We start from the raw sequence: 115,343 nt of genomic DNA, 5'->3' as shown, positions 1-115,343 counted from the left end.
CGATGGTGGCCCAGGCCAACCAGCTGCCGCAGAGCGTGTTGACTCTGCTGCGCGGCTGATCGCGATGGAAGACCGGACGGGTTCCCCGTCCGTTCCTCGGGCGGCGAAGGCAGCAAGGCCTTCGCCGCCCTTGTCGTTTCCGTCACTTTTTGCCGTGCGAGGGTTTGCAAATGCCATAGACCGTGGCATATGCCAACCCCGCACGCCGACCTTCATCCTTCAGGGGCAATGTCATGGCTAGCATCAGTTCAATAGGTATCGGTAGCGGACTGGACGTCAAGAGCATCGTCAGCCAGATGGTGGCGCTCGAGAAGCAGCCGCTGGTGGCGCTGCAAAGCGCCGATGCAACGATCCAGAGCAAGATATCCACCTACGGGCAGATCAAGTCGCTGGTGTCCACCTTCGCCGACGCGGCGGCCAAGCTCACGCGCGACAGCGGCTGGAACAGCATGACGGTGGCCTCGACCAACAGCACCGCGGCCACCGCCACGGTCAGCGGCATCACCAAGCCCGGCAGCTACAGCGTCACGGTGTCGCAACTGGCCCAATCGCAGACCAGCGTCTCGGCCACGGCTGTGACCGCAGGCGCCTCCATGGGGGCGGGCACGCTGACGCTGCAGGTGGGCTCAGGCACCGCAGTGAACCTGGAGTTCGCCGAGGGCGACAAGACCAGCCTGGCCGATATCGCCGGCAAGATCAACGACAAGAACACCGGCCTGGTGGCCACCGTGGTCTCCGACAGCTCGGGCGAGCGGCTGATGCTGCGCTCCTCGGCCACGGGCGCGAGCAGCGCCTTCACCGTAACGGCCAGCGGCTTCAGCACCGACAACGCCACCGCGGCCCTGAGCTTCACGCAGACCCAGGCGGCGCAGGACACCAAGGCCAAGCTCAACGGCATGGACATCACCTCGGCCACGCGCAACTTCGACAGCGTGGTGTCGGGCCTGAACTTCTCGGTCTCCCAGGTCAGCACCTCGCCGGTGGATATCACGGTGACGGCCGACACCGCCACGACCAAGCAGAACATCCAGGACTTCGTCGACGCCTACAACGCCATCAACGATCTGCTGTCGACCTCGGTCAAGTACGACGCCGACACCAAGACCGCCGGCCTGCTGCAGGGCGACTCCACCGCGGTCGGGCTGCAGAACACCTTGCGCGCGGCGCTGGGCTCGAGCACGGCGGGCGGCGCCTATGCCACGTTGTCGGACATCGGCATCTCCGTCATCAAGGACGGCAACGGCAAGCTGGGGGTGGATTCGACCAAGCTCGACGCGGCGCTCAAGAACAAGCCCGACGACCTGAAGAACCTGTTCGCCAACAGCACCAGCGGCAGCGACGGCAGCAATGGCGTGGCGGTGAGGCTCCGGACGCTCACCACCAGCATGCTGTCCTTCAGCGGCGGCCTGTTCAGCGACAAGACCGATGCGCTGACCGCGGCCGACAAGCGCAACCAAGCCGAGCAGGACAAGGTCAACGCCCGAGCAGCGGTGGTGGAGGCCCGGCTGAACGCGCAGTACACCGCGCTCGACACCAAGATGGCCTCGCTCACCGCGCTCAACACCTACATCACCCAGCAGGTCGCGAACTGGAACAAGAGTAGTTAAGAACCGGGCTGAATTTGCTCGCGCGGCCCTACATTTCCGGCCGCAGGCACCGATAACCATAACAAGAGATCAATGCAAAGGAAGAGCAGCATGTTCACCCCAGCCCACGCCCGCGCAGCATCGACCTACCGCCAGGCCAGCGTCGAAGGCGCCAGCCCGCACCAGCTCGTCAGCCTGCTGTTCGAAGGCCTGCTTCAGTCCTTGCGCATGGCGCGCACCCACCTCCAGCGCGGCGACGTGGCTGGCAAGGGCGAGCACATCACCAAGGCCGTGCGCCTCATCGAAGAAGGCCTGCGCATGGGCCTGGACGACACCGATGGCGGCGAGATCGCCAGCAACCTGCGCACCCTCTATGACTACAGCGTGCGCCGGCTGACCATCGCCAACCTGCGCAACGACGACGCCCCGCTGGCCGAGGTGCAGTCCCTGATCGAAACCGTGGCCGAAGGCTGGCGCGGCATCGCTGGCAGCACGGGGCGTGCGCCCCAGGCAGCCCTGGCCGCAGGGAGGGCGTGAGATGCCCGGGATGCTCATCGACTACTACAAAGCCATCGAAGACAGCAGCCGCAAGATGCTGGATGCAGCCAAGGCCCGCGACTGGGATGAAGTGGTGCGCTACGAAGGCGCCTGCGCCGTGCTGATCGAGCAACTGCGCTACCGCGCACAAGAGCAGGAACTGCCGCCCGAGCACCGCTCGGAGAAGGTGCGCATCATGCAGCGCATCCTGCGCAACGACGCCGAGATCCGCTGCCTGGCGGAACCCTGGTTGTCGCAGTTCGACCAACTCATGGACGGTCAGCCGCAAATGATCCATTGAGATCACCCCCAGGCTACGCACTTCGTGTCTTCGCCAACCCCCTTCCGGGGGCAACACCTGCGGCCTGGCAAAGCCAGTTCCGCGGTGTTTTGGGTTCTCAAAGCAAAAAAACCGGCTATTGCCGGTTTTTTGCTTTGAGAGGGCCTTCGGCCCAGGATTGGCTCGGGTGGCTACACCTGCATGTTCATGATGTCGGTATAGGCCTGCACCATGCGGTTGCGCACGTGCATGGTGGCCTGGAAGCCGATCTGGGCTTTCTGGATGGCGACCATGGTTTCTTCCAGGCTGACCTTGGGGTTTTCCATCTGCACTTCGCGCTGCAGGCCGCTGGCCTGGCTCTGTGCGGCGCTGACCGATTCCAGCGCGCCCTTGAGTGCGCCGCCGAAGCTGCCGTCCGTGGTGCTGCCCACGTCCTGGCGTGCCTGGGTGGCAGCGGCGCGGGCCGCTGCGACGGCGGGGCTGGTGAGCGGTACGGAAGAGGGGGTGATGCGAAGATCCATGGCGGCAATCCTAAAGTTTTCAGCGGCCGTGCCGAGCCCGAATAGCGGGGGGAAACCGCGCCTTATCCCGGCAACGGCGGCGGGGGCGGGCCGAATAATCCAGATCGTCCAGGGTGCGTCCCTGTCCCCTGGAATTACCCGGAACCCTGCATGTCCGCCGTTGCCGAAATTCCCGTCAATTCCCTGACCCCGGCCGCTCCCGCCTGGTCGCGCCGCCTGGCCGCGCTGGACCGCGGGCAGCGCATGCGGCTCGGCCTGGGCGTGGCACTGCTGGTGGCCGTGGTCATCATCGGGCTGGTCATGGGCCGCCAGGCCGACTGGCGTGTGCTCTACGCCAACCTGGCTGATAAAGATGGCGGCGCCATCGTGGCGCAGCTCACCACCATGAACGTGCCCTACAAGTACGCCGAGGGCGGCGGCGCCATCCTGGTGCCGGCCGACCGGGTGCACGACGTGCGCCTGCGCCTGGCCTCGCAAGGCCTGCCCAAGGGCTCGGTGGCCGGCTTCGAGCTGATGGAGGGCAATCGCTTCGGCATGACCCAGTTCCAGGAGCGCCTGAACTTCCAGCGCGGCCTGGAGGGCGAGCTGACCCGCTCCATCCAGTCCATCGCATCCGTCGACAGCGCGCGCGTGCACCTGGCGCTGCCCAACCAGAACGGTTTCTTCCGCGAGCAGCAAAAGCCTTCGGCCTCGGTGCTGGTGACGCTGCGCGGCGGCCGCACACTGGACCGCGCCCAGATCGCCGGCATCGTGCACCTGGTGGCCTCCAGCGTGCCTGAGATGAACCCCACCGCCGTCAGCGTGCTCGACGACAGCGGCAAGCTGCTGTCCAACCCGCCCGACGGCACGCCCGGCTCGGGCGGTGGCGACGCGCAGCAACTGCAGTACGTGCAGCAGCTCGAAGCCCTCTACAGCCGCCGCATCCTCGACATGCTGGAGCCGGTGGTGGGCCGCAACAACGTCAAGGCGCAGGTCACGGCGGATGTGGACTTCTCGCAGACCGAATCCACCTCCGAGCAGCACCGCCCCAACCAGACCACCGACAGCGGCGCGGTGCGCAGCCAGCAGGTGGTGGAGAGCACTGGCCCGACCAGCGCACAGCCCACCGGCGTGCCTGGCGCCACCACCAACCAGCCGCCGGCCCAGCCTGCGGCTCCGATCAACGGCCAGGCCGCGCCACTCACGCCCGGCGCCGCACCGGCCACGGGCGGCGAGCGCCGGCGCGAGGCCATCACCAACTACGAGGTCGACAAGACGGTCAAGACCGTGCGCGGCGGTAGCGGCAACGTGCGCCGCCTGAGCGCGGCCGTGGTCGTCAACTACCAGGCGCCGGCAGGCAAGCCCGGCACGACCGAGCCGCTGTCGGAGCAGCAACTGGAGCGCATGACCGCACTGGTGCGCGAGAGCATCGGCTTCAACAAGGACCGTGGCGATTCGGTCAACCTGATGAACACGCCCTTCCAGATCGAGGCCTCGGACACCACCGCGCTGCCGTTCTGGAAACAGCCCGAGGTGCTGGACCTGGCCCGCAGCATGGCCTGGCCGGTGGGCACGCTGCTGTTGGCCGCACTGGTGCTGCTGGGCTTTGTGCGGCCCGCGCTGAAGGCGGTCAACCGCCCGCCGGTACCGGCCAACACCCGCCTGGATGCGCTGGTGGAAGACATGCCACCGCGTGCCGCGCTGGCGGCGCCGGCCGATGGCGAGCCGCAACTGCTGGCCCCGACCCCCGAGCAACTGCGCCTGGAAGACGCGCGCCAGCTTGCGCGTACCAACCCGACCGCGGTGGCCAACATCGTGAAGTCATGGGTCAGCGGCGACGTGCCGGTGTGATATGAGCTCACCCCCAGGCTTCGCACTTCGTGTCTTCGCCCACCCCCTTCCAGGGGGCACATCCAGTGGCCTGGCAGAGCCAGTTCCACGGATGTTCTGGCATGGCCTGCTCCGCGGCCTTTGGGACCTTTGGTGCCTTTCTGCTGCATGCGCTGCTGGCCAATGCAGCTCCCGGGCTTCGCACTTCGTGTCTTCGCCAACCCCCTTCCAGGGGGGCACATCCAGCGGCCTGGCAGAGCCAGTTCCGCGGATGTTCTGGCATGGCCTGCTCCGCGGCCTTTGGGACCTTTGGTGCCTTTCTGCTGCATGCGCTGCTGGCCAATGCAGCTCCCGGGCTTCGCACTTCGTGTCTTCGCCAACCCCCTTCCAGGGGGGCACATCCAGTGGCCTGGCAGAGCCAGTTCCGCGGATGTTCTGGCATGGCCTGCTCCGCGGCCTTTGGGGCTTTTGGTGCCTTTTTGCTGCTTGCGCTGCTGGCCAATGCAGCTCTCGGGCTACGCGCTTCGCGTCTTATGGATAACTGACGATGGACGATCAAGGACTCAACGACGCCGCCATTCTGCTGATGTCGCTTGGCGAGGAAGAGGCGGCAGAAGTCTTCAAGCACCTCTCGCCCAAAGAGGTGCAGAAGCTGGGCGAAACCATTGCCCGCATGCGCAACGTCTCGCGCGACCGCGTGGACGATGTCATCAACAAATTCACCGACGCCGCAGCCCAACAGAGCCTGCTGGTGTCCGACACCGGCGACTACGTGCGCGCCGTGCTGCGGCGCGCGCTGGGCGACGACAAGGCCGCGCTGCTGATCGACCGCATCCTGCAGGGCGGCGACGTCTCCGGCATCGAAAGCCTGAAGTGGATGGACCCGGTCTCGGTCGCCGAGCTGCTGCGCAACGAGCACCCGCAGATCATTGCCGCCATCCTGGTGCACCTGGACTTCGAGCAGGCCGCCAGCGTGCTGGTGCATCTGTCTGATCGCCAGCGCGGCGAAGTCGTGCTGCGCATCGCCACGCTCGAAGGCATACAGCCAACCGCGCTGAAAGACCTGAACGAGGTGCTGTTCAAGGTGCTGGCCGGGGGCGACAAGATCCGCAAGACCTCGCTCGGCGGCATCAAGACCGCCGCAGAAATCGTCAACCTGCTGGGCACCGCCATCGAAGGCCCGCTGCTGGACTCGATCCGCGGCTACGACGCCGACCTGGCCCAGAAGATCATGGACAAGATGTTCGTCTTCGACGACGTCGGCAAGCTCGACGGCAAGGCGATCCAGCTGGTGCTGAAGGAGGTTGCCACCGAAACCCTGCTGGTCGCGTTGAAGGGCGCCACGCCCGAGCTGCGCGACAAATTCCTCGGCAACATGTCCACCCGCGCCGCCGAAGCGCTGCGCGAAGACCTCGAATCGCGCGGGCCGATGCGCCTGTCCGAGGTCGAGGCCCAGCAGAAGGAAATCCTGAAGGCGGTGCGCCGCCTGGCCGACGAAGGCCAGATCGCATTGGGAGGCGGCGCTGATGACAGCTTCGTCTAGCCGCTACGCCCGCTTCATCCCCAGCGAGGAGATCGAGCAGGTCGCGCAATGGCAGTTTGGCGCGGTCGATGAGTCGGTGCGTGCCGCCCTGGCCGCTGCGGCGCAACTCGAAGCCACGCACAGCGCAGAGAACAGCCCCACGGCGCTGGCGCGGCTGCAGCAGGTGCGCGACGAGGCCCGCGCCGAAGGCTATGCCGCCGGCCACGCCGAGGCCACACGCGAAGGCAATGAACGCCTGGATGCCTACGTGGCCGGCCAGGGCCACGCCGCTGCCGAGCAACTGGCGCAACTGGTCAGCGCCGCGCAGCAAGGCCTGGACGCTGCCCAACAGCGCATCGCCGAAGGCGTGCTGGACATGGCTTGCGCGCTGGCGCGCCAGGTGCTGCGGCATGAGCTGTCGCAGAACCCCAACGCGCTGCAGCCGGTGATCCGCGAGGCGCTGGGCAGCCTGCAGGCCGACGGCCGCGCCGCCATCGTGCGCCTGCACCCGCAAGACCTGGACATGCTGCGCGCGCCGCTGCAGGACGAATTCGGCAGCACGCCGGTGCAGTGGCTGGCCGACGCCGCCGTGCCGCCCGGCGGCTGCCTGGTTGAATCCGCTGGCACCGTCATCGACGGCCGGCTGCAAACCCGCTGGGAGCGCGCCATTGCCGCGCTGGGGCTGGAGGCGCCCTGGGAGCCCGATGCACCGGCCAGCACGGAGCCTATCGATGGCTGAAGTGCAGGAACACTGGCAGCGCTTCATCGACACCGCCGCTGCGCGCGTCGCTGTGCCGGTGCCGCTGGCCAGCCGCGGCACGCTCACGCGCCTCACCGGCCTGGTGCTGGAGGCCTCGGGCATCCGCGTGCCGGTCGGCTCGCAGTGCCGCGTCAGCATGCCCGGCCAGCCCGCCGTGCTGGCCGAGGTGGTCGGTTTCTCGGGCGACAAAGCCTTCCTGATGCCGGCCGGTGATATCCACGGCCTGTCCAGCGGCGCCCGTGTCGAGCCGGCCGCGCCCTGGGTGCCGCCGCCGCGCTGGGGTGGCCCGCCCGACGACGGGCCGGCGCCGGCCCATGCCGCTGGCGTGGGCGCGCTGCGCCTGCCGCTGGGTGAGGGCCTGCTTGGCCGCGTGGTCGATGCCTGCGGCGAGCCGCTGGACCACCAGGGCCCGCTGCAACACGTGCGCGCCGAGCCGCTGGACCGCCAGCCACTCAACGCCATGGACCGCGACCCGGTGCGTGTGCCGCTAGACACCGGCGTGCGCGCCATCAACGCCTTGCTCACCGTGGGCCGCGGCCAGCGCCTGGGCCTGTTCGCCGGATCGGGTGTGGGCAAGAGCGTGCTGCTGGGCATGATGGCGCGCTACACCGAGGCCGACGTGATCGTGGTCGGCCTGATCGGCGAGCGCGGCCGCGAGGTCAAGGAATTCATTGAAGACATCCTGGGCGAGGACGGCCGCGCGCGCTCGGTCGTCGTCGCCGCGCCGGCTGACGCGCCGCCGCTGCTGCGCATGCAGGGCGCGGCCTATGCCACGGCCGTAGCCGAGCACTTTCGCGACAAGGGCCAGCATGTGCTGCTGCTGATGGATTCGCTCACCCGCTACGCCATGGCGCAGCGCGAGATCGCGCTGGCCATTGGCGAGCCACCCGCCACCAAGGGCTATCCGCCGAGCTGCTTTGCCAAGCTGCCGCAGCTGGTGGAGCGCAGCGGCAACGGCCTGCATGGCGTGGGCTCGATCACCGCTTTCTACACCGTGCTTTCCGAGGGCGACGACCAGCAGGACCCGATCGCCGACGCGGCGCGCGCCATTCTGGATGGCCACATCGTGCTGTCGCGCGCGCTGGCTGAATCCGGCCACTACCCGGCCATCGACATCGAGCAATCGGCCTCGCGCGTGATGCACAACGTCACCGCGCCCGAGCACTTCGACACCGCGCGGCGCTTCCGCGCGGTGTACTCGCGCTACCAGAAGGGCCGCGACCTGATCCAGGTCGGCGCCTACATGCCCGGCTCTGATCCGGCGCTGGACGAAGCCATCGCGCTGCAGCCGGCCATGGTGGGCTTCCTGCAGCAGGGCATGCACGACGCGGCCTCGCTGGACCAGAGCTGCACCGAGCTTGCTGCGCTGGTCGGAGGCGCGGGATGAGCGCCGTGCTGCCGCATGCCGGCGCGCAGGGCGGCCTGCGCGTGGCCATGGAAATGATCACGCGCCAGCGCGACGCCGCCGCCGTGGCGCTGGCGCAGGCGCGCGACAGCCAGGGCGCGGCCCAGGGCCAGCTCGACCAACTGCAGCAATACGCGCAGGAAAGCGAGGCGCGCTGGACGCAGCAGGCCCAGATCCGCGCCACGCCCGAGCTGATGCAGCACCACTACCAGTTCATGGCCCGGCTCTACCACACGGTGGAGCTGCAGAACAGCGTCATGGCGCAGCACGCGCGCCAGGTGCAGGCCCGTATCGACCAACTGCGCGAAGCCGAGCTGCGGCTGGCCAGCCTGAGCCAGGTCGTGGCGCGCAAGGCCCGGGAACTGGCGCGCCTGCAGCAGCGGCGCGAGCAGAAGGAAGTGGATGAATTCGCGACCCGGCAGTCGTTAAGACATGCCGGCGCCTTTGGAGGACAGGACTGATGGCTATCGAGACCCCACCCGCGGCATCTGCCGCCCCCACCCGCAGCGTGCGCAGCGAGGGTGCGCGCACCGACGCATCGCGTGTGGCGGCCGGCACAGACAACGCCTTTGCCTCGCTGCTGGGCGCGGCCGAGGAAGAAGAAAGCACGGTGCCGGAGCAGCCGGCTGACACCCGGCCCGGCAGTGGCCGCAGCACCACGGTTGCCACAGGCACGGGCACCGCCACCGATGCCGTGGCCCCCGACGCCGCCGCACTGGCCGGGGCGCAAGCCGTGGCCGACGCCGCCGGGGCCGAGCTGGCCCAGGCCGCGCGCGGCACCGGTACGGCCACCAGCGCCGCTGACGGCAGCGCGCTCGCCCGCGTCGGCACCGCCCGCCACGCTGCCGCGCAGACGGCCCAAGCCGCTACCGCCGCCACAGCCACCATCGCCGGCACCGACAGCAAGGCCCAGAACCCCGTAGCGGCAGAACTGCCAGCCGACACCGCGCTGGTCGCCGAGAGCGATGCGCGCGCTACCTTGGCCAGCGATGCCACCGGCGTGCGTGCCGGCGCCGCAGACGCGGCCCGCCGCACCGGCGTGGCAGAGGGCCGCGACACGGCCAAGGCCGCTGGCAGCGCCCGCAGCGCGGCCGGCACCAGTGGCTACAACAGCATCCTTGCCCAGATGCAGCACGCCATGTCCCGTGGCAGTGCGGCGGCGGCCGCCGCCGACAGCAGCAGCACCGTCGCCACCGCCGCACTGGCGGCCAAGGCCAGCACCGGCAGCGCCAGCGACCTGCGCCTGGCCGACCGCGCCACGGGCGAAGCGCTGCGCGGCGTGGCCACCGCAGACGCGGCCCCGCTGCAAGCCCTGGCCGCCGCCTTCGACGGCGCAGGCGGCGCCGGCGCGCGTGGCGACCGCCATGCGGCGGCGGGCGACAGCGGCACCAGCCCTGGCACGGCCGCGCCGGGCGGGTTTGGCAGCAGCGCAGACGCCGGCTCCTGGCGCAGCCTGTCGGCCGCCAGCAGCACCGACGCCAGCGCCGCAGCCGGCACCACGGCATCGCCTGAAGACCAGGTGGCCGACCAGATCCGCTACTGGGTCAACCAGAAGACGCAGAGCGCCGAGCTCACGCTCGACGCCTTTGGCGGCGTGCCGGTGGACGTGCGCATCTCGCTCTCGGGCTCGGAGGCGCACGTCGCCTTCCGCAGCGACCAGGCCGAAACCCGCCAGATGCTGGGCAGCGCCGAGGCCGAGCTGCGCGACATGCTGCAGCGTGAGGGGCTGACGCTGTCGGGCTTGTCGGTGGGCAACTCCGATGCACGCGGCGCCGGCTCCGGCAGCCCGGACGCCCGCGAAAACGGTGGCCGCAGCGGTCGCCAGACCATCCTGACCGCAGTGGAAGCCGTGGCCACCAGCGCGCCGCGCGCCACCGGTATCGGCACGGGCTCCGGGCCGGGGCGTTCGCTGGACCTGTTTGTTTGAGAAGCATCCCTTTGAAGGCCTTTTAGATTTCCTGGGCTTGCGTGCCTTGCAGGCGGCGGGAGCCGGGACTCGCCCCGGCGGGCGACCTACTTTGTCTTTGCTTCGCCAAAGAAGAGTAGGCAAAAGAGAGGCAAGCCGAAGTCAGGGGCCCTGCGCTGCTCGGCCCTGCCAACGGCGTGGGACAGCCTGAACATCCAACAGCCGGCCCCCACCCCAGCCCTCCCCCAGCGGGGGAGGGAGTAGTACAAACGGGCCGAGCGCAGCGATGGCCCGACTGGCTATCCGGGGTCCCCTCTGTGGTGTCGAGGAGCGGAGGAGGCGGCAGGTTGCCCGCAGCGCAGCGGAGGGACGGCGAGGACTGTTTGAGCCGCAGGCGAGTTCCGCAGCCGCCTGCCGACTCTGAGCACCGCAGAGCAGTCCGGCAAAGCCGGACCGCCACAGCGGGGTCGCCTTCTCTTTGGTGACTTTCTCTTGGCGACACAAGAGAAAGTTACTCGCCCGCCGGGGCGAACTCCCGGCACCCGCCGCCTGCAAGACAAGCAAGCCCGGATATCGCCCCTTCAGCCCCGTGCCGTCAATTGCGGTTTTGGTCGAAATATGCCTTTAGCCCAGGCGTAGATTGGGCTTATAGCTATCTATTTGATAGTAATGGTGCTATTCGGGCTCCCTTGCCAAAGGCGCAGCACCGCAGCCCCGTAGCGCGCACCACGCCCCGGCCAGGGCACGGGGATGAGCGGCTGAAAACGGGGCGTTTCGCCGCTTATTCCGGCGACCACCTGCGGCATCCCGGCGAATAATCCCCCATCTGTCGAACAAAGCACTGCGCGCCCCGGTAGGCGACGGCCGCAGATTGTTCGTACCGCCCCAAGGAACCGCCCGCCGTGCCCAAAGCCGCCGAACCCACCCTCGCCGCCGCTGTTGCCGCGCCCGCCAAGCCCAAGTCCGGGATGAAGCTCATCCTGATCGTGCTGCTGGTGCTGGGCCTGGGCGCGGGCGGCGCCTGGTACTTTCTGCAGAACCGGGCGCAGTCGCAGTCGCTGGACGACGACGAAGACGGCGCGCCTGCCCAGGCGAGCCACGCTGCCGCCAAGGCCGCGCCCACCTTCCTGCCCGTGGACAACATGGTGGTCAACCTGGCCGACACCGGCGGCGAGCGCTTTGCCCAGATCGGCGTCACCTTCGAGGTCGGCGACGCCAAGACCGCAGACCAGCTCAAGGCCTACATGCCGGCCATCCGCAACAGCATGCTGATGCTGATCTCGCAACGCACGGCGGCCGAGCTGCTGCAGCGCGACGGCAAGGAAAAGCTGGCCGCCGACATCATGGTGGAGGCCGGCCGCCCGCTGGGCTACGTGCCGCCGGCGCCAGCCGCCGACGGCGGCGAGCGGCGCCGCCCGCGCGGGAGCAACCCCGTGCGCGGTGTGCTGTTCTCCAGTTTCATCATCCAGTGACCCCCGCAACGCGCAGCACGGAGCCGGCCCATGAGTGAAGCCTTTCTGTCCCAGGAAGAAGTCGATGCCCTGCTGGAGGGCGTCACCGGCGAGAGCCAGAAGATCGTCGACGAGGTGCCCGAAGCCGGCGCCATCCGCGACTACGACCTCTCCAGCCAGGAGCGCATCGTCCGCGGCCGCATGCCGACGATGGAGATCGTCAACGAGCGCTTTGCACGCAACCTGCGCGTGGGCCTGTTCAACTTCATCCGCCGCAACCCCGAGATATCGGTAGGCACGGTGTCGGTGCAGCGCTACAGCGCCTTCCTGCGCGAGCTGGCGGTGCCCACCAACTTCAACATCGTCGCCATCCGGCCGCTGCGCGGCAGCGGCCTGATCGTGTGCGAGCCCTCGCTGGTGTTTGGCGTGATCGACACGCTCTACGGCGGCCTGGGCCGCTTCCAGACCCGCATCGAAGGGCGCGATTTCTCTGCCACCGAGCAGCGCGTCATCAACCGCCTGGTCGACGTCATCTGCGACGAATACAAAAAAGCCTGGAAGGGCATCTACCCGATCGAGCTGGAATACCAGCGCTCGGAAATGCAGCCGCAGTTCGCCAACATCGCCACGCCCAGCGAAATCGTCGTCTCCACCGTGTTCCAGCTGGAGATCGGCGACATCACCGGCTCGGTGCACCTGTGCATGCCCTACGCCACGCTGGAGCCGATCCGCGACGTGCTGTTTTCTTCCACCCAGGGCGACTCGATCGAAGTCGACCGGCGCTGGGTCAAGCTGCTGTCACGCGAGATCCAGGCCGCCGAGGTCACCCTGGTGGCCGAGCTGGCCACGGCCGACGCCACGGTCGAGCAACTGCTGGCCATGAAGGTCGGCGATTTCATCGAGCTCGACCGCACCCCGCGCATCGAGGCCAGCATCGGCGGCGTGCCGATGTTCGAGTGCCAGTACGGCACGCACAACAGCAAGTATGCGATCCGCGTGGAGCAATGCCTGCGCGGCAACGACCTGAACTGGATTGGAGATAAGAATGTCCTCTGACAACGGCAAAGAAGGCGATAGCGACGGCAACGGCGGCAGCGACGACCTGTCGGCCTGGGCCGAGGCGCTGGAAGAGCAAAAAGCCGCGCCCTCGCGCGACGAGCTGGAGCAGGGCGGGCCCTTGTTCGGCAACACCGGGCCGGGCTCCACCGCCGCGGCAGACGCTGCGCTCGGCGACATCAACCGCGTGCTCGACATCCCGGTGCAGCTCTCGGTCGAGCTGGGCCGCACCCGGGTGCCGATCAAGTACATCCTGCAGCTCGCCCAGGGCTCGGTGGTGGAACTGGACGCGCTCGCCGGCGAACCCATGGACGTGCTGGTCAACGGCTACCTGATCGCCCAGGGCGAGGTGGTGGTGGTCAATGACAAGTTCGGTATCCGCCTGACCGATGTGGTGACGCCTTCCGAACGCCTGCGCCGCGTAAGCAAAGGCTGACCGACCGTGATGACGCAAGCGCTTCTCTCGATTGTTTTCTTCGTCGTGATCCTGGCCATGGTGCCCTGGGTCCTCAAGTGGCTGCAGCGCCGCACCGGCATGGGCAAGGGCGTCGGGGCCTCGGCCGCCGAAGCCTCGCGCATCGTCTCGGCGCTGGCGGTGGGGCCGCAGCAGCGGGTGCTGACGGTCGAGGTCGGCCCCGCGTCGGCGCGCACCTGGATCGTGCTGGGCGTGACGCCGCAAAGCATCACCACGCTGCACACCGTGCCCGCCCCGCGCGCGGCCGAGGCGCCGGGCCACAAGAGCTTTCAGGCCCAGTTGCCGGAGCACTTCGATGCGTAAAACCCTGCCGCTGCTGCTGGCGTTGCTGGCCGCGCTGCTGGCGCCAGCCGCCTTCGCCCAGAGCGGCGGCGCCGTGCCCAATGGCCAGTTGCCGCTGCTGATCGGCAGCGGCGCCGGCGGCACCAGCTTCTCGGTGCCGATCCAGACCCTGCTGTTCTTCACCGCGCTGTCGTTTCTGCCGGCGGTGCTGCTGATGATGACGTCCTTCACGCGCATCGTCATCGTGCTGTCGCTGCTGCGCCAGGCCATGGGCACGCAGTCGGCACCGCCGAATCAGATCGTCATCGGGCTGTCGCTGTTTTTGTCGCTGTTCGTCATGGGCCCGACGCTGGACCGCGTCTACGCCGAGGCCTACCAGCCCTACAGCGCCAACCAGATCAGCTTCGAGCAGGCGCTGGAGCGCGGTGAATCCCCGATGCGCCAGTTCATGCTCAAGCAGACGCGCCAGTCGGACTTCGCGCTGTTCGCGCGCCTGGCCAAGCTGGAGTCTTCGGTCACCGCAGAAACCGCGCCCTTTCGCGTGCTGGTGCCGGCCTTCGTCACCAGCGAGCTGAAGTCGGCCTTCCAGATCGGCTTCATGATCTTCATCCCCTTTCTGGTGATCGACATCGTCGTCGCCAGCGTGCTGATGTCGCTGGGCATGATGATGCTGTCGCCAGTGCTGGTGGCGCTGCCCTTCAAGCTGATGCTGTTCGTGCTGGCCGATGGCTGGAACCTCCTCATTGGCTCCCTCGCAGCGAGCTTCGCCACCTGACATGAATCCCCAGACCGTTCTCACCGCCGGCCAGGAAGCCCTGCTGCTGATGCTGTCCGTCTCCATGCCCATCCTGGGCACGGTGATGGTGGTCGGGCTGGTGGTCAGCATCTTCCAGGCGATCACCCAGATCAGCGAGGCCACGCTGTCCTTCGTGCCCAAGCTGGTGGCAGCGGTGGTGGTGTTCGTCATCGCCGGCCCGTGGATGCTGGCCACGCTGGTGGACTATCTGCGCCGCACCATCGAGTCGATCCCGACGCTGGTGACCTAGGCAGTCCCATGCTGTCGATCTCCGAAGACCAGATCGCCCTCTGGCTGTCGCCGCTGCTCTGGCCTTTTCTGCGCGTGCTGGCCATGTTCAGCGTGGCGCCGATCTTCTCGCTGCGCTCCATTCCCATGCGCGCCAAGATCGGCCTGGCCTTCGTGGTGTCGCTGGCGGCCCAGGCCAGCCTGGGCGATCAGCCGGTGATCAGCGTCAATTCACCGGCGGCGCTGGGCGCTGTGGTGCAGCAATTGGGCGTGGGCCTGTCGATCGGCTTTGCCGTGCGCCTGGTGTTCACGGCGGTGGAGCTGGCCGGCGAGCTGATCGGGCTGCAGATGGGCCTGAACTTTGCCGCCTTCTTCGACCCCATGAGCAACGGCCAGGTCAGCGCCGTCTCGCGCTTTCTGGGCAACATGGCGGTGCTGCTGTTCATCGTGGTCAACGGCCACCTCACGCTGCTGATGGCGGTGGTGCGCAGCTTCGAGGCCTTTCCGGCCGACGGCAGCTTTCTGGATGTGGTCGCCACCACGCGCCTGCACCTGCTGGGCGCAGAGGTGTTTGCCAGCGCGCTGTGGATCGCGCTGCCCATGATCGGGCTGATGCTGTTCGTCAACCTGACGCTGGGCATCATCTCGCGCGTGGCGCCGCAGATGAACATCTACGCCATCGGCTTTCCCGTGACGCTGACCATGGGCATGGCCGGCATCGCCGCCACGCTGCCCATGCTGGATCAGCCGCTGATGGCGCTGATGCAGAAGGTGATCGACCTGTTCGTGCGCTAGCGCAGCTACAAAATTAGTAGCTGGATGCCGGCGTACCTTCTGAACTTCAGGTAGTTTTATACCTGAAATGCAGGTTGAGAGCCGGTATAAAGCTATTAAAAGTGTAGCTACACCAATCCGTTGCGGATCGCGTAGACCGTCAGCTCGGCGTTGTTGGACAAGCCCAGCTTCTCCAGCACGCGGGTGCGGTAGACGCTCACGGTCTTGGGGCTCAGCGTCAGCTCCTCGGCAATGTCCGACAGGCGCCGGCCCGAGGCGATCTTCAGCAGCGTCTGCAGTTCGCGCTCGGACAGCGCGGCGTGCGGGCTCTCCAGTACCGGCCGCGACACGCTGTCGGCCAGCATCTGCGCCACCTCGGCCGTCAGGTACTTGCGGCCCTGCGCCAGCGTGCGCACTGCCGTCACCAGCTCTTCCGGCTCGCCGGCCTTGTTGACGTAGCCCTGCGCGCCGGCGCGCAGGCAGCGGATCGCGTACTGGTCCTCGGGGTACATCGACACCACCAGCACGCGGATCTCGGGGTGCGTCTCGCGCAGGCTGGCCAGCACCTCCAGGCCGCTGCGCCCGGGCATGCTCAGGTCCAGCAGCAGCACGTCGCAGGCGGTGCTGCGCAGCGCCTCGCGCAGCTCAGAGTAGCCGCCGACCTCGGCCGTGACCGTGATGTCGACCGCATCACACAGCGTGTCGCGCACGCCGCGCCGCACCACCGCGTGGTCGTCGCACAGCATCACGCGGATCATGGCGCGGCCTCTTGCGCCAGCGGCACCGACAGCACCAGCGCCGTGCCGCCGCCGGCCGGCGCACTCACGTCCAGCCAGCCGCCCACCGTCTTGGCGCGCTCGTGCAGGCCGCGCAGGCCAAAGGCCTTGGGCGTGTCCAGCGCCGCCGGCGGCAGGCCACGGCCGTTGTCGGCCACCTCCAGCGTCAGCAGGCCGCCGGTGTCGGACAGATCGATCACCACCTCGGAGCAGTGCGCGTATTTGGTGATATTGGTCAAGGCTTCCTGGGCAGTACGGTAGGCCACCAGCTCGGTCTCCGGCGTCAGGGCCGGCCGGCGCAGCGGCGCATGCATGCGCACCGGAATGCCGGTGCGCCGCTCGAAATTCTCCACCAGCCACTGCAGCGCAGCGGTCAGGCCCTGGTCCAGGATCGGCGGGCGCAGATTCATCATGATGCGCTGGCTCGCGCCAATCGCGTGGCGCAGCATCTCGCCGGCGGCCTGGGCGTGGCCCGCCATCTCTTCGTCCTGCGTGTGCCGGCCGATCCAGGCCAGGTCGAACTTCACCGCCGTCAGCGCGCCGCCGATGTCGTCATGGATCTCGCGTGCGATCGCCGCGCGCTCTTGCTCGATGCTGCTCTGCAGGTGCTCGGTCAGTTCGGCCAGCCGGCGCTCGGAGGCCGCCAGCTCGCGGCTGGCGCGCTGGCGCTCGCGCCGCGCCTGCCGCACCTCGATCGAGCGCGCGATCACGTGCGGCAGCTTGGCCATGTCGTCCTTCAGCAGGTAGTCGCTGATGCCGCGCCGGATCGCATCCACCGCCGCCGGCTCGCCGATGGCGCCCGACAGCAACACGAAGGGCGGCACATCCTGTTGCAGCGCGCAGACCGTTTCCCAGGCATCGACGGCAGTGAAGCCGGGCAGCCGGTAGTCCGCCAGCACCACGTCGAAGCCCCCGCCGGCCAACGCGGTCTGCAAGGTCTCTATGGTTTCTACCCGGGCAATTTCAAACGCAACATTCCCGCGCTGCAAGGCGTGGCGCACCAGTGCGTGGTCTGTCGCCGAATCCTCCAGGTGCAGGATGCGCAAGGGCAGGGCGGGGCTTTCGTCGGACATGGGCGGCAATGATAGGTGGCACCGTGGGCCGCAGTGGTGTGGCGGGGGCTTTCGCCAGGCAGTTACATTCCTGTTGCGAAATTGTGTGAAGTCAGGGGATTTTGTGCCGATATGTAGAGTGAATCTGGCGCGAATGGCCCAGAATAGGTGCCGCAACTCAGTGGTCAGGGGACTGCTCCCGACTGCAGGGATTGGCAGGGACGGAGAAACGATGCAACAGACGCTCGCAAGCCAAAACGGTCCAGCCGTGCAGTTGCCGTTGATGGTGGTGGCCGAGGTCCAGGACTCGCTGCTGGTGGTCATGCACGACCTGCAACGGCTCGAAGGCCTGCTGGACCATGCCTCCGAAAACCTCATGGAGCGCTTCGGCTCGGCCCATGCGGGCCTGGACGGCGCGGCCGCGGCCAGCGGCTTCGGCCAGGCGCTGGACGAGGTGCGCGAGACGCTGCGCCAGGCCGTCACCGAGCTGCAGTTCCAGGACATGGCCTCGCAACTGATTGCCCACACCCGCGGCGTGCTGCAGGGTTGCGCCTTTCGCCTGGCCGCCGAAACCATGGGCCGCGAAGAGGGCGAAGAAGCCACGCCCTTCGCCAAGCCCCAGCCCGAGCCCGAGCGCCCCAATCCCGTGACGCAGGGTGAGATGGACGCTGGTTCCGTCGAGCTCTTCTGAAACCGCCCGTTCTTTCTTTTGCCACGCAACGCTAGCTGGAGCCACCACATGCTGTCGATCCTCGCTGTTGATGATTCGCCCTCCATGCGAAAAATGGTGTCGTTCACCCTGACCGGCGCCGGCTACCACGTGGTCGAGGCGGTGGACGGACAAGACGCCTTCGAAAAAGCCCAGACCGAGAAGGTCGACCTGGTGCTGGCCGACCAGAACATGCCGCGCCTGGACGGCATCGGCCTGACCCGCATGCTGCGCGAGCAGGCCAAGTTCAAGACCACGCCGATCCTGATCCTCACCACCGAATCCAGCGACCAGATGAAGCAGGCCGGCCGCGCCGCAGGCGCCACCGGCTGGCTGGTCAAACCGTTCGACCCGAACCGCCTGATCGAGGTCATCCAGAAGGTCACCCGCTGAAGCGGCGGCCTTCCTTTTTCTGTCCCAGCATGCATACGACGTACATCCCCGGAGCCCGCCATGCCTGAACTTCACCAGGAATCCAGCGGCGGCGGCGCAGATTTCGATCTCAGCCAGTTCTACGAAATCTTCTTCGAGGAGGCCGGCGAGAACCTGGACCAGATGGAGCACATGCTGCTCGACCTGGACCTGCAGCAGGCCGACGACGAAGAGCTGAACGGCATCTTCCGCTGCGCCCATTCCATCAAGGGCGGTGCCGCCACCTTCGGCTTCTCCGACGTGGCCGAGCTGACGCACCAGATGGAGTCGCTGCTCGACCGCCTGCGCCGCCACGAGCTGCAGCCCGTGCCCGCCATGGTCGACGTGCTGCTCGAATCCGCCGACGCCTCGCGCAGCCTGCTGGCACGCCACCAGGCCGGCGGCGAGGGCCAGGCGCTCGACACCTCCGAGCTGGTGCTGCGCATCGCCGCCCTGGCCGCGGGCGAAGTGCCCGCGCCAGCGCCGGCGCCAGCCGTGGTGGTGGCACCGCCGCCGCCCGCACCGGCACCTGTTGCGGCAGCGCCGGCACCGGTCGCCGCCAGCGGCAACCGCGCGCTGGAAATCCGCATCGGCCCGCTGGAGCAACCCGCGCAGGCCGACGCGCTGCGCGAGCTGTTCCGCGACATCCCCGGCCTCGGCACCATAGAGCCGCTGCCCAGCGACCGCGCCGACACCCGCGTGTTTGCGGTGGACACCACTTCCACTGACGATGACCTGCTGGACCTGTTCGTCTTCCACGTCGCCAAGGAGCAGGTGACGATCACGCCGCGCGGCGCTGCCCCAGCTGCGGCTGCGGCCCACGTGTTCGACGACAGCGACGCCGACGCCAGCGAGTCGCCTGAGCTGCACGACCCCGATCTGCTCGAAGCCGCCGCCGCCGCCAAGGCACCGTTCGGCTTCTTCCACGACGCACCGGGCTCGCCCATTGCCTCCTTTGGCCTGTTCCCCGGCTCCCCCGGCGCACCGCACGGCCTGGGCGCAGACGGCCAACCGCACGACGCACAGGCCACCAATGGCGCCGCCGCCGATGTCCAGAGCAGCCCGGCGCGCGCGGTAGCCAAGGCGGCCGCCCCGGCCAGCCCGGCGGCCCAGACGCTGGAGGCCACCACCATCCGCGTCGCGGTCAGCAAGGTCGACCAGCTCATCAACCTGGTCGGCGAACTGGTCATCACCCAGGCCATGCTGGCGCAGAACAGCCAGGGCCTGGATCCGGCGCTGTACCAGCAGTTGCTCAGCGGCCTGTCCGACCTGGACCGCAACACGCGCGACCTGCAGGAATCGGTCATGTCGATCCGCATGATCCCGATGTCCACCGTGTTCAGCCGCTTCCCGCGCATGCTGCGCGACCTGGCGACCAAGCTTGGCAAGAAGGTCGAGCTGGTCACCCAGGGCGAAGCCACCGAGCTGGACAAGGGCCTGGTCGAGAAGATCACCGACCCGCTCACGCACCTGGTGCGCAACAGCTGCGACCACGGCATCGAGCTGCCGGAAACCCGCCTGGCTGGTGGCAAGTCCGAGCACGGCACCATCACGCTGTCGGCCTCGCACCAGGGCGGCTCCATCGTCATCGAGGTGCGCGACGACGGCCGCGGCCTGTCGCGCGAAAAGCTCCTGTCCAAGGCGCGCGAGCGCGGCCTGGACGTGTCCGACCAGATGAGCGACGCCGATGTCTGGGGCCTGATCTTCGCGCCCGGCTTCTCCACTGCCGACCAGGTCACCGATGTGTCGGGCCGCGGCGTTGGCATGGACGTGGTCAAGAAGAACATCACGGCGCTGGGCGGCTCGGTCGAGATCGATTCGGCCGAGGGCTATGGCATGAAGGTCTCGGTGCGGCTGCCGCTGACGCTGGCCATCATGGACGGCATGTCGGTGCGCGTGGCCAGCGAGGTCTACATCCTGCCCTTGTCATCGGTGATCGAGTCCTTCCAGGTGAATGCGGATTCGCTCAACACCATCGCCCAGGGCTCGCAACTGGTCAAGGTGCGCGACGACTACATGCCGGTGGTGGCGCTCGACAAAATCTTCCAGGTGCCGCGCCCGTCCGACGACCCCGAGGGCAACATCATGGTCGTCGTCGAATCCGACGGCAGCCGCGTGTCGCTGCTGGTCGACGAGCTGCTCGGCCAGCACCAGGTGGTGGTGAAGAACCTCGAATCCAACTACCGCAAGGTGCCCAACATCTCGGGCGCGACCATCCTCGGCGATGGCAAGGTGGCGCTGATCCTGGATACCAGCGGGTTAGTCCGGCGCGCCCGGCACTGACCGGCTGCACACGCACACACAGATAGACAGACGCGGCAACGCAATCAAGGAGTATGGACATGAGCGTCATGGGCAAAATCGGCCAGAGCACCGTCACCGGCGCGCGGGAATACCTGACCTTCCGGCTGGACCAGGAGGAATACGGCATTGACATCCTGAAGGTGCAGGAGATCCGCGGCTACGAGCCGCCGACCCGCATCGCCAACGCGCCGGAGTTCATCAAGGGCGTGGTCAACCTGCGCGGCACCATCGTGCCCATCGTCGACATGCGGCTCAAGTTCAACTGCGCCAATGCCGACTACAACAGCTTCACCGTCGTCATCATCCTGAACCTGCGCAACCGCGTGGTCGGCATCGTGGTCGATTCGGTCAGCGATGTGCTGGAGCTGATGCCCGACAACATCAAGGCCGCGCCCGAGATCGAAAGCGTGATCGACAACGGTTGCATCCTGGGCCTGGGCTCGGTGGCCGAGCGCATGCTGATTCTGCTGGACATCGAGAAGCTCATGTCCAGCGTGGACATGGGCCTGGTGGCGCCCGCCGCTGTGGCGGCCTGAGGCTGCTGCCGCCCCGCGCCCACCGGCGCGGGGCACACCTTCACGAATGCGTTCCCGTGTCGACCCTCGCCACCCTCTCGCGCGACAGCGCCCTGGCCACGGCACCCGCGGCAGCGGCGCGTGAATTTGCCTGGACCGAGTCCGACTTTCAGCGGGTGCGCTCGCTGATCTACCAGCGCGCGGGCATCAGCCTGCACGAGGGCAAGCACGCCATGGTCTACAGCCGGCTCTCGCGCCGGCTGCGCGAAACCGGCCACTCCAGCTTCCACGACTACCTGGGTTGGCTGGAGTCGGCCGATGGCTCGGGCGGCACCGAGTGGCAGGAGTTCGTCAACGCGCTCACCACCAACCTCACGGCCTTCTTTCGCGAGCAGCACCACTTCGAGATCCTGGCCAAGCACCTGGCCGCGCGCCCTGGCACGCCCTGGCGCGTGTGGTGCAACGCGGCATCGACCGGTGAGGAGCCGTATTCCATCGTCATGACCGCGCAAGAGGCGCTGGGCGCGCAGGCGAGCTTCAAGCTGATCGCCAGCGACATCGACTCCAAGGTGCTGGCGCAGGCCGAGCGCGGCATCTACCGGCTCGACGCGCTCAAGGGCTTGTCGCCCGAGCGCCAGCAGCGCTTCTTCTTGCGCGGCAAGCAGACCAATGCCGGGCTGGTGCGGGTCAAGCCCGAGCTGCGCCGCCACATCGACTTCCTGAGCGTCAACCTGATCCGCGACGACTGGCCGTTCAAGGAGCCCTTCGACGTGGTGTTCTGCCGCAATGTGATGATCTACTTCGACGCCGCCACCCAGCGCCGCGTGCTGGAGCGCATCCACCGCGTGATGAAGCCTGGCGGCATGCTGTTTGTAGGCCACGCCGAGAACTTCAGCGAATCGCGCGACCTGTTCACGCTGCGCGGAAAGACGGTCTATGAGCGCTGCTGAAGTACTGACGCGGCCGCTGCAGGCCCGCGTGTCTTCGCTCGACCTGCTCAAGTCGCAGGCGCGCCGGCCGAGCGAGGCCACGTTCTTCTACTTCGACCACCACTTCCAGTACAACGCCGTCAAGGTGCTGCCGGGCGAGTACTTCGTGTCGAACCAGGAGCTGGTCATCATGACCGTGCTGGGCTCCTGCATTGCCGCCTGCCTGTGGGACAGCCGCACCGGCCTGGGCGGCATGAACCACTTCATGCTGCCCGAGAGCGATGCGGACGACGCCTCGGCCCGCTACGGCTCCTACGCCATGGAGCTGCTGATCAACGAAATGCTCAAGGCCGGCGCCCGGCGCGAGAGCCTGCAGGCCAAGATCTTTGGCGGCGCGCAGGTGATGGCCGGCTTCACCACCATGAACGTGGGCGAGCGCAATACTGAGTTCGTGAAGGACTACCTGCGCACCGAGCGCATTCCCATCCTGTCCGCCGATGTGCTGGACATCCATCCACGCAAGGTGTGCTTCTTTCCGGTGACCGGCAAGGCCATGGTCAAGCGCCTGGCGCACACCCATCCAGAGTCGCTGCTGTCGCAGGAGCGGCGTGGCAACGCGGCGGTCGTGGTGCAGGCCACGGCGGGGGGCTCGGTTGATTTGTTCTAAGCTCGCCAGGACCTGCAGCCAGACTACAGAACGTGTTTACGATCTGTATGGGGATCGCGTTGGAGTGCAATCGGGATGAGTGGGCGGCCCAGCGCCCGCCGCATGGGCTCGCGCCCATGCAAGCAGATGGGACACTCAATCGCCCGATTTCACTCCAACCCGCAGGGCAAGTGCCTTTGCGGGCGGTCTGCGGCGTTGCGGCGCTTGCCAATAGCGGTGCTATTGGCTGTGCACCGCGCCTTGCATCCCATCCCGCAAAGACACTTGCGCGACCCCATAGAGATCGCAAACACGTTCTTAAAGAAGAGACGAGCATGAAGAAGATCCGCGTTGTCGTGGTGGACGATTCCGCGCTGGTGCGCAGCCTGCTGGCCGAAATCATCAACCGCCAGCCCGACATGGAGTGCATAGGCACGGCCAACGACCCGCTGATCGCCCGCGAGATGATCCGCGAGCGCAACCCCGACGTCATCACGCTCGATGTCGAGATGCCGCGCATGGACGGCATCGACTTCCTCGGCCGGCTGATGCGCCTGCGGCCGATGCCGGTGGTGATGATCTCCACCCTGACCGAGCGCGGCGCCGACGTCACCCTGCGCGCGCTGGAGCTGGGCGCCACCGACTTCGTCGCCAAGCCGCGCGTGGGCGTGGCCAACGGCCTGAACGATCTGGCGGTGCAGATCGTCGAGAAGATCCGCATCGCCGCCAAGGCGCAGATCCGGCGCGCGCCAGCCGCCGCGCCCGCGCAGCCCGCCACGGCCGGCAGCGTGCCCGCCCCGGCGCCCTTGTCTTCCAGCGCGCTGCTGGGCCGGGTCTCGACCGAGAAGCTGATCTTCATCGGCGCCTCCACCGGCGGCACCGAGGCGATCCGGCAGATCCTGGTGCCGTTGCCCGCCGACTGCCCGGGCATCGTCATCACCCAGCACATGCCGCCGGGCTTTACCACCAGCTTTGCCGCGCGCTTGAACACCTTGTGCCGCATCACCGTGAAAGAGGCGGTGCACGGCGAGCGCATCCTGCCCGGCCATGCCTACATCGCGCCGGGCGGCAAGCATTTCAGCGTGGGCCGCAGCGGCGCCAACTATGTTGCCGTGGTGGACGACGCCGAGCCGGTGAACCGCCACAAGCCATCGGTCGAGGTGCTGTTCCGCTCCGCCGCCGCCGTCGCCGGCCGCAATGCCTACGGCATCATGCTGACCGGCATGGGTGCCGACGGCGCCAAAGCCATGCGCGAGATGAAGGACGCCGGCAGCTACAACTACGTGCAGGACGAGGCCAGCTGCATCGTCTTCGGCATGCCGCGCGAAGCCATCGCCCACGGCGCCGCCGACGAGGTCCTGCCGCTGGACCAGATCGCGCCCGCACTCATGGCGCGCCTGCATGCGCCGGATGCGGTGCGCCATCGCATCTGACGCTGCCGCGGAACAGGAAATTTTGTAACTACTCACCCCCGTTCGCCCTGAGCCTGTCGAAGGGCTTGGCGATGGGGGCAGGGCTTCGACAAGCTCAGAAGGTGTGAACGAATATCCGCCCCCGTGCGTTGATAGCGAATGGCCAACGCAAGCAACGCCCCCAAGACATCCGAACAAGCGGCCCTGTTCCACGAAGCGCCCGCAGATGGCGCCGTAGTTGCAACGCCACGGCCAGCAAAGCCGGCGCACACAGCAGGCACGCCACGCCTGCTGCACGCCGATCGCCAGCAGATCGAGCTACGCCCCTGCGACCTCGATGCCCTTGTCGCCGCAGACCATCCCGCGCGCAGCGTCTGGGCTTTTGTGCAGGCGCTGGACCTCGCGCCGCTCTACGCCCAGGTCAAGTCGGTGCAAGGCTCGGCCGGCGCACCCGCCATCGATCCGGCCATCCTCATGGCGCTGTGGCTGTGGGCCACCGTCGAGGGCGTGGGCTCGGCCCGCGAGATCGACCGGCTGTGCGAGCGCGACGACATCTACCGCTGGCTCTGCGGTGGCGTCGGGGTCAACTACCACACGCTGGCGAGCTTTCGCACAGCCAACACCGAATGGCTCGATGCGCAACTCACCCGCAGCATCGCCGCGCTCATGGAGCGCAAGCTGGTCACGCTCGACGTAGTCGCCCAGGACGGCCTGCGCGTTCGCGCCCACGCCAAGGCCTCGAGCTTCCGGCGCAAGGAGCGCCTGGGCGAGCTGCATGCCTTGGCGCTCGCCCAGGTCAACGCCCTCAAGAGCGAACTCGAGGCCGATGCGGGCGCCAGCACGCGGCGCAAGGCCGCCGCGCGCGAACGCGCCGCACGGGAGCGCGAGGAGCGCCTGGCCCGGGCACTGCAGACCTTCGGCGAGATCGAGCGGGGCGCACTCGACAAGATCAAGAACAAGGCCAGTGCGCGTGCCAGGCGAGGCAAGTCTGGCCAGGCCCCAGTAGGTGATAGCCCCGCCGGGGATGCTCCCAGCGCCCTGCCCGAACCCGACGCCCCACCTGCCGAGCCACGCCCCGCCAGCGGCGAGGCGCAGCCGAAGTCCAGCGCAGGCGCGCCCAAGCGGGTCAGCACCACGGATGCAGACGCCCGGGTGATGAAGATGGCCGACGGAGGATTCCGTCCGGCCTACAACGCGCAGGTGCTGGTGGACGAGGCCACGCAGTTGATCGCCGGTATCGCGGTGGTCTGCGCGGGCAGCGATATGCATGAGATGGCGCCCATGCATCGCCAGATCGAGCAGCGCTACGGCCGCACGCCCACGCACTGGCTGGCCGATGGTGGCTACCCCCAGTACGACGCACTCGAGGAACTCAGCCGTCGCGGCACGCAGCCGGTGGTGCCGCCCTCGCGCAGCCGCAAACCTGGCTTCGATCCGCTCAGCCCCAAGGCCAGTGACTCACCGTTGATTGCGCAGTGGCGCGCGTTCATGGCCAGTGACGAGGGCCAGAAGCTCTACAGGCGCCGCGCCGCAAGTATCGAATGCGCCAATGCGCAGCTCAGGCGACGGGGCTTGTACCGCCTGAATGTGTGCGGCAAGTTGAAGGCACGCGCGGTGCTGCTGTGGCACGCGCTGGCGCATAACTTGATGCGCATGCGCTCGCTGGGGTTTGCGCTCGGGGGGTGAACTGAGCGCGCTTGCGGGCTCGCCCTGCAGCCTCCACAAGGCCCCAAGACTGCGGCTGGGCGCTCTGGGACCTCCGAGAGGCCAGGAGCTCGCCGCAGCCCCGTTCAATTGGCCACCGCGGCCTTCAAGCCGCCTGTTGGCGCATGGGAGTTGATTTTTTCACGCCTTCTCAGCCCGAGCGGTGTGGGGGCTGAGCAGTTACGAAATTTTAAAGAAAAGTGGCTGAAATGCAGGCGGGGCGCCGGCATGTAGCTATCTATTTTGTAGTAAATGCCGCCGGCACCTGCGTGCGCAGATGCTCCACCACCAGGTCATGCAGCGTCTGCGCCGCCACCGACAGCGGCGCGTCGCGCCGCCGCAGCACATACACCCGGCGCTTCAGGCCTGGCACCTTGAGCGGGCGCGTGGCCAGCGTTGCGCGCTCGAAGTGAAACAGCGTGAGCGTGGGCACCACGCTGATGCCCAGGCCGGCTTCCACCATGCCGGCGACGGTGGCCAGGTGCTCCACCTCCAGCACCGTGTTCATCTGCAGCGGGTGCAGGGCAGCGTCCAGCGCCTGCCGCACGCTGCTGTTGCGCGCCAGGTGCACAAAAGGGTAGTCGGCCAGTTTGCGCAGCGTGGGCGCGCTGCTGAGTTGCGCCAGTGGATGGTCGTGCGCGCAGACCAGGTGAAAGCCGTCCTCGCACAGCACTTGCGCCTGCAGTGCGCGCGCCGCCGGGCCGGCGCCGCTGGAGGCCAGCGCAAAGTCCGCGCGGCCGCTTTGCACCTGCTCGATACAGGCGTCTGATAGCGCATCGGTCAGCCGCAACTCAATGCCGGGCCAGGCCTCGTGAAAGCGGCGAAAGATGCCCGGCAGCCAGCCTGCCGCCAGCGAGGGCAGGGCGGCCACATGCACCCGGCCCTTGCGGCGCTGGGCATGGTCGTGCAGATCGCCCACGGCCGCGCTCAGGTCGGCCAGCCAATGGCGCGCCGCGGGCTCGAACACCGCGCCCTCCGGTGTCAGTTGCACGCTGCGCGTGCCACGGTCGAACAGGCGCGCGCCCAGGCTTTCTTCCAGTGCCCGTATCAGCGCGCTGAAGGCCGGCTGCGACAGGTGGCAGGCCTGCGCGGCGCGGGTGAAATGGCGCAGCTCGGCCAGCACCACAAAGGCGCGCAGTTGGCGGGTGGAGAGGGCCGGCAGGTTCTCGGTCATTGATTTGCCATTCAGATCAATTGATCCAGACTTTCGATTTTACGGATCATGGGGCTGGGCCTACAGTCGCGCCACTTTCACTGCTTCGCCCATGACGCCTTCTTCTGCTCCCTTGCTGATCGGCTGTGCCGCCGGCTTCTCTGGCGACCGCGTGGACGCGGCCGGGCCGGTGGTCGACACGCTGATCGCGCGCCTGGCCGCGCTGAACAACCCGCGCGCCTCGGCCTTCCTGATCTTCGAGACCCTGGCCGAGCGCACGCTGGCCCTGGCCCAACTGCGTCGCCGCGCCGATCCGGCGCTGGGCTACGAGCCGCTGCTGGACGCCATGCTGCGCCCGGTGCTGGCGCGCTGCCTGGCGCACGGCATCCGCATCGTCAGCAACTTTGGCGCGGCCAACCCGCCGGCCGCGGCGCGCCACATCGCGCGCATGGCGGCCGAGCTGGGCCTGCCGGCACCGCGCATTGCCATCGTCCATGGCGACGATGTGTCGGGCGATGCCCATCGCGCGCTGCTGCGCGACGGCTTGGGCGCGCAGCTCGACGGCCTGCGCATCGTCAGCGCCAACGCCTATGTCGGCGCCGAGCCGATCGCCGCCGCACTGGCCGCCGGCGCCCAGATCGTGGTGGCCGGCCGCGTGGCCGACCCATCGCTGGCCGTGGGCCCCGCGCTCGCGCACTTTGGCTGGGCCCACGACGACTGGGACCGGCTGGCGCGCGCCACCATGGCTGGCCATCTGCTTGAGTGCGGCGCCCAGGTCTGCGGCGGCTACTTTGCCGATCCGGGCTACAAGGATGTGCCGGGCCTGCACGCGGTCGGCTTTCCCATCGCGGAGATCGACGCCGACGGCGGCTGCACCATCGGCAAGGCCGACGGCACCGGCGGCCTGGTCTCCACCGCCACCGTCACCGAGCAGTTGCTGTACGAGGTGCACGACCCTGCCGCCTATCTCACGCCAGACGTCACCGCTGACATCAGCGGCGCCACGGTCAAGTCCGTCGGCCCGGACCGGGTGCGCCTGCAGGGCGTGCGCGGCCACGCCCGCCCGGCCACGCTCAAGGTCAACGTCTGCCACGAAGGCGGCTGGCTTGCCGAGGGCGAGATCTCCTACGCCGGCCCCGGCGCCGAAGCGCGTGCGCGGCTGGCGGCACAGGTGCTGCAGCAGCGCTTGCCCGCGCTGGACTTGCGCATCGACCTGATCGGCGTGCTCAGCATCCTGGGCGACGACGCCGGCCGCTTGCTCGGCGCCACCGCCGCGGGCGACGCACGCGACGTGCGCCTGCGCATCGCCGCCATCCACGCCGACCGTGCCCAGGCCGAATGCCTGGGCCGCGAGGTGATGGCGCTCTACACCTGCGGCCCGGCGGGCGGCGGCGGCGTGCGCAGCACGCTCACGCCACGCCTGGCCACGCTGTCATGCCTGGTGCCGCGCAGCGCGGTGGCTACCGGCTTCACCTTGTTGCCTGAAGGAGATGCCGTATGACGCAGGCCACCGCATTGACCGTGCCGTTGCGCCGCGCCGCACACGGCCGCACCGGCGACAAGGGCGACCGCTCCAACATCAGCCTGATCGCCTGGCACCCGGAGCTGTACTCGTTGCTGCTTGCGCAGATCACGCCCGAGGCCGTGGCCCGCCATTTCGCTCACCGCCAGCCGCAGGCCGTGCAGCGCTATCTGCTGCCGCAATTGCAGGCGATGAACTTTGTGCTCGACGGTGTGCTGGACGGCGGCGTGAACGATGCGCGCAACCTCGACACGCACGGCAAGTCGCTGTCTTTTCATTTGCTCGACATGCGCCTGCAAGTGCCGGCTGCGCTGGCGTCCAGGCTGGCCGGGCCGCACGAAGCCTGACCTCAAGACCTCGTATGAACTGTCACCTCAACCACACCCATGATCCGGCGCGCCGCAGTTGGGTGGAGTCCGCCAACGCCCCGGACCATGATTTCCCGGTGCAGAACCTGCCATGGGGCGTGTTCTCGACACCGGCCAGAGGCCCGCGCGTCGGTGTTGCCATCGGCGATCAGGTGTTTGACATTGCAGAGGCAAACCAGGCAGGCTTCTTCACCGGCTTGGCCAAAGTGGCGGCCGATGCCGCCATGGGGCGCTCACTCAATCCCCTGATGGCGCTCGGTCTGCCAGCCGCGTCGGCGTTGCGGGGGCAACTGTTCGACCTGTTGGCAAGCGGCGATGGCTCTGCGGTCGCCAACGTCAGGGAGCTTGCGCAGCAACTGCTGGTCCCGCAAGCCGAGGTGAGCATGCAATTGCCTGCGGTGATCGGTGGGTTCACGGATTTCCTGACCTCCATCGACCACCTTTCACGTGCCAGGCGAAGTACCCATCCGGATAACCCGGTCCCAGAGGCCTTCTTTCACTTGCCGCTGGCCTACAACAGCCGTGCCAGCTCGGTGCGGGCCAGCGGGCACGACGTGCGTCGGCCCAACGGCCAATCCAAGGCCCCGGACGGCAGCATGTATTTCGGCCCGACAAAAGCGCTGGACTTCGAGCTGGAGCTTGGTGCCTTCATCGGGCCCGGAAACGCGCTGGGCAGCCCGGTGCCTGTGCAGGCGGCCCGGGGGCAGCTATTTGGCTACTGCCTGCTCAATGACTGGTCGGCGCGCGATATCCAGCGCTGGGAAACAACGCCGCTCGGCCCGTTTTTGGGCAAGAGCTTTTGCTCGGTCGTCTCGCCCTGGGTGGTGTTTGCGGAAGCGCTTGCACCTTTCCGCACGCCCGCGCGCTTGCGCGCTGCTGGCGAGCCAGCGCCGCTGCCTTACCTCAACGACGGCGAAGACGCATCGAGCGGCGGCATGGATCTGCAGTTGGACGCGTGGCTGACGAGCGAGAGCATGCGTTCCCGTGGCCTGGCGCCGATCCGGGTCACGCACAGCAACTTCAAGCACATGTACTGGACCTTTGCGCAAATGGTCGCGCACCACACGTCCAATGGCTGCGATCTGCGCCCGGGAGATCTGATCGGCAGCGGAACCGTGTCGGGCCCTGGCGGAGAAAGCCGCGGATGCCTGGCGGAATTCCATGAACCCCTGCTTCTTCCGGACGGAAGCCGGCGCCAGTGGCTGCTGGACGGCGATGAGCTGGTCTTCAGCGCTCATGCCCGCAAGCCGGGCCATGTATCCATCGGGTTCGGCGAATGCCGCTCCATGGTGTTGCCCGCTTCGCCGTGGCCCATGGCGGGCTAGGGCTGCCATCCATCGCCTTGCAAATCAATAACTATCAGGAGACAAAAAATGAAGTTGGCGGTGATTTTTCTTGCACTCTGCGCGGGCGTGGGCCAGGCGGGAGCGCAGAGCTATCCGGCGCAGCAGCCGATTCAGATGATCGTGCCTTTTGCCGCAGGTGGCGCGGTGGACAGCATGGCGCGCGTTTTCTCAAGGTCGATGGCGACGCAGCTCGGTGCGCAGGTGGTCGTCATCAACAAGGACGGCGCTGGTGGGACTATCGGCTTCTGGCAGGTGGCCAGGGCCACGCCTAACGGATACACCCTGGCCTTTGGGCCCTCCACGCCGGTCACCAGCGGTTCGATTTTGCTCAGGGGGCCGAGGTACGACGCACTGACGCCGGTGTGCCAGACGCATGAGAACGTGATGACCTTGGTTGTCAGCGCAGATTCGCCCATCAAGTCAATCCAGCAACTGATGCAAATGGCCAAGGCCGAACCAGGCAAGCTGGCCTACGGGACTGCCGGGCAAGGGACCGTCCCGCACCTTTCTGCTGAACACTTCGCAAAAGCCGCAGGCCTGAAGTTCAACCCCATTACCTACCGTGGGGACAGCCCCATGCTGGTCGATCTGATGGGCGGGGCACTGCAGTTCGGTGTGTCCTCTGCCGCGGCGGCAGCGGCCAACAACAAACTGCGCGTGCTGGCCGTTTTTGCCGAGCAGCGGCAGTCGCGCTATCCGGATGCCCCCACCTTCAAGGAGCTTGGCATTTCCTCCTTGGCCCCTGGCCTGAATGGGCTTTGGGCGCCGAAGGGAACTTCCCCGGAAACGCTGCACCTGCTGACCAAGGCTTGCGCGGCCACGGTGCAGTCCGAAGACTTCCGTGATGCAGCCAGAACGCAGTCGCAGAACCCGGCCTACCTGGATGGCCCGCAGTACTTGCAGCGTGTTGCGGACGATTTCCTGGTGCTGGAAAAGACGATCCAGTCGCTCAATCTCAAAGCCGAATGAACCCGTGTTTGCCCCGGGAGACAACGTGAACCACTCTTCTTCCACCATCCGTCGCGTCGTCACGGGCCATGACGCCGAAGGCCGGTCCTGTATCGCAGAAGACGGCCCGGCCCGCAACGTGCGCACGCTGGCATCACGGCCTGGGTTCCAGGCCGTCAACCTGTGGTGCACGACGTCCTCTCCGGCTTCCATCGATGCCGAGGACGGACTAGACGCATTGCAGGGAATCGCCCCTCCGCCGCGTGGCAGCGTGCTGCGCATCATCGATCTGCCGCCAGAGTCGAAAGACCCCGAGGAGACGCGCCAGCGAATCCAGGCCACGTTCGGCAGTGTGTTCCGCGATGCGCATCGCGATGACGCCGGCACGCAGAAGCACCCCGGCATGCACTGTACAGAGTCGGTGGACTACGCGCTGGTCCTGCAGGGCGAAGTGTTTGCGGTCCTGGATACGCAGGAAACACTTCTTCGCGCGGGGGATGTCCTTATCCAGCGCGGCACCCAGCATGCCTGGGCGAACCGCTCGGACACCGTGGCACGCCTCGCCTTCGTATTGATCGACGCGGGCTGATCGCCGCAGTGCCCTGCCAGCTTTGGTGAGGGCTATTCCCGGGACCGCCGCAAACGTCAGTCCCCCCTTGTTTTTTCCACAACTATCGAGAGACAAAAGCATGAAACTTGTTCGCACACTGGCTACGGCAACGGTCGCTATTGGGCTGTTGCAGACCTGGGCCCAGGCCCAGACCTTCCCCGCCAAGTCCATCACCTTCGTCGTGCCCTTTGCCGCAGGCAGCGCCACCGACCAGATCGCGCGCGCCATTGGCCAGGCCGTGTCCGCTGAAAGCGGCCAGTCCGTGGTGGTCGACAACAAGGCCGGCGCCAGCGGCTTCATCGCCTCGCAAAGCGTGGCGCGCGCGCCGGCCGACGGCTACACCGTGCTGATCACCACCAACACCACACACGCTGCCAATGAGCACCTGTACAAGAAGCTGCCCTACGACCCGGTGAAGGACTTCAGCCCCATCACCGGCCTGGGCAAGGGCGGCCAGATCATGGTGGTGAACCCGGCATTGCCAGCCAAGACCGTGGGCGAATTCATCGCCCTGGCCAAGAAGGAACCGGGCAAGCTCAGCTTTGGCAGCGGCAGTTCTTCCAGCCGCATGGCGGGCGAGCTGCTGCAGCAGATGGCCGGCATCCAGTTGCTGCACGTGCCGTACAAGAGCAACCCGTTGGCCGTTACTGACCTGCTGGGCAACCAGATCCAGATGATGATCACCGACACGGCCACCGGCTTGCCCCAGGTCAAGGCCGGCAAGCTGCGCGCGCTGGGCATGTCCAGCGCCAAACGCTCGCCGCTCGCGCCCGATGTGCCGACCATCGCCGAAGCCGGCGTGCCGGGCTACGAAATGGGCTACTGGTTCGCCGCCTATGCACCCGCGCATACGCCGCCGGCGGTAGTCAAGCGCCTGAACGAACTGCTGGTAAAGGCCGCGCACAGCGACAGCGCCCGTACCGCCTTTTATGAATCCTCTGGCACCGAGGTGTTCACCACCACGCCGGATGAGCTGGCCAAGTTCCAGACCGCCGAATCGCAGAAGTGGGGCCGCATCGTGAAGGGCGCGGGCATCGAAGCCGAGTAAGCGCAGCCGGATCACCACGTACAGGCCCGGACACACGGGCCATGGCTTTCAATCAACAGAGACAAAACATGAAAAAGACACAGTGGCGCACGCTGCGGCGTAGCGTTGGGTACGCCGCCGCATGGGGCATGGCCGGCTTGCTGACGGCCTGTGGTGGCGGCTCGGGCGCAGACGCAAGCCCGCGCATCGAGATGAACATCAGCAGCCGCCAGGACATGGCCGGCAGCTTTGGCAGCGTGGGCGCCTACGAGCAGCTCAGCGGCACGATCCGCGGCGAGGTCGATCCGCGCGACCCGAAGAACGCCGTCATCCAGGACCTGGAGCTGGCGCCGGTGAATGCACGCGGCATGGTCGAGTACCAGAGCGATTTCGTCATGCTCAAGCCCAAGGACATGGCCCGCGCCAACGGCATCCTGCGCTACGACGCACCCAATCGCGGCAACATCCTGACCATGCCTAACCTGGCCACGGCGCCCAGCGATGCGGTGTACTTTGAGCAGGGCTATGTCTGGTTGTTCTCGGCCTGGCAGGGCGATGTGCCCAAGAGCAGCGCGCAGCGCCTCACGCTCGACGTGCCCATTGCGCGCAACAAGGACGGTTCGTCGATCACCGGCCCCTACGCGGCCGAGCTGATTGCCACCGCCGCCTCGCCGGCGCTGACCTTGCCGGGCGGTGTCTTCAACGGCACCATGATCCCCTACGCGCCGGCCACGCTGGACAACACCGCCGCCGGCTTCGCGCTGACGCGCCGCGTCAATGAAACCGATCCGCGCGTGCCGATCCCGGCGTCCGACTGGAAGTTCGCCACCTGCGATGCAGCCGCCAATGCGTTTCCCGGCACGCCCAACCCAGCCTCGGTCTGCCTGAAGGGTGGTTTTCAGCCCAATGTGCTGTATGAGATCACCTATATCGCCAAAGACCCGCGCGTGATGGGCGTGGGCCTGGCGGCCCTGCGCGACACGGTGAGCTTCTTGCGCAAGCGCCCGGCCGATAGCGCCGGCATGCCCAACCCGCTGGCGGGCAGCATCCGCTATGCCATTGGCCAGGGCACCTCGCAGTCGGGTAACGCGATGAAGACCTTTCTGCACCTGGGCTTCAACCGGGCGCTGGATGGCGCCAAGGTGTTCGATGGCATCTACGCCCATGTGGCCGCGCGTCAGACCAATATCAACACCCGCTTTGCCGTGCCCGGTGGCGGTGGCGGCCTGCGCACCGACCACAGCGCCTTCGGCCAGACTGCGCCGCGTGGGCTGGCGGCCGACTATGTCGATGCCGTGTCCGGCCGCACTGGCGGCGTGATGGCGCGCTGCCAGGCCAGCCAGACCTGCCCGAAGTTCTTCCTGGGCCTGTCGGGCACCGAGTTCTGGCAACTGCAGGGCTCGCCGGTACTGACCGATGCGCTCGGCACCCGCGACCTGGTGCAGCCCGATAACGCGCGCATCTACTACTACGCCAGCACGCAGCACGGCGGCGGCACCGGCGGGCGCAGCAGCGGCATCGTCTACGACCCGACGTCGGCGGTCTACCCGCGCGGCAGCATGGTGGACTTTGCCGACACCTTCCGCGCCCTGTTCCTCGACCTGGCCGACTGGGTGGCGCGAGATGCGTCGCCGCCACCAAGCCAGGTACCTCAACTGGCCAATGGCACGCTGGTGCGGCCGGAGCAACTCAGCTTTCCCGCCATCCGCGGCACGGCCTGGCCCGCAGGTGGCAGCGCCGTGGTGCCGGACTTCCAGTACCTGGCGCGCTTCAACGGCTTCCCGCTGCTGGACTTCGGGCCGCAGTACCGTCCGCAGGACGAGTCCGGCATCCCGTCCATCCTGCCGCCGCGCTACGCCGGCCGGGACTACGCCATCCTGGTGCCGCAGGTCGACTCAAGCACTGGCCTGACGCGCGCCGGCATCCGCAGCGTGGATGTGCAGGCGCCGTTGGGCACCAGCCTGGAGTTCAACTACGTCGCCACGCCGGGCATCGTCGATCTGGTCAACCTGAGCGGCAGCTACCTGCCCTTCCACAAGACCGAGGCGGCGCGCAGGTCCGCGGGCGACGGCCGGCCTTCGCTGGAGTCGCTGTATGGCAACCAGGCGGGCTATGTACAGGCGGTGACGACGGCGGCACGTTCGCTGGTGCAGCAGCGCCTGCTGCTGCAGCGCGACGCCGACATCCGGGTGCAGCGCGCCATCGACAACCCGGTCCTGCCCTGATGGCTGAACGCTAGAGCATCTCGTCCGGCGCCAGGGGCCCGAGCAGATCCAGCATCAGCTTGAGGCTGGTGCTGGCCTCAGGCTCGCTGTCATATACCTGGCCTTCGGGGTGGGCGGCGTCGGGCGGTGCATGCCAGCGCAACCGGCCATCGGGCGTCAGCTCCACGCGGTAGCAGTCGGCCAGCGTCTCTTCCAGGTTCCCATTCAGCTCACGCGCCAGCGTGCGGCTTTGTACGACGATGCCCAGCTCGGTGTTCTGCAGGGCTGAGCGGCGGTCCAGGTTCATCGAACCCACCACCAGCAGCCGTCCATCCATCACCAAGGCCTTGGAGTGCAGACTGGCCCGCGATTGCGGCGTGGAGCCGAACAGCCGGCGCCGCGTATTGCCGTGCGATTGCAGCTCGTACAGCTCTACGCCCAGCGCCAGCAGTGCCTTGCGGTGGCGGGCATAGCCGGCATGGGCCAGCGGTGCATCGTTGGAGGCTAGCGAATTTGTCAGCACCCGGATGCGCACACCGCGCGCGCGCAGCGCGCCAAAGGTCTTCATCATGGCGTCGCCCGGCACGAAGTAGGGCGACACGATCAGCAACTCGCGCTGCGCCCGATCCAGCAAATGGACCAGGCCGTCCACCACCGTGGGCTCTGGCTCGTTGGGGTCGTCCGAATCAATCTTGGAGGGCTTGTCGGCCAGCAGCAGTGCCGGGGCCCACACCAGTTGCATGTGGCCCTGGAGAATGTCGCGCGCCACGCCGCGGGCGCCAGGCACTGTGCGGGGCCGCTGCGGCACCACGGCTGTCGCTTGGGGCGCTTGCTCTTGCGGAGGCGCAGCAGCGGAGGGAGTCTGCGACGCGCCCAGTTGCTTGCGCTCGGCGGGCGTCAGCAGGGTTGCCACAGGGTAGGCAAGCTCGCTATTCCAATAGCGGTCGAAGCTGTGTGACAGGTCCCGCACCAGCCGGCCGGCCACCAGCAGGTCCAGATCCAGGAAGTTGCTGCTTTCCCCCTGGCCAAAGTATTCGTCGCCCAGGTTGCGGCCACCAGCGACCGCCAGGGCATTGTCGGCAATGAATACCTTGTTGTGCATCCGCTGCTGGATGCGGTTGAAGTCGAACAGCGAACTGAAGATGCGTCCGGCCTGCGATGCCCGTGGGCCGAACAGCGGGTTGAACAATCGCACCTGTATGCCTGGAATCTGGTCAAGCCGCAGCACCTCGGCGTTGTCGCCGGCGGCATTGAAGTCATCCACCAGGATGCGCACGCGCACTCCGCGCTCGGCCGCCACCTGCAGGCGCCGCAGCAAGGCTTCGGTCGAGCTGTCGTAGTGGATGCTGTAGTACTGCAGGTCCAGCGTCTTCTCTGCTGCCTCGATCAGCGCCAGACGGCTGCCATAGGCGTCCTCCGAATTGCCCAGCAGGCGCAGGCCGGAGTCGTTGCGTGCCGTGGTCGGCTGCGGCATCAGGGCGGCGACGCGTTGGAACAGGCGGGTACTGGCGGGGGCCTGCAAGGCCTGCGTCTCCTGTCGCCCGGTGTTCGGCGGCAGGCTGCCGCAGGCGCTCAGCAGCAATACGGAAAGCAGCCCGAGCAGGCCTGCGGCCCGGCCGCGTTGGGCGGCATGTCGGAGGGGCGTGGCAACGCAGGCAGGCATGGACGTCCTTCTTCTGGATATAGACCTCGTGGCATGCGCGGAACTCTATCGGCGCAGGCTGGAACATCTGTCGGACGCCGTCCCTGCCCGCGGCCGGCCGTCAGGCCGAGAGTTCCGTCCAGCGTTCCAGCGCCTGCATCAAGTGCTCTTCTATCTCTGTGTTGCGGGCGTTCAGCGCTGCGGCGCGCTGCGGATCGCTGCCATACAGGCTGCCGTCCGACAGATGCCCGGCAATCGATGACTGTTCGTTCTCCAGGGCCGCAATGCGTTCCGGGAGCGCGTCCAGCTCGCGCTGATCCTTGTAGCTCAGCTTTCGCCGTGCGGCCGCGGGCGCAGGGGTGGCAGGCGCGGCTGGTGTCGTCGCACGCGCCGGCGTCGGTGCTGGCTCGGCCCGCCGCGCCAGTTCGCGCGCACGCCGGGACTGCGTCAGCCAGTCTTGCACGGTGCCTTCGTATTCGCGCCAGAACCCCTCGCCCTCGGCAACCAGCGTGCTGGTCACCACGTTGTCGAGAAACGCGCGGTCATGGCTGACCAGGAACACCGTGCCGTCGTACTGCTGCAGCAGGTCTTCCAGCAGTTCCAGCGTATCGATATCCAGGTCATTGGTCGGCTCGTCCAGCACCAGCACATTGGCCGGCCGTGCAAACAGGCGCGCCAGCAGCAGCCGGTTGCGCTCACCGCCCGAGAGCGAACGCACTGGCGAGGTCGCACGCGCAGGCGAGAACAGAAAGTCGCCCAGGTAGCTCTTGACGTGTTTACGCTGGTTGCCGATTTCGATCCATTCGCTGCCGGGGCTGATGAAGTCCTCCAGCGTCGCATCCAGATCCAGCGCCTGGCGCATCTGGTCGAAATAGGCCACCTGCAAATTCGCACCTTGGCGCACCTTGCCGCTATCGGGCTGCAGGTCACCCAGGATCATCTTGAGCAGCGTCGTCTTGCCCGCGCCATTGGGGCCGATCAACCCCACCTTGTCGCCGCGCAGGATGGTGCCGGTGAAGCCGTGCACGATGGTCTTGTCACCAAACGCCTTGCTGACGTCGGTCAACTCGGCCACGATCTTCCCGGTGGGGAGGCCAGAGGCCACGTCCAGCTTCACGCTGCCCAGCGTCTCGCGCCGCGCGGCACGGCGCGCGCGCAGCCGCTCCAGTCGGCCGATGCGGCTCTGGCTGCGGGTGCGGCGGGCTTCCACGCCCTTGCGGATCCACACTTCTTCCTGCGCCAGCAGCTTGTCGGCCTTGGCCTGAATGACATCCTCTTGCGCCAGTTGCTCTTCCTTCTGAACCAGATAGGCCGCGAAGTTGCCGGGGTAGGTACGCAGTTGGCCGCGGTCCAGCTCCACGATGCGGGTCGCCACGCTGTCCAGGAAGGTACGGTCGTGGGTGATCGTGATGATGCTGCCCTTGAAATCCGTCAACAGGGACTCAAGCCATTCGATTGAATCAAGATCCAGATGGTTGGTCGGCTCATCCAGCAGCAACACGCCAGGCTTGGCAACCAGCGCCTGCGCCAGTGCCACGCGTTTGCGCGTGCCGCCAGATAACGAGCCGACCAGAGCCTGTGGCTCCAGATGCAGCCGGGCCAGCGTCTCCTCAACGCGCTGCTCCCAGTTCCAGGCATCCAGCGCCTCGATCTGGGTCTGCAGTGCATCCAGGTCCTCGCTCTCGTCGCCTGATAGATAGCGCTCCCGTGCAGAGATGGCCGAGGCGATGCCCGCGCTGGCGGCTTCGAAGACCGTGGTGTCCGCATCAAGCAGCGGCTCCTGTGCCACATAGGCAATGCGCGTGCCCTGCTGCACCTGTAGCAGGCCATCGTCGGGCTTCTCCAGTCCTGCAAGAATCTTGAGCAGGGAAGACTTGCCCGTGCCATTGCGACCAATGAGGCCAACGCGCTCGCCCGCCTCCAGCGAAAAGCCTGCGTGGTCGAGCAGCGCGACATGGCCGAAGGCCAACTGCGCATCTAATAGTGTGATGAGTGCCATGAGGGGAATTATCGGGACCTGGAGCCGGGTGCCCCGACCCTCTGCCTGGATGCATGTGCTGCATGGCGAAAAATTTTTCGCGAACCGACGCAACTGTCGCCAGGCCCGTGCTACAGTTGCGGGCTTCGCTGCCGAGAGGCGCAACTTCTGGAAAGGGGTTGGGCTGCTGGGCGGAGGGGTTGAATTTTCTGCTCGGGTGGTTCTGAAGAGATTCAGAAATCTTCCAGAAGGGCCGCAAAAGCGGTATATAATTCAAGGCTCAGCTAAAAACGGTTGGTGAGATTGATGTTGCCGCAAGGCGGTGCTGATCAAAGCGAATCGAAGGTGGTTGAGAAAAAAGTTTGACGGTACTTAAAAAGCCGTGCTAGAATTCAAGGCTTCGCTGATCGCAGCGAGGTTAAGAAGATGGATTGAGACGCTGAGGTGTTTTGGTTTGTTTTCTGGGATCATTAAAAATATACAGCCGATAAGCGTGGGCGTTTGAAGGTGACTGCCAAGTTCTTTGGAACTAAGTCGCAAGACTTTTAAACGCTCATGAGAATAGAAGTGAAGTTCACTTCAATTTCTTTTTTTATGAGTTTTGTTCAACCGCGAGGTTGGACGCAAAAATCAAGATCGAACTGTAGAGTTTGATCCTGGCTCAGATTGAACGCTGGCGGCATGCCTTACACATGCAAGTCGAACGGTAACAGGTCTTCGGATGCTGACGAGTGGCGAACGGGTGAGTAATACATCGGAACGTGCCCGATCGTGGGGGATAACGCAGCGAAAGCTGTGCTAATACCGCATACGATCTACGGATGAAAGCAGGGGATCGCAAGACCTTGCGCGGACGGAGCGGCCGATGGCAGATTAGGTAGTTGGTGGGGTAAAGGCTCACCAAGCCGACGATCTGTAGCTGGTCTGAGAGGACGACCAGCCACACTGGGACTGAGACACGGCCCAGACTCCTACGGGAGGCAGCAGTGGGGAATTTTGGACAATGGGCGCAAGCCTGATCCAGCCATGCCGCGTGCAGGATGAAGGCCTTCGGGTTGTAAACTGCTTTTGTACGGAACGAAAAGACTCTTTCTAATAAAGAGGGTCCATGACGGTACCGTAAGAATAAGCACCGGCTAACTACGTGCCAGCAGCCGCGGTAATACGTAGGGTGCAAGCGTTAATCGGAATTACTGGGCGTAAAGCGTGCGCAGGCGGTGATGTAAGACAGATGTGAAATCCCCGGGCTCAACCTGGGAACTGCATTTGTGACTGCATCGCTGGAGTGCGGCAGAGGGGGATGGAATTCCGCGTGTAGCAGTGAAATGCGTAGATATGCGGAGGAACACCGATGGCGAAGGCAATCCCCTGGGCCTGCACTGACGCTCATGCACGAAAGCGTGGGGAGCAAACAGGATTAGATACCCTGGTAGTCCACGCCCTAAACGATGTCAACTGGTTGTTGGGTCTTCACTGACTCAGTAACGAAGCTAACGCGTGAAGTTGACCGCCTGGGGAGTACGGCCGCAAGGTTGAAACTCAAAGGAATTGACGGGGACCCGCACAAGCGGTGGATGATGTGGTTTAATTCGATGCAACGCGAAAAACCTTACCCACCTTTGACATGTATGGAATTTGCCAGAGATGGCTTAGTGCTCGAAAGAGAGCCATAACACAGGTGCTGCATGGCTGTCGTCAGCTCGTGTCGTGAGATGTTGGGTTAAGTCCCGCAACGAGCGCAACCCTTGTCATTAGTTGCTACATTTAGTTGGGCACTCTAATGAGACTGCCGGTGACAAACCGGAGGAAGGTGGGGATGACGTCAAGTCCTCATGGCCCTTATAGGTGGGGCTACACACGTCATACAATGGCTGGTACAAAGGGTTGCCAACCCGCGAGGGGGAGCTAATCCCATAAAGCCAGTCGTAGTCCGGATCGCAGTCTGCAACTCGACTGCGTGAAGTCGGAATCGCTAGTAATCGTGGATCAGAATGTCACGGTGAATACGTTCCCGGGTCTTGTACACACCGCCCGTCACACCATGGGAGCGGGTTCTGCCAGAAGTAGTTAGCCTAACCGCAAGGAGGGCGATTACCACGGCAGGGTTCGTGACTGGGGTGAAGTCGTAACAAGGTAGCCGTATCGGAAGGTGCGGCTGGATCACCTCCTTTCTGGAAACTGCGGTCTAATTTGAACGCCCACACTTATCGGTTGTTGGAAAAGGTTGTCGCCAGCGGCTTGGATCGAGTCTGAGCCTCTAGTGGCCGGCTTGGGTCTGTAGCTCAGTTGGTTAGAGCACCGTCTTGATAAGGCGGGGGTCGTTGGTTCGAATCCAACCAGACCCACCATTCCGTCGATCCTTGGGGGATTAGCTCAGCTGGGAGAGCACCTGCTTTGCAAGCAGGGGGTCGTCGGTTCGATCCCGTCATCCTCCACCAACATCTTGTTTTTATCTTATTGTGTTTCAACACCAAAGCGGCTTTGTGCAATGCATGAGGCTTCTTTGTTGTTGATTGCCATCGTGTAATCAATCGGCTGTTCTTTAAAAATTCATAGAGTCGAATCAGCGCTGCTAGCGGAAAGGGCGAAAGCCCACCGTGCCGTTAGCAGCATGAATTTTTGATTGCGTCAAAACGAATATCAGACTTGTCTGAAATTCAAGTATCGAAGCGAAAGCTTCATACGGCATAACGCGCCAGGTGAAAGACCTGGCAATTCCTTGATGTGCTTTGGAGTCTCGCAAGAGAAGTCAAAGTTATAGGGTCAAGTGAATAAGAGCATGTGGTGGATGCCTTGGCAATGATAGGCGACGAAGGACGTGATAGCCTGCGATAAGCTTCGGGGAGCTGGCAAATTAGCTTTGATCCGGAGATTTCCGAATGGGGAAACCCACCTGAAAGGGTATCGCATACTGAATACATAGGTATGCGAGGCGAACCGGGTGAACTGAAACATCTCAGTAGCTCGAGGAAAAGACATCAACCGAGATTCCGAAAGTAGTGGCGAGCGAAATCGGAAAAGCCTGTTAGTGATAGCACGACTCTTAGCAAAACGGTTTGGAAATGCCGGCCATAGCAGGTGATAGCCCTGTATGCGAAAAGAGACGTGTGGTACTGAGCTAACGAAAAGTAGGGCGGGACACGTGTAATCCTGTCTGAATATGGGGGGACCATCCTCCAAGGCTAAATACTCATCATTGACCGATAGTGAACTAGTACCGTGAGGGAAAGGCGAAAAGAACCCCGGGAGGGGAGTGAAATAGATCCTGAAACCGCATGCTTACAAAAAGTAGGAGCCTCGTAAGGGGTGACTGCGTACCTTTTGTATAATGGGTCAGCGACTTACATTCAGTGGCAAGGTTAACCGAATAGGGAAGCCGTAGAGAAATCGAGTCCGAATAGGGCGTCCAGTCGCTGGGTGTAGACCCGAAACCAAGTGATCTATCCATGGCCAGGATGAAGGTGCCGTAACAGGTACTGGAGGTCCGAACCGACTAGTGTTGCAAAACTAGCGGATGAGCTGTGGATAGGGGTGAAAGGCTAAACAAACTTGGAAATAGCTGGTTCTCTCCGAAAACTATTTAGGTAGTGCCTCGCGTATTACCTTCGGGGGTAGAGCACTGTTTTGGCTAGGGGGTCATGGCGACTTACCAAACCAAGGCAAACTCCGAATACCGAAGAGTACAGCGCGGGAGACAGAGCACCGGGTGCTAACGTCCGGACTCAAGAGGGAAACAACCCAGACCGCCAGCTAAGGTCCCTAAAATTGGCTAAGTGGGAAACGAAGTGGGAAGGCTAAAACAGTCAGGATGTTGGCTTAGAAGCAGCCATCATTTAAAGAAAGCGTAATAGCTCACTGATCGAGTCGTCCTGCGCGGAAGATGTAACGGGGCTAAGCCAGTTACCGAAGCTGCGGATTTGCAATTTATTGCAAGTGGTAGGAGAGCGTTCTGTAAGCCTGTGAAGGTGCGTTGTAAAGCGCGCTGGAGGTATCAGAAGTGCGAATGCTGACATGAGTAGCGTTAAAGGGGGTGAAAAGCCCCCTCGCCGTAAGCGCAAGGTTTTCTACGCAACGTTCATCGGCGTAGAGTGAGTCGGCCCCTAAGGCGAGGCAGAGATGCGTAGCTGATGGGAAACAGGTCAATATTCCTGTACCGATGTGTAGTGCGATGTGGGGACGGAGAAGGTTAGCTCAGCCAACTGTTGGATATGTTGGTTCAAGCCTGTAGTCGTGCCCGGTAGGCAAATCCGCCGGGCTTAGATGAGGGGTGATAACGAGTCTGCTTGCAGACGAAGTGAGTGATACCCTGCTTCCAGGAAAAGCCACTAAGCTTCAGCTACACACGACCGTACCGCAAACCGACACTGGTGCGCGAGATGAGTATTCTAAGGCGCTTGAGAGAACTCAGGAGAAGGAACTCGGCAAATTGACACCGTAACTTCGGAAGAAGGTGTGCCTTTAGTAGGTGAAGGGATTTACTCCTGGAGCCCAATGAGGTTGCAAAAAATCGGTGGCTGCGACTGTTTATTAAAAACACAGCACTCTGCAAACACGAAAGTGGACGTATAGGGTGTGACGCCTGCCCGGTGCTGGAAGATTAAATGATGGGGTGCAAGCTCTTGATTGAAGTCCCAGTAAACGGCGGCCGTAACTATAACGGTCCTAAGGTAGCGAAATTCCTTGTCGGGTAAGTTCCGACCTGCACGAATGGCGTAACGATGGCCACACTGTCTCCTCCTGAGACTCAGCGAAGTTGAAATGTTTGTGATGATGCAATCTCCCCGCGGAAAGACGGAAAGACCCCATGAACCTTTACTGTAGCTTTGTATTGGACTTTGAACGGATCTGTGTAGGATAGGTGGGAGGCTTTGAAGTGTGGTCGCTAGATCACATGGAGCCAACGTTGAAATACCACCCTGGTGCGTTTGAGGTTCTAACCTAGGTCCATTATCTGGATCGGGGACAGTGCATGGTAGGCAGTTTGACTGGGGCGGTCTCCTCCCAAAGTGTAACGGAGGAGTTCGAAGGTACGCTAGTTACGGTCGGACATCGTGATAATAGTGCAATGGCATAAGCGTGCTTAACTGCGAGACTGACAAGTCGAGCAGATGCGAAAGCAGGACATAGTGATCCGGTGGTTCTGTATGGAAGGGCCATCGCTCAACGGATAAAAGGTACTCTGGGGATAACAGGCTGATACCGCCCAAGAGTTCATATCGACGGCGGTGTTTGGCACCTCGATGTCGGCTCATCTCATCCTGGGGCTGTAGCCGGTCCCAAGGGTATGGCTGTTCGCCATTTAAAGAGGTACGTGAGCTGGGTTTAAAACGTCGTGAGACAGTTTGGTCCCTATCTTCCGTGGGCGCTGCAGATTTGAGGAAGCCTGCTCCTAGTACGAGAGGACCGGAGTGGACACACCTCTGGTGTATCGGTTGTCACGCCAGTGGCATTGCCGAGTAGCTAAGTGTGGAAGAGATAACCGCTGAAAGCATCTAAGCGGGAAACTCGTTTCAAGATGAGATCTGCCGGGGCCTTGAGCCCCCTGAAGAGTCGTTCTAGACCAGGACGTTGATAGGTCAGGTGTGGAAGCGCAGTAATGCGTTAAGCTAACTGATACTAATTGCTCGTGCGGCTTGACCCTATAACTTTGATCAGCAGATCAAGGTGTTATGCCAAGTTGACGCATTCAAAATACTCAAGCTGATTCCAAACTCTATGAATTCGTTGTGTTGAACCATGTTCAGCACGACACCCAGTTATGCCTGATGACCATAGCGAGGTGGTCCCACTCCTTCCCATCCCGAACAGGACAGTGAAACGCCTCCGCGCCGATGATAGTGCGGGTTCCCGTGTGAAAGTAGGTCATCGTCAGGCTCTTACAGCCCTCAAACACCCCCAGTCGAAAGATTGGGGGTGTTTGTCTTTGGGGGGCGCTTTGGCCGCATTGGATTCGCGTTCCATTACAAAGTACGACTTTCCCTCAGGTCAAATTGGCGATAATTCGCCATGACTTTCCTAGCCATCGATGTGGGAAATACGCGCTTGAAATGGGCGCAGTATGAGGGGCCTCATCGAGGTGCGCGGCTACTGGCGCATGGAGCCGAGTTTCTGGAGAACATCGATCAGCTAGGCGAGAAGGCATGGCCACAGCTCGTTGCGCCTACGGAAATGTACGGCTGCTTGGTAGCCGGGGAAGGCGTAAGGCGGCGGGTTGAAGAGCAAATGGAATTCTGGGACGTGCAGCCAAGATGGGTGGTCTCTGCTGCCGAGGGCGGAGGACTGACAAATGGCTATGACCATCCTTCGCGTCTAGGGGCTGATAGGTGGGTCGCCATGGTTGGCGCGCGCCATCGGATTTTGATGCTACCGAGGCCAAAACCATTGATTGTGGTCATGGTGGGGACTGCGGTCACTGTAGATGCGGTGGACGCAAATGGCCACTTCCTTGGTGGGTTGATCCTGCCGGGACATGGGATCATGTTGCGCGCATTGGAGTCTGGAACTGCTGGCTTGCATGTTCCCACCGGAGAGGTGCATGCGTTTCCGACCAATACCAGCGATGCTTTAACCAGCGGTGGGACCTACGCCATCGCCGGGGCGGTAGATCGCATGGTCCGGCACCTGCATGCTCACACGGGCGAAGCGCCAGTTTGCGTGATGACAGGTGGTGCAGGCTGGAAGATGGCGCCGCACATGGCACAGGAATTTGAGCTGGTGGACAACCTGATTTTCGAAGGCTTGCTGGCTATGGCCGAAGAGCAGCATTTGAAGAGCCGTTGAGCGGCCCAATCGCTGGAAGCGCGTGCTGGCGTGCCAGCTACTGTAATCCTAGTTACCTATCTCTCCGAGAAGACTCTGATGATCATCGTGACAGGGGGTGCCGGCTTTATCGGCGCCAATTTTGTATTGGACTGGCTTGCCTTGCAGGATGAACCAGTTGTCAATCTGGATAAGCTTACCTATGCAGGCAACCTGGAAAACCTGAAGGCCTTGAAGCAGGATCCGCGGCATGTGTTCGTGAAGGGGGACATCGGTGATGCGCCACTGCTTACCGAGCTGTTTGCTACGCACCGCCCGCGTGCCGTAGTTAATTTTGCTGCGGAATCCCACGTGGACCGCTCCATCAAGGGCCCAGAAGCCTTTATCCAGACCAATGTGGTCGGCACCTTCCATTTGCTGGAAGCGACACGAGCCTATTGGAGCGCTCTTGCCGAGGCTGATCAACAGCGCTTCCGTTTCCTGCATGTCTCCACTGACGAGGTCTACGGTTCACTGGCGCCTGGCGCGCCGGCGTTCACTGAACTGCACCCGTTCGAGCCAAATAGTCCCTATTCCGCAAGCAAGGCCGCAAGTGACCACTTGGTCCGGGCGTGGCATCACACCTATGGCTTGCCGGTTTTGACCACCAATTGTTCCAACAACTACGGGCCGCATCACTTTCCGGAGAAATTGATACCGCTGATGATCGTCAATGCTTTGGCGGGCAAGCCATTACCGGTATATGGGGATGGTCAACAGATTCGGGATTGGCTGTATGTCAAAGACCATTGCGCTGCCATCCGGCGTGTTCTGGAACAAGGCAAGGTGGGGGACACCTACAACGTGGGCGGTTGGAATGAGCAGGCCAACGTGGACATCGTGGAGCAGATCTGCGCACTGCTGGATGAATGGCGACCGTTGCCAGATGGTCGGAGCTATCAGCAGCAGATCGTCTTTGTGAAGGACCGTCCGGGCCATGATCGCCGCTATGCAATCGATGCGCGCAAACTTGAAGTCGAGTTGGGATGGAAGCCGGCCGAGACTTTTTCCTCTGGGCTTCGCAAGACTGTTGCGTGGTATCTCGAGCATCCTGAATGGGTAGCCAACGTTCAGAGCGGTGCCTATCGAGAGTGGCTGCACACGCAGTACGCTGGCGGCGCGGCTGGTTGATGCATGGCAGTACCTATGAAGATTTTGCTTTTCGGTAAGAACGGACAGATCGGCTGGGAGCTGCAGCGCAGTCTTGCTGTGCTGGGAACGGTGGTGGCGGTTGGTCGGGACACGCCAGGATTCGCCGGCGATTTTTCGCGGCCCGAAGAGCTGGCGAATACGGTGCTTGCAGTGAGACCTGATGTAGTGGTCAATGCGGCCGCGTATACCGCAGTTGATCAAGCCGAACGTGAGCCGGAGGCGGCGAAGGCTATCAACGCTACCGCGCCAGCGGTGCTGGCGGACGCCGCCCGGCGCATTGGTGCCTGGCTGGTCCACTATTCCACGGACTACGTTTTTGACGGCCAGGGCACGGCGCCGTTCTCCGAGAGCGACGCCACGGGGCCTCTCAATGTGTATGGCCGTACCAAGCTCGCAGGGGAGCAGCAGGTGCAGCAGCTCAATCCACGTCACCTGATTTTGCGAACGAGCTGGGTGTATGCCGCGCGCGGCAGCAACTTCGCAAAAACCATGCTGAGGCTGGCGCAGGAGCGCACGGAGCTGAAGGTGATCGTCGATCAGAACGGGGCTCCTACGGGGGCCGACCTGCTTGCGGACGCAACCGCTCAGGCGATCCGACAGCTGGCTGAGCAAGCCGAAGGCTCGGCGCGGGCTGGCCTATATCACCTTGCTGCAAGCGGCGAGGCGTCTTGGTTTGAATACGCACGTTTGGTCTTGCAACAAGCGCAAAGCCGGGGGCAGCGGCTGCAGGTGCTGCCAGACGAGATACAGCCCGTCGCCTCTAGTGCCTTTGCAACCGTAGCCAAGCGTCCACATAACTCGCGTCTGGACACGCGCAAGTTTCAGCAAACCTTCGGGCTGGAACTGCCGGTATGGCAAGACGGTGTCAGACGAATGGTCGAGGAGATTCTGTGAAAGCAACGGCATGACTCAGCGCAAAGGCATCATCCTGGCGGGAGGCTCTGGCACACGCCTACACCCGGCGACGCTTGCCATCAGCAAGCAATTGCTGCCGGTATACGACAAGCCCATGATCTATTACCCGCTCTGCACACTCATGCTGGCGGGTATTCGTGACATCCTGGTGATCAGCACGCCGCAGGACACGCCCCGCTTCCAGCAACTGCTGGGAGATGGCTCGCAATGGGGCTTGAATTTGCAATACGCAGTGCAACCCAGCCCGGATGGGCTGGCCCAGGCATTCATCATTGGTGAGTCATTCCTGCACGGTGCGCCTAGTGCGTTGGTGCTCGGCGACAACATTTTCTACGGTCACGATCTTGGGCCAATGTTGGCTGAGGCCGATGCACAGACCGAGGGCGCTACCGTGTTTGCGTACCATGTGCAGGATCCCGAGCGTTACGGGGTGGTGGCCTTCGACCATGCTGGCAAGGCCATGAGCATCGAAGAAAAGCCTGCGCGCCCGCTGAGCAGCTACGCCGTGACCGGGCTCTACTTTTACGACAGCGACGTGGTCGAGGTGGCAAAGGCGGTACGCCCCAGCGCGCGCGGCGAACTGGAGATCACTGCCGTGAACCAGGTCTACCTCGCCCGCGGAGCGCTGCAGGTACAGATCATGAAACGGGGCTATGCCTGGCTGGACACCGGCACGCATGAGAGCCTGCTGGAGGCTAGCCAGTTCATCGCCACCCTTGAGCACCGGCAAGGCCTCAAGATCGCCTGCCCTGAGGAAATTGCGTGGCGCCACGGGTTCATTGATGATGCCCAGTTGGAGCGCTTGGCCGTTCCCTTGCGGAAAAGTGGCTATGGCATGTATTTGAGCCGCCTTCTTCAGGACGGCCTGAAGGCTTTTTCGTGAATATCACCTCGACATCCCTCCCCGAAGTTCTGTTGTTGGAGCCGCGCGTGTTTGGTGATGCGCGTGGCTTTTTCCTCGAAAGCTACAACCAGGGCGCATTCAGGGCCGCCACCGGCCTGGACGTGGAATTTGTTCAGGACAACCACTCGCGCTCTGCGCAAGGAGTGCTGCGTGGCTTGCACTACCAGATCCAGCAGCCGCAGGGTAAGTTGGTACGCGTGGTGCGCGGCGCAGTGTTCGACGTGGCCGTAGATATGCGCCGCTCGTCTCCAAACTTCGGCAAATGGGTGGGCTACGAATTGAGCGAAGACAACCACCGGCAGCTATGGGTGCCGCCAGGGTTTGCCCACGGCTTCCTGGTGCTCAGCGAATCGGCCGAATTCCTGTACAAGACGACCGACTACTATGCGCCTACGCATGAGCGTTGCATTGCATGGGATGATCCCACCATTGGCATCCAGTGGCCGGCTGGTACTTCCCCGCAGCTCTCCGCAAAGGATGCTGCGGGCGTGGCGTTTGCGGCTGCAGAGGTCTATCCGTGACTGCCGCTGCGTACGCCATCTCTGTGCACATGGCATGGCGCAATACTGCTTACCTCCCTCACTAGCATGAATGCCGAAGATACCCTGAGTATGGAGCCCCACCTTGAGGCCGCGTCCGAGGCAACCGCATTGCGCATCGGCGACCTTCTGGTGCGTGCCGGTAAGCTCACCCCGCGTGACTTGGAGCGGGCGCTCGGTGCGCAAGAGGAGATGGGAAGCTTGCTTGGCCGTGTGCTGGTGCGGCTAGGGCTTGTATCCGAAGTGGATGTGGTCCGCACGCTGTCTACGCAATTGGGCATAGCGTTTGTGCCTGCGGACGAATTTCCGGCGGTACCGCCGGAAGTGGAGGGGCTGCTGCCCGAGTTTCTGGCGGCCAATGTCGTGTATCCGCTACGCCTGGAGGGCGGCTGTCTCGAGGTAGTCATGGCCGTTCCGCAGGATGCCTTTGTGGTGAAGGCCCTGCATCTGGCCACCGGCTTGGAAATCAGACCGCTCCTTGGCATTGAGAGCGAGATCGAGAAAGCGCTGGCGCAGCCCATCGAGGAGGCCAGTAGCGAAGGTGACGACGGTTTCTCTGACGACTCTGACTCCGGCGACTTTGTTGAGCACCTGAAGGACATGGCCAGCGAGGCGCCGGTGATCCGACTGGTCAACACCATCATCGGTCGCGTGATCGAACTGCGTGCGTCGGATATCCACCTTGAGCCCTTTGACGATGGGCTGCACGTGCGTTATCGCGTGGATGGTGTGATCCACACGGCAGAAATCGTTTCGCCCAAGCACAGTGCTGCGGTCAATTCCCGCGTGAAGCTGCTGGCGCATCTGGACATCGCCGAGCGACGCTTGCCACAGGACGGTCGCGTCAGAACGCGGGTCAAGGGGCGCGAGCTCGACTTGCGGGTATCCACCGTCCCCACCGTGCACGGTGAGAGTGTGGTGATGCGGGTCCTGGATCGTGCCAGCGTCCGCTTCAGTCTGGAGAAGATGGGTTTTGCTTCCGACACCCTGGCCCGTTTCAATGGGTTGCTGGCGCGGCCACACGGCATTGTGCTGGTGACTGGTCCAACGGGTTCGGGCAAAACCACGACGCTCTATGCAGCCCTCTCCAAGCTGGATGCCGACGCGCAGAAGATCATCACGGTCGAGGAGCCAGTCGAATATCAGCTGGAGGGCATCAATCAGATCCAGGTTCACCCGCAGATCGGCTTGACCTTCGCAAGTGCTCTGCGCTCCATCCTCCGGCAAGATCCGGACATCATCATGATTGGTGAAATGCGGGATGGTGAAACCGCGCAGATCGCTGTGCAGTCAGCGCTCACCGGCCACTTGGTGCTCTCCACGCTACACACTAACACCGCCGCAGGTGCTGTTATCCGCATGAAGGACATGGGCGTGGAGAGCTATCTCATCACGTCCTCCGTCAATGGCGTGCTGGCCCAGCGCCTGGTGCGTACGCTTTGTACGCATTGCAAGGAACCCTATATTCCGTCGCCTGAAGTGTTGAAGACTTCCGGCCTTGGGCGTTTCCACGATCCGGCGCAGCCGATCTACCAGGCACGGGGATGCGAGCATTGCCGCAACGGTGGGTACCAGGGGCGAACCGGCATCCATGAACTGTTCGTGATCGACGAGCCGATGCGCCGCGCCATCCTGGATGGTAAGGATGCCAGTACGCTGAACGATATTGCTGCACAGGCCGGCATGCTGTCGCTCTACCAGGACGGCCTTCGCAAGGTGTCCGCCGGCGTCACGACGCTGGATGAGCTGATGCGCGTGACGCAGGACCAGGGCGATGCCTGATTTCGCATGGCGCGCCGCCCAAGCGGCGGGGCAGATCGTTCAGGGGCATATCACTGCCGAGACACCCGCGCATGCCATGAAGCTGCTGCGGGAGCGTGGGTTGACGCCTCTGAAGATTGAGGACGCCGCTCCCGGTACTGCTGCGCAGCCTGCACTTGCAGCCGGGCCGGGCCGCAAGCAGCGCGCTGCGCAGGGCCCAGTCAATCAGGCTGACGTTTTGGCGCTGACGTCTGAACTGGCCATCATGCTGAAAGCCGGCCTGGCGCTGGATAGCGCGTTGCGCGTGCTGATCGAGATGAGCCACAAGCCCTCGGTTGCTGCCATGCTCCAGCAGACGCTGGAGGACGTTAAAGGTGGGACGCCGTTGAGCCGGGCACTTTCGCGCAATCGTGAATTGTTCGGGGACTTCTACATCAACATGGTGCGCTCCGGGGAGGCTAGCGGACAGCTATCCTCGGTGCTGGCCCGGTTGGTCGAGCACATGGACCGCTTGCGTGCCCTGCGTGAAAGCGTTATCTCCGCGACTATCTATCCGGCCATTCTGCTGGGTGTTGCGGTTATTTCCTTGGTCGTGATGCTTGGTTTCGTGGTGCCGCAATTCGAGAAGCTGTTCCAGGACATGGGTGATGCGCTTCCCATGCCAACGCGAATCGTGATGCATCTGGGGCATGCTTTTTCCGACTATGGCGTGGTGATGGCCATAGGCGCGGCGCTGCTGGGGTGGTTTGCGGCCCGCCGCCTCAAGTCTCCTGCAGGACGCGCCTGGTGGCAGGCCCGCTTGCTGAAGGTGCCGGTCATCGGACGCCTGATGTGGAAATACGAACTTACGCTTTTTTCCCGCTCTCTGGGAACGCTGCTGGGCAATGGCGTGCCCATGCTGGCTGCGCTGCGCATTGCCACGGAAACGGTCAGCAACACGGTGTTAAGAACGCCATTGGAGCAGGTCGCTCCCATGGTCAAGGATGGCGGAAAGCTGGTCAATGCAGTGGCGGCGACCCAGATTTTTGAACCGCTCGCCATCAACTTGATCCGAGTCGGGGAGGAGACGGGACGCGTCGGCCCCATGATGCTGGAGTTGGCCAACATCCTCAATCGCGAAGTTGAGACGGGTATCAAGCGCGCGCTGACGCTGGTCGAGCCAGTGCTCATTCTGGTGCTGGGTTTCCTGATTGCGACCATCATCGTGTCCATCCTGATGGGCATTCTGTCGATCAATGACCTCGCGGTATGATCTTTTGCTGTTGAAGGAACTGGAATGGTGAGTATTCACACACGTCGTGTCCGTCGCGCTTCGCGCGGTTTCACGCTGATCGAATTGTTGGTGGTGTTGGCCATTCTGACCATGCTGGCAGGCTTGGTCGGCCCGCGTGTGCTGGGGATGTTGGGGGGCGCGAAGTCCAAAACGGCCGCAGTGCAGATCGCGGACATCGAAAAGGGCCTGGACCTATTCAAGCTTGATGTCGGCCGCTATCCCGCGACGGAGGAGGGGCTGAATGCGCTGGCGGTCAAACCTGGTTCCGCGAATGGCTGGGCGGGTCCCTATCTGAAGGGGGGCGTGCCCTCTGATCCTTGGGGACATCCGTACAAGTACGCGAATCCTGGTGCCAATGGCGGGATCGATATCATCTCCTTTGGTGCCGATGGTGCACCCGGTGGTGATGGCGAAAACGCTGACATCCAGAACAAGCAGTAAGACCCTCTACGCGTATGAAGCGGCCTCGGGGTTTCACCCTGGTCGAGCTCTTGGTCGTCTTCGCCATTGCCGCGCTCATCGTCGGTATTGCCCCGCTGGCATTCGATCGTCTGCGGGAATCGGCTGAGTACCGGAGTACGCTGCGAACCCTTGTGTCGGACATGCGAATGGCGCGGTGGCGTGCCATGTCCAGCGGCACCGAGACCCGGTTCAGTGTCGACCTGCGGGAGCGTTGGTACGGTCTGGATGGCGCACCACGACACGCTTTGGCGTCGGCGTTAACTTTACGGGCTACCGTGGCCAGCCAGGAGTTGGAGAGCAGCGGCGTGGCATCCATCCGCTTTCTGCCGGGAGGTGGTGCCAGTGGCGGCAGTATTGATTTGCTTCGAGCTTCAGGCGCCGGGGTGCGTCTGCGGGTGGATTGGTTGACCGGCCGGGTGGAGCAGGAGCCGATTGCGCCGTGAATGCCGCACATGCATTCAGGCACCAGCGCGGTTTTTCCTTATTGGAGATGCTGGTCGCTTTTTCCATCATGGCGTTCTCGCTCGCCATGATCTACCGCGTCAGCGGTGGCTCTGCGCGCAATGCGGGGGAGCTTGAACACTACCAGCATGCAGCCCTGCTGGCAGAGTCTGTGCTCAATCTGCGTGACGCTGTTCCGCCGTCCGGTTGGAATGACCGTGGTGAATCTGCCGGTTACCGATGGGAGGTGCGCAGTGCTCCATTTCCTACCAGTGTGAATGGCCCTGCGGTGCCACCCCTGCATGAAGTGGCGGTGGGCATCTCGTGGTCGGAAGGCGGGACTGAAAAGCGCTATGACCTCGCAACCTTGCGGCCGCAGGCGCGCCCCCTGGCCGGGGGGCTCCAGCAATGAGTCAGGTCTGCCGGCGGCCCACAGCAGCTTTGCGCGCCAGGGGATTTACGCTCGTGGAAATTCTGGTGGCCATCACCTTGCTGGCCATAGTCATGGTGGCCCTGGGGGCGGCCATGCGTGGCATGGTGCAGACCGAGTCGAAGGTCTCTGAGCGCCTGACCCGGCTGGATGATTTCCGCACTGGCACGGGCTTCCTGAAGGGCATTCTGGGCCGGGTCTATGCCAAGAAGAGTATTGCAGTTCAAAGTGAAGGCCAAAGTACCTTTGTGTTCCAGGGCACGCCGGCGGGTGTGGCGTGGATCGGCGTGATGCCCCCCCGATATGGGGCTGGTGGGCGCTATTTCTTTCGCCTGGCGCCTGAGTCTGTTGCCGGGCATTCGGCATTGGTCATCCGCTTTGTCCCATGGCGGGATGCACCGGGGTTCCCGGATTGGTCCGGCGCGGATTCGCGTGTATTGGTCGAAGACTTGACGGGTTTTTCCATCCTCTATGAGGACAGCACCGTCGATGGTCCTCGCTGGAGCGCGTCCTGGGCAGTCCCCGAGCGTCTGCCTACACGAGTGAACATCCGCGTATCTACAACTACCAGTGTTTGGCCCGATCTGGTGTTGCCGCTGCGGCAATTTGGCGGGCGTTCCATCACGGGCGGCGCAGTGATTGGGGGCAGTACCTCATGAGGATCAGCCTCGTTCGGCAGTCGCCGCGGCTTCAAGCGGGAATGGCGCTTGTAGCCGTCCTGTGGATCGTGGCAGCCCTGAGTCTGATGTTGACAGGCATGACGCGCTCAGTCCGTCAGGAGGTGCGCTCTGCGACGACTGCACGTCAGGCGGTCGAGGGCCGTGCTGTAGCGGAAGCCGCAATCAACATGGTGTTGCAGCAGATGGTGGCGCAGCCCAATGCCGTCAATCGACTAATGTCGATTGATGTGGCATTTCGCGGCGTGCCTACGCGGGTGCAGGTATTCCCAATGAGCGGCCTAATCGATCTGAACAGCGCTCAGCCCGCATTGCTGGAGGCGCTTTTTGCTGTTGCCGGCGGCATGCCTCCTGCAGCGGCGACGGCAGGAGCGCAGGCGGTAGTGCAGTGGCGAATGCAACGCGATTCTGGGGGGCGTACCTTTGGTTTCGATGCACCCGAGGATCTCATGCTCGTGCCGGGCTTCCCTTATGACGTCTATGCTAGGATCGCGCGGCTTGTAGCGGCTGGCCAGACAACGGGTGGCACGGTCAACCCCTTGTCTGCTCCGGACGGGGTCTTGCTGGTTCTGGCAAAAGGCAACGTGCAGGTGGCTGCGCGTATAGCGGCCGCACGGGACACAAATGCTGTGGGCGTTGATTTGACGCAGCTTGAGGGCTCGTTCATCAGCAGCATAAACTCGCGCGCCTACCGCCTGATTGCAAGTGTGCCGCTGTCGGATGGCGTCAGCATGCGTTTCACCCAGGACGTTACTTTCCAGGCCGGAACACAAAGCGAACTTCCATGGCGTATTTTGCAGAGCGGCGGCGTTGTCGTGCTGCCGCCTGGTGCAACTGATCGGCAATGACGCTTTTATCCAATGACTTTCGGCTATTCGGTGTGGATTTGCGCTCTGGAGTGCAGGGCCTTGCCACGCTGTGGGGCCACGTGCTGCAGGGGCCTTTCTTTGGCTGGTTGACAGAGCCCGCTGCCGTGCGCGTCCTGCGCGCCAATGGCAGTGCGGAAACCTGGCGCGACGAGCATCTGCTTGCGCCCGGGCAAGAGAAGTCTCCGCAGGAGCGGCCGCGCTTCGCTGCTGTCGAAATTCCCGATGCCATCGTATTGCGGCATGCCACGACAATGCCGGCCATGCCGCAAGCGCAAGTCGCAGATGCCTTGGGGTTGGAGATACAGAGCATCAGTCCCTTTGCTGCTGGCAGCCTTGTATGGGGATGGCGCGCGTGGCCTGCCAGCGGTGCCCGGCTCCAGGTCGAGGCGGCCCTTGCCTCGCGAGCCCATATCGAGCGCCTCTTGCTTTCTGCGGCCCAGTCCTTGGCTGTGGAGCCGCGCCAACTGGAGGTCTGGGTGATGCCTTCACTCCCCGGGCCGACGGCTGCGCCCATCGTGCTGCAGGGTTTTGGCGAAGGCGCGCGGGCAGGTGATGCGCAGCGCCGGCAGCGCCGGGCATATTCCTTCCTCGCGATCGGCGCTTGCCTGCTTGGCTTGATTGCACTTACGCCGTCAACCCAGTTGTGGCTGCGTGCACGTGATGCCGCAGCCTCTTTTGCCGAAGTCCAGCAGCGGACCCGACCGGTTGTCGAGTTACGCGAGCAGTTTGTCCGCTCTTCCGGCAGGCTCAAGGCGCTGGAGTCTGCCGTGGGCGAGAGTGCTGCGCCCTTGCGTGTGCTGGAGATACTCACCAACGCGATTCCAGACGACACCTTCATTCAGACGCTGCAGATTGAGGGCCTCAAGATTTCACTCAGTGGCATGACCGAGAATTCAGCGGCCTTGATGAGTCGCTTGGGGGGGACTCCCGGCATACGGGAGCTCAAGGCCTCTCAGGCCGCAACGCGGCAGCCGGGGGCGGCCAAAGAGTCTTTTGGCGTGGAGTTTGTGTTGGACATACCGGGAGTGGTCCCGCGTACGGCGGTAGCCAAGGTGGAGGCGTCAGCTGCAACAATGCCTACACCTCCAGTGCCAGCTCCAGCTCCGGTATTGGAGAGCCCTGCCCCTACGCCCGCACCTGTCAGCCCGGCGCTCTTGCCTGCCGCTCCTGGCAAGCCTGCCTATCCGCCACTGGCGCCGGCCGAACAACCGCCCGCGCCGGGCACGACGAGCAACGCGCCCAATGCATCCGGTGCGCAGGTCGATCCTCTTAGCCGCGCAACCATTGGTGGCCGTGCGTCGTCCCCAGCCCCTGCGCCCAATCCATAAGAGACGGGAATGACCTTGTACCTTCGTCGCCAGGATCGCATTGCGCTTGCATGCCTGGGTTTCCTGTTGCTGCTGCCGGTTGGCGTGGGCATCTACTACGTCGCCTCCAAGCATGCCGAGCTTACAGGGAGCATAGACCAGATTGAACCGCGCTACGCGCGTCTGCTGGGGCTTGAGGCATCCAGGCCAAAGCTCGAGGCGGCCGAAACAAGCGCCCGCGCCACACTGGAGAAGTTCACCTACCCGGCAGGCCAGGATGCCACGCAGGCTGGCAACGATGCCCAGCAGAAGATTCGTGCGGTGCTTACCGCTGCCAAGCTTGATATCAGCAGCAGCCAGGTGCTTGCACCGAAAGCAGATGGCGACATGGAGCGCATCCCGATCAGCGTGAGGGCTGAGGGGGAGTTGCTCGCGCTTCAGGCGGCGTTGGTAGGCCTGGGCAGCCAGAATCCCGCGATCCTGATCGACCGCGTGAACATTCAGGCCAGTAGCTATCTTCGTCCTGAAGTCAGCCGCTTGATGGTGCAATTCTCGTTCTACGTGCTGCGAGCCCGGTCATGAGCGCTAGCCTTGCCCTGATGGCGCGCAACGCGGCGCCTCGTGCCGTGGTCTGGTCTCCAGTCGTGCTGCTGTTCGTCCTTGCGGCCCTGTGGATCGGCCCGTCGGGGGCATTGCGCAACGCCCAGTGGGAGCGGCCACAAGCGTTGATGCCAGATATTTCTGATGGCAGTTCTTCTGCACTGGACGCTTCTCGCAACACTGACCCCAGCCAGTTCGTTGCCATTCTGGAGCGGCCCCTCTTCTCGCCCACGCGCAAGCCCCCGCCACCCAAGATCGTGGAGAAGACCGAGCCGCCACCGCCACCAGATCCGCTGGAGAAAGTCCGCATCCTGGGCGTCTTCTCGAGCACGGCTGGAGGGGGCGCCATTGCCGATGTGGAAGGAAAGGCGCGCCGCGTTCTGGTCAATGACATGGTCGGAGCATGGAAGCTCGCCTCCATTGGTAACCGCGATGTGACCTTCAAGCGCGGAACTGAAACCCGTGTGCTGAGCCTTGTTCGAGCCAAGCCAGCGCCCCCAGGGCCCGCCACGTTCGTACAGGGTGGGGTTCCACGCAGTGCAACGGTGCCACCGCCGGTGGCGCCAGCCCCGGCGGCCCAGCCGCCGCGTGCCGTGGGGCTTCCCATTCCAATGCCGGACGGATCGTTTCGGCTCGCGCCCCCCTGAGCATTGGCGGGTCTAGTTGCATGAAAACTCCGGTCCGCAGAGCAGGTCGCGCAAGCCGCGCTCCGCAAGCCACGAAGGTGGTGGATTTTCACGATGGTCCCGTGCTGCGTTGCGGCGCTTTGGCCGCTTTGTTCTTTTATCCGGGCCGCTTCTGCCGCGAGCTCGCTAGTCACCGATAGCCCGTATGAACCATCTTCGCATCGCCACGTTCTCTGCCCTGGTTGTGGCTGTATCCAATGGCGCCTGGGCCCAGCAGACCACTCCGCCGCCGCAGGCTGCGACGGCGACATCTGCGGCGATCGGTGCGTTGGACACTACGCCTGCCGTAGCGCCGACAGACGCCGTTGATCCTGCTCCCGCCGCGGCCGATGCGGCCAAGGAGCCGCGCATCATCCTCGGCAACGACCAAGTCATTGCTCCGCCCAAGGCGGGCATTCGGCCCATTAGCGGCGCGCCGAGTTCCTTCAAGTTCGAAGAGGCGCCCATTGCTGAGGTGGCCAACGTCATTCTGGGCGAAATCGCCAAGACTGACTTCGTCTTCCATGGCCAAGTCAACGGCACCGTCACCCTGGCCACGCGCGAGCCAGTCACGCCGGACCAGGCCGTGTTTCTGCTGGAAACGGCATTGCAGGCCAATGGATTGGTCATGGCGCGCGATGCCCGTGGCACCTACCACATCGGCAAGCCCGAAGCTCTCAAGGGCATTGTGGCCGCACCGCGCCAGGCGGTGGGCGGCGCCCTGCCGCCTGGCTTTGGCGCCGTCATCGTGCCCCTGCGCTATATCGGCGCCGGCGAGATGGCCGCGATCCTGCGTCCCATTGCCGGCGGCGATGCGCTGGTGCGGGTGGACACGGTCCGCAATCTGCTGGTCATGGTTGGGACGCGTGCCCAGGCCGAGGGCTGGCTCGACATCGTCTCCACCTTCGATGTGGATCTGCTCAAGGGCATGTCTGTTGGCGTGTTCCCGCTCAAGTACGCAACGGTGGCCGAGGTACAGGCGGCCTTGCAGATTGTCAGTGGCGGTGGCCAGCCAACAACGGGGGCATCGCCGTCGCGCCCAGGTGGCCCTGCTACCGCAACCGCATCCACGCCGGCCGCGTCTTCGCAGGCGGCGGGCGCGGCGGCGCTGGCAGAGGCCAATCCGCTTTTTGGCGCGTTGCGCATCATGCCGATCGAGCGCATCAACAGCATCCTGGTGGTAACGCCGCGTGCCGCCTATCTGGAAGAGGCGCGCCGCTGGATCGAGCGGCTTGACAAGCCCAGCAGCAACGGCAGCGAGCCCCAGCTCCATGTCTACAGCGTGCAGAACGGCAATGCGCGCCATCTGGCCGAAGTGCTGAGTGGCATTTACGGCGGTAGCTCTGGCAATGCCAGTGGCGGAACCGGCATTGCACCCGGCCTTGGATCGTCTTCGGGCATTAGCAACGGGCTCAGCAATAACAGCTTTGGCGGCAGTGGTGGCTTCGGTTCCGGCGGCTTTGGCGGCAGCGGGTCTTCAGGCGGTGTTGGCATCGTAAGCGGCGGCGGCTTTGGTGGCACTTTTGGCGCTTCTGGCGGCTCAGGGGCGTTTGGTGGTAACAACAGTAACAACAGCAACAGCAACCAGCAAGCCGGGCGCGGTGGTGGGGTCAGTGCGGTGACCATCGGCAATGGCGTGCGTGTCATTGCAGACGATGTGAACAACGCCGTGCTCATCTACGCTTCCAACAGCGAGTTCCTCAAGATCGAAGCTACGCTCAAGCGTCTGGATGTGCGTGTACCCCAGGTGCTGATTGAAGCTAGCATCATTGAAGTGACCCTGAAGGGGAATCTTCAGTACGGTCTGGAGTGGTCGTTTCAGAACGGTGGTCGCGGCTTGACGGGGATTGGCCAGCTAAGCAATGCCAACAACACGGTGGCCGGCTCGTTGGCCGAGGCTGCATCCGGATTTTCTTACGCAATCACCAACTCTTCTGGCGCAGTTCGGGCCGCGCTCAATGCTTTGGCCTCTGATTCGCTGGTCAAGGTGATTTCCAGCCCATCATTGATGGTCATGGACAATCAAGTGGCATCGATCATGGTCGGCGATCAAGTGCCAATCCAGACCGGTACTACCATTGTCACGGGTGTAGGCACTACAAATAGCTTCCAGTACAAGGATACAGGGGTGCAGTTGCAGGTGCTGCCCTCCGTCAACGCGGGCAACATCGTGACCATGCAGCTTAGCCAGGCGGTAACGGACGTGGGCACGATACGGGACCAAGCCACTGGGCAATATCCTTTCCGTCAGCGTCAGATCACCAGCAAAGTAGCGGTGCGTTCTGGAGAGGCGCTTGTGCTTGGCGGCCTGATCCGTGACAACACAGGCAATGGAAACAATGGGATTCCCTTCCTCAAGGACTTGCCCATTGTGGGGGCTGCCTTCGGCAGCACCACGGTATCCAAGGACCGCACCGAACTCATCGTCATCCTCACGCCGCGCGTGGTCCGAGCCGACGAAGACATCCGCGATGTCGGTGCCGAAATGCGCGACCGCATGAAGGGAATTTTTTCGGATGACCGCTTGTCGAACCAGGGCCGTGCGCCCGTGGGCGCATGGGGTTCGGTGGTGGATCAGTCACCGGGCGCGTCGAAGCTGCCCAACCCCGCCACCTACATCAAAACTCCCAATTGAACCTAGACCAAGAGGCCTTGTCCATGTTTCGCTCCTACAGCATCCGTTCATCCGACCGTAGCGTCCCATCTTTGCATGTGCCTGCAGCCCTGCGTCGTGCAATGCAGGCTGCAACTCTTGTGGGCGCCGGCCTGTGGTTGGCGGGTTGTGCCTCGGTAGTGCCGCAAACGCCTGAGCAGGCCATCACCCAGCGCGCTGCAGAGCGGTGGAAGCTCATGATGGCGGACAAGTTCGATGCCTCCTATGAGTACACGGCGCCCTCCTACCGTGCCCTGAAGGATGTCAAGGCCTATCGCCTTAACTATGGCGCTGCAGGAGGGTGGACTGCGGCAGAGGTGGCCAAGGTCACCTGCGCGAGCGAGGCGAGCTGTACGGCTGTGCTGAAGATCGCCATCAAGAACCCTACGCCCATTCGCTCGCTGCCCACGCTGACGACGGCCCTGGATGAAGCCTGGGTGCTTGAGGACGGGCGCTGGTACTTCCTGCCGCCCCTGTAGCACGGCAAGTAGGTCTTTAAGCCCGACGCAGGACGCAAGCGTCTTTGCGGTCGAAGCGATTCGGAAGGGGGGGTTAATGCCCCCCTCGGCGTTTTCCCTGGGGCGCTTCTCACCTGCGGGGCAATCAATTGCTTCCTTGCCGTTGGGCGTCAACTGCGAAGCCTTTGCCAAAATTTGTAGCAAGGCGCTATCGCAATGAGGCGGGCAACCCTTGTCTTGCTGATGCGCGTTGTTGCATGTGTTGGGGACACATCCTGCAAAAACGTGACGTAATTCGCTATAAAAAGTTTGACGTTGCTCCACACTCCGGCTACTCTTCGGTCCGCTCTCGACGAGACGTGGGTGCGCGAGGGAGGACGTTGGTACGTTCTGCTGTCTTTGTGATACTTATTAACGGCAATGTGGCATTCAAGATTGCTACATTAATGTCCGATGTATCCAGGGGTGTTGCGGGTGGCCAACAAAAAAAGGGCGTGTGAGTCAAAAACTGCTGACACCAAGCTCTCCCTGCTAACATCTCGTGGCGTACACGCTCTTTGTAGTTGCGCTTACCAACTTTTTCCATGGAGTTATTAATGAAGAAGAGTCTTCTGTCTCTGAGCATCGGCGCCTTCATCGGCGGTCTGACGCTCGCTGGCGCAGCCAATGCAGCTACGTCTGTTGCTGGTACGGGTGCAAACCTGACGGCCCCCACTGCAACTGGCCTGGCGCTGAACGCAGGTGGTATCGGCCACATCGGCATCATTCCTTACTTCAGCACGCAGAACGGCAACCACACGCTGATCAGCATCACCAACACCGACACGGTGAATGGCAAGGCTGTCAAGGTGCGTTTCCGTAGCGCCGCCAACTCCGATGACGTGTTTGACTTTACGCTGTTCCTGTCGCCTGGCGACGTGTGGACCGCTGACGTCAGCCGTGACGCCACCACCGGCCTGTCGCAGCTGTTCACCGCCGACAATTCCTGCACGCTGCCCGCAGCACCGGCTCTGAACCGTACCTTCATCACCGACCGCCTGCCGGCCGTGACGACCAGCTTCACGGCTGACACGCGTGCCTCGTGGACCCGCGAAGGCTACATCGAAGTGCTGAACATGGCTGACGTGCCACCGGTGTTCGCTGCTGCCCAGACGTACGCCACTTATGGCGCTGCTACGACTACCAACGCCCTGTACACCACGACCAAGCACAATACTGCTGGCGCCGTGGCTTGCGATAGCGCTGTTCTGTCGAAGTTGGTCACCAACGCTGCTCTGACCGAAGCCCAACTGGGTGCTCTGGGTCTGGACAGCCCGACCGGCGGCCTGTACACCAACGCTTTCATCATCAACTCCGCCAACGCTTACCAAGCTTGGTCCACGGAAGCCACCGCGGTTCAGGCTGTGAACGGTACGGCCAATGCGATTGGTCGCGTTGTGTTCGCAGGTCAAACCAGCGATGCCGTGACTGTCGGAACGGCTGCTACGCTGACCGCTGATCCCCTGCTGGCTGCTGGTACGTTGAGCCCGATCGAGTTCGACTTCCCGGATCTCTCCACGCCTTACACTGGTACGGCTGCAGCCTCGGCGGCTCTTGCCGCCACGCAAGCGACCAACCTGTCTGCCGCTCTTGCTGTCACCAGCATCAAGAACGACTACAGCACGCTGGCTGCTATCGGCTCCAAGACGGATTTCACGTTCTCGATGCCGACCCGTCGCTACGCTGCGGCAGTGAACTATGCTGGCACCGCGCCGGCACTGGTGTTCAACGCTGCCAATGCTGGTCATTTCGCCGCTGCCAACACGACTCTGTCGGGTAACCTCGCTTGCGTGGCGCCCGGTATTGCGAATGCAGTGACTGGCTACAGCCGTTCGGAGCAATTCCTGACGAGCGGTGCTGTCGTGTCCCCGGGTACGGCTTCTGCCCTGCGCTTCTGCGGTGAAGTCAGCGTGCTGACCATCAACAACGACGCTAACGCTCCGGCTGGCAAGGGCGTGCTGGGCGCTACGGTTGCCGTGCAGAACGTCTACACCAGCTACCAAGAAGGCTGGGTGAACATCTCCACTCCGGGTCTGGGTGCTGGTCTGCCGGTGTTGGGCTCTGCCTACACCAGCGCCGTGGGTGCCGCTGCTGCTGGCCTGTCGACCAACTACGGTTGGACGTACGCTCACAAGTTCACGAAGTAAATCCAGGCTAGTGTTTGGGTAAGCGCGCCTAGCCTGCAAAGGCTGGGTTGCTAAAGGGCAGGAGGGGTAACCCTCCTGCCCTTTTTTTGTTGGGTGCGCCATGGGGGTATGGTGTCGCGCCGAAGTGGGTGTTGCACAATAAGCGGCTTTTGGGCCTGTTGTTTCCTATGTCGACTCATGTGATCTCACCGTTGCCCGCTGCGGCATTCCCAGGGCGTCGTTCGGCTCTCTCCCGGTTTGTGACCCATTCCCTGATGGGGGGCTGTTTGGCCATGGGCATGCTGTCTTGCGCATGGGCGCAGCAAGCCGTGCTTCAAGGTGCCAGTGGCATCCAGATAACCAATGCCGATTTGACGGCGGAATTGCTACGCATACCTGGTGCGGCCGAAAGCAAGGTGTTCAGCAAACCCGAGACGGTGTCTGCTGCCGCGTCCAATCTCTACACCCGGCGCGCGCTTGCAGCCGAGGCAGAGAAGGCTGGCTTGGAGCAGGACCCTCAAGTCATCGCTTCCCTGCGTATCGCACGCGATCGCGTGCTGTCCGATGCACGCATTGCCCAGATCGACAAGGCCGCTGCGCCGGATGCGGCGGCACTGGAGAAGTACGCGCGTGCCCAGTACAACGCGAAGCCCGAGCAGTTCCGTGCGCCGGAGGAGGTCCGCGTGCGGCATATCCTGATCCGCTCCACCGAGCCGAATGCCAAGGCCACGGCGGAGAAGCTGCTGGCCGACCTGAAGGCTGGGGCTGACTTCGCGGCGCTGGCCAAGGAGAAGTCCGGCGATCCTGGCAGTGCTGCCAAGGGCGGGGACCTGGGCTTCATCAAGAAGGGGCAGATGGTGCCGGCCTTTGAGCAAGGCGCTTTCGCGTTGCAGAAGCCGGGCGAGCTGTCACCGGTGGTGGAGACGAACTTCGGCTTTCACATCATCGAATTGGAAGAAAAAAAGCCTGTGTCCCTGTTGCCCTTTGATGAGGTGAAGAAGGGCTTGATGGACGATGCCCGCGCCAAGGTGCTGGAGGATGCGCGTGCCGCCAAGTCTGCCGCCTTGCTGAAGGATGCCAAGTTTGACGAAGCGGCCATTGAGGCTTTCTCCAGCGGTTACCGCTGACGTCTGGGCCAACTCGGCTTCGGTCTGAATGCCGGGTTCTTGTGCCCGGCTGACTTTTTCCACTTCTGTTGAATACCATGCATGTGCTGGATGACGTCCGCGCCCTGTGGCGCGCGCGTGCGTTGGTGGCCGTGATGACGCGGCGTGAGATTGCGGCGCGTTATGCGGGTGCGGCCGGCGGCATTGCCTGGGCTTATGTGCAGCCGCTGCTGACCGTGGCGGCGTACTTCTTGGTGTTTGACGTGGTGTTTGCCATGCGGCTGGGCGAGAACGCGCCCACGCACCGTGCAGGCGCCTACCTGATCGTGGGTTCGCTGCCCTGGATGGCGTTTTGCGACACGCTGGGCCGCACCATGAACAGCCTGCTCGATGCGGGCAGCGTGCTGCAGAAGAATGCGTTGCCGCCGGTGCTGTTTGTGGCGCGCTCGGCCTTTGCCAGCAGCATCGTGTACGCGCCGCTGATCTTGCTGTTGGCGGTGGCTTATATCCCGGCCCACCATATGAGCCCTGCGCTGCTGGCGCTGCCCGCGTTGCTGGCCTTGCAGGTACTGCTGTGCCTGACGCTGGGCTACCTGTTGGCCATCCTGGCCGCAGCGCTGCGCGATACGGTGCAGATCGTGGGCTTTTTGCTGTCGGTGGGCATCTTTCTGTCGCCGGTACTGTTCCCGCTGAGCCTGTTCCCTGCTGCATGGCGCTGGGTGCTGTGGCTCAACCCGATGACGCCGCTGCTGTTGGGCTACCAGAACGTATTGCTACAGGGCGCATGGCCTTCCTGGGCGTCCTGGGCTGGCGCGGCGGTGTGGTGGCTGGTGGCGGCAGCGTTGCTGGCGCTGGCGGTGCGCCGTAGCCGTGAGCAACTGGTGGACTGGCTATGAGCCAGGTGCAGATCTCTGACGCGCCGGTGCTGCGGGTGTCCACCGTGGGCAAGGAGTATCGCCTTTACGCCTCACCGCGCGACCGGCTGAAGGCCCTGGTGACGGGCCGGCGCTACCACCGCAGCCATTGGGCGCTGCAGGAGGTGTCGTTCGAGCTGCGACGCGGGCAGTGCCTGGGCGTCATAGGCGACAACGGCGCGGGCAAAAGCTCGCTGCTCAAGCTGCTGGCAGGCACGGTGCAGCCGACCACGGGGCGCATCGACCGCATCGGCCGTGTCACGGCCATCCTGGAGCTGGGGGCGGGCTTCCATCCCGACTTCACCGGGCGCGACAACCTGTACTTTGCGGGCAGCCTGATCGGCATCGGCCAGACCGACATGCAGCGCCTGGAGCCAGAGATCACCGAGTTCGCCGAACTGGGCGATGCGATCCACCGGCCGGTGAAAACCTATTCGTCGGGCATGGTGGTGCGCCTGGCGTTTGCGCTGGTGACTGCGGTGCAGCCGGATGTGCTGATCATCGACGAGGCCCTGGCTGTGGGCGACCAGCATTTCCAGAAGAAGTGCATCGAGCGCATCACGGCCTTCCGCAAGGCGGGCTGCACGATCCTGTTCTGCTCGCACAGCCCGTACCACATCCGGCATCTGTGCGATGTGGCCCTGTGGCTGGATGGTGGGCGGGTGCGCGAGATCGGGCCGACCGAGCCGGTGCTGGGCGCCTATGAGATGCATACGCGCCTGCGCAATGCAGAGGATGGGCTGGATATTGCCGATCCGATGCCGGGTGAGGACGAGGGCTCCGCTGCAGGGGCAACTGCGCCGATACAGCTGCCCGCGAAGGAGGATGGTGCTGCCTGCATCGTGTCCTTGACGGTTGCGGGCTTGGGCGCGGGGGAGCCGCCGCTGCTGGAGAGCCGTGACCTGGTGGCGACCATCACGGTGCGGGGGCGTGGGAATGAGCGGCCCAATATTGGCTTCATGATCGAGCAGTCGCGCGGCTCGGGCATCACCTCGCTGGCAACGCATGAGGAGGGTGCGGTCCCGGTCCTGGGGGAGGATGGGCTGTGGCGATCGGTGCTGAGCTTTCCAGACCTGCCGCTGCACAGCGGTGAATATGTGGTGAGCGCCTTTCTGTTCGATGAAAGCGGCCTGATCGTCTACGACGAATGGCTGCGCTACCTGCACTTTCGCTTTGTGTCGCCTACGCTGATGCCGGGCCTGGTGCGCTTGCCGCACCGCTGGGCCTGATGAGAGGCGTGCTTCCTCTTGAGCGCAAAGCGCCAGGAGGGGTTTTCAAAAATGATAGCTACTAGCCCAGGCTGCATAAGGGCTATTGGCATATTTCTTATAAATTCCTGCAGCGCTGCCTATCAAGGGTGGCGGGCTGCATGGACATGAGGTGCTGTTGATGAATCAATCCCTGGACGGACGTCTGCCGGCCGATTGGCTGGCCATGGGCCAGGCGCATTTGGCGGCGGGAGAACTGAAAGCTGCTGCCGATTGCCTGGAGCGTGCGCGCCAGCATGGCGAAACCCGTTTGACTGCCCACAACCTGATAGAGCGGCACGGCCTGGAGGGCGCATTCACCAGTTGGATGGGCTGCCCTTGCGAGATCGCTCCGGCCGACGATATCTTTCGGTTCTTTGCGGACCACCCGCTGAGCATCAACCCGCTGCGGGATTATCTGGCGGATGGCTGGCGCACCTTGTCGGAGCTGATGCTGCTGTTGGAGGCCGTTGACCAGCCCTTGCTGAAGACGCCGCGCTTTCTGGAGTTTGCCAGCGGCCATGGCCGGTTCACACGGCATCTGGTGAAGGCGCTGGGGGCGCACCGGGTGACGGCTAGCGATGTGGTGCCTGACGCCGTGGACTTCTCCCGGGACGCGCTGGGCGTCACGGCGCTGTTGTCGTCGCGCGAGCCAGAGGCGTTGGCTTGGCCATCGCGCTATGACGTGGTCTTTGTGCTGTCGCTGTTCAGTCATCTGCCGCGCCGCACCTGGGGGCGCTGGCTGAAGAAACTGTTCGAGGCGGTTGCGCCGGGCGGGCTGCTGGTGTTCTCGACCCACGGCGCAGAGGCCGCGCATCGGCAGGGCGTGCAGTGGGATGGCGATGGCTTCTACTTCGCCGCCGCGAGCGAGTCGCAGGCCATTGACGTGGCAGACTACGGGACGGCCTTTACTTCGCCGGCCTTCGTGGAGGCGCGCATCGCCGAGGAAATCGGCGCTGCCGGGCAACTGGCCCATTTCGCCCCCCAGCATTTCTGGCACCACCAGGATGCGTACGTGGTGCGCCGCCCTGGTTGATCCGTTTCTCTATCTTCTGATTTCTCACGCCCTGGATTTCCCCTGCCATGCACGCAAGTTCCCTACAGCACGTCGAGCGCCTGGTGCGTACCCATTTGGCTGATCGTCCGGCGCTCGATGTCGTGGACATCGGCAGCTATAACGTGAACGGCAGCTATAAGCCCTTCTTCGATCGGGCGGGCTGGCGCTACCGCGGTGTCGACCTGACGGCCGGCCCCAATGTCGATGTGGTGCTGACCTCGCCCTATCGCCTGCCATTCCCCAGTTACTCCGTCGATGTGGTCGTGTCGGGCCAGGCATTCGAGCATGTCGAGTATTTTTGGCTTACATGGCTGGAGATGGCGCGGGTGCTGAAACCCGGTGGCCATATCTTTCTGCTGGCGCCATCCCGTGGGCCTGAGCACCGCTACCCCCAGGACTGCTGGCGCTTCTACCCGGACGGCTACCGGGCCCTGGCGAACTACGCTGCGCTGGAGCTGCGCGAGGTGTCCACCGACTGGGAGCCGCATGCGGACCCCGACAGCGCGCCATGGGGCGACACCGTGGGGGTGTTCCGCCAGCCTGATCTGGCGTGGATGACCCGCTTGCGCCGTTCGTTGATGCAGCAACTGCGTTACGCGCTGCTGCCTGGTTACCGGACCTAGGCGTTCAGCCAGGTCTTGATCCGGGTCTGCCAGCGCAGGGGCACGGCGCGGGCAATGCTGCGCAGCCCCGGTGCCGAGCGCAGCCGTATCAGCGTGCGCAGCAAGCCGCGCCGCGCGTGCAAGCCTGCCTGCCCGGGCAGGTCGGTGCGGTCCGCTTGGTGGGCGGCCACGAACTCGCGCGTGAGGGGCGCCGCCGGCGGTGCGGATGGCATCTGGTCGAGGTGGGTCAGGTAGTCGCGGGCGTAGTCCCAGTCGCTGATCAAGGCCTCGGCCCCGACGTTGCTTGTGACCGCCCAATAGGGCGCTGGCGACGTGCCGGTGACGAAGTGCCGGGCCCGAATGTCTTCGAAGAAGTGCAGCCATTCACCAGCAGAAGCGGCCCAGGGCTGCAGCCAGCTCCACTTGCGTCCGCTCAGCCGCTCTGGAAAGGCGCCCAGATCCGGTGCCACCACGGGCACGCCGGCCTGCAGGCAGGCGCTCAGGGTGTAGCTATAGGTTTCCGGCCATTGGGCGGGGAACCACACCAGATCGGGTTTGAGCCACTGCAGTAGCGCGGGAAGCTCGGCCTCGTCGTATTCGCCGTAGACGCTGAGCGCGCTCTTGGGTTGGGTGCGCAGGCTGCGGTAGGCGTAGCCCAGCAGATGGAATTCCACCGGGGCGCCGCGCTTGTGGGCCTCGGTCGCCACGTCTTCCAGTACATCGGCGCCCTTGATCGGGCTGAGCGCGCCGATGACCACGACCTTGAGCGGCGCGTTCTCTGGCAACTGGCGTGGTTCGGGTACGGGGAGGGGGCCTGTGCTGGATACGTCGGTATGGGGCGCCAGGCGCACATCGGCCTGCGGCAGGTAGCGCAGGAAGCGGCGCGCGGCATCACGGCTGGGCACCAGTACATGGCGGGCACGGATCACGAAGCTGCCATAACGCGCGCGCCAGGCTTCTATGCCCATGCCGCCCGGGGCCGGGCTGCTTTCCAGGCAATCGATGCACTGGACGAGGCCTTCCTCGCCGCAGTAGGCATTGCGCTTGTCTGTCATGGAGATCTGCGGGCACAGGGCGTAGAAGTCGTGCGCGGTGAAGTCAAAGGGCAGGCCCAGTCTTTCGGGCAGCGCCATGACTTCGGCTCCGTGTCCCAGCAGGTGGTGGTAGTGGATATGGCGTACGCCCAGTGCCTGCAAGGTGGTCACGAGCTCGTCGAACTCCTCGGGCAGGCGGAACATCAGGGCCAGGGCCTCGTCCTGGCCCACCAGCCGCAGCAACACGCCGCCGGCCGTGGGCGTCAGCATGAAGAAGCTGGCGCGGTCGTGCAGGTGCTCCGCCAGCTCGCCCACATGCCGCAATGTGCCGCCCTGGCGGTCATGCATGACGGCCAGGACCACCGGCAGGCCACGCGCCTGCACGCGGGCCAGGTCCACCGCCTGGCGCGCACCGCGGGCCGGGTCGTCGGCAATGAACCGGTGAACGGTCGATTCGTAGTGTGGGTACATGCGCCGCAGCGTTTCCATGGCGGCGCGTTCGCGCGGGCTCTTGCCCGCGCCGAAGCTCACGCCACCGGCGTGCATGACGAAGGTGTCGAGCGCATGCAGATTGCGCCACCCGGCAGCCGTTGCGCGCAGGCAGAAGTCGTTTTCCTCGCCGTAGCCCTTGCCGAAAGCCGCAACGTCGAACAGGCCGACTTCGGCCAGGCTGTCGCGCCGGATGTACATGCAAAAGCCGATGCCGGTCGGCACGTCGACCGCCTGCCCGGGGTTGGCGGCGGCGAAGAGTTTGTCCAGCGCCGCTGTGTCGTAGCCCGCTGGCAGGTCGTTGTCCTGGCAGAAGCGTGGATAGCTGCAGATGGTGGCGTTGTTGGAGAAGGGCGTGACCGAGGCCACGCGGGCATCGGAGTAGGCGGCGCGGCGCAGGCGGTCGAGCCAGTCATTGGCGACTTCGGCATCGCTGTTGAGCAGCACCACGTCATGCGCGTCGCTGAGGGCCATGCCGCGGTTCACGGTTCCGACGAAGCCCAGGTTTTCTTCGTTCTCGAGCAGCAGGTAGCGGCTGTCCTGGCCGTCAATGCTGCGCAGCCATTGTGTGACTTCGGGCTCAGGGCTGGCATCGTTGATGACCACCAGGCGCAGCGGTGTGCTGCAGCTCTGGGCTAGTACCGACTCGATGCAGCGGCGCGTGTCCTCCAGCCCGCGGTAGACCGGGACGATCACGTCCACCGGTTGTGCGGGCGGTGCCACGGGGTGCGATGCGCGGGGCTTGGCTGTGTTGGCGCCGGCAGATGGCTTCAGCCATTGCCGGAGCAGCAGCTTCACCTTGACCAGCGGGCGGGTGGCGCGGAAGACGGTGGACTGCTCGATCCAGCGCAGATGGGTGGCGAGCTGGTCGAATTCACCCACCAGGCGGTGGTGGTCGGACTTCAGCGCGTTGAGTTCGGCGTTCAGTCCGCGGCGCTGTTCCTGCAGCAGCTTGTTCTGCTCGGCCAGGTGCACGCGCTGTTCGCTGACGTTGGCAGCTTCCGCGCGTTCGCGCTGGAACGCCCGCTCCTGGGCTGCGTGCTCGGCATGATCGGCTGCGGCTTGTCGGCGCAGTTCCTCGATGCGCTGCGCCAGTGGCGTGACGCTCCCGGAGAGCGCCAGGTAGTCGGCCGACATGGGCCAGCCCAGTTCCACTTCCAGCGCGCTGGCGCCTGTCATGGCGTCAGTGGGGGCGGGCAGCTGGATCCAGGGATCGTCGCCATGCAGCAAGACCATGGCCGCGTTGGGCAGCAGGGCGTTGTGCGAAAGCACCATTTGCTGGTGCGGGGCGTCCAGGAGTGCGCCAAGGCCATCAGTGGCCGCATCCCAGCGCCACAGTGCTTCGCCATGCGCGCCGCGAAGGGTCAGCGCGTGCAGATGCAGGAAGCCGGGGCGGTCTGCTGGGTCCAGCCGCAGTTGGGTGGCGCCCGACCCGCTGGGCAGGTCAAAGCGCAGTACCTGCCGCGGCTCGCCTATGGCGCCTATGGCCGTGAGCTTGGATGCCTCGTCGTAGCGACCGTCCTGGCCGAGGTACAGCTCAGCCGTGAAAACGGCCCGGCCATCTTCGGGGCCTGTGGGCAAGGGGGCGGGCAATGCATCCGCCGCTGCTGGCCGTGTGCTGGCAATGAACTGGTAGGTGAGGGCGTCCGGCCGCGCCAGCAGGTAGCGGGCCACTGCTGGCGGGAGGTTGTCGAAGGCCACCTTGAATTCGGATGAGGCGAGTTCACGCCGGATTTCCTCCAGCCCGTCCAGCGACCAGCCGGCTTCCTGGAGGAAGCGGGCCAGTGAGCGGCGTGTGAAGAATCGCAGGTGCGTGCTGTCAAGCAGGCCTTCTTCCCGATAGCGGAACTCGCCCAGCATCAATTCGCCGATCAGGCCGCAATAGGCCGCATTGGGAATCGAGATGAGTACTTGCCCCTGGGGCGTCAGCAGCGTGCGCGCGGCGTCCAGGATGCGCGAGGGCTGGCGCAGGTGCTCCAGCACGTCGGCACAGACGATGGCGTCATAGCGCATGCTCCCGAACATCTGCGCCAGATCGCAGGTGTCGAGGTCGGCAACCTGCAATTGCCGGTAGTGCGGGCGCGCATGCGCGGCTTCCTGTTCGTTGAACGTGACGCCATCGACCGTGCATTCCCTGGTTTCGCGTAGGTACTGGCCCAGGGCGCCGCTGCCCGTGCCCAGGTCCAGCACGGTGGCACCACGGGAAATCAGCCCGGAGAGGACTGACAGGGATGTGCGTTCATCGTCTTTGATTTCTCGGAGATATACATGCAGATCTCCTATCTTTTGCGTCATCCCGGGATTATGCCGGGCGGCCCTGGCCGGATAATGCCCGCTTTTCAGGAGCATTCTGGCTTGTGCGACCGAGGCGTGAAGAGGCGTAAAGATTTGGGAAATGGGCTCACGGTGTCCGTGGTGAGCCATGGCCATGACGCCTGGTTGCCAGGGCTCCTGCAACAGTTGGCGCTCACTGGCGCGGGACAGATAGTGCAGGTGATTCTTACGCACAACCTGCCGCCAGCAAACGGGACCCTGCAGGATGCGGGCTGGCCGTTCCAGCTGACGCAGATCGTGAATACCGCACCGAAGGGCTTTGGCCCCAACCACAATGAAGCATTCAAGCAGGCCCAGGCGCCGCTGTTTTGTGTGCTGAACCCCGATATCCGCTTGCCGGACCCGTCACTGTGGCCGGCCCTTTGCGAGGCGGCGTCCTTGCCCGGCGTTGGCTGCGCCTACCCGCGGCTGCTGGACACCGACGGCACGCAGCAGGACAGCGAGCGTGCGGCGGTAACGCCCTGGGCCCTGTTTCGACGGCGCGTGTTGCGGCGCGCTGATGCCCGGGTGGACTGGGCCAGTGCTGCCTTGTGGGTGCTGCCATCCTCGGTCTACCGGCAGTTGGGCGGCTTTGACGAGCGGTACTTCATGTACTGCGAGGATGTGGACTTTTGCCTGCGCTTGCAATTGGGCGGCTGGCGCTTGCTGCACGTGCCGGCAGAGGCGGTGCACGAGGCGCAGCGCGCCAGCCATCGGCAGCGGAGCCATCTGGTCTGGCACCTCCAGAGTCTGTGGCGGCTGTGGACCAGGCCTGTGCTGTGGCGCTATCTCTGGACCCGTGCGAGTCGTCGCTCCCCCACATGAACCTAGCCAGAACGTGGCCGCCGGTAGCGCGCATGGCCCGCGCTTTTCAATTCACCTCATGACACTCCCATCCACTCTGCCGTCCGGCGATTCGCCCTCCCGTCCCCCGTCGCCCGACCCGCGTCGCGTGTATTCCGGCCGTGCGTTGGCGGTGGCGCTGCTGGTGTTTTTGGTGATTGTGCTGCTGCTGGGCAGCTTGATGCCGGCGCGGCCCGGCCGTCTGCTGCTGGCGCCCATGATGGGGTTGGATGCCTGCCTGTTTGCCGACCGGCCCGAAGAGGCCGCCAAGGCCCCGGCGATTGCAGAGGATTGCCTGGGGTCCCAGGCGTCGGCGGCGCCGATCATCGAATCCACCCTGCACGCCCTGGGCGAGCGGCGCATCAGCCGCGATGAAACGCTGGAGATGGGCTACACCTTCCATCTGCCGCTGCTCAAGTTCCTGAAGCTGCAGCAAGGCCGCTGGGCAGTGGACGAGGCGGCGGTCGGACGTGCCGTGCGCTCGGTGCGTGATGCAGACCGTCCGGTGGTGCTGTATCTGTTCTCCACACACTTTGCCAGCGGTGCGCCGGCCGAGGCCGCATTGGCACAGGACGCAGGCAATCTGCTGCAGACGCCCTCGGGTCCGCTGGGCAAGGACCGTTACTACCAGACTGACATCTATCCCTGGTCTTTTGTTCGCATGGACAACGGCATCAGCCGCGCCAGGGCGGAAGCCATCCAGGCCCTGCTGGCGGGCATTTGCCAGTTGCCGCAAGCCGCTCGGGAGCGGGTCCGCGGGGTGACGTTGCTGGGCGAACTGCACCAGATGTTTCCACGGTTCGAGGACGGCATGGGCTTTGCCGGTCCTTATGTCATTACGGACTACAGCGCATCCAGCGTGCGGGGCTTCCGGCAGTTTCTGCAGCAACGCTTCGGTTCGGTCCAGCGGCTCAATGCTGCGCTGGGCGCCGGTTTTCGCAGCTTCGACGAGCTGACACCTCCCTCCAAGGACATCCGGACGCAGCCCTTGCAGAACTATTGGGAGCACATAGACGCTTTTGCTGCCGGTACGTTGCCGGTGGCCGGCTGGGTGCATGTTCCTGGTCGTGGAGCGGCCGCAGACGCACCCTGGGTGCGGATTTACCAGGACGGCGTATTGGTGGGGCGAGTGCAGGCGCGTTTTGGGCGGCAGGACGTGCTGGCTGCCCGTCCGGAGTTCAAGACCGCGGACCTGGGCTGGCGGTTTGATCTGGATTACGCCGGCTTGCCGCCAGGCATGCACCGCCTCGATATCTACCTCGAAGACGGCGATCAACTGGCGCGTCTGGATACCCGTCGTGTCGCGGTCATGGACAGGGTGCAAAGCGCTCCGCAGGCGTTGCCGTTCAGTGCCCTGCCCCATGCCAGCGCGGTTGCGCCGGGCGTGGAATTCCATGTGGATGCGCCGGCAGACCTGTCTTCCTATTACTTCAACCCACTCGTGCCTTTGTGGAACGCGTTCCGCGCAAGCCAGGTGCGGGACTATCTGGATCACTTTCGCGCGCTCGCGGCTGGCTCCTGCGTGCCGCCGCAGCGTATCTACTCGCACCAGATACTGCCTTTCGTCAATCCAGGCTGGGACGTGAGCAAGTTCGCGGTCGAGCAGGATCTGGATGTGCCGGCGAGCCTGGGATTGGGGGTGAGCTTGTATGGGGAGGCGAGCTATGGCTCTTCCTTCTTTGACTGGCTGCGCCGTACCGGTCGCAGCGACTACGGCGTGACCGAGTTCCACCCCCTGCGTGCCATGACGCCGGAGCAGCTGGGGGGCGTGTTGCGGCGGCACGCCGAGCATGGCGCCCGGTTTCTGTCCTTTTTCGCGGAAGCGGAGGGCTCGGGCCCCTGGCGCGAGGGCGTGAGCAATGTCATGTCTTTTGACGAAGCCAATCCGCATCACGGTTCGGCGCCTCTGCGTGCGGCGGTGCGGGCCTTGATGCGCTGAGATGGCGCACCCCCAGGCTACGCGCTTCGCGTCTTCGCCAACCCCCTTGCGGGGGACACATCCAGCGGCCCGGCAAAGCCGGTTCCGCGGATGTCTTGGTATGGCCTGCTCCGCGGCCTTCTGCGCCGCTGAGTTTCATGCGATGTGGGGGCGCAATGAAAAAACGAGATCGTGGCCTGTTCCAGCAGGCGTACGGTCGGCGTGAAACGCCTGTCTTTTTGTCACGGGCGTGAAAGCCGCGAGAAGAAATACCGGAGAATGCGCGCACCGTGCGTGGGTCTCCGGGCCCAGTGACGCGGTTCAAGGCCATGCATATTCCGGTGACGGCGCTGGCGCGTGTTTGACCTAGTTCCTCGGTGGTTTCCTGCCCATGGTGTTTCTGTTCTGCCTGAGCGCGTTCGTAGCGGCGTACGTCGCGATTCTGCTGATACGCAGCGCGCGCGGCCATGCGCGGCGCTATGGACAAAGCAAGCCGCAGCGCTTTCACGTGGGCGATGTGCCGCGTCTGGGCGGCTTGGCCATCTTCGCCGGGACCGCCTGCGGCTGGGGCGCGGCGGCCGTGGCTTTCAATATCCAGAACCGTGGCTTTTTCGACATCACGGCCACCGTGGCGCTGGCGTGGGCCGTGGTCGCGTTGCCGGCGCTGATCGGCGGCGCCGTGGAGGACGTGACGCAGCGCCTGGCGGTGGTGTTCCGGCTCTTGCTCACAGGTGTTTCGGCGGCCCTGGCCGTTGGTCTGTTCGACCTGTCCTTGCCGCGGGTTGGTATTCCGGTGGTCGATGCGGCGCTCGCGGGCATGCCCCTGGTTGGCGTCGCGCTGGCCGTGATGGCGGTCGCCGGTTTGCCGCATGCCTTCAACATCATCGATGGCTACAACGGCCTGGCAGGCATGGTCGCGCTGGTGGCATGTCTGGCGCTGACCTATGTGGCGCTGCAGGTAGGGGACCGGCAATTGGCCGGGATTCTGCTGTGCCTGGCGGGGGCCACGGCGGGTTTCCTGTTCTGGAACTTTCCCCGCGGGATGATTTTTGCCGGCGATGGCGGTGCCTACCTCTGGGGCGTGTGCATCGCGGTGGCCAGCCTGGTGCTGGTCAAGCGCCATCCGCAGGTGTCGCCATGGTTTCCGATGCTGCTGCTGATCTACCCGATATGGGAGACGTTCTTTTCCATCTACCGCAAGCTCACTCGCGGCATGTCGCCGAGCGTGGCCGATGCGCTGCATTTCCATCAGCTCATTTATCGCCGGGTTGTGCATCGCGTGTTCCACGATGATGAGACACGCCGCATCCTGATGCGCAACAACCGGACTGCGCCTTACCTCTGGGCCTTCACCATGCTGACGGTGGCGCCGGCGATGATGTTCTGGCGCACCACCTGGGTCCTGATGCTGTTTTGCGCATTGTTTGCGCTCGCCTACGTTGGGGCGTATTTGATGATCGTGCGCTTCAAGGTGCCGCGCTGGTTGCGGCGCTGACGGCCTCAGTCGGCCTGGCTGCGGCACAATTTCGCACCTTTTGTCTTTCCCCACCCCAAGAACATGACCGACGCTGCTTCCATTACGCCGCGCGACAAGGCTGAAATCCTGGCCCAGGCGCTGCCCTACATCCGCAAGTTCCACGGCAAGACCATGGTCATCAAGTATGGCGGCAACGCCATGACCGACCCGGCGCTGCAGGCTGATTTCGCTGAAGACGTGGTGCTGCTCAAGCTGGTCGGCATCAACCCCGTGGTGGTGCATGGGGGTGGCCCGCAGATCGAGACAGCGCTCAAGCGCCTGGGCAAGACCGGCACCTTTATCCAGGGCATGCGCGTAACCGACGCCGAGACCATGGAAGTGGTCGAGTGGGTGTTGGCTGGCGAGGTGCAGCAGGACATCGTGGGCCTGATCAACCAGGCCGGCGGCAAGGCTGTGGGGCTGACTGGCCGCGATGGCGGCTTGATCCGTGCCAAGAAACTTCAGCTGCCGGACCGCGACGATCCAAGCCTTTTTCATGACGTGGGGCAGGTGGGCGACATTGTCAGCATCGACCCGTCGGTGGTGAAAGCCTTGCAGGATGACCAGTTCATTCCCGTGATCAGCCCGCTTGGCTTTGGCGAAGAGAACGAGAGCTACAACATCAATGCCGACGTGGTGGCGGGCAAACTGGCCACCGTGCTCAAGGCCGAGAAGCTGGTGCTGCTCACCAATACGCCGGGCGTGCTCAACAAGGCTGGCGAGTTGTTGACCGACCTGAGCGCGCGTGAGATCGACGAGCTGTTCGCCGACGGCACCATCTCCGGCGGCATGCTGCCCAAGATCGAAGGGGCGCTGGACGCCGCAAAGAGCGGCGTTAACTCTGTGCACATCATCGACGGACGCGTGCCGCATGCGATGCTGCTCGAAATCCTGACCGACCAGGCCTTCGGGACCATGATCCGCTCGCACTGAGCGCCGGCCCGGCTGGGGCGTGTGCGAGAATCCAGACCAAGATACGCACCGTTACAAGATGCCCGAGCCAGCCCTTACATCCCCCACGGAGGACGCCTTGGCGTCCGAGATTGCGGCGTCGTCGCGCAAGCGGCCACGGCCGGGCGAGCGCCGTATCCAGATCCTGCAGGCTCTGGCGGCCATGCTGGAAACACCGGGGGCGGAGCGCATCACCACGGCTGCACTGGCGGCCCGATTGGACGTGAGCGAGGCCGCTCTGTACCGCCATTTCGCGAGCAAGGCCCAGATGTTCGAAGGCTTGATCGATTTCATCGAGCAATCCGTCTTCACGCTGGTGCAGCAGATCGCTGCGCGCGATGTCTCCGGTGATGCACGCGCCCGGCAGATCGTGGACATGGTGCTGCATTTCGGAGAGAAAAATCCGGGTATGACGCGTGTCATGGTGGGGGATGCGCTGGTGTTCGAGCATGAGCGTCTGCAGCAGCGGATGAATCTCTTCTTCGACAAGATCGAAGCTGCCCTGCGCCAGAACCTGCGGGAAGTGGCCCCATCCCTGCCAGATGCGTCGCCGACGCCGGATGCGGATGCCCAGGTGCTGGCATCGTTGTTGACGGCATTCGTGGTTGGGCGCCTGCAGCGGTTCGCGCGCTCGGGCTTTCGCCGTTTGCCTTCGGAACATCTGGAACGCAGCCTGGCACGCATGGTGGCGTAGCCACACGTTGCAGGCGCAGCGGTCGTGACCCGATGCATAGGGTCGCTTGGGTGAAAATGCCCTGTCATGCAGGAAAGGACGCCTTTCCTCATGCTCGCTGGTGACAGCATTCGATGTGCTGATCGGCCACGGAGCCGACATTAACCTTTCAGTACAAGTTGGTGTCAGTAGGCTCGCATGCGTTCAATACAATGAATTGCTGTATTGGGACCTCTTCAAGGAAAAATTTGAATCCGCATTCTCCATTCCCTACGGGAATGAGATCCATGGTCAATGTACTCCTGCGTCATCATGAGCTTATTCAGCAAATGACTTGGCGGGAAATCATTGGCCGATATAAGGGATCGGCCATGGGGCTGCTTTGGTCATTCTTGAACCCGGTGCTTATGCTGGCGGTCTACACATTTGTGTTTTCCGTGGTGTTCAAGACCAAATGGGGTGGCGCCGATCCGGTGGAAAGCAAGACGCTGTTTGCGCTACTGCTTTTTACGGGAATGATCGTTCATGGACTGTTTGCCGAAGTGGTGAATCGTGCCCCTTTGTTGATTGTGAATAATGTCAACTACGTAAAGAAGGTGGTTTTTCCGCTTGAAATTCTTCCCGTGGTGACATTGGGTGGGGCTCTTTTTCATAGTCTGGTCAGCTTGTTTGTGCTGCTGATGGCGTTTGCAATATTCAATGGTTTTGTCCATTGGTCGGTATTGTTGACGCCTTTCGTCATAATGCCATTGGTCATTATGTGCCTGGGCCTGGGATGGATTTTGGCATCGCTGGGAGTTTTTGTGCGTGACGTTGGGCAGACTACGGCGCTGTTTACAACGGTCATGCTGTTTCTCTCGCCCGTTTTCTATCCGGTCACGTCGCTGCCGGAGCGCATGCGCATCTGGATGATGCTCAACCCCTTGACGTTCATCATCGAGCAGACGCGCGAGGTACTGATCTGGGGGCACATGCCGAACTGGACCGGGCTGCTGGCATATACCGTGGGTGCCGTGCTGGTCGCCTGGGCAGGCTTCTTCTGGTTCCAGAAGACGCGCAGGGGGTTTGCCGATGTCCTGTGAGCCCGCTGTTGCGATTCGCGCCCAGGACCTTGGCAAGTGCTATCACATCTATGACGCGCCGGCCATGCGGCTGCGGCAGTTCATTCTTCCGCGGTTGCGCAAGCTCATGGGGCAGGCCGAGCATCGCTATTACCGATCGTTCTGGGCCTTGAGGGGCCTGGGCTTCGAGATTCGGCGTGGAGAAACCGTCGGGATCATCGGGCGCAACGGGTCTGGAAAATCAACGCTGCTGCAGATGATTTGCGGCACGCTGGCGCCGTCAGCGGGCGAGGTCGAGACATTCGGGCGCATTGCTGCCTTGCTGGAACTGGGCTCTGGTTTCAACCCGGATTACAGCGGTCGGGAAAACGTCTACATGAATTGCACGGTGCTGGGTCTGAGCAAGGAGCAGATCGATCAGCGCTTTGACAGCATTGTGGGGTTCGCGGACATTGGCGATTTCATCGATCAGCCGGTGAAGACATACTCCAGTGGCATGTTCGCGCGGCTGGCTTTTGCGGCGGCGATCCATGTCGACCCTGAGATCCTGATCGTGGACGAGGCCTTGGCGGTAGGCGATTTCGCGTTCCAGTTCAAATGCCTGCGGCGTCTCAAGGAGTTGGCGGCGGGGGGCTGCACCGTCCTGTTCGTGACCCACGATATAGAACAGGTCCAGCGGCTCTGCAGCCGGGCACTGTACCTGCGCAATGGCGAGGCCGTGTTCTACGGCGATGCCGGCGAGGCATGCAGCCGCTACCTGGCCGATGTGCGCGAGACAGAGGCAGCTATCGTGGGGCAGCCACTGCTTGAGGGCGGCGTGTCCCCCGTTGGCAGCGCGTCCTCGGACGAGCAGATTCACCAGGAATTCGCCGAGCGCGTGGCAGGACACCGGAGCGGCTCACGGCAACAGGGGGAAATTCTTGCGCTGTCCGTCAATGGCGTGCACGGCGCGGAGCCCTATGTCGGCTTTGCCGAGCAGTTGGTCGTGGAGATCACGTTCCGCGTGAACGAGCCAGTGCCGAATCCGACGGTGGCTTTCTATGTGGTCGACGCGGCAGGACAATTGCTGGTCGGCACCAATACGCACAATGAAGGGGTGGACCTTCGAGGCTGCAAGATCGGGGATATCTGCAAGCTGCGGATTTCTCTGGAAAACAGGCTGCGTCCGGGGCGCTTCGGGCTCCAGACATTTCTGGTTGACTATCAGCCAGCGGTCAATACGGAGTACATAGACCATATTGATCTGGCCGGCTCCTTTGTGAGTGGGCAGGAACCGGGCGTGCAGCGCTGGGCGCTGGTGTCGCCGAGATTTTCCGTAGACCTCTATCGATAGTTTATATATTCATGAGCATTCAGCCTGCGGAAGATATTGAGCGGCACTACGCCGAGGCCGATCCATGGGGATATGAAAACAACCCCCATGACCAACGCAGAAAGTCGGAGCTTCTTGGGCTGCTGCCGGATCGCGAGTGGGGCCGCGTATTGGATATTGGCTGCGGCAATGGCTTTGTGAGCTTTGATCTTCCGGGGCAGCAGGTGGTCGGGCTGGATATTTCAGCGGCGGCGATCGAGTGGGCTCGCAAGCGGCAGGCAAACCTCGCAGAGGCCGAAGCCCGTCGGTTCTCTTTTCATGCGGGATCGATGTTTGACCTGGATTCCATCGTTGCCGGGAAATTTGATCTGGTAGTGATTACAGGGGTTTTGTACCCACAGTACATAGGCGGGGCATTTTCGGTGCTGCAGACCATGGTGGATGGATTTCTGTCAGAAAACGGAGTGGTGGTGTCCTGTCATATCAATGAATGGCGTCCTGCCCGCTTCCCCTACACGCTGCTTGATGTTAATTTTTATCCTTATAGGGATTACATGCACCGACTGGAGGTGTATGTAAAATGATTATTCTCTATCACAAGGTGGCTGCTACGTCCCCGACCCAGTGGTGGGTCACGGCGGATGCATTTGAGCGGCAGTTGGCGGACCTGGCCGCGTTCGAGCTTGTGCACCTGGCCGACTACGACAGCGGAAATCCACGCCACGCGGTGATTAGCTTTGATGGGGTATATGAAAACGTCTACCAGTTTGCATTTCCCTTGCTGAAGAAGTGGGGCTATCCCTTCGAGCTGTTCGTGACCGGAAATTACCTGGGCGGAGACAACGCATTCGACGCAGTGGAGCCATTGGCGAAGTTCTGCACGGTCCCGCAATTGCAGGCCATGGCGGAACATGGCGGGCGGCTGCAATGGCATACCGCCAGCCACCAGCGGCTGGCAGGTCTCGGCGACAGCGCGCTTGCCGAGGAACTGACGGTGCCCGAGGCGTTGAAGCAGCAATTCCCGTCGCCCCATTTCGACTGGTTCGCCTATCCGCACGGCGACCACGCGCCGTCCGTGGTGGATATGGTGCGCGCGCGCTACAAGGGCGCCCTGTCCTGCGTGGCGGGTGACGACAGCGATCGCTACCAGCTCAACCGGGTCACGGCGGTGGAGTCCACCCGCTTTGCCAGGAAGCGGGTGAGCATCGTGGTGGCCAACTACAACTACGGCGCCTTTCTGCCTGAAGCCATGGAGTCGGTGCTGGCCCAGACCATCGCCCCGGACGAGATCATCCTGATCGACGACGCATCGACCGATGGATCGGCCGAGATCGCGCAGCGCTACGCCGGCGTGGCCACGGTGGTGGTCAATGAGCGCAACCTTGGCATCGTCGAGAACTTCAACAAGGCGGTGCGCCTGTGCAGTGGCGACTACATCGGCTTCCTTGGGGCGGACAACCGCATGCGCAGCGACTATGTCGCGCAGTGCCGTGCCGCGCTGGACCGGAACGATGACGCCGCCATCGCCTATACCGACATGTCGATCTTCGGCCACCGCGCGGCTGAACTGGCGTCCAGGGTGGGCGCTGAGCGCATCGGCCAGAGCAAGTTGGAGCGCTGGCCGGTCTTCCTCTGGCGCTTTCCCGAGCCGACTCCCGAGGCCCTGGCCGAGCTGTCCACGCGCAACTTCATGCATGGCTCTTCCATGTACCGCAGGCAGGCGTTTGACCAGGTGGGCGGCTACCAGGGCTCTACCGGCCCGGAGGACCACCACCTGTTTGTGCGCATGCTGGGGGCCGGTTGGAAGGCCGTGCGCGTGGCGGCTCCCCTGATCGAGTACCGGCAGCATTCGGCCGGCCAGGCCAACACCCTGCTGGGCATGCAGATGGAAATGGTGCGCCTGCGTGAGGCGGAGCAACGGGACCAGGCTGCCATTGCCCAGGCGCAGGTACAGCTCAAAGACCTGCAGCAGCTGAAAGAGGCGCTGGACGCCGCGATGGACAAGGCCAATGCGCAGATCTGGACCCTGGGCCACGAGAAGGGCGAGAAGGTTGCGGAGCTGGCCGAGGCGACGGGCCATATCGTCGCACTGCAGGAGCGTGCGCAGCTGCTCGAGCGCCAACTGGAGGGCATGTCGCACCAGTGGGAGGATCTCTCGCGCCGCCATGACAGGGCCATTGCCGACATCCGCGCACTGGTCAATAGCCGCTCGTGGAAGATCACGCGGCCACTGCGTTTTGCAGGCCTGCTGGCGCGCGGCGAGTTCACCGAGGCGCGCCGCCTGAGCTGGTCGCTGGCGTCGCGTTCCTTGCGCCGCTTGCCCCTGCCGATGCGCAGTTTCCTGACCCGGATGCGAACCCGGCTGATTGCCGCCTCCGGCCTGGTTGGCAATACCAGCGTGCGGCTGGACGCCGTTACGCAGCTGGTGCGCTTTCGCAACAGCTATAGCAGCCAGTCCCTGGCGCCCGATGTGCTGCGGCCGCCCCATCCCCAGGAATGGCCCGACATCGACATCAGCGTGGTGACCCACAACAACGGACGCTGGCTGGAAGGCTTCGTGGCGAGCCTGTGCGCGCTCGACTATCCAAAGGAGCGGCTGCACCTGTGGTTCGTTGACAACCAGTCGACCGACAGCACCCCCGCGCAATTGCAAACGGCCGTCGATGCCCTGCGTGCCGCAGGGGTGGATGCCGCGCTGTTGCGGCGGCCGAACAATGGTTTTGGCGCTGGCCACAATGCCGGCCTGGCGGAGGGGCGGTCCCGCTTCGCGCTGGTGTCCAACATCGATCTGGAGTTCGAGCCCGGTGCGCTCAAGCTGGTCGTTGCCACAGCGCTGCAGGACACGGCCGGCGCCGCCTGGGAATTGCGGCAGAAGCCCTACGAGCATCCGAAGTTCTACGACCCGGTCACGGGCGCCGTCAACTGGAACAGCCATGCCTGCGTGCTGCTGCGGCGCCAGGCCTTCGAGGCGATTGGGGGCTACGACGACAACATCTTCATGTACGGCGAGGATGTGGAGCTGTCGTATCGGCTGCGGCGTGCCGGCTGGGTGCTGCGCTACTGCCCGTCGGCCGTGGTCATGCACTACAGCTACGAGGCGGCCGGCCAGGTCAAGCCAGTCCAGTACACGGGCAGCACCTTTGCCAATCTGTACCTGCGGCTCAAGTACGGGCGGGCGGCAGATGCCGGCATCGTGCCCTTGATGGCCTTGGGCCTGCTGGTCTTGCCGCAACCGTTTCCCGGTGCGCGCAAGGCGCTGGTGCGCAGCTTTGCGCGCCTGGCCGTCAAGGCGCCTCTGGCGCTGGCGGCGCGGCGATCGAGCGATGCCGTGTTTCCGTTCCAGGTCTGGGACTACGAGATTCGCCGCGATGGCGCCTTCGTGGAGGGCCATCCGCTGGCCGACGAGCGGCCGCTGGTCAGCGTCATCACCCGCACATTCCAGGGGCGGGAGCGCCTGCTGCGCCAGGCCATGCTGTCGGTGGCGCACCAGACCTATCCGCAGGTGGAGCTGATCGTCGTGCAGGATGGTGGCGACAGCCTGCGTGCGGCGGCTGACGAGGTGGCCAGCGTGACCGGGCTGGACTGCCGCTTCATCGCCGCCCCCAAGCAGGGGCGCTCGACCACCGGCAATATCGGCGTGGCCGCTGCCCGCGGCCGCTGGTGCCTGTTCCTGGATGACGACGATCTGCTGTTCGCCGACCATGTGGAAACCCTGGTCCATGCCTTGCAGCAGAACACCGAGGCCGTGGCCGCCTATTCACCGGCCTGGGAGGTCGAGACCGACTTTCCCGACGGGGTGGCTGGCGAGTACCGGGAGGTCTCCTATACCGTGCCGCCAGTGCTCAAGCAGGAGTTCGATCTGGAGCTGCTGCAGGAGCGCAACTACATGGCCATACAGTCCGTGCTGTTCGAGCGCCGGCTGTTTGAGGAGCGCGGCGGCTTCGATGTGGACATGGATGCGCTGGAAGACTGGGTGCTCTGGAACGTCTACGCGGATGGCCACCGTTTTGCGTACGTGCCCAAGGTCACCTCGATCTTCCGCACGCCCGCCAACGTCGAGAACCGCAAGCGGCGCAATGAGATCTTCGCGGGCACCTATGGCGAGGCCCGCGCGCGCATGGCGCAGCGCATTGCGGCACTGCGGGAAGGCGCTTCCACCGAGGCCCTGGCCGAGGCCTGAGCCAAGCTCAGGCTGCGCCGATCTCCACCCCCAGCTCCCTGCCCGCGCGCACGATCTGCTCCCAGGTCTGCGCATCCACCGCAATGCCGTCGCGGCTGCGCTGCCGCCGGTAGGCGCGCTCTGGCTCGCCGGCGATCTGCACGCCGGGCTCGCCCAGCGTGCCGGGGCTTTGGCGCAGCCAGTCTATGAAGGCGCGGGACTCGGTTGCGAAGCTGTCGGCGGTGCCCAGTTTTTGCGGGTCGATCAGCACCGTGAGCATGCCGTTGACCACCGCGCGCGAGGCGTCGGTCGGGCGGTGCCAGGTGCCGCTGCCGGTAAGGGCGCCGCCCAGCAACTCGCAGGCCACGGCCAGGCCGTAGCCCTTGTGCTCGCCGAAGGTCATCAGGGCGCCGAACAGGCCGTCTGCTTGCGGCACGACCACCACGGCCGGGTCGTCCGTGGGGGCGCCTTGCGCGTCGATCAGGTAGCCCGGCGGCACGCGCTCGCCCTTGTTGTGGGCCACGCGCATCTTGCCCTGGGCCACGCGGCTGGTGGCGAAGTCGAGGATGAAGGGCGCCTCGCCCGGCAGCGGCACGCCGATACAGCAGGGGTTGGTGCCAAAGCGCCCGTCGCCGCCGCCCCAGGGCGCCACCACCGGGCGCGACAGCACGTTGACGAAGTGCAGCGACACCAGGCCTTCGGCCGTGGCCATCTCGGCGAAATGGCCGATGCGGCCCAGGTGGTGGGCATTGGCCAGCGACAGGATGCAACTGCCGTGCGTCTTGGCGCGCGCGATGCCCAGCGCCATGGCCTCGGCACCCACGATCTGGCCAAAGCCGCGCTGGCCGTCTAGCGCCAGCATGGCGCCGGTATCAAGTTTTACGGCGACCGCTGCGTTGGGCTGCAGGCCGCCTTCGCGCGTGGCCTCGACGTAGCGCGGCAGCATGCCCACGCCGTGCGAATCGTGGCCGCTGAGGTTGGCCAGCACCAGGTTGGCAGCGACGGCATTGGCTTCTTGCCGTGTGCTGCCATTCGCTACCAAAATAGTAGCTATATGCCCTTGTAGTACCTGGGCTTCAAGCACTTTTTCCATAAATCTCCTTGGTGTGTGTCGTGCTCTGGCCATTCTGGTGGCCGAAGCGTTCCTGATTCTCTGCGCTGAATTCAAGCGCAAGTCCCGGAGTGCGCTCTGTCGCCGAAGCTTGGAGACTGCGCCATCGCCGTATTCAGAGGATTTTTTCGATGCACATGCCCGCCCACCATGACATCACGCAGCGCGTGCACGCCGTCGACTGGGGGCGGGTAGAGATGGAGCTGGATGAGTTTGGCTGCGCCTGCCTGCCGCAGTTGCTCACACCGGCCGAGTGCGTTGCGTTGGCGGGGCTCTATCCGCAACGCGCGCTCTACCGCAGCCGCGTCGTGATGGAGCGGCACGGCTTTGGTCGTGGTGAGTACCAGTATTTCAACTACCCGCTGCCGCCGTTGGTCGCGGATTTGCGCGCGGCGCTTTACCCGCCCTTGGTGGCGGTTGCCAATCGCTGGAACAGCGTCATGGACCTGGCGCCGCGCTATCCCGCGGTGCATGTGGAGTTCATCGAGCGCTGCCATGCAGCAGGCCAGTTGCGCCCCACGCCGCTGATGCTGGAGTACGGCGAGGGCGACTACAACTGCCTGCACCAGGACCTGTATGGCGAATATGTGTTTCCGCTGCAGGTGGCCATTTTGTTGTCTGAGCCGGGGCGGGATTTTTCGGGTGGGGAGTTTGTGCTGACCGAGCAGCGCCCGCGCATGCAGTCGCGTGCCGAGGTGGTGCCGCTGCGCCAGGGCGATGCCGTGGTGTTTGCCGTGCACCAGCGGCCGGTGCAGGGCACGCGTGGCAGCTACCGGGTGAACATGCGCCACGGCGTGAGCCGCGTGCGTGCGGGGCGGCGGCATACGCTAGGCATCATCTTTCACGATGCCTTGTGAGAATCCGAATTCAATCGCAAGAGCCGGAGTGCCCACGCAGAACAGGACTTCTACAGTCGGCTCCTGTCCACATCCAAGGGGAACGTGCATGACAAGCACTACTGAAATTGACCCGCGCTGGGCGTGCGTGTTGGCGCGTGATGCGGCGGCGGACACGCAGTTTGTCTATGCCGTCAAAACCACCGGCGTCTACTGCCGCCCGAGCAGCCCTTCGCGCCTGCCGCGCCCGGAGAACGTCGAGTTCTTCGACACGCCCGCCGCCGCTGAGGCCGCCGGCTACCGGCCCAGCCGCCGGGCCGCGGCCGACCAGACGGCGCTCGCCGCCCAGCACGCGGCAACCGTTGCGGCGGCCTGTCGCCGCATCGAGGGAGCAGAGGCGCTGCCGACGCTGAACGCGCTGGCGCAGGCAGCCGGCATGAGCCCTTTCCACTTTCACCGCGTGTTCAAGTCCGTGACCGGCTTGACGCCCAAAGCCTATGCCGACGCGCACCGGGCGCAGAAGCTGCGCACGCAACTGGGCCGCAGCGCCTCAGTCACCGATGCGATCTATGACGCCGGCTTTCAGTCCAGCAGCCGCTTCTACGAGTCGGCCGACCGTGTGCTGGGCATGACGCCCAGCGACTACCGCGCCGGCGGCACCAATGCCGCCATTCGCTTTGCCGTGGGGCAGTGCTCGCTGGGGGCGATCCTGGTGGCGCGCAGCCAGCGCGGTGTCTGCGCCATCCTGCTGGGCGATGACCCAGACGCGCTGGCGCGCGAGCTGCAGGATTTGTTTCCCCAGGCCGAGCTGATCGGCGGCGATGCGGCCTTCGAGCAACTGGTGGCCCAGGTGGTGGGGCTGATCGAGCTGCCGGCGCTGGGGCTGGATTTGCCGCTGGACCTGCGCGGCACGGCCTTCCAGCAGCGGGTGTGGCAGGCGCTGCGCGAGATACCGGCGGGCCGCACCGCCAGCTACGCCGAGATCGCTGCGCGCATTGGTGCGCCGACCTCGGTGCGTGCAGTGGCCCAGGCCTGTGGCGCCAACAAGCTGGCGGTGGCCATTCCCTGCCACCGCGTGGTGCGCAGCGATGGGCAGTTGTCGGGCTACCGCTGGGGGGTAGAGCGCAAACGTCAGTTGCTGGAAAGAGAAGCCGCGACCTGATCCTGGTCGCTACGCGGCACTTGCCGTTTCCCGGATTTGCTGCAAAATAGCACGATCGTTCGTTTTATATTGCAGATCCCATGACCGTGACTTCCATGCCGCCCAAGGGCGCGCGCCGCACTGGCCGCGACAGCCCACGGGATGGCCGCGCCTCGCAAAAGGGGCAGCAGACCAAGGCCGTCATCGTCGATGCCGCCTTGGGGCTGGCCACGCAGATCGGGCTGGAGGGGCTGTCCATAGGTGCGCTGGCCGAGGTCACGCAGATGAGCAAGTCCGGCGTGTTCGCGCACTTTGGCTCGCGTGAAGAGCTGCAGATCTCGGTGGTGCACGAGTACCACACGCGCTTCGAGGCCGAGGTGTTCTACCCCGCGCTGCAGGCGCCGCGCGGCTTGCCGCGCCTGCGTGCGCTGTTTGCCAACTGGATGAAGCGCACCTCGGCCGAGATCGATTCAGGCTGCCTCTACATCAGCGGCGCGGCCGAGTTCGACGACCGGCCCGGCCCGGTGCGCGACGCGCTGGCCGGCTCGGTCAGCACCTGGCTGCAGGCCTTGTCCCGCACGCTGACCCAGGCCAAGGAGGCGGGCCATCTGCGTGCCGATGCCGATGAAGAGCAGATGGTCTATGAGATCCACGGCCTGATCCTCGCGCTGCACTACGAGGCGCGCTTTCTGCGCTCGCCGCGCTCGCTGGCGCGGGCCCATGTGGGCTTTGACAACATCCTGCAGCGCTACGGCAACCCGGCCGCGCTGGCGTCCTGATCCTTTTCGTTTTTATCCCCCATCCGTTCAAGGAGACAACATGCCCCTCTACGCCCCTCCGCTGCGCGACATGCAGTTCATCCTGCACGAAGTGCTCAACGTCACTGAAGAGTTCAAGGCGCTGCCGCCGCATGCCGATGTCGATGCCGACACGCTCAACGCGGTGCTGGAAGAGGGCGGCAAGTTCGCCTCCGAGGTCACCTTCCCGCTGAACCTGAGCGGCGACGAGCAGGGCTGCACGCTGGACAAGGCCACGCACGAGGTCACCACGCCCAAGGGCTTCAAGGAGGCCTACGCCAAGTATGTGGAAGGCGGCTGGGCGGCACTGTCTTGCGACACGGCCTACGGCGGCCAGGGCCTGCCCTTTGTCGTGAACCAGTGCTTCTATGAAATGCTGAACTCGGCCAACCAGGCCTGGACCATGTACCCGGGCCTGTCGCACGGCGCCTACGAGGCCTTGCATGCGCATGGCACGGACGAGCAGAAAAAGCTCTACCTGCCCAAGCTCACCAGCGGCGAATGGACCGGCACCATGTGCCTGACCGAGCCGCACTGCGGCACCGACCTGGGCCTGCTGCGCACCAAGGCCGAGCCGTTGCCTGATGGCACGTACCAGATCACCGGCAACAAGATCTTCATCAGCGCGGGCGAGCACGATTTCACCCAGAACATCGTGCACCTGGTGCTGGCGCGCCTGCCGGATGCGCCTGCGGGCAGCAAGGGCATCAGCCTGTTCGTCGTGCCCAAGTTCAAGATCAAGGCCGATGGCTCGCTGGGCGAGCGCAACCCGATCTTTTGCGGCGGCCTGGAGCACAAGATGGGCATCCACGGCAATGCCACGGCGCAGATCGTGATCGACGGCGCCATCGGCACCCTGGTGGGCCAGCCCAACAAGGGCCTGCAGGCCATGTTCGTGATGATGAATGCGGCGCGCCTGGGTGTGGGCAACCAGTCGCTGGGCCTGACCGAGGTGGCCTACCAGAACGCGCTGGCCTATGCCAAAGACCGCATCCAGATGCGCAGCCTGTCGGGCCCCAAGGCCAAGGACAAGCCGGCCGACCCGATCATCGTGCACCCCGACGTGCGCAAGATGCTGCTCACCGCCAAGGCCTACGCCGAAGGCGGCCGCGCCATGGCCACTTATTGCGCGCTGCTGATCGACAAGGAGCTGCACCATCCGGATGAGAAAGTGCGCAAGGACAGCGCTGAGCTGGTGGCCTTGCTCACGCCCATCGTCAAGGCCTTCATCACCGACAACGCCTGGACCGCGACCACGCAGTGCCAGCAGGTGTTCGGCGGCCACGGCTACATCCACGAATGGGGCATGGAGCAGTTTGTGCGCGACGCGCGCATCAACATGATTTATGAGGGCACCAACACCATCCAGTCGCTGGACTTGCTGGGCCGCAAGGTGCTGGGCAACAACGGCGCCTCGCTGCGCAAGTTTGGCAAGCTGGTGGCCAAGCTGGTGGAAGAAGAAGGCGTGAACGAGAAGATGGCCGAGTTCATCAACCCCATCGCCTACCTGGGCGACCAGATGACCAAGTTCACCACCGAGATCGGCTTCAAGGGCTCGCAGAACCCGGACGAGGTGGGCGCCGCTGCGGTGGACTACCTGCGCGTGGCCGGCCATCTGGTGTTTGGCTACTTCTTTGCACGCATGGCCCAGGTGGCGCTGCGCAAGATCGCCGAGGGCGACACCGATCCGTTCTACCAGGCCAAGCTGCAGACCGCGCGCTTCTACTTCGCCAAGCTGTTCCCCGAGACCGCTTCGCTGATGCGCACGGCGCGCGCCGGCGCTGCATCGCTGATGGATACCGACGCCGTTTTTGCCTGAACCTTCACAAGGAGACAAAGATGAAGAACACCATTGCCGCCATGCTGCTGGGCGCGTTCGCGGGCCTGGCCACTGCACAGGTCACGCCGGTGGGAACCTGGCGCACCTTTGATGAAAAGACCGGCGACCCGAAGTCAGAGATTGTCATTGCCGATCAGGCCGGCGCACTCAGCGGCCGCGTCGACAAGCTGCTGCGCAAGGGCGTAGACCAGGCCGAGCGCTGCACCCAGTGCACCGACGACCGCAAGGACCAGCCCATGCTGGGCCTGGAGATCATCCGTGGCGGCAAGAAGGCCGATGGCAAGGACCTGTGGGAGGGCGGCAAGATCATCGACCCCGAGAACGGCAAGGAATACCGCGCCAGCTTTACGCCTGTCGATGGCGGCGCCAAGCTCGAAGTGCGTGGCTATCTAGGCCCGTTCTGGCGCACCCAGACTTGGTCGCGCGTGCAGTAACCCTTTCTAGAAGAATTCGCCATGTCCCGATTCCAAGTAAAGAAAGTCGCCGTGCTCGGCGCCGGCGTGATGGGGGCGCAGATTGCGGCACACCTCGTCAACGTGCGGGTGCCAGTGGTGCTGTTCGATCTAGCGGCCAAGGAAGGCCCCAAGAACGGCATCGTCAGCCGCGCCATCGACAACCTCAAGAAGCAAAAGCCCGCACCGCTGGGCGTGCCTGAAGACGCCGCGCTGATCGAGCAGGCCAACTACGATGACGACCTGGCCAAGCTGGGCGAATGCGATCTGGTGATCGAGGCCATCGCCGAGCGCATGGACTGGAAGCTCGACCTCTACAAGAAGATCGCGTCGCACGTGGCGCCGCATGCCATCCTGGCTTCCAACACATCCGGCCTGTCGATCACCAAGCTGAGCGAGGCGGTGCCCGAGGCGCTGCGGCACCGCTTCTGCGGCATCCACTTCTTCAACCCGCCGCGCTACATGTTCCTGGTGGAGCTGATCGCCACGCCCAGCACCGATGCGCCGGTGCTCGATGACCTGGAAACCTTTGTCACCCGCGCCCTGGGCAAGGGCGTGGTGCGCGCCAAGGACACGCCCAACTTCATCGCCAACCGGGTCGGCATCGCCGGCATGCTGGCGACGCTGAAAGAGGTGGATAAGTACGGCCTCACGCCCGACGTGGTGGACGACCTTACCGGCAAGAAGCTGGGCCGCGCCAGCAGCGGCACCTTCCGCACCGCCGACGTGGTGGGCCTGGACACCATGGCCCATGTGGTCAAAACACTGCAGGACAACCTGGACGAGAAGAGCGACCCGTTCTACGCCAACTTCGCCACGCCGCCGGTGCTGGCCAAGCTGCTGGAGCTGAAGAACCTGGGCCAGAAAACCAAGGCCGGCTTTTTCAAGAAAGTGGGCCGCGACATCCTGCGTTTTGATCTGCAGACGGGCGACTACGTGCCCGCCGGCGCCAAGGCCGACGAGGTCTACGGCCGCATGCTCAAGAAGCCCGCAGCCGAGCGCCTGAAGCTGCTGCGCAACAGCGAAGGTGCGCAGGGCAAGTTCCTCTGGGCCATCCTGCGCGACAGCTTTCACTACGCCGCCGTGCACCTGGGCGACATCGCCGAGAGCGCGCGCGATGTGGACCTGGCCATGCGCTGGGGCTTTGGCATGCAGCAAGGCCCGTTCGAGCTATGGCAGGAAGCCGGCTGGCTCGACGTGGCCAAGATGGTGCAGGACGACATCGACAAGGGCGAGGCGCTGTCGAAAGCGCCGCTGCCCAAGTGGGTGTTCGAAGGCCCGGTGGCCCAGGCCGGTGGCGTGCACACGCCCGAAGGCTCGTGGAGCCCATCGCTGAACAAATTTGTGCCGCCTCGCCGGCTGCCGGTGCAGGCGCGCCAGCTGTTCCCGGAGACGGTGCGCGGCAGCGGCGCGCCCACGGTCGCCCAGGCCGGCACGACGATCAGCGACGAAGGCGACGTGCGCGTGTGGACGCTGGACGGCCAGGTGCTGATCGCCAGCATCCATTCCAAGATGCACGCCATCAGCCCCGATGTGGCCGAGGCGCTGAGCGCCGCGGTGGAGCTGGCCGAGAAGGAGTACCAGGCCTTGGTGATCTGGTCGCCGGACGAGATGTTCTCGGTCGGCGCTGATCTGCAGGCCATGCTGCCGGCCTTTGTCGTTGCCGGTGTCGACGCCATTGAGGGCGCAGAGCAAGAGTTGCAGAACACCATGCTGAAGATCCGCTACGCCGGCGTGCCGGTGGTGGCGGCGGTGCGTGGCATGGCGCTGGGTGGTGGCTGCGAGTTGGCGGTGTATTCCAGCCGGCGCGTGGCGGCCATGGAGAGCTACATCGGCCTGGTCGAGGTCGGCGTGGGCCTGGTGCCGGGTGCCGGCGGCCTGACCTACATCGCCCGCCGTGCGGCCGAGAACGCGGCGGCCTCTACCGGCAGCGATCTCCTGCCCTTCCTCACCGAAGGCTTCACGGCCGCGGCCATGGCCAAGGTTGGCACCAGCGCGCTGGAATCGCGCAAGCTGGGCTACCTGCTGGACAGCGACATCGTCGTGCCGCACAAGGACGAGCTGCTCTACGTGGCCCTGAACGAAGCCCGGGCCATGGCTGAAGCCGGCTGGCGCGCACCGTTGCGCCGCCCCTTCCGCGTCGCCGGCCGCAGCGGCGTGGCCACCATCAAGGGCCAGTTGGTCAACATGCGCGACGGCGGCTTCATCAGCGCGCACGACTTCCACATCGCCAGCCTGATCGCCCATGTGGTCTGCGGTGGCGACGTAGACGCCGGCACGCTGGTGACCGAGGAGTACCTGATGGCGCTGGAGCGCAAGGCCTTCTGCTCGCTGATCGTGCACCCCAAGACGCAGGAGCGGATCATGGGGATGCTCTCTACAGGTAAGCCCGTGCGCAATTGAAGGAACGGACATGAGCAAACAAGTACAAGACGCCTACATCGTCGCCGCCACCCGCACGCCGATTGGCAAATCGCACCGCGGCTTTTTCCGCAACACTCGGCCGGACGACCTGCTGGCGACCACGCTCAAAGCGGCGCTGGCGCAGGTGCCGGGGCTGGACCCGGCGGCCATCGAAGACATCGTCTGCGGCTGCGCCATCCCTGAGGCGCAGCAGGGCCTGAATGTGGCGCGCATCGCGGCGGTGCTGGCGGGGCTGCCAACCAGTGTGGGCGGCATCACCGTGAATCGCTTTTGCGCCTCGGGCCTGTCTGCGGTGCAGATGGCGGCCGACCGCATTCGCGTGGGCGAGGCCGAGGTCATGATTGCCGCCGGCGTCGAGAGCATGAGCATGGTGCCCATGATGGGCAATGCGCCCTCGCTCTCGCCCAGCATCTTCGAGCGCGATGGCAACGTGGGCATTGCCTACGGCATGGGGCTTACCGCCGAGAAGGTGGCGCAGCAGTGGAAGGTCTCGCGCGAGGCACAAGACGCCTTCGCGCTGCAGTCGCACCAGCGCGCATTGGCAGCGCAGGCGGCCGGCGAGTTTGCCGACGAGATCACGCCAATCGAGGTGACCGAGCGCACGCCCAACCTGGAAACAGGCGAGGTCAGCAGCAAGGCCCGCACCGTGAACCTGGACGAAGGCGCGCGCCCCGACACCAGTCTCGAAGGCCTGGCCAAGCTGCGCACCGTGTTTGCCGCGCGCGGCACGGTCACGGCGGGCAACAGCTCGCAGACCTCCGACGGCGCCGGCGTGCTGGTGCTGGCCAGCGGCGCGGCGGTGCAGCGTTTTGGCCTGACGCCGCTGGCGCGCTTTGTGAGCTTTGCCAGCAAGGGCGTGCCGCCGGCCATCATGGGCATAGGCCCGATCGAGGCCATCCCGGCCGCGCTGCGCTACGCCGGCCTGAAGCACCAGGACATCGACTGGTTCGAGCTGAACGAGGCCTTTGCCGCGCAGTCGCTGGCCGTGGTCAACACGCTGGGCCTGGACCCGGCCAAGGTCAACCCCATGGGCGGTGCGATTGCGCTGGGCCACCCGCTGGGCGCCACCGGCGCGATCCGCGCGGCGACCGTGGTGCATGCGCTGCGACGCAAGCAGCTGAAGTACGGCATGGTCACGATGTGCGTGGGCATGGGCCAAGGCGCCGCCGGCATCTTCGAGCGCGTGTGATGACCCCCTGCAAGGGCGCGACGCTGGTGGGCCGGCAGAGCCGGGCTTGCGGCGTCCCGGGTTTTGGGCCGTGCGCTTGTATGCGGCATGGCGCATTGAATATCGTAACTACTCAGCCCCCTGAGGGCAGAGGTGGTCGAAGCCTGGGGCCTACGTACAGCGGCAGGCCCGCCGAACGGTGCAGGGCGAGCGCAGGCAACCGAACAGCATCGCCCCTACAGCACAGGCTGCCTGGTGTTCCCCGAGAAGACACTGATGAGGCAGTCAAAGAGGCAGGCGCGCTGCTTGCGCATAGTGGCCAGATAGGAGCGCAGGGTAAAGAAGGTATCGGCCCCCTCCCGCGTGCGAAAGCAGCCCGAGACCTTCTGTCGGACCTTGGACATGCGCAGGGCCTGCTCGGCCAGGTTGTTGGTAAAAGGCACGTCCGCATCGGTCATGAAGCGCCAGACCTCGCGGCGGTGCACGCGCAGGCGCTTGAGCAGATTGAACGCCTTGCTCTGCTGGTGGCGGCCCTGTCTGTTGCGGGGCGCCCCCGAGGGCAAGACCTCCGGGTGCAGCCGCTCCCCGCGCTGCAGCAACTGTTCCCACTGCGCTTCGAACCAGGCCTGGCGCTCCAGCGGAAGTGGTGAGTCTGCTTGCGCCACCTCGCGCTGCGCCTGCAGCAGCAGCTCCATCATCTCGCGCGCCCAGCCATCCCAGATCCTCTCGCCCATCTGCTCGTGCACGAAGGTCAGCTCCCGCAGGTGGTGCGCATTGCACAGGCTGTGCGTGCAGTCCAGCCCCTTGTAGCTGGCCAGCCCGTCGTGCACCAGCGTGCCCCGCACGCCGGGCAGGATGCCCAGGGCTTCGAAGGCTGCGCTGCCACGCTTGGCATGCAGCCCCAGCCACGTCAGCGAGGCCGTGACGGCGCAGTGCAACCAGGCCAGGGTGCCCTTGACCCGGATACCGGTCTCATCGGCGTGCACAACGGGGGCGCCTTGTACGGCCTGCCCGATGGCCGCTACCGTGGGCGCCAGGGTCTGGGCCGCCTGGTGGCAGAAGGCCAGCACGCTGGCTTGGGACAGGGGCAGGCCAAAGGCGTCGCGCAGGAGCTCGCAGGTGCGCTGCAGGGGCACCAGGTGGTGCTGGTTCAAATGCACGGCCAGGGCCTTGGCCCGGGGGCCGTATTGCGTGGGAGCGCTGATGCCCTCGGGGAAGCTGCCTTGGTGCACGGCCCCGCAGCGGCAGGTGGAGCGGATCAGTTGGTGTTCGATGACCTGGGCGCGCAGCGCCGGGAGTTCGAAGACCTGGCGCTGGGCGATGACCTCGTGCTGGGCCAGCAACTCCTGGCAGGCGTTGCAGCGGGGGGCACTCTGGTGGGTGATGACCTGGTCGACTTCGGCGCTCTGGCGCAGCGTGTGGCCGCCGTGGCCCTTCTGGCCGCCTAGAGGGCGCTGGCCGCTGGGGCGCAGGGACTTCGGGGCGGGTTTGGCCAGGCCATCGCTGGAGGGCGGCTTGCTGGAGTTGCGGCTGTTGAGGGCCAGCCGGGCTTCGAGCTCGGTGATGCGCGCTTGCATCACTGCGAGCTGGGCGGTGAGCGATTGCACCTGCCCCAGCAGCGGCCACAGCATCCTGATCAGTTCGTCCTTCTGCGCGTGGCTCAGCGTGCTGAGATCGGGCAACGCTGGGAGGTCGGGCTGGCTCGGGTGGCTGGGCATTGCCGCTATTGTCTATTAGCGAATCCGGGGACCTGAGTAGTTACGGGGAATTTGAGTAAAAAGTGCCTCTAACCCAGGTGTAGCCTGGGCATGTAGCTATGAATTTTGTAGTCTTATGCCGGCTGCAGGCGCGGCGTCCCCCATATGACTGCTCGCAGCCTGCGAGCGCAGCACACTTGCCCCTATGAGCACTCATCCCCTCGACGAAGCCCTGCAGTTGCAAGCCGTTGGCGAGCACCGCTGGCGTGGCACGCCCAGCGCGGCCTACTGGAACATGGTCGGCCCGTTTGGCGGCAGCACGGCGGCCACGCTGTTGCAGGCCGTGCTGCGCCACCCCGATCTGCTGGGCACGCCGCTGTCGCTGACCGTGAACTACGCGGGCGCGCTCACGGCTGCGCCGTTCGAGATCGAGGCACGGCCGGTGCGTACCAACCGCTCGACCCAGCACTGGACCATCACCCAGACCCAACCGGGCGACGACGGCCAGCCGGTGGTCGCCACCACCGCCACGGTCGTGACCGCCGCGCGGCGCGACACCTGGAGCCTGAGCGACATGCCCATGCCCGCCGTGCCCGCGCCGGCTGCGGTGGAGCCGATCACGCTGGGTTCCGTTGTGGAGTGGGTGCGGCGCTACGAGATGCGGCCGGTGCGCGGCCCGGTGCCGCAGCGCTGGGATGGGCAGGGCGAAGACAGCGTGTCGCAGCTCTGGATGCGCGACGCCGAGCCGCGCGCGCTGGACTTCTGCTCGCTTGCGGCCATTTCCGATGTGTTCTTTCCGCGCGTGTGGCTGCGCCGCGCCACGCAGGTGCCGGCGGGCACGGTGTCCATCACCACCTATTTCCATGCCGGCGCGGCTGAGCTGGCGCAGACCGGCTCCGGCTACCTGCTGGGCCAGGCGCGCGCGCAGGAGTTTCGCAATGGCTTCTTCGACCAGAACGCGCAGCTCTGGAATGAGGCCGGCACCATGCTGGCCACCAGCCACCAGGTGGTTTATTTCAAGCAATAGACTCGACCGATTTGCCCCAAGAGGAGACCCCATGAGCGACATCCTGATCCACACCGAAGCCGGCGTGACCACGCTGACCTTCAACCGCCTGGACAAGAAGAATTCCATCACCAACGCCATGTACACCACGCTGGCCGACGCGCTGCTGGCGGCCGACGCCGATGCTGCCGTGCGCGTGGTCGTGCTGCAGGGCGACCCGGCCATCTTCAGCGCGGGCAATGACCTGGGCGACTTCCTGGCAACGGCCGATGGCGCGGCACAGAGCGCGGCCGGCAGTGCGGCATCGCCGGCCTTCCGCTTCCTGCATGCCATTGCCGAATTCTCCAAGCCGCTGGTGGCCGCCGTCTGCGGGCCGGCCGTGGGCATTGGCACCACCATGCTGCTGCACTGCGACCTGGTCTACGCCGGTGACAACGCAGCCTTCTCGCTGCCCTTTGTGAACCTGGGCGTGTGCGCCGAGGGCGGCTCCAGCCTGCTGCTGCCGCAGATGTTTGGCTACCACCGCGCGGCCGAGGCGCTGCTGCTGGGCGAGCCCTTCTTTGCCGAGGCCGCGCTGGAGGTGGGCCTGGTCAACCGCGTGGTGCCGCCGACCGAGGCCAATGGCATCGCCCAGGCACAGGCCAAGAAGCTTGCGGCCAAGCCGCTGTCTTCGCTGGTGGAAACCAAGCGCCTGATGAAGAAGGGCCAGGCCGCGCTGGTGTCCAAGCAGTTGGATGACGAAGGTGCGATCTTTGGCCGCATGCTGCGCGAGCCGGCGGCGAAGGAAGCCTTCAGTGCGTTCATGGGCAAGCGGCGGCCGGACTTTTCCCAGCTGTAAAAAGCATCTTTTTCAGGGTCTTTGAGGTATCCCTGCGCTGGGTGCCTTGCGGGCTGCGGGTGCCGGGAGTTCGCCCCGGCGGGCGAGTAACTTTCTTTCGTTTCGCCGAAAGAAAGTCACCAAAGAAAGGGCGACCCCACTGTGGCGGTCCGCTGCGCGGACTGCTCTCCGGTGCTCAGAGTCGGCAGGCGGCTGCGGAACTCGCTCCCTGCGGTCGCTCAAACAGTCCTCGCCGTCCCTTCGCTGCGCTACGGGCAACCTGCCGACTCCTGCGCTCCTCGACGCCACAGAGGGGGCCCGGGATAGCCAGTCGGGCCATCGCTGCGCTCGGCCTTTTGCATTGCTCCCTCCCCCGCTGGGGGAGGGCTGGGGTGGGGGCGGCTGTTCGGCTCCCGCCGTCAGCAGGACACAAGAACCACCGAGCAAATCACAAGACCTTGAACGGGATGGCTGTAAACAGCGCAGCAGCCGCGCGCCCCGCGGCTGCTACAGCCGAAATCACCGGCACCGCAAAGCGCGGGCCCAGCCGCTCTGCCGCCTCGGCCAGCGGGCCGCCGCCTATCACCACGGCGCCGGCGCCATCGGCCATGCAGGCCTGCACGGCCTGGGCCAGGCAGGCCTCTTGCAATGCCGGGTTGGCCGCCAGCGCCAGCGGGTCGACCGCCGCCGGGATGCGGGTGCCGGTAAACAGCGCGCCCAAGCCCAGTTGCGCGGCTGAATGTGCGATGGAATCCGCCAGCCCCGGTGTGGTCGTGGCCACGCCAAAGCGGCGCCCGCCTGCGGCGGCCTCCTGCATCGATGCCTCGCCCAGGCCTATCACCGGCACCGCCACGCCCGCGCGCAGCGCCTCTATGCCGGGGTTGCCAAAGGCGGCGATGACGATGGCATCCACCGTGTGGGCTTGCGCCAGGCCCAGGCGCAGCACCTCGGCGGCGGCGGCGGCCAGTTCGGCCTCGGTGGTGATCATGGGCACGCCGTGTGCGGCGGTGGCGCAGCGCAGTTCCACGCCTGCGGGCAGCGCCTGTTGCAGCAGGCGCGCCATCATGGCCGTGCTGTCGAGCGAGGTGTTGGGGTTGATCAGCAGTACAACGGGCATGGCTTACGGCTGGGGGCTGGCCGCACCGGCTTCTATCGATTGGCCGAAGGTCTCTGGCGCGAAGCGTATGGCCACGGCAAACACCACGTACATGGCCGCGATCATGCTGAACATGCCGGCCACGCCGTGCAGGTCAAACAGCTTGGCTGCAAGCAGTTGCGACAGCGCGCCGCCCACCGTGCCCAGCGCCAGCAGAAATGAGGTGCCCAGGCCGCGAATGCGCGTGGGATACAGCTCGGGCGCAAAAATCCAGATCGAGGTGTTGAGCAGCAGCACGCAAAACTGGAACAGCGCGCCAAAGCACAGCACCAGCGCCACGCTGGAGGTGAAGTTGCCAAACGCCAGCCCGGCCAGGCAGGCGGCGATGGCGCCCACCGTCAGCACGCGCTTGCGCGGCAGGTAGTAGCCCAGGCTGGACGCCGCAATCGCCCCCAGCAGGCTGCCGCTTTGCATGACGATGGTGAAGGCAAAGCTCTTGGTGATCGAGTAGCCCTGCGCCACCAGGATGGTGGGCATCAGCGTCAGCACCGACAACTGCGCGCCAAAGGTCATCCACGAGGCCACGCCCACGGCCACCGTGCGCCGCGCGTAGCCGTTGCGAAAGATATCGGCCAGCGACACCGCTGCCGCCGGCGCGGCCTGCTCGGCGCCGGCCGTGATGTAGGGATGCGTTGCAAAGCGGCCATTGGCCAGTTGCCCGGAGGCCAGCATCGACAGCACCTGGTTGGCCTCGTCCACACGCCCCTGCGACAGCAGGTAGCGCGGCGTCTCTGGCACATAGCGCCGGTAGAAGACGATGAACACCGCCGGCAGCACCAGGCAGGCAAACATCCAGCGCCAGGCGTTGTCGCCGGGAAACACGGCGAACACGCCCAGCGCAAAGGCCGGCGCCAGCATGTTGCCCAGCCCGCCGCCGCCAACATTGATCAGGCCCACCGCCGTGCCGCGAAAACGCGCCGAGCAAAATTCCGCCAGCATGGTCACCGCCGTGGTGATCTCGCCGCCCAGCCCAATGCCCACCACCGCGCGCGCTATGGCCAGCACGGCGTAGTTGGGCGCCAGCGCGCAGCCAATGGCACCCAGCGTGAACAGCGCCAGGTTCACGTTGAGCATGAAGCGCCGGCCCTTGCGGTCGGCAAAGTAGCCCGACAGCAGGCGCCCCGTGGCCGCCGCAATGAAGGTGATGGTGTTGAGCAGGCCGATGTCGGTCGCGCTCAAGCCCCATTGCTGCCGCAGCAGCGGGGCCACCAGGCCCACCGCGTTCTGCTCGAACACATCAAACAGCACGCCGCACACCACCAGAAAAATGATGCTCTTGTGCGAGCGCGTCACGCCGATGCGCTCCAGCGCGGTCTCCAGCTGCTGCATCTGCGCGGTCTGCGGGGCGGACGAGGAAATCACGGTGCCTCCAGCCATGGGGGATCCTTTGCATCAAGAAAGAAGGGCGGCGGGCAGTCGGCAGCACGCCGCCTGCGGCTGGAGTGAAAAGCATTTTTCATACCAATGCTTTTTGGTAAATATTTTTAATACCGAGAAAATTTAAGCGAAAAAGGCCTCTAGCCCTTGTCCTTCCTGGGCTACTAGCTATCTATTTTGTAGTTCCGCCGGGCGGCGGTCCCTAGCGCAGCTCTTGCAAGGCGTCGTGCTGCGCCTCGATGCTGGCCATGCGGCGCCGGCCCTTGGCGCCAGCGTGGTGCATGACGCGGCTGGCCAGCAGGTGGCACAGCAGCATCACGGCGGTGTGGTTGTCCAGCGGGCCGGGCGCCTGCGTGTGGCAGCGCAGCAGCCAGTGCGGCGCCACGGTGGGCGCGGCGGCCTTGGAGAAATGATCGGTGACGTAAAGCACCTTGGTGCCCGCGCGCGCGGCCTGCGCCGCAAACTGCGCCGCCGCCGGCACGCTACGGCGCAGCGCAAACACCACCAGCAAGTCTTTCTCGCCCAGGTCCACCGCGTACTCGCCCAGGGTCTCGCCCGGGCCGGGGATGGCCTGGGTGTGCTCCAGCAATTGCACCAACTGCCAGCGCAGATAGGCCGCGAAATGGCGGTTGTTGCGGTAGCCCAGAAAGCACACGCGGCGCGCCTGCACCATGGCCTGGGCGATCTCGTCGATCAGCTCGGCCGGGATCTGGTGGAAGGTGGCGCTGATGTTGTCCTGCGCCTGCTGGATGTGCGAGGCCACCGAGCCATCGGCCGCGCCGCCGCCCGGCGCAGACGACAGAAACAGCGGCGAGCCGGCACCGCGCTCTTCCCGGGCCTGGCGCCGCGCGTCTTCGTAATGGGCATAGCCCAGCCGCTGGATGAAGCGCGTCACCGTCGCGTTCGACACCCCCACCAGCGCCGCCAATTCAGACGCGCTGTAGGTCGCCAGATCACCAGGAAAGTCCAGCACAAACGTGCCCAGCTTGCGCTCGGTGGGCGGCAGCGTGTGCAGCAGCTGGCGCACCTGGCCAACAAAGGAGCGGGGCGGGGCAGTGGTCACGGTGGAAGGTGATTCAGGTTAAAGCCAGAAGCCATCAAGCCGCAATGAATAAGGCCGGGTCCACCATGGCCCGGTTCAGCATCACCGACCAGTGCAGGTGCGGCCCGGTCACGCGGCCGGTGGCGCCCACCGCGCAATAACGGTCGCCGGCCTGCACTTGGTCGCCGGGCTTCACGTTGATGGCGCTCAGATGGCAGACCATGCTCAGCAGCCCGCCGCCGTGGTCCAGCCAGACCGTGTTGCCGTTGAAGAAATAGTCGCCCGTATCGATCACCCGGCCCGCCAGCGGCGCACGCACCGGCGTGCCCGTGGGCGCTGCGATGTCCATGCCGCTGTGCGGATTGCGCGCCTGGCCGTTGAACACGCGGCGCAGCCCAAAAGAGCTGGAGCGCCGGCCCGGCACCGGCACCTGCATGCGCAGGGCCTGCGGCAGCGGCTCGGTAAAGGTCGCCATCACGGTGGCCAGGTGATCGCGCTCGCGCTCGTAGCGCGCCTGGTTGGCAGGAGATAGATCCACCGTGCCCGGCGCCACCTGCAGCCGCTGCTCCACATAGCGCTTGGGCGCAATGCGGTAGCCCACGCGCCGTGGCGCGCTGCCCTGCGCGGCAGTCACCAAGATCTCCGCCTCACCCGGCTGCGCCGCCAGCGGAATGCCCACCAGCGCCGTCCACTCGATGGCGTCGCCGAGCACCAGCACCGGCACGTCGCCGCTGCGGGCCACTGGTCGGGTGGCAGCGGGGCCGAGCGAGAGGCGGGCGATGCCGCCGGGGACTTGGGCGTTGCGGGGCCAGTCATCTTCGGGCGCTGCCGCCACGGCCTGGGCTGCGGGGGCTAGCAGCCATGCGGTGGTGGCTAGCAGGGTGGCGCGGCGGAGGGATGAGTGGGGCATGGGGCGGGATTTGGCGGAGGAGGTGGTGGCGATGCAGCAGGAGCGGATCGATCCATATGCGGCATCCTAGGCCAAGACGCTTGGCTTGCGGGCTGGATGCCGGGGTTGGTTGGCGGACTTTGGCGGCGGGCCGAGTGAGACTGATCGCAGAAGTTCAACGAACTGGATCGTGAGATCTGCTTTGAATGTGCCTGAGGAGTCTCAAAGAACTTGACCGTCATGGCCGTTCTTGCGATTGCGAGCGAATGATTTTTGAGTGATGGCGTCGCCGCTCCATGCCGCTGCTTACGTGGCGATCGGCTTCGTTTTGTTTGTCTACTCGAAGGACTTCTTTCGCAGCAACCCCGCCATCCGTCAACGCCCATCCAACCCGCAGTCACCTCTCACGTGGCGGTAGCGGATCGACAGCGTGACCATGCAGCGCCCGCCCCGCGCCCAGACGAACCCGCTCAAAACGCATGCGCCGCATGCAGGCTCGCCAGCACCTGGCGGCGCAGCTCGCCCACATCGTCGGCTTCGCGCAGGCGTGGCCGTGCCAGCGGCACCGGGATCTCGCGCAGAGGCGCGCCGGCGCGGGCTTCCAGTACCAGCACGCGGTCGCACAGAACCACTGCCTCTTCCACGTCGTGGGTCACCAGCAGCAGCGTCACGCCATGGCGCTGGGCGATGCCGGCCAGCATCTCTTGCAGGCGGATGCGGGTGAAGGCGTCGACGGCCGAAAAGGGCTCGTCGAGCAGCAGCAGGCGTGGGTGGCCGAACAGGCTGCGGGCGATCGCCACGCGCTGCGCCTGGCCGCCGGAGAGCTGCTTGGGCAGGCGTTCGCCGAAGTCGGCCAGGCCTACCTCGGCCAGCAGCTCCTTGACCTGCGGGTGGCGGCGGCCGGCGCGTCCCAGGTCGAAGCCCACGTTCTCGGCCACCGTCAACCAGGGGAACAGGCGCGGCTCCTGGAAGATGAAGCCAATGTCGCGGTGGATGTCGCGCTGCTCCACGCCATCCAGGCGCACCGCGCCCTGGTAGTCGGTATCCAGCCCGGCGGCAATGCGCAGCAGCGTGCTCTTGCCGCAGCCGCTGGCGCCGACCAGGCCGACGATTTCTCCCTCGGCCAGCTCCAGGCGCAGGTCCTGCAGCACCGGCAGGCCTTCGAAGGCCTTGCGGCGCACATCGACTTGCAGCAGCGGGGCGCGGCTCACCGGGCACCTCTGGCGGCGCTGTCGAAGGTATCGCGCCACGACAGCAGATACCGCTCCAGTCGCTGCATGCCGGTGTCGGTGAGTTTGCCCAGCAGCGCCAGCAGCACGATCGCGCCCAGGACGATGTCGGCGCGGCCGGTCTCGCGGCCATCGGTGAGCAGATAGCCCAGGCCGTTGGTGGCGGCAATCAGCTCGGCGGCCACCATGAACATCCAGGCCAGGCTGAGGCCATTGCGCAGCCCCGTCAGCACCGAGGGCAGGGCGGCCGGCAGCAGCACCCGCCACACCAGGGCCGGGCCGCGCAGGCGGTACATGCGCGCGACCTCGACCAGCTTGCGGTCTACATCGCGAAAACCAGACGCCACGCCCATGTAGACCGGAAAGAAGGCGCCGATGGCGATCAGCGTGAGCTTGGGCGCCTCGTCAATGCCCAGCCACAGCAGCAGCAGCGGTACCCAGGCCAGCGACGGTATGGCGCGCAGGGCCTGAAAGCTGGGGTCAAGCAGGGCTTCGCCGAGACGCGAAAGGCCTACCAGCGCGCCAATAGTCAGCGCCAGCGCGGTACCAATGGCAAAGCCCGCCAGCACCCTGGCCGTGCTGGCCAGCACATGCGTGGCCAGGCCTTGCGGGCCAAAGGCCAGGATGGTCTGGCCGATCTCGCTGGGCGCGGGCAGCAGGCGCGAGCTGATCCAGCCAAACCGCACGGCCAGCTCCCACACCACGAGCAGGACTACGGGCAGCAGCAAGCCCAGGCCTGCCGTGGCCCATCGCGACCTTGGCTTTGGGCGTGTTGCAGGCGCGGTCGGCGTTGTGGAAAGGGGGCTGGCCCGGCTCAAGCCGGGCAGTTGTCGAGGATCAGCGGCCATGCGTCGCAGCGCTTGCCGCGCCTCAGGCGTTGGCCGCGGCGATCAGGTCGCGGGCGAAGCGCGTATCGACCAGATCGGTCACGGTCTTGCCGAGGTTGGTGCCGGGCTTGACCAGGCCTTCGCTCAGCAGGATGGGCGCGGCGGCTTGCAGCGCTGCGATGTGTTCTTGCGAAGGCTGCGGGTTGCTCAGATCGGTGCGCAGCTTGAGCTGCAACAGCGCGACCTGCAGGCTGACCTTGGCCTCTTCAGCCAGGATCTTTGCGGCCTCGGTGGTGTTGGCCTGGGTCCATTTGCGGGCGCGTTCATAGGCGTTGATGACGCGACGCAGCGCATCCGGGTGTGCCGTCTGGAAGTCTTCGCGCACGTTGAGGAAGCCGTAGGTATTGAAGGCCACGTTGCGGTAGATGAGGCGTGATCCGGCGTCGAGCTCGCTGGCCGCCATCAGCGGGTCGAGCCCGGCCCAGGCGTCGACGCGGCCCTGCTCCAGCGCGGCCCGGCCATCGGCATGCTGCAGCGAGACGATCTCTACGTCAGAGCGCTTCAGGCCCGCCACCGGCAATGCGCGCAGCAGAAACAGGAAGGGGTCGGTCCCCTTGGTTGCCGCGATCTTCTTGCCCTTGATGTCCTTGAGCGACTGGATCGGTGAATCCTTGCGCACCACCAGCGCGGTCCACTCGGGGCGCGAGAAGATGTAGGGCGCGCGGATCGGATTGCCGTTGGCCTTGGCCAGCAAGGCAGCCAGGCCGGCCGACGAGCCGATGTCTATGCTGCCCGCGTTGAGGTATTCGAGGGCGCGGTTGCTGCCCGCGCTCAGCACCCATTTCACCGGCACCTTGTCCTGGGCGAAGGCTTCCTCCAGCCAGCCGAAGCGCCGCAGCACCAGGCTGGTGGGCGAGTAGTAGGCGTAGTCGAGCCGCAGTTCCTTCAGCGGCTCGGCCGCCCGGGCGAAGGGTGCCGCGGCGAGGGCGGCGGCGCTGGCGGTGAGCAGGGTGCGGCGTTGCATGGTGGTCCGGCGTCGAGGTGGAAGGAGTCGCAGTATTGGAGGCGTGCGCCCTCGACGCAAAGACAAAAAACGAGCTTGTTTATGAGGCGTGCCGGCCATCCGGTTCCGAGTGGTCCGGGCCCGAGTCCCATTCAAAGAAGCCGGCGGTGCCCAGAACCTGCTCAGCGGCTTTTTGCAGCGCGGCCGCTGCGGGCTCAGCGGTGGCTGCATACAGGGCGCTTGCAAGCAGGCCAGCAAGATCGGGCGCGGACTGCGACAGCAAGGCGAGCCGCTCCTTGGGACGGGGCAGGTGCGTGTTGCGGCGCAGATACTCGTACTGCAAGAGCCCTTCCACCGCCACGGCGCGCAGGCGGCGGGCATCGGGATTGTCGATATCGCCGAAGTCCAGGGCATCCTCGACCTGGGTGGCGGCCGCGTAACGGTGTCTCTGCAGTGCTTCGTGAGTAAGGTTCGGCCCGCGTTCCAGCAGGTTCCGGGAAAGGTCTTGTAAGGCTTCCATGCGGCCGGCGTCGTCCTGCAACAGCGTGCCCGTTGCCAACATGTGGGCCATGACCGGGCGCCCCGTGGCGGCCTCGGTTTGGATGGAATGCTTCAGCCACTGCTCCGAGTTGAAGAAAATCTCGACCGGCGTGTCGTTGAACCAGCGCTGCACCCGCCTGCGCCACGGCTGGTCGTGCAGGACGACCAGATCGAGGTCGCTGGATGGCCCGGGGTTTCCGCGAATGATGCTGCCCGTGGCAACGATGGCGGCAGGCTCGACAATGCTCGGTATCCATGCCAGGGCTTGTGCGAGGGCGACGCAGTGCTTTTCCAGAAGCTTGGCGGCCAGAGGTGGACTGGGCAGTGTCATCGTTTGGATGATAGTGGGCCGCTTGCTGAGGCGTCCCCGCGCGTTCGAGCGCGCGGCGAAGGGACGTGGCGTCAGTGGCAAGCTGCCACCGCAATGCCAATCAACCGAGGCGCGTCAACGCATGGGCTCAGCTATGGGGCATGGATCACGGGGACAAGCGCAGTGGCCCCAACCGCGCATCCATCAACCCAGCAAACCGCCCAAACCACACCGCATTGGCCGGCGAGGGGTGCGGCAACGGCGCCAGCGTCAGGGCGCGTGACTGCCCAGCGTGCCGGTAGTTAATCGACAGCGTGGCCGTATAGCGGTCGTCTCGCGCCCAGAATGCGTCGAGTGCGGCCTGCACTGCGGCGTCTTGCCCGATGCCGAACCAGAAGAAGGCCTCGCGCCCCAGCACCAGCACGGTGCTGCCGTGCCACCGGCCCATCAGCAGCTCGGCCACCAGGGGCTGGAAGCGGCGCTTCACCGCCATGGACCATGCCTTGTTGCCCACGGGTTTGTAGGGCACGGTGTTGAGCCAGAACACCTGAGCACCGGCCGCAATCGATTCGTCGAAAGTGGGCGCGCCGGCCTGGGGGTCATGCAATTGCCGGTGCAATGCCGCGCGCACCAGTTGCCCGCCACGGCCGATGAAGGGCAGGCCGTGGGCCACCTCCGTGCCGCCCGGGTCGCGGCCGAAGATGCAGAGTGGCGCATTGGCCGGGCCGAGGCCAAAGAGGGGATCGCGCCAGTCGCGGCCGTGGGCGGCGTAGACGGGCAGGTCTATGCCCCTGGTGTGCTCGGCTTCGGCGCGAAAGGCCGCAAGCTGGCTGGGCGTGAGGGGCTGTGGCGGGGCGGGTGCGGGCATGGCGTGTCTTACTGGCGTGGGTATGACTTCCGCCCCTTCGCCTCCGCCGCCTGCAATTCCTTGGCGGTCAAAACATAGGCTGCGTTGTTGAACAGGCGTTGCACCGTCAGGTCGATGAAGGCCTTGACGCGCGTGGGCTGCGCGTTGCGACTGCCGTAATACACAAAGATGCTGGAGTGATCATCCGTGTGCCTGCTCAGCAGTGGCACCAGGCGCCCCGCGCGAATGTGCGGCACCGCGACGACGCCCGTGAGCAGGCCCATCACGCGCCCGGCCAGCACGGCTTCCGTCTCCAGCACCTCATCGTTGGTGCACAGGGCCGGGACCACGGGGTGCTCGACGCGGCCGTCCTCGACCTTGACGTACCAGGGCAGCACCCTGCCGGTGCTTGGATGGCGAAAAGCGCTGCAGCGATGTGCCGCGAGTGCATGGAGGCTATCGGGCGCGCCGTGGCGGGCAAGGTACTCCGGTGCGGCGCAGATGATGAGTTGCATGGGAAACAGCCTGCGCGCAATCACGCCATCGGCGGGGGCGGGGCCCACCCGAAAGCCCACATCCACGCGGTCCTCTACCCAGTTGCCGATGCGGTCGTCCAGTTGCACATCGGGCTGCACCTCGGGGTGCAGGCGGCAGAACTCGTCGAGCACCGACCACAGCACCGGCACAAAAGCCGAGCGCGGGCCGATGATGCGCAGCGGCCCGGCGATCTCGTCCTTGGCATGGCGCGCCATGTGCAGCGCGCGCTGCAGGCCCAGCAGCGCTGGCTGCGCGGCCTCCAGGAACTGCCGGCCATCGTCGGTGAGTGACAGGCTGCGCGTGGTGCGGTGAAACAGGCGCACGCCCAGGTGCTGCTCCAGCTGCGCCAAGGCCTGGCTCGCCGCCTGCGGCGTGATGCCCTGTGCCGTGGCGGCCTGGCGCAGGCTGCCAAGCTCGGCGGTCTTGGCGAATGTGGCGATGGAGCGCAGTTCATTGATGGGCATAGAGCCGCATTTTTGCCGCCAATTGGCAAGAGCAACTTGTCAGTCCTTCAAGGCAGCAGGGTCTATGCACTTGCAAGCCACAGGCCTACAGTGCCCCTCTGGTCATCACAGCCAGTCACCTATGCGTGGCGCTGCTCTTCCTCGGTGCGCGCAATTGATGAAGGAGCGGAACGCCCATGAAAACCCCCGAAGAACTCACGATCTCCCGGCGCGGTCTGTTGAAGGCGGGTGCCGCCTCTGCATCGGTGCCGGCCCTGGCTGCCACACCGGCCGTTGCCGCTCCCACCCGCGCGGCCAGCGGGCCCACCCCTTCGCCTGTGACGCTGAGCGTCAACGGCCAAACGCACCGTTTGACGCTGGACACCCGCACCAGCCTGCTCGACATGCTGCGAGAGCACCTGCATCTGACCGGCACCAAGAAGGGCTGCGACCACGGCCAGTGCGGCGCCTGCACGGTGATGGTCGATGGCCGGCGCATCAACTCTTGCTTGACGCTGGCGGTGATGCACGAAGGCGCCCGGGTGACCACCATCGAAGGCCTGGGCATGCCCGGCAAGCTGCACCCGATGCAGGCGGCCTTCGTCAAGCACGACGGCTACCAATGCGGCTACTGCACGCCGGGGCAGATCTGCTCGGCTGTCGGCATGCTGGGCGAAATCGCCCAGGGCGTGCCCAGCCATGTCAGTGCCGACCTGACGGCGAAACCGCAGCCCACCACCGTTGAGTTTCGTGAGCGCATGAGCGGCAACATCTGCCGCTGCGGCGCCTACAGCAATATCGTCGAGGCCATCTCAGAAGTGGCGGGGGTGACGGTATGAGAGCCTTCACCTATGAAAAAGCGGCCTCGCCCGCACAGGCCGTGGCGGCTGCTGCGCGTACGCCCGGTGCGCGCTTCATTGCCGGCGGCACCAACCTGCTGGACCTGATGAAGCTGGAGATCGAGACGCCGGCGCACCTGATCGATGTCAATGGCCTGGGCTTTGACAAGATAGAGAGCACGCCCGATGGCGGCCTGCGCATTGGCGCACTGGTGCGCAACACCGACCTGGCCACCCACGAGCGCGTGCGGCGCGACTACGGCGTGCTGTCGCGCGCGCTGCTGGCGGGCGCCTCGGCGCAACTGCGCAACAGGGCGACCACCGCAGGCAACCTGTTGCAGCGCACCCGCTGCCCCTACTTCTACGACACCAACCAGGCCTGCAACAAGCGCCAGCCCGGCAGCGGTTGCTCGGCCGCCTCTGGCTTCAGCCGCCAGCATGCGGTGCTGGGCGCGAGCGATGCCTGCATTGCCACGCACCCCAGCGACATGGCGGTTGCCATGCGCGTGCTCGATGCCAATGTCGAGACCATGCGCGCCGACGGCTCGCGCCGCACCATCGCGATTGCCGACTTCCACACGCTGCCCGGCGCCACGCCGCAGGTCGAGACGCTGCTGCAGCCGGGCGAGCTGATCACCTCGGTGCGGCTGCCCAGCCCGGTGGGCGGGCGGCATGTCTACCAGAAGGTGCGCGACCGCGCGTCCTATGCGTTTGCGCTGGTGTCGGTCGCGGCCATCGTGCAGCCAGACGGCACAGGCCGCGTGGCGCTGGGCGGTGTCGCGCACAAGCCCTGGCGCGTCGAAGCGGCAGAGCGCGAGCTGCCGCGCGGCGCCAAGGCCACCACCGCCGCGCTGCTGGCCGGGGCCAAACCGACCGAGCAGAACGCCTTCAAGCTGACGCTGGTCGAGCGCACGCTCGACGCGGTGCTGACCGACGCGAGGAGCTGAGCGATGAAATTCGATACCCCCGCCACCACCAACCCGATCGACCAACTGAAGGTGGTCGGCCAGCCTCTGGACCGCGTCGACGGCCCGCTCAAGACCAGCGGCAGGGCGCCCTATGCCTACGAGCGCCATGACGTGGCACCGAACGCGGCCTACGGCTACATCGTTGGCTCGGCCATCGCCAAGGGCCGCATCACCGCCATCGACCAAAGCCAGGCCCGGGCCGCGCCGGGCGTGATCGCCATCGTCACCGCAGAGAACGCCGGCAAGCTCGGCAAGGGCGCCTTCAACACCGCCAAGCTGCTGGGCGGCCCGACGGTCGACCACTACCACCAGGCCATTGCCCTGGTCATTGCAGAAAGCTTCGAGCAAGCGCGTGCGGCAGCGCAGTTGCTGCGGGTGGATTACGCCCGCGCCGATGGCGCCTTCGATCTTGAAGAGGCCAAGGCGTCGACAGACAAGCGCACCATTGACCGCAGCAACACGGTCGGAGACTTTGCCGGCGCATTCGCCAAGGCGCAGGTGCAACTGGACCAGACCTACACCACGCCAGACCAATCGCACGCCATGATGGAGCCGTTTGCCACCACGGCCGAGTGGAGCGGCGACAGGCTCACGGTCTGGACATCGAACCAGATGATCGACTGGACCACGACCGATCTGGCGACCACGCTGGGCATGGCCCGGGACAAGATCCATCTCATGTCGCCCTACATCGGCGGCGGCTTTGGCGGCAAGCTGTTCTTGCGGGCGGACACGGTGCTGGCCGCCATCGGCGCGCGTATCGCGCGGCGCGCTGTGAAGGTGGCCATGCAACGGCCGCTCATGGCCAATAACGGCACGCACCGGCCGGCAACCATTCAGCGCATCCGACTTGGCGCCACGCCGCAGGGCCGGCTCACTGCCATCGGCCACGAGAGCTGGTCCGGCAACCTGGTCAGCGGCAAGCCCGAGAACGCGGTGCAGCAGACGCAGCTTCTCTATGCGGGCGAGAACCGCTTGACCGGCACCCGCCTGGCGCTGCTGGACTTGCCCGAAGGCAACGCCATGCGCGCCCCCGGCGAAGCGCCGGGCCTGATGGCGCTGGAGATCGCCATGGACGAAATGGCCGAGAAGCTCGGCATGGACCCGGTGGATTTCCGCGTGCTGAACGACACCCAGGTCGACCCCGCCAACACGAGCCGCCGCTTCTCCGAGCGCCGCCTGATCGAGTGCCTGCGCACCGGCGCGCAGAGCTTTGGCTGGGCACAGCGCAGCGCCAAGCCGGCGCAGCGGCGTGAGGGCCGCTGGTGGATAGGCTCCGGCGTAGCGGCGGCCTTTCGCAACAACCAGCTCATGAAGTCAGCTGCCCGCGTGCGGTTGGATGGGCGCGGCGTGGTCACGGTGGAAACCGACATGACCGACATCGGCACCGGCAGCTACACCATCATTGCGCAGACGGCTGCGGAGATGATGGGCCTGCCGATCGAGCGGGTGGTGGTGCGGCTTGGCGACTCGACCTTCCCGGTGTCTGCGGGCTCTGGCGGGCAATGGGGCGCCAACTGCTCCACCGCAGGCGTCTATGCCGCCTGCGTCAAGCTGCGCGAGGCCGTGGCGCAGCGTGCCGGGCTGGACGTGAGTGGCGCGGTGTTCGCGGGCGGCATGGTGCATGCCGGTGGGCCCAGCCTGTCGCTGGCAGCCGTGGCCGGCGACAGCGGCATCGTGGCCGAGGACACCATGGACTTCGGCGACCTGGCCAAGCAGTACCAGCAATCCACCTTTGGTGCGCATTTCGTCGAAGTCGCGGTGGATGCGTTCACCGCCGAGGTGCGCGTGCGGCGCATGCTCGCCGTGTGCGCGGCGGGCCGCATCCTCAACCCCAAGACGGCACGCAGCCAGGTGATAGGCGCCATGACCATGGGCGTGGGCGGTGCGCTCATGGAAGAGCTGGCGGTGGACAAGCGCCTGGGCTTCTTCGTCAACCACGACCTGGCTGGCTACGAGGTGCCGGTGCATGCCGACATCCCGCACCAGGAGGTGATCTTCCTGGACGAGACCGACGCCATGTCCTCGCCCATGAAAGCCAAGGGCGTCGGCGAGCTGGGCCTGTGCGGCGTTGGCGCGGCAGTGGCCAACGCCATCCACAACGCCACCGGCGTGCGCGTGCGCGACTACCCCGTAACGCTGGACAAGCTGCTGGACCACATGCCGCTGCTGACCACCTGAAACATCCCACAAGGAACCCCCATGAAATCCGTGGCAATGGCTGCCATTTCTCTATCCATGGCCGCTTCAGCGTTGGCGCAGTCCGATGACAACGGCCTGAAGATCACGCGCAGCGGTTCGCAGGCGTCTGCCAAAGGACCGAAGGATTACTTCACCGGCACCGTGCGGGTCGACCCGCTGTTCCTGCAGCCGCAGCAGCCCGCCCGCGCAACGGGCGCCTATGTGACCTTTGAGCCCGGCGCGCGCACGGCCTGGCACACGCACCCGATCGGGCAGACGCTGATCGTCACGGCGGGCGCGGGCCGCGTGCAGCGCTGGGGCGATCCGGTGCAGGAGATCCGCCCGGGCGACGTGGTCTGGATTCCGCCGGGCCAGAAGCACTGGCATGGCGCGTCGGCCACCACCGCCATGACGCACATCGCCATCACCGAGCAATCGGATGGCAAGGCCGTCGACTGGCTGGAGAAGGTCAGCGACGCGCAGTACCAGAGCCAGCCGTGAGCGACCCGCTCCCCCGCAATCAAAGGAAGAACATCGTGAAGAAATCAGTTGCCGGCTCGCTGGCCAGCCTTGCCGTGGCCGTTGCCGGCACAGTGTCCACACCGGCAAAGGCGCAAGCGCCCGCGCAGCCGGCGAGCAGTTCTGCCACGCGGGCGCAGCAGATGTTTGGCGACATCTCGCCCAAGTTCGCAGAGCTGACCGACAAGGTGTTGTTTGGCGATGTGTGGGCTCGGCCGGGCCTGTCGCCACGGGACCGCAGCCTGGTGACGGTCAGCGCGCTGATCGCCATGAACCGCCCCGACCAATTGCGCCCCCACCTCATCCGGGCGCGCGACAACGGCGTGACGCAGGACGAGTTGGTCGAGACCATCACCCACCTGGCCTTCTACGCCGGCTGGCCGAGCGCGGTGACCGCGATTTCCGTAGCCAAAGAAGTGTTCGCCAAGCAGTGAAGTTTCTCCCGCACCCCCGCCGGCCCGATGGGCTGGACCGTACCGAGGCCTGGCCATGCTGATCGGCGCCGTTCGTGTTGCGCTGCAGCGCCCCTACACCTTCATCGTGATGGCGCTGCTGCTGCTGATCGTCGGCCCGCTGGTCGCGCTGCGCACGCCCACCGACATCTTTCCCGAGATCCGCATACCGGTGATCGCGGTGGCCTGGCAGTACACCGGCATGCCGCCCGACCAGGTGGCCGGGCGCATCTCCACGCCATTCCAGCGCATCCTGACCACGGCGGTGAATGACATCGAGCACATCGAGGCCAGCACCTACGCGGGCGTCGGCGTCGTCAAGATCTTCTTCCAGCCCGGCGTCAACATCGCGGTGGCCAACGCGCAGGTCACGGCGGCTTCGCAGGTGGCGCTGCGCCAGATGCCGGCGGGCATCATGCCGCCGGTCATCCTCAACTACAACGCGGCCACGGTGCCCATCCTGCAGGTGGCCTTGTCGGGTGAGGGGCTGTCGGAGCAGCAGTTGTTCGACCTGGGCATGAACACGGTGCGCACGCCATTGGTGACCGTGCCCGGCGCTGCCATTCCGCTGCCCTATGGCGGCAAGCAGCGCCAGTTGCAGATCGACCTGGACCCGGCCGCCTTGCAGGCGCGCGGTCTGTCGGCGCAGGACGTGGCGGCCGCGCTGGCCGCGCAGAACGTGCTCACGCCCATAGGCACGCAGAAGATCGGCAGCCTGGAATACACGCTGCAGCTCAACAGCGCGCCCTCGGCCATCGATGACATCGGCCGCCTGCCGGTGAGGGTGGTCAACGGCAGCACCATCTATCTGCGCGACGTGGTCCAGGTGCGTGACGGCAATGCACCGCAGACCAATATCGTGCATGTGGACGGCGGCAGGTCAGTGCTGATGTCGGTGCTGAAGAACGGCTCGGCCTCGACCCTGGCCATCGTCGATGGTGTTCGCGCCAAGCTTGCCGACATGCGCGACGCGCTGCCGCAGGCCCTGAAAGTGCTGCCCATCAACGACCAGTCCTTGTTTGTGCGCGCGGCCATCCAGGGCGTGGCGCTGGAGGGCGCGATTGCCGCAGCCCTGACCAGCCTGATGATCCTGCTGTTCCTGGGCAGTTGGCGGCCGACGGTGATCATCGCGGTGTCCATCCCGCTGTCCATCCTCGGCGCCATCGTCGCCTTGTCGGTCCTGGGCCAGACCCTGAACCTGATGACCCTGGGCGGCCTGGCGCTGGCGGTGGGCATCCTGGTGGATGACGCCACGGTGACCATAGAGAACATCAACTGGCACCTGGAGCAGGGCAAGCAGGTCGAGCCCGCCATCCTCGACGGCGCGCGCCAGATCGTGGTGCCGGCTTTTGTGTCCCTGCTGTGCATCTGCATCGTGCTGGTGCCCATGTTCTTTCTCGACGGCGTGTCGCGCTTTTTGTTCGTGCCGATGGCGTTGTCGGTGATCTTCGCGATGGTCTGCTCCTTCATCCTGTCGCGCACGCTGGTGCCCACCTTGGCCAAGTACCTGCTCAAGCCGCATGCGGCCGAGGCGCCGGTGCCGCGCCATGCGCTGGCGCGCTTCCAGCGGCGTTTCGAGGCCGGCTTCGAGCGCGTGCGCGAGGCCTACCGTGGCCTGCTGCAGCGTGCCTTGCAGCGGCCCAAGGCCTTTCTGCTGGGTTTCAGCGCGGCGGTGCTGCTGTCCTTCGGGCTGCTGCCCTTTATCGGCAGCAACTTCTTTCCGTCTGTGGATTCGGGCCAGATCCTGATGCATGCGCGTGTGCCGGTGGGTACGCGGGTGGAAGAGACGGCGGCGCGTTTCTCCCGCATCGAGCAGGAGATCCGCCGCGTCATCCCGGCCGCAGAGATCGAGACGCTGGTCGACAACATCGGCCTGCCGCCCAGCAACATCAACCTTACCTACAACAACACCGGGGTCTCGGGCTCGCATGACGGGGACTTCCAGATCGCGCTGCGCAAGGGCCACCGCCCCACCGCCGACTACGTGCGGCAACTGCGCCAGACGCTGCCGGAGGCGTTTCCGGACACGGTCTTCTGGTTCCCGCCGGCCGACATCGTCAGCCAGATCCTGAACTTTGGCGCGCCGGCACCGATCGATCTGCAGATCCGCGGCGGCAACCTCGAAGCCAACTACGCCTATGCGCAGCAACTGCTCAAGCGCATACGCAGCGTGCCCGGCGTGGTCGATGCCCGCATCCAGCAATCCAACAAAGCGCCGGTGTTCAAGGTGGAGCTGGACCGCACCCAGGCGCAGCAGCAGGGCCTGACCGCCCGCGACGTCACCAACAGCCTGGTGGTCAACCTGGGCGGCAGCAGCCAGGTGGCGCCCACCTACTGGCTCAATCCGGCCAACGGCGTGAGCTACCCGATCGTGATGCAGACGCCGCAGCACGAGCTGGATTCGCTGGCCAGCCTGGAGAACCTGCCGGTGGGCAATGGCACGACCCCGGGCAGCGCCACGCTGGGCGGCGTTGCCCGGTTGGAGCGCAGCACCGGCAGCGCCCTGATCAGCCAGTACGACGTGCAGACCATGGTGCAGATCCACGCCGCCACGCAGGACCGCGACCTGGGCGCCGTGGCCGCCGACATCCGCCGCCTGCTGGCCGATGCCGCCGCCGACCTGCCCACGGGTTCGCGCGTGGAGCTGATGGGCCAGGTGGCCACGATGGAGCGTGCCTTCAATGGCCTCTTCTTCGGGCTGCTGGGCGCGGTGCTGCTGATCTACCTGCTGATCGTCGTCAACTTCCAGTCCTGGCGCGACCCGGCGGTGATCGTCTCGGCGCTGCCGGCGGCGCTGGCCGGCATTGTCTGGATGCTGTTTGCCACCGAGACCACGCTGTCGGTGCCGGCCCTCACCGGCGCCATCATGTGCATGGGCGTGGCCACGGCCAACAGCGTGCTGGTCATCAGCTTTGCGCGCGAGCGCCTGGAGGTGCTGGGCGATGCCACGGCGGCGGCGCTGGAGGCGGGCTTTGTGCGCTTTAGGC

98 protein-coding genes, 2 tRNA genes and 3 rRNA genes (2 of these 103 only partly in view) are annotated in these 115,343 nt (G+C 65.0%); 84 read left to right on the top strand and 19 right to left on the bottom strand.

What is annotated here, in order from left to right:
• The 4 genes from AAFF27_24150 to AAFF27_24135 form a co-directional block, all read left to right on the top strand.
• On the top strand, window positions 1-59 hold the 3' portion of the coding sequence (locus AAFF27_24150) for a flagellin (protein XAH23041.1). It extends 1,162 nt beyond the left edge of the window; the window shows 59 of its 1,221 coding nt (coding positions 1,163-1,221); its start codon lies beyond the left edge, outside the window; its stop codon occupies window positions 57-59.
• Window positions 60-233: 174 nt separating this feature from the next.
• A complete protein-coding gene (gene fliD / locus AAFF27_24145) occupies window positions 234-1,607 on the top strand; it encodes a flagellar filament capping protein FliD (GenBank protein ID XAH23040.1) in 1,374 nt (457 codons plus the stop codon).
• Between the two features lie 90 nt (window positions 1,608-1,697).
• Entirely contained in the window at window positions 1,698-2,123 is a 426-nt protein-coding gene (fliS, locus tag AAFF27_24140) for a flagellar export chaperone FliS (protein ID XAH23039.1), read from the top strand.
• A gap of 1 nt (window position 2,124) precedes the next feature.
• Window positions 2,125-2,424 (top strand): flagellar protein FliT, encoded by a 300-nt coding sequence (locus AAFF27_24135; GenBank protein XAH23038.1) that lies wholly within the window; start codon window positions 2,125-2,127, stop codon window positions 2,422-2,424.
• Window positions 2,425-2,594: 170 nt separating this feature from the next.
• Here AAFF27_24135 and fliE read toward each other — a convergent pair whose 3' ends face one another.
• The gene (gene fliE / locus AAFF27_24130; GenBank protein ID XAH23037.1) at window positions 2,595-2,924 is read right to left on the bottom strand and encodes a flagellar hook-basal body complex protein FliE; all 330 of its coding nucleotides are present in this window, start codon (window positions 2,922-2,924) and stop codon (window positions 2,595-2,597) included.
• A 150-nt stretch (window positions 2,925-3,074) separates the two neighbouring features.
• On the opposite strand from fliE, the gene fliF reads away from it, so the two are divergent.
• From fliF to fliR, 13 genes are all read left to right on the top strand, one after another.
• Window positions 3,075-4,754, top strand: a complete 1,680-nt coding sequence (gene fliF / locus AAFF27_24125) for a flagellar basal-body MS-ring/collar protein FliF (protein XAH23036.1) — start codon at window positions 3,075-3,077, stop codon at window positions 4,752-4,754.
• Between the two features lie 526 nt (window positions 4,755-5,280).
• Window positions 5,281-6,276: a flagellar motor switch protein FliG gene (fliG, locus tag AAFF27_24120; GenBank protein XAH23035.1), complete on the top strand. Its 996-nt coding sequence runs from the start codon at window positions 5,281-5,283 to the stop codon at window positions 6,274-6,276.
• Window positions 6,260-6,994 carry a flagellar assembly protein FliH gene (locus AAFF27_24115; GenBank protein XAH23034.1) on the top strand — a complete coding sequence of 245 codons (735 nt, stop codon included), beginning with the start codon at window positions 6,260-6,262 and terminating at the stop codon, window positions 6,992-6,994. The genes fliG and AAFF27_24115 overlap by 17 nt, the downstream gene beginning before the upstream one ends.
• On the top strand, window positions 6,987-8,402 hold the full coding sequence (gene fliI / locus AAFF27_24110) for a flagellar protein export ATPase FliI (GenBank protein XAH23033.1): 1,416 nt from the start codon (window positions 6,987-6,989) through the stop codon (window positions 8,400-8,402). The genes AAFF27_24115 and fliI overlap by 8 nt, the downstream gene beginning before the upstream one ends.
• Window positions 8,399-8,881, top strand: a complete 483-nt coding sequence (locus AAFF27_24105; GenBank protein ID XAH23032.1) for a flagellar FliJ family protein — start codon at window positions 8,399-8,401, stop codon at window positions 8,879-8,881. Before fliI ends, AAFF27_24105 begins: the two co-directional genes overlap by 4 nt.
• Entirely contained in the window at window positions 8,881-10,347 is a 1,467-nt protein-coding gene (locus tag AAFF27_24100; GenBank protein XAH23031.1) for a flagellar hook-length control protein FliK, read from the top strand. Before AAFF27_24105 ends, AAFF27_24100 begins: the two co-directional genes overlap by 1 nt.
• Before the next feature lie 947 nt (window positions 10,348-11,294).
• Window positions 11,295-11,798, top strand: a complete 504-nt coding sequence (locus AAFF27_24095) for a flagellar basal body-associated FliL family protein (protein ID XAH26317.1) — start codon at window positions 11,295-11,297, stop codon at window positions 11,796-11,798.
• 30 nt (window positions 11,799-11,828) lie between these two features.
• Window positions 11,829-12,833 (top strand): flagellar motor switch protein FliM, encoded by a 1,005-nt coding sequence (gene fliM / locus AAFF27_24090; protein XAH23030.1) that lies wholly within the window; start codon window positions 11,829-11,831, stop codon window positions 12,831-12,833.
• Window positions 12,823-13,269, top strand: coding sequence for a flagellar motor switch protein FliN (fliN, locus tag AAFF27_24085; GenBank protein ID XAH23029.1), 447 nt, complete (start codon window positions 12,823-12,825; stop codon window positions 13,267-13,269). Before fliM ends, fliN begins: the two co-directional genes overlap by 11 nt.
• Window positions 13,270-13,278: 9 nt before the next feature.
• Window positions 13,279-13,611, top strand: a complete 333-nt coding sequence (locus AAFF27_24080; protein ID XAH23028.1) for a flagellar biosynthetic protein FliO — start codon at window positions 13,279-13,281, stop codon at window positions 13,609-13,611.
• On the top strand, window positions 13,604-14,365 hold the full coding sequence (gene fliP / locus AAFF27_24075; protein ID XAH23027.1) for a flagellar type III secretion system pore protein FliP: 762 nt from the start codon (window positions 13,604-13,606) through the stop codon (window positions 14,363-14,365). Before AAFF27_24080 ends, fliP begins: the two co-directional genes overlap by 8 nt.
• Before the next feature lies 1 nt (window position 14,366).
• Entirely contained in the window at window positions 14,367-14,636 is a 270-nt protein-coding gene (fliQ, locus tag AAFF27_24070; protein ID XAH23026.1) for a flagellar biosynthesis protein FliQ, read from the top strand.
• A gap of 8 nt (window positions 14,637-14,644) precedes the next feature.
• Entirely contained in the window at window positions 14,645-15,409 is a 765-nt protein-coding gene (gene fliR / locus AAFF27_24065) for a flagellar biosynthetic protein FliR (protein ID XAH23025.1), read from the top strand.
• 107 nt (window positions 15,410-15,516) lie between these two features.
• On the opposite strand, the gene AAFF27_24060 is transcribed toward fliR, so the two are convergent.
• Together AAFF27_24060 and AAFF27_24055 are read right to left on the bottom strand one after the other, a co-directional pair.
• The gene (locus AAFF27_24060) at window positions 15,517-16,146 is read right to left on the bottom strand and encodes a response regulator transcription factor (protein ID XAH23024.1); all 630 of its coding nucleotides are present in this window, start codon (window positions 16,144-16,146) and stop codon (window positions 15,517-15,519) included.
• A complete protein-coding gene (locus tag AAFF27_24055) occupies window positions 16,143-17,237 on the bottom strand; it encodes a histidine kinase (GenBank protein XAH23023.1) in 1,095 nt (364 codons plus the stop codon). Before AAFF27_24055 ends, AAFF27_24060 begins: the two co-directional genes overlap by 4 nt.
• A 211-nt stretch (window positions 17,238-17,448) precedes the next feature.
• Here AAFF27_24055 and AAFF27_24050 point away from each other — a divergent pair, with 211 nt between their 5' ends.
• From AAFF27_24050 to AAFF27_24015, 8 genes are all read left to right on the top strand, one after another.
• Window positions 17,449-17,907, top strand: a complete 459-nt coding sequence (locus AAFF27_24050) for a hypothetical protein (GenBank protein ID XAH23022.1) — start codon at window positions 17,449-17,451, stop codon at window positions 17,905-17,907.
• 48 nt (window positions 17,908-17,955) lie between these two features.
• Complete coding sequence (locus tag AAFF27_24045) at window positions 17,956-18,318, top strand: response regulator (protein XAH23021.1); 363 nt, start codon at window positions 17,956-17,958, stop codon at window positions 18,316-18,318.
• Between the two features lie 60 nt (window positions 18,319-18,378).
• Window positions 18,379-20,619 carry a chemotaxis protein CheW gene (locus tag AAFF27_24040; GenBank protein XAH23020.1) on the top strand — a complete coding sequence of 747 codons (2,241 nt, stop codon included), beginning with the start codon at window positions 18,379-18,381 and terminating at the stop codon, window positions 20,617-20,619.
• Window positions 20,620-20,678: 59 nt separating this feature from the next.
• Window positions 20,679-21,176 (top strand): chemotaxis protein CheW, encoded by a 498-nt coding sequence (locus tag AAFF27_24035; GenBank protein XAH23019.1) that lies wholly within the window; start codon window positions 20,679-20,681, stop codon window positions 21,174-21,176.
• Between the two features lie 92 nt (window positions 21,177-21,268).
• Complete coding sequence (locus AAFF27_24030; GenBank protein ID XAH26316.1) at window positions 21,269-22,105, top strand: CheR family methyltransferase; 837 nt, start codon at window positions 21,269-21,271, stop codon at window positions 22,103-22,105.
• On the top strand, window positions 22,092-22,751 hold the full coding sequence (gene cheD / locus AAFF27_24025) for a chemoreceptor glutamine deamidase CheD (GenBank protein ID XAH23018.1): 660 nt from the start codon (window positions 22,092-22,094) through the stop codon (window positions 22,749-22,751). The genes AAFF27_24030 and cheD overlap by 14 nt, the downstream gene beginning before the upstream one ends.
• 314 nt (window positions 22,752-23,065) lie before the next feature.
• Window positions 23,066-24,163 (top strand): chemotaxis response regulator protein-glutamate methylesterase, encoded by a 1,098-nt coding sequence (locus AAFF27_24020; protein XAH23017.1) that lies wholly within the window; start codon window positions 23,066-23,068, stop codon window positions 24,161-24,163.
• 267 nt (window positions 24,164-24,430) lie between these two features.
• A complete protein-coding gene (locus AAFF27_24015) occupies window positions 24,431-25,828 on the top strand; it encodes an IS1182 family transposase (protein ID XAH26315.1) in 1,398 nt (465 codons plus the stop codon).
• A gap of 256 nt (window positions 25,829-26,084) precedes the next feature.
• Here AAFF27_24015 and AAFF27_24010 read toward each other — a convergent pair whose 3' ends face one another.
• Window positions 26,085-27,020, bottom strand: coding sequence for a LysR family transcriptional regulator (locus AAFF27_24010; GenBank protein XAH23016.1), 936 nt, complete (start codon window positions 27,018-27,020; stop codon window positions 26,085-26,087).
• Between the two features lie 91 nt (window positions 27,021-27,111).
• Here AAFF27_24010 and AAFF27_24005 point away from each other — a divergent pair, with 91 nt between their 5' ends.
• From AAFF27_24005 to AAFF27_23975, 7 genes are all read left to right on the top strand, one after another.
• A complete protein-coding gene (locus tag AAFF27_24005; GenBank protein ID XAH23015.1) occupies window positions 27,112-28,500 on the top strand; it encodes an acyclic terpene utilization AtuA family protein in 1,389 nt (462 codons plus the stop codon).
• Complete coding sequence (locus tag AAFF27_24000) at window positions 28,497-28,868, top strand: hypothetical protein (protein ID XAH23014.1); 372 nt, start codon at window positions 28,497-28,499, stop codon at window positions 28,866-28,868. The genes AAFF27_24005 and AAFF27_24000 overlap by 4 nt, the downstream gene beginning before the upstream one ends.
• A 62-nt stretch (window positions 28,869-28,930) precedes the next feature.
• Window positions 28,931-30,214: a fumarylacetoacetase gene (gene fahA / locus AAFF27_23995; GenBank protein ID XAH23013.1), complete on the top strand. Its 1,284-nt coding sequence runs from the start codon at window positions 28,931-28,933 to the stop codon at window positions 30,212-30,214.
• Window positions 30,215-30,262: 48 nt separating this feature from the next.
• Window positions 30,263-31,204 (top strand): tripartite tricarboxylate transporter substrate binding protein, encoded by a 942-nt coding sequence (locus AAFF27_23990; protein ID XAH23012.1) that lies wholly within the window; start codon window positions 30,263-30,265, stop codon window positions 31,202-31,204.
• A gap of 25 nt (window positions 31,205-31,229) precedes the next feature.
• Window positions 31,230-31,772: a cupin domain-containing protein gene (locus AAFF27_23985; GenBank protein ID XAH23011.1), complete on the top strand. Its 543-nt coding sequence runs from the start codon at window positions 31,230-31,232 to the stop codon at window positions 31,770-31,772.
• Between the two features lie 100 nt (window positions 31,773-31,872).
• The gene (locus AAFF27_23980; GenBank protein ID XAH23010.1) at window positions 31,873-32,841 is read left to right on the top strand and encodes a tripartite tricarboxylate transporter substrate binding protein; all 969 of its coding nucleotides are present in this window, start codon (window positions 31,873-31,875) and stop codon (window positions 32,839-32,841) included.
• 128 nt (window positions 32,842-32,969) lie between these two features.
• Window positions 32,970-35,045: an alpha/beta hydrolase domain-containing protein gene (locus AAFF27_23975; protein ID XAH26314.1), complete on the top strand. Its 2,076-nt coding sequence runs from the start codon at window positions 32,970-32,972 to the stop codon at window positions 35,043-35,045.
• A 10-nt stretch (window positions 35,046-35,055) separates the two neighbouring features.
• Here AAFF27_23975 and AAFF27_23970 read toward each other — a convergent pair whose 3' ends face one another.
• Together AAFF27_23970 and AAFF27_23965 are read right to left on the bottom strand one after the other, a co-directional pair.
• Window positions 35,056-36,687 (bottom strand): phospholipase D family protein, encoded by a 1,632-nt coding sequence (locus AAFF27_23970; protein ID XAH23009.1) that lies wholly within the window; start codon window positions 36,685-36,687, stop codon window positions 35,056-35,058.
• Between the two features lie 100 nt (window positions 36,688-36,787).
• The gene (locus tag AAFF27_23965; GenBank protein XAH23008.1) at window positions 36,788-38,665 is read right to left on the bottom strand and encodes an ATP-binding cassette domain-containing protein; all 1,878 of its coding nucleotides are present in this window, start codon (window positions 38,663-38,665) and stop codon (window positions 36,788-36,790) included.
• Between the two features lie 617 nt (window positions 38,666-39,282).
• On the opposite strand from AAFF27_23965, the gene AAFF27_23960 reads away from it, so the two are divergent.
• The 28 genes from AAFF27_23960 (at window position 39,283) to AAFF27_23825 (ending at window position 67,660) form a co-directional block, all read left to right on the top strand.
• Window positions 39,283-40,815 (top strand): 16S ribosomal RNA (locus tag AAFF27_23960).
• A gap of 100 nt (window positions 40,816-40,915) precedes the next feature.
• Window positions 40,916-40,992: transfer RNA gene (locus AAFF27_23955), tRNA-Ile, on the top strand.
• A gap of 14 nt (window positions 40,993-41,006) precedes the next feature.
• Window positions 41,007-41,082, top strand: a tRNA-Ala gene (locus AAFF27_23950).
• Between the two features lie 323 nt (window positions 41,083-41,405).
• A 23S ribosomal RNA gene (locus AAFF27_23945) occupies window positions 41,406-44,285 on the top strand.
• A 120-nt stretch (window positions 44,286-44,405) separates the two neighbouring features.
• Window positions 44,406-44,518 (top strand): 5S ribosomal RNA (gene rrf, locus AAFF27_23940).
• Together the 16S, 23S and 5S rRNA genes with 2 tRNA genes alongside form the textbook arrangement of a ribosomal RNA operon.
• 132 nt (window positions 44,519-44,650) lie before the next feature.
• Window positions 44,651-45,424, top strand: a complete 774-nt coding sequence (locus tag AAFF27_23935; protein XAH23007.1) for a type III pantothenate kinase — start codon at window positions 44,651-44,653, stop codon at window positions 45,422-45,424.
• A gap of 78 nt (window positions 45,425-45,502) precedes the next feature.
• The gene (gene rfbB, locus AAFF27_23930) at window positions 45,503-46,573 is read left to right on the top strand and encodes a dTDP-glucose 4,6-dehydratase (protein XAH23006.1); all 1,071 of its coding nucleotides are present in this window, start codon (window positions 45,503-45,505) and stop codon (window positions 46,571-46,573) included.
• 15 nt (window positions 46,574-46,588) lie between these two features.
• On the top strand, window positions 46,589-47,488 hold the full coding sequence (gene rfbD, locus AAFF27_23925) for a dTDP-4-dehydrorhamnose reductase (GenBank protein XAH23005.1): 900 nt from the start codon (window positions 46,589-46,591) through the stop codon (window positions 47,486-47,488).
• 10 nt (window positions 47,489-47,498) lie between these two features.
• Window positions 47,499-48,392, top strand: a complete 894-nt coding sequence (rfbA, locus tag AAFF27_23920) for a glucose-1-phosphate thymidylyltransferase RfbA (protein ID XAH23004.1) — start codon at window positions 47,499-47,501, stop codon at window positions 48,390-48,392.
• Window positions 48,389-48,934 (top strand): dTDP-4-dehydrorhamnose 3,5-epimerase, encoded by a 546-nt coding sequence (rfbC, locus tag AAFF27_23915; protein ID XAH23003.1) that lies wholly within the window; start codon window positions 48,389-48,391, stop codon window positions 48,932-48,934. The genes rfbA and rfbC overlap by 4 nt, the downstream gene beginning before the upstream one ends.
• Before the next feature lie 90 nt (window positions 48,935-49,024).
• Window positions 49,025-50,734, top strand: a complete 1,710-nt coding sequence (locus AAFF27_23910) for an ATPase, T2SS/T4P/T4SS family (protein ID XAH26313.1) — start codon at window positions 49,025-49,027, stop codon at window positions 50,732-50,734.
• The gene (locus AAFF27_23905) at window positions 50,727-51,965 is read left to right on the top strand and encodes a type II secretion system F family protein (GenBank protein XAH23002.1); all 1,239 of its coding nucleotides are present in this window, start codon (window positions 50,727-50,729) and stop codon (window positions 51,963-51,965) included. Before AAFF27_23910 ends, AAFF27_23905 begins: the two co-directional genes overlap by 8 nt.
• 24 nt (window positions 51,966-51,989) lie before the next feature.
• Window positions 51,990-52,427, top strand: coding sequence for a type II secretion system major pseudopilin GspG (gspG, locus tag AAFF27_23900; GenBank protein XAH23001.1), 438 nt, complete (start codon window positions 51,990-51,992; stop codon window positions 52,425-52,427).
• 14 nt (window positions 52,428-52,441) lie between these two features.
• The gene (locus AAFF27_23895; protein XAH23000.1) at window positions 52,442-52,891 is read left to right on the top strand and encodes a GspH/FimT family pseudopilin; all 450 of its coding nucleotides are present in this window, start codon (window positions 52,442-52,444) and stop codon (window positions 52,889-52,891) included.
• Window positions 52,888-53,301: a prepilin-type N-terminal cleavage/methylation domain-containing protein gene (locus AAFF27_23890; GenBank protein XAH22999.1), complete on the top strand. Its 414-nt coding sequence runs from the start codon at window positions 52,888-52,890 to the stop codon at window positions 53,299-53,301. Before AAFF27_23895 ends, AAFF27_23890 begins: the two co-directional genes overlap by 4 nt.
• Window positions 53,298-53,978, top strand: a complete 681-nt coding sequence (locus AAFF27_23885; protein XAH22998.1) for a prepilin-type N-terminal cleavage/methylation domain-containing protein — start codon at window positions 53,298-53,300, stop codon at window positions 53,976-53,978. Before AAFF27_23890 ends, AAFF27_23885 begins: the two co-directional genes overlap by 4 nt.
• Entirely contained in the window at window positions 53,975-54,844 is an 870-nt protein-coding gene (locus tag AAFF27_23880) for a type II secretion system protein GspK (protein XAH22997.1), read from the top strand. The genes AAFF27_23885 and AAFF27_23880 overlap by 4 nt, the downstream gene beginning before the upstream one ends.
• The gene (locus AAFF27_23875) at window positions 54,841-56,193 is read left to right on the top strand and encodes a PilN domain-containing protein (GenBank protein XAH22996.1); all 1,353 of its coding nucleotides are present in this window, start codon (window positions 54,841-54,843) and stop codon (window positions 56,191-56,193) included. Before AAFF27_23880 ends, AAFF27_23875 begins: the two co-directional genes overlap by 4 nt.
• 9 nt (window positions 56,194-56,202) lie before the next feature.
• On the top strand, window positions 56,203-56,754 hold the full coding sequence (gspM, locus tag AAFF27_23870; GenBank protein XAH22995.1) for a type II secretion system protein GspM: 552 nt from the start codon (window positions 56,203-56,205) through the stop codon (window positions 56,752-56,754).
• Window positions 56,751-57,419, top strand: a complete 669-nt coding sequence (locus tag AAFF27_23865) for a hypothetical protein (protein ID XAH22994.1) — start codon at window positions 56,751-56,753, stop codon at window positions 57,417-57,419. The genes gspM and AAFF27_23865 overlap by 4 nt, the downstream gene beginning before the upstream one ends.
• A gap of 184 nt (window positions 57,420-57,603) precedes the next feature.
• The gene (gene gspD / locus AAFF27_23860; GenBank protein ID XAH22993.1) at window positions 57,604-60,072 is read left to right on the top strand and encodes a type II secretion system secretin GspD; all 2,469 of its coding nucleotides are present in this window, start codon (window positions 57,604-57,606) and stop codon (window positions 60,070-60,072) included.
• A 101-nt stretch (window positions 60,073-60,173) separates the two neighbouring features.
• Window positions 60,174-60,569, top strand: coding sequence for a hypothetical protein (locus AAFF27_23855; protein ID XAH22992.1), 396 nt, complete (start codon window positions 60,174-60,176; stop codon window positions 60,567-60,569).
• A 575-nt stretch (window positions 60,570-61,144) separates the two neighbouring features.
• Window positions 61,145-62,734, top strand: coding sequence for a cell surface protein (locus AAFF27_23850; protein XAH22991.1), 1,590 nt, complete (start codon window positions 61,145-61,147; stop codon window positions 62,732-62,734).
• 179 nt (window positions 62,735-62,913) lie between these two features.
• Window positions 62,914-63,840, top strand: a complete 927-nt coding sequence (locus AAFF27_23845) for a peptidylprolyl isomerase (protein ID XAH22990.1) — start codon at window positions 62,914-62,916, stop codon at window positions 63,838-63,840.
• Window positions 63,841-63,917: 77 nt separating this feature from the next.
• Window positions 63,918-64,715 carry an ABC transporter permease gene (locus AAFF27_23840; GenBank protein ID XAH26312.1) on the top strand — a complete coding sequence of 266 codons (798 nt, stop codon included), beginning with the start codon at window positions 63,918-63,920 and terminating at the stop codon, window positions 64,713-64,715.
• Window positions 64,712-65,962: an ABC transporter ATP-binding protein gene (locus tag AAFF27_23835; GenBank protein ID XAH22989.1), complete on the top strand. Its 1,251-nt coding sequence runs from the start codon at window positions 64,712-64,714 to the stop codon at window positions 65,960-65,962. Before AAFF27_23840 ends, AAFF27_23835 begins: the two co-directional genes overlap by 4 nt.
• A gap of 160 nt (window positions 65,963-66,122) precedes the next feature.
• Window positions 66,123-67,016 (top strand): class I SAM-dependent methyltransferase, encoded by an 894-nt coding sequence (locus tag AAFF27_23830; protein XAH22988.1) that lies wholly within the window; start codon window positions 66,123-66,125, stop codon window positions 67,014-67,016.
• 47 nt (window positions 67,017-67,063) lie between these two features.
• The gene (locus AAFF27_23825) at window positions 67,064-67,660 is read left to right on the top strand and encodes a class I SAM-dependent methyltransferase (protein XAH22987.1); all 597 of its coding nucleotides are present in this window, start codon (window positions 67,064-67,066) and stop codon (window positions 67,658-67,660) included.
• Here AAFF27_23825 and AAFF27_23820 read toward each other — a convergent pair.
• Window positions 67,657-71,457, bottom strand: coding sequence for a methyltransferase domain-containing protein (locus AAFF27_23820; GenBank protein ID XAH22986.1), 3,801 nt, complete (start codon window positions 71,455-71,457; stop codon window positions 67,657-67,659). The two genes, AAFF27_23825 and AAFF27_23820, sit on opposite strands and share 4 nt — an antisense overlap.
• Here AAFF27_23820 and AAFF27_23815 point away from each other — a divergent pair.
• From AAFF27_23815 to AAFF27_23775, 9 genes are all read left to right on the top strand, one after another.
• Entirely contained in the window at window positions 71,431-72,300 is an 870-nt protein-coding gene (locus AAFF27_23815) for a glycosyltransferase (protein XAH22985.1), read from the top strand. The genes AAFF27_23820 and AAFF27_23815 overlap by 27 nt on opposite strands.
• A 58-nt stretch (window positions 72,301-72,358) precedes the next feature.
• The gene (locus tag AAFF27_23810; GenBank protein XAH22984.1) at window positions 72,359-74,257 is read left to right on the top strand and encodes a hypothetical protein; all 1,899 of its coding nucleotides are present in this window, start codon (window positions 72,359-72,361) and stop codon (window positions 74,255-74,257) included.
• Window positions 74,258-74,627: 370 nt separating this feature from the next.
• Complete coding sequence (locus AAFF27_23805) at window positions 74,628-75,731, top strand: glycosyltransferase (protein XAH22983.1); 1,104 nt, start codon at window positions 74,628-74,630, stop codon at window positions 75,729-75,731.
• Window positions 75,732-75,794: 63 nt separating this feature from the next.
• A complete protein-coding gene (argB, locus tag AAFF27_23800) occupies window positions 75,795-76,685 on the top strand; it encodes an acetylglutamate kinase (GenBank protein ID XAH22982.1) in 891 nt (296 codons plus the stop codon).
• Between the two features lie 58 nt (window positions 76,686-76,743).
• Window positions 76,744-77,397 (top strand): nucleoid occlusion factor SlmA, encoded by a 654-nt coding sequence (slmA, locus tag AAFF27_23795; protein XAH22981.1) that lies wholly within the window; start codon window positions 76,744-76,746, stop codon window positions 77,395-77,397.
• Window positions 77,398-77,654: 257 nt separating this feature from the next.
• Window positions 77,655-78,458, top strand: coding sequence for an ABC transporter permease (locus AAFF27_23790; protein XAH22980.1), 804 nt, complete (start codon window positions 77,655-77,657; stop codon window positions 78,456-78,458).
• Window positions 78,448-79,770, top strand: a complete 1,323-nt coding sequence (locus AAFF27_23785; GenBank protein ID XAH22979.1) for an ABC transporter ATP-binding protein — start codon at window positions 78,448-78,450, stop codon at window positions 79,768-79,770. Before AAFF27_23790 ends, AAFF27_23785 begins: the two co-directional genes overlap by 11 nt.
• 11 nt (window positions 79,771-79,781) lie before the next feature.
• Complete coding sequence (locus AAFF27_23780) at window positions 79,782-80,333, top strand: class I SAM-dependent methyltransferase (protein XAH22978.1); 552 nt, start codon at window positions 79,782-79,784, stop codon at window positions 80,331-80,333.
• On the top strand, window positions 80,330-83,929 hold the full coding sequence (locus AAFF27_23775; GenBank protein ID XAH22977.1) for a glycosyltransferase: 3,600 nt from the start codon (window positions 80,330-80,332) through the stop codon (window positions 83,927-83,929). Before AAFF27_23780 ends, AAFF27_23775 begins: the two co-directional genes overlap by 4 nt.
• Before the next feature lie 7 nt (window positions 83,930-83,936).
• Here AAFF27_23775 and AAFF27_23770 read toward each other — a convergent pair whose 3' ends face one another.
• The gene (locus tag AAFF27_23770; protein ID XAH22976.1) at window positions 83,937-85,001 is read right to left on the bottom strand and encodes a malate/lactate/ureidoglycolate dehydrogenase; all 1,065 of its coding nucleotides are present in this window, start codon (window positions 84,999-85,001) and stop codon (window positions 83,937-83,939) included.
• 149 nt (window positions 85,002-85,150) lie between these two features.
• Between AAFF27_23770 and AAFF27_23765 the strand changes: the two genes are divergently transcribed.
• From AAFF27_23765 to AAFF27_23735, 7 genes are all read left to right on the top strand, one after another.
• On the top strand, window positions 85,151-85,876 hold the full coding sequence (locus tag AAFF27_23765; GenBank protein ID XAH22975.1) for a 2OG-Fe(II) oxygenase: 726 nt from the start codon (window positions 85,151-85,153) through the stop codon (window positions 85,874-85,876).
• An 88-nt stretch (window positions 85,877-85,964) separates the two neighbouring features.
• Entirely contained in the window at window positions 85,965-87,017 is a 1,053-nt protein-coding gene (gene ada, locus AAFF27_23760) for a bifunctional DNA-binding transcriptional regulator/O6-methylguanine-DNA methyltransferase Ada (protein XAH22974.1), read from the top strand.
• An 80-nt stretch (window positions 87,018-87,097) separates the two neighbouring features.
• Complete coding sequence (locus AAFF27_23755) at window positions 87,098-87,775, top strand: TetR/AcrR family transcriptional regulator (protein XAH22973.1); 678 nt, start codon at window positions 87,098-87,100, stop codon at window positions 87,773-87,775.
• Window positions 87,776-87,815: 40 nt separating this feature from the next.
• Window positions 87,816-89,612, top strand: coding sequence for an acyl-CoA dehydrogenase C-terminal domain-containing protein (locus AAFF27_23750; protein ID XAH22972.1), 1,797 nt, complete (start codon window positions 87,816-87,818; stop codon window positions 89,610-89,612).
• 20 nt (window positions 89,613-89,632) lie between these two features.
• A complete protein-coding gene (locus AAFF27_23745; GenBank protein ID XAH22971.1) occupies window positions 89,633-90,067 on the top strand; it encodes a DUF2147 domain-containing protein in 435 nt (144 codons plus the stop codon).
• 21 nt (window positions 90,068-90,088) lie between these two features.
• Entirely contained in the window at window positions 90,089-92,488 is a 2,400-nt protein-coding gene (locus AAFF27_23740) for a 3-hydroxyacyl-CoA dehydrogenase NAD-binding domain-containing protein (protein XAH22970.1), read from the top strand.
• 10 nt (window positions 92,489-92,498) lie between these two features.
• The gene (locus tag AAFF27_23735) at window positions 92,499-93,698 is read left to right on the top strand and encodes an acetyl-CoA C-acyltransferase (protein XAH22969.1); all 1,200 of its coding nucleotides are present in this window, start codon (window positions 92,499-92,501) and stop codon (window positions 93,696-93,698) included.
• Between the two features lie 215 nt (window positions 93,699-93,913).
• Here AAFF27_23735 and AAFF27_23730 read toward each other — a convergent pair whose 3' ends face one another.
• A complete protein-coding gene (locus AAFF27_23730) occupies window positions 93,914-95,395 on the bottom strand; it encodes an IS66 family transposase (GenBank protein ID XAH22968.1) in 1,482 nt (493 codons plus the stop codon).
• 184 nt (window positions 95,396-95,579) lie between these two features.
• On the opposite strand from AAFF27_23730, the gene AAFF27_23725 reads away from it, so the two are divergent.
• Both AAFF27_23725 and AAFF27_23720 read left to right on the top strand, forming a co-directional pair.
• Complete coding sequence (locus AAFF27_23725) at window positions 95,580-96,401, top strand: thioesterase family protein (protein ID XAH22967.1); 822 nt, start codon at window positions 95,580-95,582, stop codon at window positions 96,399-96,401.
• Window positions 96,402-96,432: 31 nt separating this feature from the next.
• Entirely contained in the window at window positions 96,433-97,218 is a 786-nt protein-coding gene (locus AAFF27_23720; GenBank protein ID XAH22966.1) for an enoyl-CoA hydratase, read from the top strand.
• 427 nt (window positions 97,219-97,645) lie between these two features.
• Here AAFF27_23720 and AAFF27_23715 read toward each other — a convergent pair whose 3' ends face one another.
• The 10 genes from AAFF27_23715 to AAFF27_23670 all read right to left on the bottom strand — a co-directional run bounded on the left by AAFF27_23715 (window position 97,646) and on the right by AAFF27_23670 (window position 107,418).
• Window positions 97,646-98,314, bottom strand: a complete 669-nt coding sequence (locus tag AAFF27_23715; GenBank protein XAH22965.1) for an aspartate/glutamate racemase family protein — start codon at window positions 98,312-98,314, stop codon at window positions 97,646-97,648.
• Window positions 98,315-98,317: 3 nt separating this feature from the next.
• Window positions 98,318-99,730 carry an MFS transporter gene (locus AAFF27_23710; GenBank protein XAH22964.1) on the bottom strand — a complete coding sequence of 471 codons (1,413 nt, stop codon included), beginning with the start codon at window positions 99,728-99,730 and terminating at the stop codon, window positions 98,318-98,320.
• Window positions 99,731-99,932: 202 nt separating this feature from the next.
• Window positions 99,933-100,793 carry a MurR/RpiR family transcriptional regulator gene (locus AAFF27_23705; GenBank protein XAH22963.1) on the bottom strand — a complete coding sequence of 287 codons (861 nt, stop codon included), beginning with the start codon at window positions 100,791-100,793 and terminating at the stop codon, window positions 99,933-99,935.
• Window positions 100,794-100,827: 34 nt separating this feature from the next.
• The gene (locus tag AAFF27_23700; protein ID XAH22962.1) at window positions 100,828-101,682 is read right to left on the bottom strand and encodes a peptidoglycan DD-metalloendopeptidase family protein; all 855 of its coding nucleotides are present in this window, start codon (window positions 101,680-101,682) and stop codon (window positions 100,828-100,830) included.
• 449 nt (window positions 101,683-102,131) lie between these two features.
• Window positions 102,132-102,872 carry an ABC transporter ATP-binding protein gene (locus tag AAFF27_23695; GenBank protein ID XAH22961.1) on the bottom strand — a complete coding sequence of 247 codons (741 nt, stop codon included), beginning with the start codon at window positions 102,870-102,872 and terminating at the stop codon, window positions 102,132-102,134.
• On the bottom strand, window positions 102,869-103,618 hold the full coding sequence (locus AAFF27_23690) for an ABC transporter permease (protein ID XAH22960.1): 750 nt from the start codon (window positions 103,616-103,618) through the stop codon (window positions 102,869-102,871). Before AAFF27_23690 ends, AAFF27_23695 begins: the two co-directional genes overlap by 4 nt.
• A gap of 142 nt (window positions 103,619-103,760) precedes the next feature.
• Window positions 103,761-104,741, bottom strand: a complete 981-nt coding sequence (locus tag AAFF27_23685; protein XAH22959.1) for an aliphatic sulfonate ABC transporter substrate-binding protein — start codon at window positions 104,739-104,741, stop codon at window positions 103,761-103,763.
• A 79-nt stretch (window positions 104,742-104,820) separates the two neighbouring features.
• Window positions 104,821-105,591, bottom strand: coding sequence for a nucleotidyltransferase domain-containing protein (locus tag AAFF27_23680; GenBank protein XAH22958.1), 771 nt, complete (start codon window positions 105,589-105,591; stop codon window positions 104,821-104,823).
• 145 nt (window positions 105,592-105,736) lie between these two features.
• On the bottom strand, window positions 105,737-106,438 hold the full coding sequence (locus AAFF27_23675; GenBank protein XAH22957.1) for a uracil-DNA glycosylase family protein: 702 nt from the start codon (window positions 106,436-106,438) through the stop codon (window positions 105,737-105,739).
• 8 nt (window positions 106,439-106,446) lie between these two features.
• Window positions 106,447-107,418, bottom strand: coding sequence for a LysR family transcriptional regulator (locus AAFF27_23670; GenBank protein ID XAH22956.1), 972 nt, complete (start codon window positions 107,416-107,418; stop codon window positions 106,447-106,449).
• 176 nt (window positions 107,419-107,594) lie between these two features.
• On the opposite strand from AAFF27_23670, the gene paoA reads away from it, so the two are divergent.
• The 6 genes in view from paoA to AAFF27_23640 are tightly spaced (at most 58 nt apart) and all read left to right on the top strand, a layout consistent with a single transcriptional unit that may run on beyond the window.
• The gene (gene paoA, locus AAFF27_23665; protein ID XAH22955.1) at window positions 107,595-108,236 is read left to right on the top strand and encodes an aldehyde dehydrogenase iron-sulfur subunit PaoA; all 642 of its coding nucleotides are present in this window, start codon (window positions 107,595-107,597) and stop codon (window positions 108,234-108,236) included.
• Window positions 108,233-109,183, top strand: coding sequence for a xanthine dehydrogenase family protein subunit M (locus AAFF27_23660; GenBank protein ID XAH22954.1), 951 nt, complete (start codon window positions 108,233-108,235; stop codon window positions 109,181-109,183). Before paoA ends, AAFF27_23660 begins: the two co-directional genes overlap by 4 nt.
• Window positions 109,184-109,186: 3 nt before the next feature.
• Window positions 109,187-111,385 (top strand): aldehyde oxidoreductase molybdenum-binding subunit PaoC, encoded by a 2,199-nt coding sequence (gene paoC, locus AAFF27_23655; protein XAH22953.1) that lies wholly within the window; start codon window positions 109,187-109,189, stop codon window positions 111,383-111,385.
• 21 nt (window positions 111,386-111,406) lie between these two features.
• Window positions 111,407-111,886, top strand: a complete 480-nt coding sequence (locus AAFF27_23650) for a cupin domain-containing protein (GenBank protein ID XAH22952.1) — start codon at window positions 111,407-111,409, stop codon at window positions 111,884-111,886.
• A gap of 35 nt (window positions 111,887-111,921) precedes the next feature.
• Window positions 111,922-112,338, top strand: coding sequence for a carboxymuconolactone decarboxylase family protein (locus AAFF27_23645; protein XAH22951.1), 417 nt, complete (start codon window positions 111,922-111,924; stop codon window positions 112,336-112,338).
• A 58-nt stretch (window positions 112,339-112,396) separates the two neighbouring features.
• Window positions 112,397-115,343, top strand: partial view of an efflux RND transporter permease subunit gene (locus tag AAFF27_23640; protein ID XAH26311.1) — the 5' portion only. Its footprint extends 239 nt past the window's final position; only the first 2,947 of its 3,186 coding nucleotides appear in the window; its start codon is at window positions 112,397-112,399; its stop codon lies off the right edge, out of view.

This window comes from Xylophilus sp. GW821-FHT01B05, assembly GCA_038961845.1.
Lineage (GTDB): Bacteria > Pseudomonadota > Gammaproteobacteria > Burkholderiales > Burkholderiaceae_C > Xylophilus.
This window is presented reverse-complemented; position numbering and strand designations above follow the sequence as displayed.

Coding starts and splice junctions, on each gene's coding strand:
- AAFF27_23720 (XAH22966.1), top strand. CDS start 96,433: ATGAGCGACATCCTGATCCACACCGAAGCCGGCGTGACCACGCTGACC.
- AAFF27_23935 (XAH23007.1), top strand. CDS start 44,651: ATGACTTTCCTAGCCATCGATGTGGGAAATACGCGCTTGAAATGGGCG.
- AAFF27_23880 (XAH22997.1), top strand. CDS start 53,975: ATGAGGATCAGCCTCGTTCGGCAGTCGCCGCGGCTTCAAGCGGGAATG.
- AAFF27_24135 (XAH23038.1), top strand. CDS start 2,125: ATGCCCGGGATGCTCATCGACTACTACAAAGCCATCGAAGACAGCAGC.
- AAFF27_23730 (XAH22968.1), bottom strand. CDS start 95,395: ATGCCCAGCCACCCGAGCCAGCCCGACCTCCCAGCGTTGCCCGATCTC.
- fliM (XAH23030.1), top strand. CDS start 11,829: ATGAGTGAAGCCTTTCTGTCCCAGGAAGAAGTCGATGCCCTGCTGGAG.
- fliG (XAH23035.1), top strand. CDS start 5,281: ATGGACGATCAAGGACTCAACGACGCCGCCATTCTGCTGATGTCGCTT.
- AAFF27_23830 (XAH22988.1), top strand. CDS start 66,123: ATGAATCAATCCCTGGACGGACGTCTGCCGGCCGATTGGCTGGCCATG.
- AAFF27_24010 (XAH23016.1), bottom strand. CDS start 27,020: ATGACCGAGAACCTGCCGGCCCTCTCCACCCGCCAACTGCGCGCCTTT.
- AAFF27_23740 (XAH22970.1), top strand. CDS start 90,089: ATGTCCCGATTCCAAGTAAAGAAAGTCGCCGTGCTCGGCGCCGGCGTG.
- AAFF27_24040 (XAH23020.1), top strand. CDS start 18,379: ATGCCTGAACTTCACCAGGAATCCAGCGGCGGCGGCGCAGATTTCGAT.
- AAFF27_23865 (XAH22994.1), top strand. CDS start 56,751: ATGAGCGCTAGCCTTGCCCTGATGGCGCGCAACGCGGCGCCTCGTGCC.
- fliS (XAH23039.1), top strand. CDS start 1,698: ATGTTCACCCCAGCCCACGCCCGCGCAGCATCGACCTACCGCCAGGCC.
- AAFF27_23835 (XAH22989.1), top strand. CDS start 64,712: ATGAGCCAGGTGCAGATCTCTGACGCGCCGGTGCTGCGGGTGTCCACC.
- AAFF27_23895 (XAH23000.1), top strand. CDS start 52,442: ATGAAGCGGCCTCGGGGTTTCACCCTGGTCGAGCTCTTGGTCGTCTTC.
- AAFF27_23670 (XAH22956.1), bottom strand. CDS start 107,418: ATGCCCATCAATGAACTGCGCTCCATCGCCACATTCGCCAAGACCGCC.
- AAFF27_23650 (XAH22952.1), top strand. CDS start 111,407: ATGAAATCCGTGGCAATGGCTGCCATTTCTCTATCCATGGCCGCTTCA.
- AAFF27_24005 (XAH23015.1), top strand. CDS start 27,112: ATGACGCCTTCTTCTGCTCCCTTGCTGATCGGCTGTGCCGCCGGCTTC.
- AAFF27_23785 (XAH22979.1), top strand. CDS start 78,448: ATGTCCTGTGAGCCCGCTGTTGCGATTCGCGCCCAGGACCTTGGCAAG.
- fliQ (XAH23026.1), top strand. CDS start 14,367: ATGAATCCCCAGACCGTTCTCACCGCCGGCCAGGAAGCCCTGCTGCTG.
- AAFF27_23820 (XAH22986.1), bottom strand. CDS start 71,457: ATGACGCAAAAGATAGGAGATCTGCATGTATATCTCCGAGAAATCAAA.
- paoA (XAH22955.1), top strand. CDS start 107,595: ATGAAAACCCCCGAAGAACTCACGATCTCCCGGCGCGGTCTGTTGAAG.
- fliR (XAH23025.1), top strand. CDS start 14,645: ATGCTGTCGATCTCCGAAGACCAGATCGCCCTCTGGCTGTCGCCGCTG.
- AAFF27_23790 (XAH22980.1), top strand. CDS start 77,655: ATGAGATCCATGGTCAATGTACTCCTGCGTCATCATGAGCTTATTCAG.
- AAFF27_23735 (XAH22969.1), top strand. CDS start 92,499: ATGAGCAAACAAGTACAAGACGCCTACATCGTCGCCGCCACCCGCACG.
- AAFF27_23850 (XAH22991.1), top strand. CDS start 61,145: ATGAAGAAGAGTCTTCTGTCTCTGAGCATCGGCGCCTTCATCGGCGGT.
- AAFF27_23765 (XAH22975.1), top strand. CDS start 85,151: ATGCACATGCCCGCCCACCATGACATCACGCAGCGCGTGCACGCCGTC.
- AAFF27_23910 (XAH26313.1), top strand. CDS start 49,025: ATGGAGCCCCACCTTGAGGCCGCGTCCGAGGCAACCGCATTGCGCATC.
- AAFF27_23675 (XAH22957.1), bottom strand. CDS start 106,438: ATGCCCGCACCCGCCCCGCCACAGCCCCTCACGCCCAGCCAGCTTGCG.
- AAFF27_23805 (XAH22983.1), top strand. CDS start 74,628: ATGGTGTTTCTGTTCTGCCTGAGCGCGTTCGTAGCGGCGTACGTCGCG.
- AAFF27_23810 (XAH22984.1), top strand. CDS start 72,359: ATGACACTCCCATCCACTCTGCCGTCCGGCGATTCGCCCTCCCGTCCC.
- rfbA (XAH23004.1), top strand. CDS start 47,499: ATGACTCAGCGCAAAGGCATCATCCTGGCGGGAGGCTCTGGCACACGC.
- AAFF27_23780 (XAH22978.1), top strand. CDS start 79,782: ATGAGCATTCAGCCTGCGGAAGATATTGAGCGGCACTACGCCGAGGCC.
- AAFF27_23710 (XAH22964.1), bottom strand. CDS start 99,730: ATGGCTGGAGGCACCGTGATTTCCTCGTCCGCCCCGCAGACCGCGCAG.
- AAFF27_24020 (XAH23017.1), top strand. CDS start 23,066: ATGAAGAAGATCCGCGTTGTCGTGGTGGACGATTCCGCGCTGGTGCGC.
- AAFF27_24115 (XAH23034.1), top strand. CDS start 6,260: ATGACAGCTTCGTCTAGCCGCTACGCCCGCTTCATCCCCAGCGAGGAG.
- fliP (XAH23027.1), top strand. CDS start 13,604: ATGCGTAAAACCCTGCCGCTGCTGCTGGCGTTGCTGGCCGCGCTGCTG.
- cheD (XAH23018.1), top strand. CDS start 22,092: ATGAGCGCTGCTGAAGTACTGACGCGGCCGCTGCAGGCCCGCGTGTCT.
- AAFF27_24050 (XAH23022.1), top strand. CDS start 17,449: ATGCAACAGACGCTCGCAAGCCAAAACGGTCCAGCCGTGCAGTTGCCG.
- AAFF27_23885 (XAH22998.1), top strand. CDS start 53,298: ATGAGTCAGGTCTGCCGGCGGCCCACAGCAGCTTTGCGCGCCAGGGGA.
- AAFF27_24000 (XAH23014.1), top strand. CDS start 28,497: ATGACGCAGGCCACCGCATTGACCGTGCCGTTGCGCCGCGCCGCACAC.
- AAFF27_23700 (XAH22962.1), bottom strand. CDS start 101,682: ATGCCCCACTCATCCCTCCGCCGCGCCACCCTGCTAGCCACCACCGCA.
- AAFF27_24105 (XAH23032.1), top strand. CDS start 8,399: ATGAGCGCCGTGCTGCCGCATGCCGGCGCGCAGGGCGGCCTGCGCGTG.
- AAFF27_24055 (XAH23023.1), bottom strand. CDS start 17,237: ATGTCCGACGAAAGCCCCGCCCTGCCCTTGCGCATCCTGCACCTGGAG.
- AAFF27_23755 (XAH22973.1), top strand. CDS start 87,098: ATGACCGTGACTTCCATGCCGCCCAAGGGCGCGCGCCGCACTGGCCGC.
- fliE (XAH23037.1), bottom strand. CDS start 2,924: ATGGATCTTCGCATCACCCCCTCTTCCGTACCGCTCACCAGCCCCGCC.
- AAFF27_23980 (XAH23010.1), top strand. CDS start 31,873: ATGAAACTTGTTCGCACACTGGCTACGGCAACGGTCGCTATTGGGCTG.
- paoC (XAH22953.1), top strand. CDS start 109,187: ATGAAATTCGATACCCCCGCCACCACCAACCCGATCGACCAACTGAAG.
- AAFF27_23725 (XAH22967.1), top strand. CDS start 95,580: ATGAGCACTCATCCCCTCGACGAAGCCCTGCAGTTGCAAGCCGTTGGC.
- AAFF27_24060 (XAH23024.1), bottom strand. CDS start 16,146: ATGATCCGCGTGATGCTGTGCGACGACCACGCGGTGGTGCGGCGCGGC.
- argB (XAH22982.1), top strand. CDS start 75,795: ATGACCGACGCTGCTTCCATTACGCCGCGCGACAAGGCTGAAATCCTG.
- AAFF27_23875 (XAH22996.1), top strand. CDS start 54,841: ATGACGCTTTTATCCAATGACTTTCGGCTATTCGGTGTGGATTTGCGC.
- AAFF27_23970 (XAH23009.1), bottom strand. CDS start 36,687: ATGCCTGCCTGCGTTGCCACGCCCCTCCGACATGCCGCCCAACGCGGC.
- AAFF27_23905 (XAH23002.1), top strand. CDS start 50,727: ATGCCTGATTTCGCATGGCGCGCCGCCCAAGCGGCGGGGCAGATCGTT.
- AAFF27_23975 (XAH26314.1), top strand. CDS start 32,970: ATGGCCGGCTTGCTGACGGCCTGTGGTGGCGGCTCGGGCGCAGACGCA.
- rfbB (XAH23006.1), top strand. CDS start 45,503: ATGATCATCGTGACAGGGGGTGCCGGCTTTATCGGCGCCAATTTTGTA.
- fliD (XAH23040.1), top strand. CDS start 234: ATGGCTAGCATCAGTTCAATAGGTATCGGTAGCGGACTGGACGTCAAG.
- fliF (XAH23036.1), top strand. CDS start 3,075: ATGTCCGCCGTTGCCGAAATTCCCGTCAATTCCCTGACCCCGGCCGCT.
- AAFF27_23770 (XAH22976.1), bottom strand. CDS start 85,001: ATGGAAAAAGTGCTTGAAGCCCAGGTACTACAAGGGCATATAGCTACT.
- AAFF27_24080 (XAH23028.1), top strand. CDS start 13,279: ATGACGCAAGCGCTTCTCTCGATTGTTTTCTTCGTCGTGATCCTGGCC.
- AAFF27_23775 (XAH22977.1), top strand. CDS start 80,330: ATGATTATTCTCTATCACAAGGTGGCTGCTACGTCCCCGACCCAGTGG.
- AAFF27_23965 (XAH23008.1), bottom strand. CDS start 38,665: ATGGCACTCATCACACTATTAGATGCGCAGTTGGCCTTCGGCCATGTC.
- gspM (XAH22995.1), top strand. CDS start 56,203: ATGACCTTGTACCTTCGTCGCCAGGATCGCATTGCGCTTGCATGCCTG.
- AAFF27_24035 (XAH23019.1), top strand. CDS start 20,679: ATGAGCGTCATGGGCAAAATCGGCCAGAGCACCGTCACCGGCGCGCGG.
- AAFF27_23815 (XAH22985.1), top strand. CDS start 71,431: ATGCAGATCTCCTATCTTTTGCGTCATCCCGGGATTATGCCGGGCGGC.
- ada (XAH22974.1), top strand. CDS start 85,965: ATGACAAGCACTACTGAAATTGACCCGCGCTGGGCGTGCGTGTTGGCG.
- AAFF27_23855 (XAH22992.1), top strand. CDS start 60,174: ATGCAGGCTGCAACTCTTGTGGGCGCCGGCCTGTGGTTGGCGGGTTGT.
- fliN (XAH23029.1), top strand. CDS start 12,823: ATGTCCTCTGACAACGGCAAAGAAGGCGATAGCGACGGCAACGGCGGC.
- gspD (XAH22993.1), top strand. CDS start 57,604: ATGAACCATCTTCGCATCGCCACGTTCTCTGCCCTGGTTGTGGCTGTA.
- AAFF27_23840 (XAH26312.1), top strand. CDS start 63,918: ATGCATGTGCTGGATGACGTCCGCGCCCTGTGGCGCGCGCGTGCGTTG.
- AAFF27_23680 (XAH22958.1), bottom strand. CDS start 105,591: ATGACACTGCCCAGTCCACCTCTGGCCGCCAAGCTTCTGGAAAAGCAC.
- AAFF27_24045 (XAH23021.1), top strand. CDS start 17,956: ATGCTGTCGATCCTCGCTGTTGATGATTCGCCCTCCATGCGAAAAATG.
- fliI (XAH23033.1), top strand. CDS start 6,987: ATGGCTGAAGTGCAGGAACACTGGCAGCGCTTCATCGACACCGCCGCT.
- AAFF27_23685 (XAH22959.1), bottom strand. CDS start 104,741: ATGCAACGCCGCACCCTGCTCACCGCCAGCGCCGCCGCCCTCGCCGCG.
- AAFF27_24100 (XAH23031.1), top strand. CDS start 8,881: ATGGCTATCGAGACCCCACCCGCGGCATCTGCCGCCCCCACCCGCAGC.
- rfbD (XAH23005.1), top strand. CDS start 46,589: ATGAAGATTTTGCTTTTCGGTAAGAACGGACAGATCGGCTGGGAGCTG.
- AAFF27_23660 (XAH22954.1), top strand. CDS start 108,233: ATGAGAGCCTTCACCTATGAAAAAGCGGCCTCGCCCGCACAGGCCGTG.
- AAFF27_24095 (XAH26317.1), top strand. CDS start 11,295: ATGAAGCTCATCCTGATCGTGCTGCTGGTGCTGGGCCTGGGCGCGGGC.
- slmA (XAH22981.1), top strand. CDS start 76,744: ATGCCCGAGCCAGCCCTTACATCCCCCACGGAGGACGCCTTGGCGTCC.
- AAFF27_23825 (XAH22987.1), top strand. CDS start 67,064: ATGCACGCAAGTTCCCTACAGCACGTCGAGCGCCTGGTGCGTACCCAT.
- gspG (XAH23001.1), top strand. CDS start 51,990: ATGGTGAGTATTCACACACGTCGTGTCCGTCGCGCTTCGCGCGGTTTC.
- AAFF27_23715 (XAH22965.1), bottom strand. CDS start 98,314: ATGCCCGTTGTACTGCTGATCAACCCCAACACCTCGCTCGACAGCACG.
- AAFF27_23990 (XAH23012.1), top strand. CDS start 30,263: ATGAAGTTGGCGGTGATTTTTCTTGCACTCTGCGCGGGCGTGGGCCAG.
- AAFF27_23750 (XAH22972.1), top strand. CDS start 87,816: ATGCCCCTCTACGCCCCTCCGCTGCGCGACATGCAGTTCATCCTGCAC.
- AAFF27_23745 (XAH22971.1), top strand. CDS start 89,633: ATGAAGAACACCATTGCCGCCATGCTGCTGGGCGCGTTCGCGGGCCTG.